Origin of the sequence: Streptomyces purpureus, from assembly GCF_014648195.1 — a bacterium.
GTDB classification, from domain to species: Bacteria; Actinomycetota; Actinomycetes; order Streptomycetales; family Streptomycetaceae; genus Streptomyces; species Streptomyces purpureus.
In genome coordinates, this window is record NZ_BMQQ01000002.1 from 230,235 (window position 1) to 343,062 (window position 112,828).

General features: G+C 71.0%; 102 protein-coding genes and 1 pseudogene (2 of these 103 only partly in view). 25 read left to right on the forward strand and 78 right to left on the reverse strand.

Annotation, left to right across the window (positions count from 1 at the left end):
- The 4 genes from IEZ01_RS04775 to IEZ01_RS34670 form a co-directional block, all read left to right on the forward strand.
- Positions 1–1,569 carry the 3' portion of an amidohydrolase gene (locus tag IEZ01_RS04775; protein WP_229832681.1) on the forward strand. 360 nt of this gene lie to the left of the window's left edge, so the window shows 1,569 of its 1,929 coding nt (coding positions 361–1,929); the start codon falls outside the window, past its left edge; it ends in the stop codon at positions 1,567–1,569.
- 338 nt (positions 1,570–1,907) lie between these two features.
- Entirely contained in the window at positions 1,908–2,264 is a 357-nt protein-coding gene (locus tag IEZ01_RS04780; RefSeq protein ID WP_028798091.1) for a VOC family protein, read from the forward strand.
- Positions 2,265–2,314: 50 nt separating this feature from the next.
- Positions 2,315–3,844 carry a helix-turn-helix domain-containing protein gene (locus IEZ01_RS04785; RefSeq protein WP_019890148.1) on the forward strand — a complete coding sequence of 510 codons (1,530 nt, stop codon included), beginning with the start codon at positions 2,315–2,317 and terminating at the stop codon, positions 3,842–3,844.
- 217 nt (positions 3,845–4,061) lie between these two features.
- Complete coding sequence (locus IEZ01_RS34670) at positions 4,062–5,084, forward strand: excalibur calcium-binding domain-containing protein (protein WP_229832683.1); 1,023 nt, start codon at positions 4,062–4,064, stop codon at positions 5,082–5,084.
- Between the two features lie 74 nt (positions 5,085–5,158).
- Here the strand turns inward: IEZ01_RS34670 and IEZ01_RS04795 are convergent, their stop codons facing one another.
- The 3 genes from IEZ01_RS04795 to IEZ01_RS04805 form a co-directional block, all read right to left on the reverse strand.
- On the reverse strand, positions 5,159–6,703 hold the full coding sequence (locus IEZ01_RS04795) for an MFS transporter (RefSeq protein ID WP_189200034.1): 1,545 nt from the start codon (positions 6,701–6,703) through the stop codon (positions 5,159–5,161).
- 85 nt (positions 6,704–6,788) lie between these two features.
- Positions 6,789–7,514, reverse strand: a complete 726-nt coding sequence (locus IEZ01_RS04800) for a GntR family transcriptional regulator (protein ID WP_189200035.1) — start codon at positions 7,512–7,514, stop codon at positions 6,789–6,791.
- Positions 7,515–7,661: 147 nt separating this feature from the next.
- The gene (locus IEZ01_RS04805; protein WP_189200036.1) at positions 7,662–10,019 is read right to left on the reverse strand and encodes a collagenase; all 2,358 of its coding nucleotides are present in this window, start codon (positions 10,017–10,019) and stop codon (positions 7,662–7,664) included.
- A gap of 228 nt (positions 10,020–10,247) precedes the next feature.
- Between IEZ01_RS04805 and IEZ01_RS04810 the strand changes: the two genes are divergently transcribed.
- Positions 10,248–11,087: a helix-turn-helix transcriptional regulator gene (locus IEZ01_RS04810; protein ID WP_040875209.1), complete on the forward strand. Its 840-nt coding sequence runs from the start codon at positions 10,248–10,250 to the stop codon at positions 11,085–11,087.
- 156 nt (positions 11,088–11,243) lie between these two features.
- Positions 11,244–12,308, forward strand: coding sequence for a methyltransferase (locus IEZ01_RS04815; RefSeq protein ID WP_189200037.1), 1,065 nt, complete (start codon positions 11,244–11,246; stop codon positions 12,306–12,308).
- Between the two features lie 62 nt (positions 12,309–12,370).
- Here the strand turns inward: IEZ01_RS04815 and IEZ01_RS04820 are convergent, their stop codons facing one another.
- Together IEZ01_RS04820 and IEZ01_RS04825 are read right to left on the reverse strand one after the other, a co-directional pair.
- On the reverse strand, positions 12,371–12,769 hold the full coding sequence (locus tag IEZ01_RS04820) for a RidA family protein (protein WP_019890141.1): 399 nt from the start codon (positions 12,767–12,769) through the stop codon (positions 12,371–12,373).
- The gene (locus IEZ01_RS04825) at positions 12,766–13,875 is read right to left on the reverse strand and encodes an acyl-CoA dehydrogenase family protein (RefSeq protein ID WP_189200038.1); all 1,110 of its coding nucleotides are present in this window, start codon (positions 13,873–13,875) and stop codon (positions 12,766–12,768) included. The genes IEZ01_RS04820 and IEZ01_RS04825 overlap by 4 nt, the downstream gene beginning before the upstream one ends.
- A gap of 99 nt (positions 13,876–13,974) precedes the next feature.
- On the opposite strand from IEZ01_RS04825, the gene IEZ01_RS04830 reads away from it, so the two are divergent.
- Complete coding sequence (locus IEZ01_RS04830) at positions 13,975–15,588, forward strand: AMP-binding protein (protein ID WP_189200039.1); 1,614 nt, start codon at positions 13,975–13,977, stop codon at positions 15,586–15,588.
- A 31-nt stretch (positions 15,589–15,619) separates the two neighbouring features.
- Positions 15,620–16,462: a PaaX family transcriptional regulator gene (locus IEZ01_RS04835; RefSeq protein WP_189200040.1), complete on the forward strand. Its 843-nt coding sequence runs from the start codon at positions 15,620–15,622 to the stop codon at positions 16,460–16,462.
- A 74-nt stretch (positions 16,463–16,536) separates the two neighbouring features.
- Here IEZ01_RS04835 and IEZ01_RS04840 read toward each other — a convergent pair whose 3' ends face one another.
- From IEZ01_RS04840 to IEZ01_RS04875, 8 genes are all read right to left on the reverse strand, one after another.
- Positions 16,537–18,840 (reverse strand): bifunctional salicylyl-CoA 5-hydroxylase/oxidoreductase, encoded by a 2,304-nt coding sequence (locus tag IEZ01_RS04840; RefSeq protein WP_189200041.1) that lies wholly within the window; start codon positions 18,838–18,840, stop codon positions 16,537–16,539.
- Positions 18,841–18,842: 2 nt separating this feature from the next.
- The gene (locus IEZ01_RS04845; RefSeq protein ID WP_019890136.1) at positions 18,843–19,670 is read right to left on the reverse strand and encodes an enoyl-CoA hydratase family protein; all 828 of its coding nucleotides are present in this window, start codon (positions 19,668–19,670) and stop codon (positions 18,843–18,845) included.
- 186 nt (positions 19,671–19,856) lie between these two features.
- Positions 19,857–20,873 (reverse strand): ornithine carbamoyltransferase, encoded by a 1,017-nt coding sequence (gene argF, locus IEZ01_RS04850; protein WP_019890135.1) that lies wholly within the window; start codon positions 20,871–20,873, stop codon positions 19,857–19,859.
- Positions 20,874–20,974: 101 nt separating this feature from the next.
- Positions 20,975–22,213, reverse strand: coding sequence for an arginine deiminase (locus IEZ01_RS04855; RefSeq protein WP_019890134.1), 1,239 nt, complete (start codon positions 22,211–22,213; stop codon positions 20,975–20,977).
- Between the two features lie 56 nt (positions 22,214–22,269).
- Positions 22,270–24,813, reverse strand: coding sequence for a polynucleotide kinase-phosphatase (locus IEZ01_RS04860; RefSeq protein WP_189200042.1), 2,544 nt, complete (start codon positions 24,811–24,813; stop codon positions 22,270–22,272).
- Positions 24,810–26,339 (reverse strand): 3' terminal RNA ribose 2'-O-methyltransferase Hen1, encoded by a 1,530-nt coding sequence (locus IEZ01_RS04865; protein WP_189200043.1) that lies wholly within the window; start codon positions 26,337–26,339, stop codon positions 24,810–24,812. Before IEZ01_RS04865 ends, IEZ01_RS04860 begins: the two co-directional genes overlap by 4 nt.
- Before the next feature lie 224 nt (positions 26,340–26,563).
- Positions 26,564–27,475 (reverse strand): homocysteine S-methyltransferase, encoded by a 912-nt coding sequence (gene mmuM / locus IEZ01_RS04870; RefSeq protein WP_189200044.1) that lies wholly within the window; start codon positions 27,473–27,475, stop codon positions 26,564–26,566.
- A 25-nt stretch (positions 27,476–27,500) separates the two neighbouring features.
- Positions 27,501–28,424: an LLM class F420-dependent oxidoreductase gene (locus IEZ01_RS04875; RefSeq protein ID WP_019890130.1), complete on the reverse strand. Its 924-nt coding sequence runs from the start codon at positions 28,422–28,424 to the stop codon at positions 27,501–27,503.
- Positions 28,425–28,705: 281 nt separating this feature from the next.
- Here IEZ01_RS04875 and IEZ01_RS04880 point away from each other — a divergent pair, with 281 nt between their 5' ends.
- The gene (locus tag IEZ01_RS04880; RefSeq protein ID WP_019890129.1) at positions 28,706–29,014 is read left to right on the forward strand and encodes a hypothetical protein; all 309 of its coding nucleotides are present in this window, start codon (positions 28,706–28,708) and stop codon (positions 29,012–29,014) included.
- A 32-nt stretch (positions 29,015–29,046) separates the two neighbouring features.
- On the opposite strand, the gene IEZ01_RS04885 is transcribed toward IEZ01_RS04880, so the two are convergent.
- The 5 genes from IEZ01_RS04885 to polX all read right to left on the reverse strand — a co-directional run bounded on the left by IEZ01_RS04885 (position 29,047) and on the right by polX (position 33,496).
- Positions 29,047–29,553: a DUF6099 family protein gene (locus tag IEZ01_RS04885; protein WP_019890128.1), complete on the reverse strand. Its 507-nt coding sequence runs from the start codon at positions 29,551–29,553 to the stop codon at positions 29,047–29,049.
- Positions 29,554–29,678: 125 nt separating this feature from the next.
- On the reverse strand, positions 29,679–30,038 hold the full coding sequence (locus tag IEZ01_RS04890) for a nucleotide pyrophosphohydrolase (RefSeq protein WP_019890127.1): 360 nt from the start codon (positions 30,036–30,038) through the stop codon (positions 29,679–29,681).
- Between the two features lie 5 nt (positions 30,039–30,043).
- Complete coding sequence (locus tag IEZ01_RS04895) at positions 30,044–31,210, reverse strand: AAA family ATPase (protein WP_019890126.1); 1,167 nt, start codon at positions 31,208–31,210, stop codon at positions 30,044–30,046.
- Between the two features lie 55 nt (positions 31,211–31,265).
- Complete coding sequence (locus IEZ01_RS04900) at positions 31,266–31,664, reverse strand: cell division protein SepF (RefSeq protein WP_019890125.1); 399 nt, start codon at positions 31,662–31,664, stop codon at positions 31,266–31,268.
- Positions 31,665–31,777: 113 nt separating this feature from the next.
- A complete protein-coding gene (gene polX / locus IEZ01_RS04905; RefSeq protein ID WP_019890124.1) occupies positions 31,778–33,496 on the reverse strand; it encodes a DNA polymerase/3'-5' exonuclease PolX in 1,719 nt (572 codons plus the stop codon).
- 108 nt (positions 33,497–33,604) lie between these two features.
- Here polX and IEZ01_RS04910 point away from each other — a divergent pair, with 108 nt between their 5' ends.
- Complete coding sequence (locus IEZ01_RS04910; RefSeq protein WP_189200046.1) at positions 33,605–34,525, forward strand: MurR/RpiR family transcriptional regulator; 921 nt, start codon at positions 33,605–33,607, stop codon at positions 34,523–34,525.
- A 249-nt stretch (positions 34,526–34,774) separates the two neighbouring features.
- The gene (locus IEZ01_RS04915) at positions 34,775–35,230 is read left to right on the forward strand and encodes a hypothetical protein (protein WP_019890122.1); all 456 of its coding nucleotides are present in this window, start codon (positions 34,775–34,777) and stop codon (positions 35,228–35,230) included.
- Here IEZ01_RS04915 and IEZ01_RS04920 read toward each other — a convergent pair.
- The 4 genes from IEZ01_RS04920 to mutA form a co-directional block, all read right to left on the reverse strand.
- Positions 35,187–35,765: a hypothetical protein gene (locus tag IEZ01_RS04920; protein WP_019890121.1), complete on the reverse strand. Its 579-nt coding sequence runs from the start codon at positions 35,763–35,765 to the stop codon at positions 35,187–35,189. The two genes, IEZ01_RS04915 and IEZ01_RS04920, sit on opposite strands and share 44 nt — an antisense overlap.
- A gap of 80 nt (positions 35,766–35,845) precedes the next feature.
- Positions 35,846–36,826, reverse strand: coding sequence for a methylmalonyl Co-A mutase-associated GTPase MeaB (gene meaB, locus IEZ01_RS04925; RefSeq protein ID WP_019890120.1), 981 nt, complete (start codon positions 36,824–36,826; stop codon positions 35,846–35,848).
- Positions 36,827–36,832: 6 nt separating this feature from the next.
- Entirely contained in the window at positions 36,833–39,037 is a 2,205-nt protein-coding gene (gene scpA, locus IEZ01_RS04930) for a methylmalonyl-CoA mutase (protein WP_019890119.1), read from the reverse strand.
- Positions 39,037–40,878 carry a methylmalonyl-CoA mutase small subunit gene (mutA, locus tag IEZ01_RS04935; protein ID WP_189200048.1) on the reverse strand — a complete coding sequence of 614 codons (1,842 nt, stop codon included), beginning with the start codon at positions 40,876–40,878 and terminating at the stop codon, positions 39,037–39,039. Before mutA ends, scpA begins: the two co-directional genes overlap by 1 nt.
- A 304-nt stretch (positions 40,879–41,182) precedes the next feature.
- Here mutA and IEZ01_RS04940 point away from each other — a divergent pair, with 304 nt between their 5' ends.
- Entirely contained in the window at positions 41,183–41,422 is a 240-nt protein-coding gene (locus IEZ01_RS04940) for a helix-turn-helix transcriptional regulator (protein ID WP_028798087.1), read from the forward strand.
- On the opposite strand, the gene IEZ01_RS04945 is transcribed toward IEZ01_RS04940, so the two are convergent.
- From IEZ01_RS04945 to IEZ01_RS04985, 9 genes are all read right to left on the reverse strand, one after another.
- Positions 41,414–41,740, reverse strand: coding sequence for a helix-turn-helix domain-containing protein (locus tag IEZ01_RS04945; protein ID WP_019890116.1), 327 nt, complete (start codon positions 41,738–41,740; stop codon positions 41,414–41,416). The two genes, IEZ01_RS04940 and IEZ01_RS04945, sit on opposite strands and share 9 nt — an antisense overlap.
- Before the next feature lie 87 nt (positions 41,741–41,827).
- Positions 41,828–44,101, reverse strand: a complete 2,274-nt coding sequence (locus IEZ01_RS04950; protein WP_189200050.1) for a methyltransferase domain-containing protein — start codon at positions 44,099–44,101, stop codon at positions 41,828–41,830.
- Positions 44,102–44,106: 5 nt separating this feature from the next.
- Positions 44,107–44,802 carry an antibiotic biosynthesis monooxygenase family protein gene (locus IEZ01_RS04955; RefSeq protein WP_019890114.1) on the reverse strand — a complete coding sequence of 232 codons (696 nt, stop codon included), beginning with the start codon at positions 44,800–44,802 and terminating at the stop codon, positions 44,107–44,109.
- Positions 44,803–44,840: 38 nt separating this feature from the next.
- On the reverse strand, positions 44,841–45,866 hold the full coding sequence (locus IEZ01_RS04960) for a methyltransferase (RefSeq protein WP_189200052.1): 1,026 nt from the start codon (positions 45,864–45,866) through the stop codon (positions 44,841–44,843).
- Between the two features lie 24 nt (positions 45,867–45,890).
- On the reverse strand, positions 45,891–47,009 hold the full coding sequence (locus IEZ01_RS04965) for a DegT/DnrJ/EryC1/StrS family aminotransferase (protein WP_019890112.1): 1,119 nt from the start codon (positions 47,007–47,009) through the stop codon (positions 45,891–45,893).
- Positions 47,006–47,449, reverse strand: a complete 444-nt coding sequence (locus IEZ01_RS04970; RefSeq protein ID WP_189200054.1) for a sugar 3,4-ketoisomerase — start codon at positions 47,447–47,449, stop codon at positions 47,006–47,008. Before IEZ01_RS04970 ends, IEZ01_RS04965 begins: the two co-directional genes overlap by 4 nt.
- On the reverse strand, positions 47,446–48,279 hold the full coding sequence (locus tag IEZ01_RS04975; protein WP_019890110.1) for a class I SAM-dependent DNA methyltransferase: 834 nt from the start codon (positions 48,277–48,279) through the stop codon (positions 47,446–47,448). The genes IEZ01_RS04970 and IEZ01_RS04975 overlap by 4 nt, the downstream gene beginning before the upstream one ends.
- On the reverse strand, positions 48,276–49,415 hold the full coding sequence (locus IEZ01_RS04980; RefSeq protein WP_019890109.1) for a nucleotide disphospho-sugar-binding domain-containing protein: 1,140 nt from the start codon (positions 49,413–49,415) through the stop codon (positions 48,276–48,278). Before IEZ01_RS04980 ends, IEZ01_RS04975 begins: the two co-directional genes overlap by 4 nt.
- A 250-nt stretch (positions 49,416–49,665) precedes the next feature.
- Entirely contained in the window at positions 49,666–50,172 is a 507-nt protein-coding gene (locus IEZ01_RS04985; protein ID WP_189200056.1) for a MarR family winged helix-turn-helix transcriptional regulator, read from the reverse strand.
- 111 nt (positions 50,173–50,283) lie between these two features.
- Between IEZ01_RS04985 and IEZ01_RS04990 the strand changes: the two genes are divergently transcribed.
- The 5 genes from IEZ01_RS04990 (at position 50,284) to IEZ01_RS34675 (ending at position 56,169) form a co-directional block, all read left to right on the forward strand.
- Entirely contained in the window at positions 50,284–51,873 is a 1,590-nt protein-coding gene (locus IEZ01_RS04990; RefSeq protein WP_019890107.1) for a DHA2 family efflux MFS transporter permease subunit, read from the forward strand.
- A 249-nt stretch (positions 51,874–52,122) separates the two neighbouring features.
- The gene (locus IEZ01_RS04995) at positions 52,123–53,190 is read left to right on the forward strand and encodes a glucose-1-phosphate thymidylyltransferase (protein ID WP_028798086.1); all 1,068 of its coding nucleotides are present in this window, start codon (positions 52,123–52,125) and stop codon (positions 53,188–53,190) included.
- The gene (gene rfbB, locus IEZ01_RS05000; protein WP_189200058.1) at positions 53,187–54,173 is read left to right on the forward strand and encodes a dTDP-glucose 4,6-dehydratase; all 987 of its coding nucleotides are present in this window, start codon (positions 53,187–53,189) and stop codon (positions 54,171–54,173) included. Before IEZ01_RS04995 ends, rfbB begins: the two co-directional genes overlap by 4 nt.
- A gap of 250 nt (positions 54,174–54,423) precedes the next feature.
- Positions 54,424–55,029, forward strand: a complete 606-nt coding sequence (locus IEZ01_RS05005; protein WP_028798085.1) for a response regulator transcription factor — start codon at positions 54,424–54,426, stop codon at positions 55,027–55,029.
- Between the two features lie 342 nt (positions 55,030–55,371).
- Positions 55,372–56,169 carry a hypothetical protein gene (locus tag IEZ01_RS34675; protein WP_229832686.1) on the forward strand — a complete coding sequence of 266 codons (798 nt, stop codon included), beginning with the start codon at positions 55,372–55,374 and terminating at the stop codon, positions 56,167–56,169.
- A gap of 63 nt (positions 56,170–56,232) precedes the next feature.
- On the opposite strand, the gene IEZ01_RS05015 is transcribed toward IEZ01_RS34675, so the two are convergent.
- The 15 genes from IEZ01_RS05015 to IEZ01_RS05085 form a co-directional block, all read right to left on the reverse strand.
- On the reverse strand, positions 56,233–57,237 hold the full coding sequence (locus tag IEZ01_RS05015) for an acyltransferase domain-containing protein (RefSeq protein WP_189200060.1): 1,005 nt from the start codon (positions 57,235–57,237) through the stop codon (positions 56,233–56,235).
- Complete coding sequence (gene fabD / locus IEZ01_RS05020) at positions 57,234–58,205, reverse strand: ACP S-malonyltransferase (protein ID WP_028798084.1); 972 nt, start codon at positions 58,203–58,205, stop codon at positions 57,234–57,236. Before fabD ends, IEZ01_RS05015 begins: the two co-directional genes overlap by 4 nt.
- A gap of 35 nt (positions 58,206–58,240) precedes the next feature.
- Positions 58,241–58,429 (reverse strand): ferredoxin, encoded by a 189-nt coding sequence (locus tag IEZ01_RS05025; RefSeq protein WP_019890100.1) that lies wholly within the window; start codon positions 58,427–58,429, stop codon positions 58,241–58,243.
- 26 nt (positions 58,430–58,455) lie between these two features.
- The gene (locus tag IEZ01_RS05030) at positions 58,456–59,643 is read right to left on the reverse strand and encodes a cytochrome P450 (RefSeq protein ID WP_019890099.1); all 1,188 of its coding nucleotides are present in this window, start codon (positions 59,641–59,643) and stop codon (positions 58,456–58,458) included.
- Between the two features lie 14 nt (positions 59,644–59,657).
- Positions 59,658–59,915 (reverse strand): acyl carrier protein, encoded by a 258-nt coding sequence (locus IEZ01_RS05035; RefSeq protein ID WP_019890098.1) that lies wholly within the window; start codon positions 59,913–59,915, stop codon positions 59,658–59,660.
- A gap of 91 nt (positions 59,916–60,006) precedes the next feature.
- Complete coding sequence (locus IEZ01_RS05040; RefSeq protein WP_189200062.1) at positions 60,007–61,215, reverse strand: ketosynthase chain-length factor; 1,209 nt, start codon at positions 61,213–61,215, stop codon at positions 60,007–60,009.
- Positions 61,212–62,483, reverse strand: coding sequence for a beta-ketoacyl-[acyl-carrier-protein] synthase family protein (locus IEZ01_RS05045; protein WP_189200064.1), 1,272 nt, complete (start codon positions 62,481–62,483; stop codon positions 61,212–61,214). Before IEZ01_RS05045 ends, IEZ01_RS05040 begins: the two co-directional genes overlap by 4 nt.
- Before the next feature lie 91 nt (positions 62,484–62,574).
- A complete protein-coding gene (locus tag IEZ01_RS05050) occupies positions 62,575–64,059 on the reverse strand; it encodes an FAD-dependent monooxygenase (RefSeq protein ID WP_189200066.1) in 1,485 nt (494 codons plus the stop codon).
- Between the two features lie 31 nt (positions 64,060–64,090).
- Positions 64,091–65,032, reverse strand: coding sequence for an aromatase/cyclase (locus IEZ01_RS05055; protein ID WP_019890094.1), 942 nt, complete (start codon positions 65,030–65,032; stop codon positions 64,091–64,093).
- Between the two features lie 39 nt (positions 65,033–65,071).
- The gene (locus tag IEZ01_RS05060) at positions 65,072–65,338 is read right to left on the reverse strand and encodes an acyl carrier protein (protein ID WP_019890093.1); all 267 of its coding nucleotides are present in this window, start codon (positions 65,336–65,338) and stop codon (positions 65,072–65,074) included.
- Positions 65,335–65,664 carry a TcmI family type II polyketide cyclase gene (locus tag IEZ01_RS05065; RefSeq protein WP_019890092.1) on the reverse strand — a complete coding sequence of 110 codons (330 nt, stop codon included), beginning with the start codon at positions 65,662–65,664 and terminating at the stop codon, positions 65,335–65,337. The genes IEZ01_RS05060 and IEZ01_RS05065 overlap by 4 nt, the downstream gene beginning before the upstream one ends.
- Before the next feature lie 41 nt (positions 65,665–65,705).
- On the reverse strand, positions 65,706–67,223 hold the full coding sequence (locus tag IEZ01_RS05070) for an FAD-dependent monooxygenase (RefSeq protein WP_019890091.1): 1,518 nt from the start codon (positions 67,221–67,223) through the stop codon (positions 65,706–65,708).
- Entirely contained in the window at positions 67,220–67,789 is a 570-nt protein-coding gene (locus IEZ01_RS05075) for an NADPH-dependent FMN reductase (protein ID WP_019890090.1), read from the reverse strand. The genes IEZ01_RS05070 and IEZ01_RS05075 overlap by 4 nt, the downstream gene beginning before the upstream one ends.
- Before the next feature lie 10 nt (positions 67,790–67,799).
- Positions 67,800–68,123: a darcynin family protein gene (locus tag IEZ01_RS05080; protein ID WP_019890089.1), complete on the reverse strand. Its 324-nt coding sequence runs from the start codon at positions 68,121–68,123 to the stop codon at positions 67,800–67,802.
- A complete protein-coding gene (locus tag IEZ01_RS05085) occupies positions 68,120–68,818 on the reverse strand; it encodes a 4'-phosphopantetheinyl transferase family protein (protein WP_019890088.1) in 699 nt (232 codons plus the stop codon). Before IEZ01_RS05085 ends, IEZ01_RS05080 begins: the two co-directional genes overlap by 4 nt.
- Positions 68,819–68,918: 100 nt before the next feature.
- Here IEZ01_RS05085 and IEZ01_RS05090 point away from each other — a divergent pair, with 100 nt between their 5' ends.
- Entirely contained in the window at positions 68,919–69,428 is a 510-nt protein-coding gene (locus tag IEZ01_RS05090; protein ID WP_019890087.1) for a MarR family winged helix-turn-helix transcriptional regulator, read from the forward strand.
- A gap of 69 nt (positions 69,429–69,497) precedes the next feature.
- On the opposite strand, the gene IEZ01_RS05095 is transcribed toward IEZ01_RS05090, so the two are convergent.
- The 6 genes from IEZ01_RS05095 to IEZ01_RS05120 all read right to left on the reverse strand — a co-directional run bounded on the left by IEZ01_RS05095 (position 69,498) and on the right by IEZ01_RS05120 (position 77,572).
- Positions 69,498–70,283 carry an SDR family NAD(P)-dependent oxidoreductase gene (locus IEZ01_RS05095; protein ID WP_189200068.1) on the reverse strand — a complete coding sequence of 262 codons (786 nt, stop codon included), beginning with the start codon at positions 70,281–70,283 and terminating at the stop codon, positions 69,498–69,500.
- Between the two features lie 273 nt (positions 70,284–70,556).
- A complete protein-coding gene (locus IEZ01_RS05100; RefSeq protein WP_229832688.1) occupies positions 70,557–72,233 on the reverse strand; it encodes a PP2C family protein-serine/threonine phosphatase in 1,677 nt (558 codons plus the stop codon).
- Positions 72,234–72,308: 75 nt separating this feature from the next.
- Positions 72,309–73,784 carry an aminotransferase class I/II-fold pyridoxal phosphate-dependent enzyme gene (locus IEZ01_RS05105; RefSeq protein WP_189200070.1) on the reverse strand — a complete coding sequence of 492 codons (1,476 nt, stop codon included), beginning with the start codon at positions 73,782–73,784 and terminating at the stop codon, positions 72,309–72,311.
- Between the two features lie 134 nt (positions 73,785–73,918).
- Positions 73,919–74,965 (reverse strand): ABC transporter ATP-binding protein, encoded by a 1,047-nt coding sequence (locus tag IEZ01_RS05110; RefSeq protein WP_189200072.1) that lies wholly within the window; start codon positions 74,963–74,965, stop codon positions 73,919–73,921.
- A complete protein-coding gene (locus IEZ01_RS05115; protein WP_373287564.1) occupies positions 74,962–76,440 on the reverse strand; it encodes an ABC transporter permease in 1,479 nt (492 codons plus the stop codon). Before IEZ01_RS05115 ends, IEZ01_RS05110 begins: the two co-directional genes overlap by 4 nt.
- Before the next feature lie 112 nt (positions 76,441–76,552).
- Positions 76,553–77,572, reverse strand: coding sequence for an iron ABC transporter substrate-binding protein (locus IEZ01_RS05120; protein WP_189200076.1), 1,020 nt, complete (start codon positions 77,570–77,572; stop codon positions 76,553–76,555).
- Positions 77,573–77,792: 220 nt separating this feature from the next.
- Here IEZ01_RS05120 and IEZ01_RS05125 point away from each other — a divergent pair, with 220 nt between their 5' ends.
- Positions 77,793–80,393 (forward strand): AMP-binding protein, encoded by a 2,601-nt coding sequence (locus IEZ01_RS05125; protein WP_189200078.1) that lies wholly within the window; start codon positions 77,793–77,795, stop codon positions 80,391–80,393.
- 270 nt (positions 80,394–80,663) lie between these two features.
- On the opposite strand, the pseudogene IEZ01_RS35985 reads toward IEZ01_RS05125, so the two are convergent.
- Positions 80,664–81,971, reverse strand: a pseudogene (locus IEZ01_RS35985) (condensation domain-containing protein); the annotation flags it as partial.
- 190 nt (positions 81,972–82,161) lie between these two features.
- Here IEZ01_RS35985 and IEZ01_RS05135 point away from each other — a divergent pair.
- Positions 82,162–82,953 carry an alpha/beta fold hydrolase gene (locus IEZ01_RS05135; RefSeq protein WP_229832692.1) on the forward strand — a complete coding sequence of 264 codons (792 nt, stop codon included), beginning with the start codon at positions 82,162–82,164 and terminating at the stop codon, positions 82,951–82,953.
- A 71-nt stretch (positions 82,954–83,024) separates the two neighbouring features.
- Here IEZ01_RS05135 and IEZ01_RS05140 read toward each other — a convergent pair whose 3' ends face one another.
- The gene (locus IEZ01_RS05140; RefSeq protein ID WP_189200082.1) at positions 83,025–84,236 is read right to left on the reverse strand and encodes an MFS transporter; all 1,212 of its coding nucleotides are present in this window, start codon (positions 84,234–84,236) and stop codon (positions 83,025–83,027) included.
- A gap of 98 nt (positions 84,237–84,334) precedes the next feature.
- Between IEZ01_RS05140 and IEZ01_RS05145 the strand changes: the two genes are divergently transcribed.
- Positions 84,335–85,252 (forward strand): LysR family transcriptional regulator, encoded by a 918-nt coding sequence (locus IEZ01_RS05145; protein ID WP_189200084.1) that lies wholly within the window; start codon positions 84,335–84,337, stop codon positions 85,250–85,252.
- Between the two features lie 308 nt (positions 85,253–85,560).
- On the opposite strand, the gene IEZ01_RS05150 is transcribed toward IEZ01_RS05145, so the two are convergent.
- The 5 genes from IEZ01_RS05150 to argC all read right to left on the reverse strand — a co-directional run bounded on the left by IEZ01_RS05150 (position 85,561) and on the right by argC (position 90,350).
- Positions 85,561–86,901, reverse strand: a complete 1,341-nt coding sequence (locus IEZ01_RS05150; protein WP_189200086.1) for a sulfate adenylyltransferase subunit 1 — start codon at positions 86,899–86,901, stop codon at positions 85,561–85,563.
- Positions 86,902–86,903: 2 nt separating this feature from the next.
- Positions 86,904–87,791 carry a sulfate adenylyltransferase subunit CysD gene (gene cysD / locus IEZ01_RS05155; protein WP_189200088.1) on the reverse strand — a complete coding sequence of 296 codons (888 nt, stop codon included), beginning with the start codon at positions 87,789–87,791 and terminating at the stop codon, positions 86,904–86,906.
- Between the two features lie 71 nt (positions 87,792–87,862).
- A complete protein-coding gene (cysC, locus tag IEZ01_RS05160; RefSeq protein WP_189200090.1) occupies positions 87,863–88,426 on the reverse strand; it encodes an adenylyl-sulfate kinase in 564 nt (187 codons plus the stop codon).
- Positions 88,423–89,298, reverse strand: coding sequence for a [LysW]-aminoadipate kinase (locus IEZ01_RS05165; RefSeq protein ID WP_189200092.1), 876 nt, complete (start codon positions 89,296–89,298; stop codon positions 88,423–88,425). Before IEZ01_RS05165 ends, cysC begins: the two co-directional genes overlap by 4 nt.
- A gap of 20 nt (positions 89,299–89,318) precedes the next feature.
- Entirely contained in the window at positions 89,319–90,350 is a 1,032-nt protein-coding gene (gene argC, locus IEZ01_RS05170; RefSeq protein ID WP_189200222.1) for an N-acetyl-gamma-glutamyl-phosphate reductase, read from the reverse strand.
- A gap of 426 nt (positions 90,351–90,776) precedes the next feature.
- On the opposite strand from argC, the gene IEZ01_RS05175 reads away from it, so the two are divergent.
- From IEZ01_RS05175 to IEZ01_RS05185, 3 genes are read left to right on the forward strand one after another with little or no spacing between them, the layout of a single operon-like run.
- Positions 90,777–92,072 carry an ATP-grasp domain-containing protein gene (locus IEZ01_RS05175; protein ID WP_229832694.1) on the forward strand — a complete coding sequence of 432 codons (1,296 nt, stop codon included), beginning with the start codon at positions 90,777–90,779 and terminating at the stop codon, positions 92,070–92,072.
- Positions 92,069–93,304: an ornithine--oxo-acid transaminase gene (rocD, locus tag IEZ01_RS05180; RefSeq protein WP_189200094.1), complete on the forward strand. Its 1,236-nt coding sequence runs from the start codon at positions 92,069–92,071 to the stop codon at positions 93,302–93,304. The genes IEZ01_RS05175 and rocD overlap by 4 nt, the downstream gene beginning before the upstream one ends.
- Positions 93,305–93,329: 25 nt before the next feature.
- Positions 93,330–94,088, forward strand: coding sequence for an SDR family NAD(P)-dependent oxidoreductase (locus tag IEZ01_RS05185; RefSeq protein ID WP_189200096.1), 759 nt, complete (start codon positions 93,330–93,332; stop codon positions 94,086–94,088).
- Positions 94,089–94,190: 102 nt separating this feature from the next.
- Here IEZ01_RS05185 and IEZ01_RS05190 read toward each other — a convergent pair whose 3' ends face one another.
- The 6 genes from IEZ01_RS05190 to lipP1 form a co-directional block, all read right to left on the reverse strand.
- Positions 94,191–94,874, reverse strand: coding sequence for a 4'-phosphopantetheinyl transferase family protein (locus tag IEZ01_RS05190; RefSeq protein WP_189200099.1), 684 nt, complete (start codon positions 94,872–94,874; stop codon positions 94,191–94,193).
- 140 nt (positions 94,875–95,014) lie between these two features.
- A complete protein-coding gene (locus IEZ01_RS05195; RefSeq protein WP_189200101.1) occupies positions 95,015–95,245 on the reverse strand; it encodes an acyl carrier protein in 231 nt (76 codons plus the stop codon).
- A 12-nt stretch (positions 95,246–95,257) separates the two neighbouring features.
- Positions 95,258–96,082, reverse strand: coding sequence for an aminoacyl--tRNA ligase-related protein (locus IEZ01_RS05200; RefSeq protein WP_189200103.1), 825 nt, complete (start codon positions 96,080–96,082; stop codon positions 95,258–95,260).
- An 11-nt stretch (positions 96,083–96,093) separates the two neighbouring features.
- Positions 96,094–96,975, reverse strand: coding sequence for a diiron oxygenase (locus tag IEZ01_RS05205; protein ID WP_189200105.1), 882 nt, complete (start codon positions 96,973–96,975; stop codon positions 96,094–96,096).
- Positions 96,976–97,348: 373 nt separating this feature from the next.
- Positions 97,349–98,617 carry an MFS transporter gene (locus IEZ01_RS05210; protein WP_373287565.1) on the reverse strand — a complete coding sequence of 423 codons (1,269 nt, stop codon included), beginning with the start codon at positions 98,615–98,617 and terminating at the stop codon, positions 97,349–97,351.
- Between the two features lie 52 nt (positions 98,618–98,669).
- Positions 98,670–99,608 carry a LipP1 family hormone-sensitive lipase gene (lipP1, locus tag IEZ01_RS05215; protein ID WP_189200109.1) on the reverse strand — a complete coding sequence of 313 codons (939 nt, stop codon included), beginning with the start codon at positions 99,606–99,608 and terminating at the stop codon, positions 98,670–98,672.
- 237 nt (positions 99,609–99,845) lie between these two features.
- Between lipP1 and IEZ01_RS05220 the strand changes: the two genes are divergently transcribed.
- Complete coding sequence (locus tag IEZ01_RS05220; protein ID WP_189200111.1) at positions 99,846–100,661, forward strand: SAM-dependent methyltransferase; 816 nt, start codon at positions 99,846–99,848, stop codon at positions 100,659–100,661.
- A 103-nt stretch (positions 100,662–100,764) separates the two neighbouring features.
- Here the strand turns inward: IEZ01_RS05220 and IEZ01_RS05225 are convergent, their stop codons facing one another.
- The 13 genes from IEZ01_RS05225 to IEZ01_RS05285 form a co-directional block, all read right to left on the reverse strand.
- The gene (locus IEZ01_RS05225) at positions 100,765–102,069 is read right to left on the reverse strand and encodes a hypothetical protein (RefSeq protein WP_189200113.1); all 1,305 of its coding nucleotides are present in this window, start codon (positions 102,067–102,069) and stop codon (positions 100,765–100,767) included.
- Positions 102,070–102,135: 66 nt separating this feature from the next.
- On the reverse strand, positions 102,136–103,089 hold the full coding sequence (locus tag IEZ01_RS05230; protein WP_189200115.1) for an ornithine cyclodeaminase family protein: 954 nt from the start codon (positions 103,087–103,089) through the stop codon (positions 102,136–102,138).
- Positions 103,086–104,342: an aminotransferase class I/II-fold pyridoxal phosphate-dependent enzyme gene (locus tag IEZ01_RS05235; RefSeq protein WP_229832698.1), complete on the reverse strand. Its 1,257-nt coding sequence runs from the start codon at positions 104,340–104,342 to the stop codon at positions 103,086–103,088. Before IEZ01_RS05235 ends, IEZ01_RS05230 begins: the two co-directional genes overlap by 4 nt.
- A 51-nt stretch (positions 104,343–104,393) precedes the next feature.
- Entirely contained in the window at positions 104,394–105,323 is a 930-nt protein-coding gene (locus IEZ01_RS05240) for a hypothetical protein (protein ID WP_189200117.1), read from the reverse strand.
- A 31-nt stretch (positions 105,324–105,354) separates the two neighbouring features.
- The gene (locus IEZ01_RS05245; protein ID WP_189200119.1) at positions 105,355–106,203 is read right to left on the reverse strand and encodes an HpcH/HpaI aldolase/citrate lyase family protein; all 849 of its coding nucleotides are present in this window, start codon (positions 106,201–106,203) and stop codon (positions 105,355–105,357) included.
- The gene (locus tag IEZ01_RS05250) at positions 106,200–106,979 is read right to left on the reverse strand and encodes a 2-oxoglutarate and iron-dependent oxygenase domain-containing protein (protein ID WP_189200121.1); all 780 of its coding nucleotides are present in this window, start codon (positions 106,977–106,979) and stop codon (positions 106,200–106,202) included. The genes IEZ01_RS05245 and IEZ01_RS05250 overlap by 4 nt, the downstream gene beginning before the upstream one ends.
- Positions 106,976–107,527: a MaoC family dehydratase gene (locus tag IEZ01_RS05255; protein WP_189200123.1), complete on the reverse strand. Its 552-nt coding sequence runs from the start codon at positions 107,525–107,527 to the stop codon at positions 106,976–106,978. The genes IEZ01_RS05250 and IEZ01_RS05255 overlap by 4 nt, the downstream gene beginning before the upstream one ends.
- On the reverse strand, positions 107,524–109,245 hold the full coding sequence (locus tag IEZ01_RS05260; protein ID WP_189200125.1) for a 2-isopropylmalate synthase: 1,722 nt from the start codon (positions 109,243–109,245) through the stop codon (positions 107,524–107,526). The genes IEZ01_RS05255 and IEZ01_RS05260 overlap by 4 nt, the downstream gene beginning before the upstream one ends.
- A 430-nt stretch (positions 109,246–109,675) precedes the next feature.
- On the reverse strand, positions 109,676–110,407 hold the full coding sequence (locus IEZ01_RS05265; RefSeq protein ID WP_189200127.1) for a 2OG-Fe dioxygenase family protein: 732 nt from the start codon (positions 110,405–110,407) through the stop codon (positions 109,676–109,678).
- A gap of 103 nt (positions 110,408–110,510) precedes the next feature.
- Complete coding sequence (locus tag IEZ01_RS05270; protein WP_189200129.1) at positions 110,511–110,690, reverse strand: lysine biosynthesis protein LysW; 180 nt, start codon at positions 110,688–110,690, stop codon at positions 110,511–110,513.
- Positions 110,687–111,655, reverse strand: a complete 969-nt coding sequence (locus IEZ01_RS05275; RefSeq protein WP_189200131.1) for a transketolase family protein — start codon at positions 111,653–111,655, stop codon at positions 110,687–110,689. Before IEZ01_RS05275 ends, IEZ01_RS05270 begins: the two co-directional genes overlap by 4 nt.
- The gene (locus IEZ01_RS05280) at positions 111,652–112,494 is read right to left on the reverse strand and encodes a transketolase (RefSeq protein ID WP_189200133.1); all 843 of its coding nucleotides are present in this window, start codon (positions 112,492–112,494) and stop codon (positions 111,652–111,654) included. The genes IEZ01_RS05275 and IEZ01_RS05280 overlap by 4 nt, the downstream gene beginning before the upstream one ends.
- Positions 112,491–112,828: the 3' portion of a DegT/DnrJ/EryC1/StrS family aminotransferase gene (locus tag IEZ01_RS05285; RefSeq protein ID WP_189200136.1), read on the reverse strand. The gene runs 958 nt beyond the window's last position; the window shows 338 of its 1,296 coding nt (coding positions 959–1,296); its start codon lies beyond the right edge, outside the window — the gene reads right to left on this strand; it ends in the stop codon at positions 112,491–112,493. The genes IEZ01_RS05280 and IEZ01_RS05285 overlap by 4 nt, the downstream gene beginning before the upstream one ends.

Genomic DNA, 112,828 nt, shown 5'->3' on the forward strand with positions numbered 1-112,828 from the left:
CCGCTGGGCGCCGGGAAGCGTTCGCTACGGCCGTCGCTGGAGGGGGCCGAGACCACGGAGACGGAGCTGCTGGGGATCCTCACCGGGTTCCTGGAGGACTCCCCCGGCCAGGAGCCGGACGGCTGGCTGGTGGTGGAGGACTGGAATCCGGTGGGTCTGCTGCCGCAGGGCACCGCGCCGCATCACACCCTGCTGGACAGGCTGCCGACGCGTCGGCCGGTCGCGCTGGTCGGCGGGGACGGCCACAACATCTGGGTGAACGGCCGCGCTCTGCGGATCGCCGGAATCGACGCCTCGACGCCGGATCCGGTGGGCGGGAAGATCGTGAAGGGCGCGGACGGTCAGCCGACCGGGGTGCTCAAGGACGACGCCCAGCCGCTCGTGACACGTCACATTCCGGAGCCGGACCCGGCCGAGCTGACCGCCGCGTGCGCGCGGGCGCTGGAGCGGGCGGCCGCCTCGGGCGTGACCACGATGATGGACGCCTGGGTCGGCCGCGGTGAGCTGATGACGTATCAGGCGCTGGCCGCGAGCGGGAAGCTGCCGCAGCGGGTCGTACCGGCCATCCGGATCGAGGCGGACCAGGCGAAGGATCCGGCCGGCGCGTTGGCGTACGCGAAGGGTCTGCGGCGCGAGTTCGAGGGCGTACGGGCGCTGCGCTTCGGCATGGTGAAGGTGTTCCTGGACGGGGTGATCGAGCACCCCGCGCAGACGGCGGCGCTGCTGGAGCCCTATCTGGACGGCGCGGGACGCCCGACCGACAATCGGGGCGAACTATATGTTTCCGCCCTGGATTACGGGCGTCTGACGGCCGCGTTCAACCGGGCGGGGTGGCAGATGCACGCCCATGGGCTGGGCGACCGGGCGGTACGGACGGCGCTGGACGGATACGCGTGGGCGCGGCGCGCGACCGGTCTGCGTGACACGCGCAACGCGGTGGCGCATCTCCAGCTCGTCGACCCGGCGGATTTGGGGCGGTTCGCCCGGCTGGGAGTCGTGGCGTGTATGCAGCTGCAATGGGCGGCGCAGGACACCTGGACGATGGAGGCGCTACTGCCGTACATCGGTCCGGAGCGGCACCGCTGGATGTATCCGGCGCGGAGTCTGGAGCGGCAGGGCGCCCGGCTTTCGGGCGGGTCGGACTGGCCGGTCGACGCGCTGCAGGTGTGGAACCAGATCCGTACCGCGGTGGACCGGCGTGGCGCGCACGGTGAGGGTGAGCTCTACCGCGAGCTGGAGGGACTGGACCGAGGCTCGGCGCTGCGGATGCACACGTACGGAACGGCGTGGCAGCTGCGGATGGACCGGCTCACCGGGACGGTGCGGGAGGGCCGGGCTGCGGACCTGGTCGTGCTGGACCGCGATGTGACGCGCTGTCCGGTCGAGGACATCAGCGACACGCGGGTGGAGCTGACTCTGGTGGACGGGCGGGTGGTGCACGACGCGCGCTCGGAGTCCGGCCGGGCCGCGGCGGCGGGGCTTGCCCGGGCGGCCCAGGGCCCGCGTCCGGCGTCGTACGAGGCGGTGCACGGGGACCGCCACCGGGCGTGCGGCTGCGGCGGGCACTGACACGGCGCCGGGTGCGGCGGGTGCTGACACCGCGCAGGGTGCGGCGGGTGCGGCGGGTGCTGACACCGCACAGGGTGCGGCGGGTGCTGACATGGCACGGTGCGCGCGCGGCGCGTTGACGTGGCACGGGGTGCGGCAGACACTGACACGTCACCGGGCGCGGCAGGCACTGACGCGTCACGGGGTGCGGCGGGCGGTGACATGGCACGGTGCGCGCGCGGCGCGTTGACGTGGCACGGGGTGCGGCGTGACATGCGACACGCCGCACGGTCCGCGGCCCAACCCCCGACGGCGGCGCAGCGATTGCCACCGCCGTGGGGGCGGCCGAGGATCGGCGCATGTTCAGTGGTTCACATGTGATCCTCTACACACCCGACGCGGAGGCCGACCGGGCGTTCCTCAGGGACGTGCTCGGCTTCGGCCATGTGGACGCGGGGCAGGGCTGGCTCATCTTCAAGCTGCCGCCGGCCGAGGTCGCGGTGCACCCCAGCTCCGGTGAGCCGAAGCACGAGTTCTATCTGATGTGCGAGGACATCGCGGCTGTGCTGGCGAAGCTGGCCGAGCGCGGGACGGAGATCTCACGGCCGGTCAGCGACCAGGGCTGGGGGCTGCTGGCGTCGATCCGGCTGCCGAGCGGTGCCGAACTGTCCCTGTATGAACCCCGTCACCCCACTGCGCACGGTCTGCCCCACTGATGGGCCAGCCCAACGCGATCACCATCTCATATCTGAGATAGCCTGCGGCCATGGCAGACGACTACCTCGTACGCATCGGCAAGCTCATCCGTGACGCCCGGCAACACCGGGGCTGGACACAGACGCAGCTCGCCGAGGCACTGGCCACCAGCCAGAGCGCCGTGAACCGCATCGAGCGCGGCAACCAGAACATCAGTCTTGAGATGATCGCCCGCATCGGCGAGGCGCTCGACAGCGAGATCGTGTCACTGGGTTACGCAGGACCCATGCACCTGCGCGTGGTCGGCGGACGCCGACTCTCCGGTTCCATCGACGTCAAGACCAGTAAGAACGCCTGCGTGGCGCTGCTGTGCGCAACGCTGCTCAACAAGGGCCGTACGGTCCTGCGCCGCGTCGCCCGGATCGAGGAGGTCTTCCGGCTCCTGGAGGTCCTCAACTCCATCGGCGTACGCACCCGTTGGATCAACGACGGCGTGGACCTCGAGATCGTGCCGCCGGCCCAGCTCGACATGGAGGCGATCGACGCCGAGGCGGCGCGTCGTACCCGTTCCATCATCATGTTCCTCGGGCCCCTGCTGCACCGGCTCGACCACTTCAAGCTGCCGTACGCCGGCGGCTGCGACCTCGGCACGCGGACGATCGAGCCGCACATGATCGCGCTGCGCCGGTTCGGCCTGGACATCACGGCCACCGAGGGCCTCTACCACGCCCAGGTGGAGGCGTCGGTCACACCGACCCGGCCGATCGTGCTGACCGAGCGCGGCGACACCGTGACCGAGAACGCGCTGCTCGCCGCGGCGCGCCACGACGGCGTCACCGTCATCCGTAACGCCTCCTCCAACTACATGGTCCAGGACCTGTGCTTCTTCCTGGAGGCGCTGGGCGTACGGGTGGACGGCATCGGCACGACGACGCTGACCGTGCACGGCGTACCGCACATCGACGTGGACGTCGACTACTCCCCCTCCGAGGACCCGGTCGAGGCGATGAGCCTGCTGGCGGCCGCGGTGGTCACGGAGTCGAAGCTGACGATCCGCCGGGTCCCGATCGAGTTCCTGGAGATCGAGCTCGCGGTCCTGGAGGAGATGGGCCTGGACCACGACCGCTCGGCCGAGTACTCCGCGGACAACGGCCGGACCCGGCTGGTCGACCTCACGGTCCGCCCCTCCAAGCTGGAGGCGCCGATCGACAAGATCCACCCGATGCCGTTCCCCGGCCTGAACATCGACAACGTCCCCTTCTTCGCCGCGATCGCCGCGGCGGCGCAGGGCCAGACGCTGATCCACGACTGGGTCTACGACAACCGCGCCATCTACCTCACCGACCTCAACCGCCTCGGCGGCCGCCTCCAGCTCCTCGACCCCCACCGCGTCCTGGTCGAGGGCCCGACCCGCTGGCGCGCCGCGGAGATGATGTGCCCTCCGGCCCTGCGCCCGGCGGTGGTGGTCCTCCTCGCGATGATGGCGGCGGAGGGCACGTCGGTGCTGCGCAACGTCTACGTCATCAACCGCGGCTACGAGGACCTGGCGGAGCGCCTGAACTCGGTGGGCGCGCAGATCGAGATCTTCCGGGACATTTAAGCGCAGACCGCCCGAACTCGGGAACGACGAAGCCCCCGCCGCGGAGCGATCCGAGCGAGCGGGGGCTTCGTCGTCTCCCGAGTCAGCCCCCTGCCTGGAGCGTGCGGGGGCCTCCCGCGGGGAGAGCCGGACCGGTCAATTCACGTATTAAGCAGTAGAAGTGTGAACTTTCTCTGTATGTTGAGCGCCGCTCGCTTCACTGCTCAGGGAGCTCCCTATGACGCAACCACCACCCGGCTATCGCCACCCCCAGCCGTCCCCGCCGCAGTACCCGTACGTTCCGGTCCCCGTCCGGCGCTGGTGGCAGCATCCGGCGCTCGTCATCACGGCCCTGGTCGTCCTTCCGCCCGGCGGCATCGCGCTTGCGTGGCTTAGCCACTGGAGTCGGACGAAGAAGATCATCGCTACGGTCCTCGCCGGTCTGTGGTTCTTCACGCCCTTCCTCGGCGACCCGCCGAAGGAGCAGAAGGACGATGCCAAGCCGAAGGCCGCGGTGACGGCCGCCGCCACCACCGCACCCAGCCCGTCCGTGAGTCCGTCACCCGGCGGACCGGCCAGCTTCGTGGGTCAGAACCTCAAGAAGGCCAAGGGGGCCGCGTACGACGCCGGGTACAACGCCATCTCGCACGATGCTTCGGACGGCGACGTCGGGCAGTGGGACGACGACAACTGGAAGGTGTGCTTCCAGACGCCGGCGGCCAAGAAGGTCGGCACGATGCCCACGCTCGACTTCGGTGTCGTCCGCAACGAGTGGCCGTGTCCCGCGAAGGACGGCGAGCCCATCCCGTACCCGAAGATGCCGAAGGTCGTCGGGCAGAGCTTCGAGAAGGCGTCCGAGCAGCTCAAGCCTCTCGCTTTCCAGGCGATCGAGGCGGAGAGCGCCTACACCGACGTCACCGTACCCGCCACCGTGGACGACTGGACGGTCTGCTTCCAGGAGCCGAAGGCGGGCGAAGAGGTCGAGTACCCGAAGACCACCACGGCGCACCTCAAGGTCACCGCACCCGGCACCGCCTGCCCGAGGAGCGAGCACACCGAGCTGCACCCCGATCCGACGCCGCCCAGCACGGGCGGTGACGACTCGGACGACTCCAGCTCCTCGTCGTCCGGCGGCGGCAGCGCCTACTACGAGAACTGCGACGCCGTCAGGGCCGCCGACGCGGCCCCCATCCGCCGCGGCGAGCCCGGCTACCGGCCTGGCCTCGACCGGGACGGAGACGGTATCGCCTGCGACAGGTGACGACGGGCCCCGCCCAGCCCCCGCCTCCGGCGACAACCGGATCAGGCGGGGGCCCTGCTGCGTCATGGAGCAGGTCAGGGGACCGGGCCCGCGCCGCCCTTGAGGCGTTCGATGTCGGAGGGGCGGACCTTGATGGCGGTGAGGGAGACGATCAGGGCGACGACCGCGAAGGCCGCGGCGACGATGAAGCCGGCCGAGACGCCCGAGGCGAGAACCTCGTCGCCCCAGGGTGGCGGCAGTTGGCCGGTCTTCGCGAACAGGGCCTTCTCCAAGGGGGACGCCTGAGCGAGGAAGGAGGGGAGCTGGTCCTCCGCCTCGTTGCGGCTGACCGTGCCGAAGACCGTGACCAGGATCGACAGGCCCAGCGAACCGCCCACCTGCTGGGTCGTGTTGAGCAGGCCGGACGCCGCGCCCGCCTCGTGCGGCGCGACGTTGGAGAGGGCCATCAGGGTCAGCGAGACGAACATCAGGCCCATGCCCGTGCTGAACACCATCATCGGGCCGAGGATGGAGCCCGCGTACGTGGAGTGGACATCGGTCAGTGTCAGCCATGACAGTCCGGCCGCGAGGCACAGCGAGCCCAGCACCATGAAGGGTTTGGGCCCGAACCTGGGCAACAGCTGCGAGGTGACGCCGGCCGCCACCGCGACGACCGCGCTCACCGGCAGGAACGCCAGTCCGGCCTCCAGTGGGCTGAAGCCGAGGACCTGTTGGACGAACAGGGTCAGGAAGAAGAACATGCCGAAGATCGCCGCGGCCAGGCAGAGCATGATCCCGTAGGTGCCCGCCCGGTTCCGGTCGGCGAACATGTGCAGGGGTGTGATGGGCTGCCGCGACCTGCGCTCGATCAGGACGAACGTGACCAGCAGGACCACCGCGACACCGAACGAGGAGAGGGTCAGCGCGTTCCGCCAGCCCTCCTGTGCGGCGCGGATGAAGCCGTACACCAGCGCCACCATGCCCAGCGTGGACGTCAGCGCGCCCAGGAGGTCGAAGTGGCCGGGATGCCGTTCGGACTCCCGTACGTGGCGCGGCGTGAGGAAGGCGATCAGCAGCGCGATCGGCACGTTCACGAAGAAGATCCAGCGCCAGTCGAGCCATTCGACGAGGACGCCGCCGGCCAGCAGGCCGATCGCGCCGCCGCCGGCGGAGACGCCCGCGAACACGCCGAAGGCGCGGTTGCGTTCCGGTCCCTCCTCGAAGTTCGTGGTGACCAGGGAGAGCGCCGTCGGGGAGGCGATCGCTCCGCCGACGCCCTGGAGGGCACGGGCGGCGAGCAGTTGCCAGCTGCTCTGGGCGACTCCGCAGAGCAGGGACGCGAGGCCGAAGAGCAGCACGCCGAAGATGAAGACGCGGCGCCGGCCGAGGATGTCACCGGTGCGTCCGCCCAGCAGCAGGAGTCCGCCGAAGGTCAGCGTGTACGCGTTGACCACCCAGGACAGGTTGGTGGTGGAGAACTCGAGTGACCGCTGGATGTGCGGGAGGGCGATGTTCACGATGGTGATGTCGAGGACCACCATCAGCTGGCATGAGGCGATGACGAAGAGGGCGATGGCTTTGCCGTCACCCCGCTCGGGGGCGGCGGTCGTGGCCGAGTTCGTCTGCTTGCGAGTCCTCATGGCGAAATCGCGCTCTCGCGAGAGCCTGCGGGCGGGGCCGCCCACCATTCGACCGTAAGCCCCGCCCCTGACCCCCACCAGTCGATCAAGACGCCCCGCGCGCGGCCCCCAGCGTGCGGCGTGACCTGCGCTCCACCGGCTCGTCACGGGCCCGTGCCCACAGGGAGCGGACATGGCCGAGATGGCGGGCCATGCAGGCCTCGGCGGCCTTGTCGTCGCCTTCGAGCATCCGGTCGAGAAGCTCATGGTGCTCCTCGGCGGAGGCGACGAGCAGTCCGCGCTCGTCGAGCCCGGTCAGGCCGTAGAGACGGGAGCGTTTGCGCAGGTCGCCGACTGTCTCGACGAGCCGGTCGTTGCCGGCGAGGCCGAGCAGGGTGAGATGGAAGCGCCGGTCGGCGTCGAGATAGCCGATGAGGTTGTGCGCCCGGGCGCTGGTCACGATCTCGTCGGCGATCGGCCGTAGTTCCGTCAGCTGGGCAGCGGTCGCGATCCTGGTCACCCGGCCGACGGTGGGGACCTCGATCATGGCGCGGAGCTCGGTGTACTGGTCGAGATCGCGCTCGCTGACTTCCGTTATCCGAAAGCCCTTGTTCCGTACGGGTTCGACCAGGCCTTCCCGGGCCAGGTCGAGCATCGCCTCACGGACCGGGGTGGCCGAGATCCCGAAGTCGGTGGCGAGGCCCGGCGCCGAGTAGACCTCGCCGGGGCGCAGCTCCCCGGCGATCAGGGCGGCCCGCAGGGCGTGGGCCACCTGGTCGCGCAACCGCTCCTGGACGGTGGCCAGTTGATGCTGTTGCAGATAGCCGCCCATGGCGCCCTCCGTGGTGTGGTGACGAGTGGACGTACGATCTCACGGAAGGGCGACGGTCCGAATTGTCCTGTGGACAACGCGAGACCGGGGCGGACGAATCCACCCCGGTCCGACGTGCGGTCGAGCGGGTCCCGCGGTGCTCCGGCGTCAGCTGCGGAGCGGTCCTTCGCAGGTGTACGGGGAGGTGCCGGCCTTGCGGTCGCTCCAGATCTCGACCTCGCCGAAGGAGCAGTTCATGTCGGCGAGATTGGTGGACGCGGCGCCCGCCCGGTCGAGGATGAAGTGGTCGACGGTCTCGGACATGTCCTTGAAGACCCGGTCCGGGCTGCCGGCGTCGCCGAGGTTGGCGGTGATGCGGCCGGTGCAGATGAAGCGCGGCTTGCCGGTGTCACCGTTCTCGGTGCACTCGGGTGTGTTGTACGTGGCCGTGGCGAAGGAGGAGCGGACGGCCGCCACCGTCGAGTCGCGCAGCTGGTCGTTGGGGACGTACTGGGTGTCGGGCACGAACAGCTCGTCGACCTTGGCGATCTGGGCGTCGAGGAAGGCGTCGTAGCCGCGCTGGATTGCGGTGTCGTTGCCGAGCCGGTCGCGCCAGGAGTCGAACGCGGCCGGGTTGTCGGCGCGCAGATGACCGTACATCTCCCGGAGCAGAGCGGGCCGCTCGGTCCACAGGTACTCGAAGAAGGTGCCGGCGTAGCTGTAGAAGCGGAATCCGTCGCCGTCGTACGTGGCGTGCAGCAGCTGGTCGACGGTCATGCGCGGGCCGCCCTGTGCGGTGTCACCGATGACACTCTTCACCAGGGACTTGCGGACGGCGACGCCGTTGTCGCGGGTGGCCCCGTCGAAGAACTCGGCCGTTCCCTCGTCCATCGCGGTGGTGCGGTCGTTCTGGTACCACGGGCCCTCGCCGAAGTAGCCCGGCACGGCGAAACGGCCGTTGAGGTAGTGCACGTACTCGTGACGGAACAGCTCCTCCAGCGTCAGGGAGGAGTCCTGCGGCACCCGCCGCTCGTAGGTGTAGAAGGTGGCGCCGCGCTCGATGTAGATGCCGCCGTTGTTGGTGTCCATGCCCGTGAGGATCGGGTGGTAGTTCTCGTAGTCGGCGCGTGAGCCGTACAGCACGATGTTCAGGATGGTGTTGGTGTCGCCGGCGAGCGGGGTCTCGCTGCCGAGCACGCGGTGGAACTGCGCCTTGACCTGCTTGCTCGCGTAGTAGAGCTGGTCGACGGTGGCGCGGTCGAGACCGGTGCGGACCTTGATGGCGCCCTTGTCGTAGGTGTACGTGTACGGGAAGATCTGCCGCTCGATGTCGGCCTTGCAGACGCCGTACGGCTTGCAGGCCTCGTAGAAGTTCAGCCAGGACACGAGCTTGGCCCACGGCTGGCTGCCCTGGCCGAAGTCGCGGGCGACGGGGTCGAGCAGGGCGCCGAGGTCGGCCACGACACCGTCGCGGAGCCCCGCCACCTGCCCGAAGCGGCCGTACTCGGAGAGGGCGTCGCGCACCACCCAGGCGTTGTCGGTGCCATTGAGGTGGGTGTATCCGGCGAACTCCTTGAACGCCTCGCGGTAGCGCAGGTCCCGGGCGACGGCCGCGTGGAAGGCGGTGTCGCGGTTGCCCGGGTAGACGCCGAGGTAGTTCACGGAGAGCGCGGCGAGGGCGGCGTTGCCCCAGCGCCGGTCGGCGTGCTGGTTGGAGTGGTACTGGTCCATGGTGGCCAGGACCTTCTTGATGAGCCCGAGCTGGTGGTGGCGCAGGCCCGGCGCCGATCCGGTGTAGAGCGCCTCGCGCAGGGTGTCGGCGTTGGTGGGGGTGACGCGGAAGGTACGGGCCGCGGCGCCGAAGTCGGCGATGGCGCGGCGCAGTACGTCGACGGTGGGCGCGTCGGTGATGTCGATCTCGTCGCGCGAGAAGTCGTGGTACGCGACGGCGTGGAGATAGGTGAACATCTCCAGCAGATGGGTGCCGTTGCGGCCGTCGTGGGAGGCGGCGCGCGCGGATATCCGGCGGCCGACGGCCTGGACGTGGGCGTCGGACATGACCGGGGTGAGCCGGGCGTCCCAGGTCCAGATCACGTCGCGCAGACAGCCGTCGGCGGTGACGGCCGGGTCGGCGAGGAAGTCGGCGAACTGCTCGGGGCCGAGGCGGGTGACGCCGTCGAGCGTGCACGGCACGGCGGCGGCCCGGGGCGAGGCGGTGCGGGCCGCGGGCGGGGACTTGGGGGTCTGCGGGCCCGGGACGCGGGCCGAGGGGTGGCCGCCGGGAGCGGGGGCGGGCTGGAGGGTGCGGCGTGGTGCGCGGGCGAGGCGCTCGACCTCGTCGTGCGGATCGGCCCCATGGGCCCCGGGCGCCCCGGTGGAGGCCGGGTTGGAGACGGCGGCGGACACCGGGGCCGGGACGGCCACCGGGGCGGGTTGTGCCTGGGCGCTCTGGGCGAGCGGACCGAGCAGCGCCGCGGCGACGGCCGCGGCGAGCAGGGGTCTGTGCTTGGTTCTGGACTGGAACACCTACGACTCCTCTGGGGAGGTGGGGGAGCGGTGCATGTCAGCGGTGCGGGCGGAACAGAGGCAACTCGCCTGGCTCACGGTCGAGTTGAGACATGAGGGGCGGTGTGGCCCCAGCAGTAAAATAGTAATGTGAAATTGCACTGACAAGCCCCTGTGCTCTCCCTCTTCTTCACCTCCCCGGAACATTCGTCCAAGACAGGGTCCGCCCAAGTAGGCGACCGTAGAGGCATGCACAGCCACGAAGCGGGGGTCGCGCCCACCCGCACCCCCATGGATCGCGACGCCGAGAACGGCTGGGAGGTCGCCCGGCCCGCCGGAGGACCGTCCCTCGACGGCGTCCGGATGGCCGGGTTCCGGGACCGCGCCGCCGCCGGGCTGGACATGCACGTGCTCCCCCAGCCCGCCGTGGTCGTCGTCATCGGTCTCGGGGACGACCCGGTCACGGTGGAGTGCGCCTCCGGTCACCGGACCATGAGGAGCCTCGTCGCCTCCCTGTCGCCCGGTCCGGCCCGTATCCGCGGCGAGCGTGTCGAATGCGTCGAGGTGAACCTGTCGCCCCGGGCCGCCTACGGGCTGCTGGGCGTGCCCCCGCTCGAACTGGACGGTTCACTCACCGGACTTGAGGATCTGTGGGGAGGGCACGAGCGACGCCTAGGCGAGCAGTTGGCCGACGCCGTGACGTGGCAGGAACGCCTCACGCTGGTGGACGGGTTCCTCGCCCGGCGCGCCGAGCGGGGGCCGTCGATGTCACCGGAGGTCGCGGCGGCCTGGGCCACCATCGTGGCGCGCCGAGGCCGGATACGGGTCGGTGACCTCGCCGCGTCCTGCGGATGGAGCCGGAAGCGGCTGTGGTCGAGGTTCAGCGCCCAGATCGGCCTCACGCCCAAGCGCGCCGCCATGCTGGTCCGCTTCGACCACGCCGCCCGGGCGCTCCGCGCGGGCGAGAGCGCCGGCTCCGTCGCCATGGCGTGCGGTTACGCCGACCAGCCCCACCTCCATCGCGACGTCCTGGCCCTCGCCGGATGCACGCCGGGCGCCCTGGCCGACAGGACGACGACCGCCGACTGATTCTCGATCAGGCCTGCGACCACACATGCGATCCGAGCCGCGCTCAGGCCCCCCACCGGACCCGCGGCCGGACCGGAAGAACCGAAGCCCCCGGCGACGCGCACGAGCGCCCGCGCCGGTCCACGCACGTACCACCACACCCAGGAAGGACCCACCATGGCGAACACCGACGTCCTCGCAGCAGGACCGGCCGACCGCGACCTGATCGCTCGCCTCGCGTTCGGGAGCATGGCCGCTCAAACCCTGCGCGCGGCAGTGAGGTTGAGGGTGGTGGAGCTGATCGGCGGTACTGTACGCCCGGCCGCCGAAGTCGCCGCCGACGCCGGAGCCGGAGCCCAGCCCATGACGCGGCTGCTGCGCGCCCTCGCGGGCCTTGGCCTGCTGAAGGAACACGCCCCCCGTTCCTTCTCGGTGACGCCCGCCGGCGCGCTCCTCGCCCCCGGCCACCCCGACTCCCTCAGGTCGTTCGTGCGGATGTTCACCGAGCCGGCGATCGTACGCGCCTGGGAGCACCTGGACGACAGTGTCCGCACCGGGGAGATCACCTTCGACGCCGTCTTCGGTACGGACTTCTTCAGCCACCTCGCCCAGGACCCGGAGCTGTCGGCGGAGTTCAACGCGGCGATGAGCCAGGCCGTGGCGGAGACCGCGGCCGCGCTGCCGCACGCCTTCGACTTCGGCCGGTTCGCCACGGTCACGGATGTGGGCGGGGGCGACGGAACCCTCCTGGCCGGTGTGCTCCGCGCCCATCCCGGCGTCAGCGGAGTGGTCTTCGACACGCCGGAGGGCCTCGCCGAGGCACCGAGGACGGTGGAGCGGCACGGGCTGGAGGGGCGCTGCTCCCTGGTCGCCGGGGACTTCTTCCGGTCCGTCCCCGCGGGCTCGGAGCTCTATCTGATCAAGAGCGTCCTGCACGACTGGTCGGACGAGCAGGTGGTCACGATCCTGCGCCACTGCCGCGAGGCGCTGAAGCCCGGCGGTCACGTCCTCATCGTGGAGCCCGTGCTTCCCGAGGTCGTCGACACGCACACCGAGGCCGACGTCTCCGACGGCGGGGTCACCTACCTCAGCGACCTCAACATGATGGTGAACATAGGAGGCAGGGAGCGCACCCGCGAGGAGTTCGAGGACCTGTGCCGGCACGCCGGCCTGTCCGTCACCTCGGTCACTCCGCTCGCGGATGCCGCGCCGTACTCGCTCATCGAGGCCGTGGCCGCCTGACGGACAGGCCGCGTACGACATCGCCGGCCCAGGGACCGCCAGTCCAGGACCCCGAAGGACCGCTAGTCCAGGACCGCGAAGCCGTCCAGTTCCACCAGTGCCTGCTCGTCCCAGAGGCGGACCGCGCCGATCACCGCCATCGCTGGGTAGTCGCGGCCCGCCAGCTGGTGCCAGATCCGCCCCAGTTCATGGGCGTGGGCGCGGTACTCGGCGACATCGGTGGCGTACACGGTCACGCGTGCGAGGTCACCGGGCATGCCGCCGGCCGCGTGCAGGGCGGCGAGCAGGTTGGTCAGCGCCGTGCGGAACTGTTCCGGCAGAGTCTCCCCCACCACCTTGCCGTCGGCGTCGAGCGCGGTCTGCCCGGCCAGGAAGACCACCCGGGAGCCGGTCGCGACGACAGCGTGCGAGAAGCCGGTCGGCGGGGAGAGCCCAGCTGGGTTGTGACGGTGCAATGTCATCGGTACAGCTCCTTGGCGATGATGGTGCGCTGGACCTCGGTGGCGCCCTCGTAGATCCGGGGCGCGCGCACCTCCCGGTAGAGATGTTCCAGCAGATGGCCCCGCTGCAGGGCGCGTGCGCCGTGCAACTGGACGGCCGTGTCGACGACGTACTGCGCGGTCTCGGTGGCGAGCAGTTTGGCCATGGCCGCGCGCCGGGGGACGTCCGGGTCGCCGGCGTCGTACGCGGCCGCCGCCGCGTAGACGAGCAGCCGGGCCGCCTCCGTGCGGGTGGCCATCTCGGCGACCTGGTGGGCGACGGCCTGCAGGTCCTTGAGGAAACCGCCGAAGGCGGTCCGGCGGGCGGTGTGCCCCACCGTGGCGTCCAGCGCGGCCTGCGCCATGCCCACGGCGAAGGCCCCGACACTGGGCCGGAAGAGGTTGAGGGTGTTCATGGCGACCCGGAAGCCACGGTCGACCTCTCCGAGCACATCGGCGGGACCGACGGGGACCTGGTCGCAGACGAGGGTGCCGATGGCGTGCGGGCTGAGCATGTCGAGCGGGCTGCCGGTGAGGCCGGGGCGGTCGGCGGGGACGAGGAAGGCGGTGACGCCGCGGGCGCCCGCGTCCGCGGCCGTGCGGGCGAAGACGGTGTAGAAGTCTGCCTCGGGGGCGTTGGAGATCCACTGTTTCTCGCCGCTGAGCAGCCATCCGTCGCCGTGCGGGGCGGCCTCCAGGGCGAGGGCGGCTGCGTCGGAGCCGGCGTCCGGCTCGCTGAGCGCGAAGGCGGCGACCGCCCGGCCCGCGGTCACTTCGGGGAGCCAGCGGCTGCGCTGTTCGGGTGTTCCCGCGGCGGCGACGGGGTGGGCGCCCAGGCCCTGGAGGGCGAGGGCGGTCTCGGCCTCCGTACACGTATGGGCGAGCGACTCCCGCATCAGGCAGAGATCGAGCGCACCGGCCGTGAACAGCCTTTCCAGCAAGCCGTGTTCACCGAGTGCGGCGATGAGCGGGCCGTTGACGCGGCCGGGCTCGCCCTGGGCGGCGAGCGGGGCCAGTTTGTCGGCGGCGAGGGTCCTGAGCTCTGCACACCAGGCGGTTTGTGCCGGATCGAGCGAGAATACGGGCATCCGTGCCCCCTCTTCATACGCATCTATCGCGGAGCGTTGACTGTCGTCACCTTCACGATACGCTCGATGGGCGACGCCACCACGACAAGGGGGCGAACCATGGAGCTGACACCGTCGGCGCACCACGACACCTTCACCCGGGACCATCTGCCGCCCCCTGACCAGTGGCCGGAGCTGGTCTTCGATCTGCCGGGGCTTCGCTACCCCCGGCGGCTGAACTGCGGGACGGAACTGCTGGACCGTACGGTCGAACGGTTCGGCGCGGACCGGCCCGTCTTCCATGACGCCACAGGCGGCGTCTGGACCTACGGCGAGCTGCGCGAACGGGTGGACCGGATCGCCCATGTGCTCACCACCGACCTGGGCGTGGCGCCGGGCAACCGGGTGCTGCTGCGCGGCCCCACCACGCCGTGGCTGGCGGCCTGCTGGCTGGCGGTGATGAAGGCGGGCGCGGTGGCGGTCACCGTACTGGCCCAGCAGCGGGCCCAGGAGCTGGCCGTCATGTGTGACATGGCACGGTGCACACACGCGCTCTGTGACATCCGAACCGTGGACGACCTGGTCAAGGCGGAGGTGCCAGGGCTGCGGATCACGACGTACGGCGGGGACTCCCCGGACGATCTGCTCTGGCTGGCGGCCGGCAAGCCGACGGTGTACGAGGCCGTGGACACGGCGGCCGACGACGTGGCGCTGATCGCCTTCACCTCGGGGACCACCGGACGGCCCAAGGGCTGTATGCACTTCCACCGTGACGTCCTGGCAGTCGCCGACACTTTCTCCGAACATGTGCTGCGCCCCCGCCCGGACGACGTCTTCGCCGGCAGCCCGCCGCTCGGCTTCACCTTCGGGCTCGGCGCCCTGCTGGTCTTCCCGCTGCGGGCGGGGGCCAGCACCCTGCTGCTCGAACAGGCCGGTCCACGCCAGCTGTTGTCCGCCGTCGTCCGGCACCGGGTGTCGGTGCTGCTCACCGCCCCGACCGCCTACCGGGTGATGCTGGACGAGCTCGACGGGCACGACACCGGGTCCCTGCGGCGCTGTGTGTCGGCGGGCGAGAACCTGCCCGCGGCCACCTGGCAGGCCTGGCACGAACGGACCGGGCTGCGGGTCATCAACGGCATCGGCGCGACCGAGCTGCTGCACATCTTCATCTCCGCCGCCGACGAGGAGATCCGGCCCGGGACGACGGGGCGCGTGGTGCCGGGCTGGCAGGCGCGGGTGGTGGACCGCGACGGGCGGCCGGTGGCCGACGGCGAGGAGGGCCTGCTCGCGGTGCGCGGCCCGGTGGGCTGCCGCTATCTCTCCGATCCGCGCCAGCGGGAGTACGTACGCGGCGGCTGGAACATCACCGGAGACACCTACGTACGGGAGCCCGACGGGTACTTCCGCTATGTCGCCCGCGCCGACGACATGATCATTTCCGCCGGGTACAACATCGCCGGCCCCCAGGTCGAGGAGGCGCTGGTCGCCCATCCCGACGTGGTGGAGGCGGCGGTGGTGGGGCGCCCCGACGCGCTGCGCGGGCAGATCGTGGTGGCGTACACGGTGGTACGTGACGGTGTACCCCGCGATCACACCACCCGGGAGGCGCTGCGTGACTTCGTGAAGGCACGGCTGGTGCCGTACAAGTGTCCACGGGAGATCGTCTTCCTGGACGCGCTCCCCCGCACCGCCACCGGCAAGCTCCAGCGCTTCCGGCTGCGCGGTCCGGAGTGATCCCCTCCCCTCCGCGATCTAGAGTGACCACGTGGCCGAGCAGCACACCCCTCGTTCCCTGATCGTCTCCCTGTACGGCGCGTACGGACGGACGCCCGACAACGCCCCGCTGCCGGTGGCCGAGCTGATCCGGCTCCTGGCGGCGCTGGACGTGGACGCGCCGTCGGTCCGCTCGTCGGTCTCCCGGCTCAAGCGCCGCGGCCTGCTGGTGCCCGAGCGCACGGCGGACGGCGCGGCCGGGTACGCGCTCTCCCCGGACGCCCGGCAGCTCCTTGACGATGGCGACCGCCGGATCTACGCGCACACCGAGCCGACGCTCGACGAGGGCTGGGTCCTCGCCGTCTTCTCGGTGCCCGAGGCCGAGCGCCACAAGCGGCACCTGCTCCGCTCGCGCCTGGGCGGCCTGGGCTTCGGCACGGCGGCACCGGGCGTCTGGATCGCCCCGGCACGGCTGTACGAGGAGACCCGGCACACGCTGGAGCGGTTGCAGCTGGGGATGTACGTGGACCTGTTCCGCGGCGAGCATCTGGGGTTCTCGGCGACGGCGGAGGCGGTCGGGCGCTGGTGGGACCTGCCGTCCATCGCCAAGCAGCACGAGGAATTCCTCGCGGCGCACGAGCCGGTGCTGCGCGGCTGGCCGGCCGGGGCGCGGCGGCCGGCCGAGGAGGCCTACCGCGACTACCTCCTCGCCCTTGACTCCTGGCGCCGGCTGCCCTACGCGGACCCCGGCCTGCCGGCCGAGCTGCTGCCGCAGGACTGGCCCGGTGCCCGCTCGGCGGCGGTGTTCGGGGAGCTGCACGCGCGGCTGAGGGACGCGGGGGCGCGCTTCGTCGAGGAGGGCGCGGACGGCCCGGGCGCACACTCCGGCGCGTAACGGCCCCGCGCGCGTCGCGCACCAGGGCTCGTCACCCCCCGCCGTCCCATGTGCCGCCGTGGTGGCCGCGCCGGCTACCGGCCTGAGCCCGGGAGCGGGCCGAGGCTGAGCCTGGGCTTGGGGCCGTCCGTGCGGCCGGTGGGGGGCTTGCGGCTGCCCGCGCGGTACGGGGCCGGCCAGGGCGCGCCCGGGCCTTCGTAGCCCTGGTCGGCCGCGGCGTGGAGCGTCCAGTGCGGGTCGTAGAGGTGGGGCCGGGCCAGCGCGCAGAGGTCGGCGCGGCCGGCCAGCAGGAGGGAGTTGACGTCGTCCCAGGAGGAGATCGCGCCGACGGCGATGACCGGGATTCCCGTGGCGGCGCGGATCCGGTCCGCGAACGGGGTCTGGTACGTACGCCCGTACGCGGGGCGTTCGTCGGGCACCACCTGGCCGGTGGAGACGTCGATGGCGTCGGCGCCGTGGCGGGCGAAGGCGCGGGCGATCTCGACGGCGTCCTCGGGCGTGGTGCCGCCCTCGGCCCAGTCGGTGGCGGAGATACGGACCGTCATGGGGCGGTCGTCGGGCCACTGGGCGCGGACGGCGTCGAAGACTTCGAGGGGGAAGCGGAGCCGGCCCGCGAGGGAGCCGCCGTAGGCGTCGGTGCGCAGGTTGGTCAGGGGGGAGAGGAATCCGGAGAGCAGATAGCCGTGGGCGCAGTGGAGTTCGAGGAGGTCGAAGCCGGCCTCGGCAGCGCGCCGGGTGGCGGCGGCGAACTGGTCGCGGACGAGGGTGAGCCCGGCCCGGTCGAGCTCGTGCGGGACCTGGTTGACGCCCGCGCGGTACGGCAGGGGTGAGGCGGCGACCAGGGGCCAGTTGCCGGTGTCGAGGGGCTCGTCGATGCCTTCCCACATCAGCTTGGTGGAGCCCTTGCGGCCGGAGTGCCCCAGTTGGACGCCGAGCGCGGTGCCGGGCGCCCGGCCGTGCACGAAGTCGGTGACGCGCCGCCAGGCGGCGGTCTGTTCGGCGGTGTAGAGGCCCGCGCAGCCGGGGGTGATGCGGCCCTCGGGGCTGACGCAGACCATCTCGGTCATGACGAGTCCGGCGCCGCCGAGGGCGCGGGCGCCGAGGTGGACGAGGTGGAAGTCGCCGGGGACACCGTCGACGGCGGAGTACATGTCCATCGGAGAGACCACGACGCGGTTGCGCAGGGTCATTCCGCGCAGCCGGAAGGGGGTGAACATCGGGGGTGTGCCGGGCGGGCAGCCGAAGTCGCGGACGACGGTGTCGGCGAAGTGGGCGTCGCGCAGCCGGAGGTTGTCGTGGGTGACGCGGCGGCTGCGGGTGAGGAGGTTGAAGGCGAACTGGCGCGGCGGCTGGTCGAGGTAGGTGTCGAGCTCCTCGAACCAGGTGAGGCTGGCCTCGGCGGCGCGCTGGGTGGAGGCGACGACGGGGCGGCGTTCGGCCTCGTAGGCGGCGAGGGCCTCGGGGAGGCTGGGCTGTTCCTCGATGCAGGCGGCGAGGGCGAGGGCGTCCTCGACGGCGAGTTTGGTGCCGGAGCCGATGGAGAAGTGCGCGGTGTGGGCGGCGTCGCCGATGAGGACCGTACGGCCGTGGGACCAGCGTTCGTTGACGACGGTGCGGAACGCCGTCCAAGAGGAGTTGTTGCCGCGCAGTGGGTGGCCGCCGAGGGTCTCGGTGAAGATCTTGGCGCAGCGGTCGGCGGAGTCCTGTTCGTCGAGGGTGTCCAGACCGGCGGCGCGCCAGACCTCTTCGCGCATCTCGACGATGACGGTGGAGGAGTCGGCGCGGTAGGGGTAGCCGTGCAGCTGCATCACGCCGTGTTCGGTCTCGGCGATCTCGAAGCGGAAGGCGTCGAGGGCGAAGTCGGTGGCGAGCCAGATGTAGCGGCAGCGGTGGGTGGTGATGCGGGGGCGGAAGTGGTCGGCATGGGCCTGGCGGGTGGTGCTGTGGACGCCGTCGGCGGCGATGACGAGGTCGTGGTCGGCGGCGAGGGCCGCGGCGGGCGGGGCCTCGGTGTGGAAGCGGAGGCGGACGCCGAGCTCGGCGCAGCGGCGGTGCAGGATCTGCAGGAGCCGGCGGCGGTCGAGGGCGGCGAAGCCGTGGCCGCCGGAGGTGAGGGTGCGGCCGCGGTGGAGGATGTCGATGTCGTCCCACCGGACGAACTCCTCGCTCAGGGCGCGGTAGACGTCGGCATCGGCGTGCTCGATGCCGCCGAGGGTCTCGTCGGAGAGGACGACGCCGAAGCCGAAGGTGGAGTCGGGGGCGCCGCGCTCCCAGACGGTGATCTCGCGGCCGGGATCGAGGCGTTTGAGGAGGACCGCGGCGTACAGCCCGCCGGGTCCGCCGCCGATGACCGCGACGCGCAGGGGGTGGCCGGTCATGGCTAACGGCCCTGCCACTTGGGGGGCCTCTTCTCGGTGAAGGCCGCGTGGAACTCGGCGTAGTCGTCGCCGTTCATCAGCAGCGCCTGGGTGGCCGCGTCCATCTCGACGGCGGCGGACAGGGGCATGTCGAGCTCGGCGGTGAGCAGGGCTTTGGTCTGGGCGTAGGCGAGGGCCGGGCCTTCGGCGAGGCGGCGGGCGAGCTGGGCGGCGCGGACGTCCGCCTCGCCCTCGTCGGCGAGTTCGCTGATCAGACCGATCCGTTCGGCCTCGGGGGCGCGGACCGGGTCGCCGAGCATGAGCAGCCGGGTGGCGTGGCCCAGTCCGACCACCCGGGGCAGGAGGTAGGCGGCGCCCATGTCGCCGCCGGAGAGGCCGACTCTGGTGAAGAGGAAGGCGAAGCGGGCGGAGGGGTCGGCGACGCGGAAGTCGGCGGCGAGGGCGAGGACGGCTCCGGCTCCGGCGGCGACGCCGTGCACGGCGGCGATCACGGGGAACGGGCATTCGCGCAGCGCCCGTACGACCTGGCCGGTCATCCGGTTGAAGTCGAGGAGCTCGGCGGTGTCCAGGGAGAGCGTGGCGCCGATGATCTCGTCGACGTCGCCGCCGGAGCAGAAGCCGCGGCCTTCACCGGCGAGGACGAGGGCGCGGACGGCCCGCTCGCGCGAGAGCTCGGCGAGGAGGTCGCGCAGATCGGCGTAGGCGCCGAAGGTGAGGGCGTTGAGCTTCTCGGGGCGGGCGAGGGTGACGGTGGCGACCCCGTCGTCGAGGGTGAGGCGGATGTGGCGCCATTCCTCGGTGCGGGGCGCGGAGCTGGTAAAGGGGCTCATGGGATGGGGCCTCCCTCAGCGTGGGTGCGGGCGGCGGCACCTCTTCGCGAGCGTAACACCGATTGGTGACTGTCGTCAGGAGTACGCGATACGCCTGCTCCCGCCGGTCGCTGGTCGCTGGTCGCTGGTCGCGCGATTCGCCCGTCGCCGCGGCATCCGCGACGCCCCGCCCCTCTGCCGCGTGCCCTACGACTGGGCGGCGCCGCCCGCGAGGGTGGCCACGAGGACGGCCTTGATGGTGTGCATCCGGTTCTCGGCCTCGTCGAAGACGACGGAGTGGGCCGATTCGAAGACCTCGTCCGTCACCTCCAGCTCAGTGAGACCGTGGCGGGCGTGGATGTCCCGGCCGACGGCGGTGCCGAGGTCGTGGAAGGCCGGCAGGCAGTGCAGGAACTTCACGTCGGCGTTGCCGGTGGCGCGCAGGACGTCCATCGTGACGGCGTACGGGGCGAGGGCCGCGATCCGCTCGTCCCAGACCGCCTTGGGCTCGCCCATCGAGACCCAGACGTCGGTGGCGACGAAGTCGCAGCCGCGGACGCCGTCGGTGACGTTGTCCGTGAGGGTGATCCGGGCGCCGCTGGTCTCGGCGGCCTGCCGCGCGAGCGCGACGACCGGCTCGGCCGGCCAGTACTCCTTCGGCGCGACGATCCGTACGTCCATGCCGAGCAGGGCGCCGGTGACCAGGTAGGAGTTGCCCATGTTGAAGCGGGCGTCGCCGAGGTAGGCGAAGGTGAGCTTGGTGAGGGGCTTGTCGCTGTGCTCGGTCATGGTGAGCACGTCGGCGAGCATCTGGGTGGGGTGCCAGTCGTCGGTGAGGCCGTTGAGGACCGGCACTCCGGCGTGCGCGGCGAGCTCCTCGACGGTCGCCTGGCCGTCTCCCCGGTACTCGATGGCGTCGAACATCCGCCCGAGCACACGGGCGGTGTCCTTGACCGACTCCTTGTGGCCCATCTGGGAGCCGGCCGGGTCGAGGTAGGTGGTCGAGGCGCCCTGGTCCGCGGCGGCGACCTCGAAGGCGCAGCGGGTGCGGGTGGAGGTCTTCTCGAAGATCAGGGCGATGTTCTTACCGCGCAGCCGCTGGACCTCGGTGCCCGCCTTCTTGGCCGCCTTGAGCTCGGCGGCCAGCGCGATCAGGCCGCGGAACTCCTCGGCGGTGAAGTCCAGCTCCTTGAGGAAGTGGCGGCCGGTGAGGTCAGTGGCCATGGCGGTGCTCCCGGGTTCCGGATACGACGACCGTGGAAGTCTATACGAGCGTCAGAATTCTTATACAGGCCCCCTCCCGGCCGCCCGGCCAGGTCCGGCGCTCAGGGCCTCACCGGATCACGCTCCACCGGGCAGCTCATACAGCGCGGACCACCCCTCCCCCGCCCCAGCTCGCTGCCGGGGATCTCGATCACCTCGATGCCCTGCTTGCGCAGATGCGTGTTGGTGGTGGCGTTGCGCTCGTAGGCGACGACGACCCCGGGCTCCACCGCCAGCACGTTGCAGCCGTCGTCCCACTGCTCCCGCTCGGCGGCGTGCACGTCCTGGGTCGCGGTGAGCACCCGGATCTCGGTGAGGCCGAGGGCCGCCGCGATGGCGCTGTGCATGTGCTCGGGCGGATGGTCGCTGACCTTGAGGCTGCTGCCCGTGTCCCCCGGCTCGATGGTGTACGAGCGGAGCATGCCGAGCCCGGCGTACTGCGTGAACGTGTCGTGGTCGACCATCGTCATCACCGTGTCGAGATGCATGAACGCCCGCCGCTTGGGCATGTCCAGCGCCACGATCGTGCGGGCCGAACCGGCCGCGAACAGCCCCCGGGCCAGCATCTCCACCGCCTGCGGGGTCGTGCGCTCACTCATCCCGATCAGCACCGCCCCGTGGCCGATGACCAGGACGTCCCCGCCCTCGATGGTCGAGGGGTAGTCGGGCTGCCCCTCCGACCAGTGGTGAAACGTCCCTGCCGTGGGGCCGGTGAAGAGCGGATGGTGTTTGTAGATCGCCTCGAAGTGCACGGTCTCCCGCTGCCGGGCGGGCCAGCGCATGGCATTGATGGAGACCCCGTCGTAGATCCAGGCCGAGGTGTCCCGGGTGAAGATGTGGTTGGGCAGCGGGCCGAGCAGGAAGTCGTCCAGGTCCATCACATGGAAGCGGACCGAGGTCGGCTCCGGGTGGGCGGCCAGGAACTCCCGCTTGGTCATCCCGCCGACCAGCGCCTCCGCCAGGGAGGCGGCGTCCATGGTGTCGAACGCGGCCCGCAGATGGTCGGTGGCGAGCGGCCCGTACTCCTTCTCGTCGAAGACCCGGTCCATCACCAGCGCCCGGGCGGCCGGCACCTCCAGGGCCTCGCGCAGCAGATCGCCGAAGAGATGCACCACCACCCCCCGGTCGCGCAGCACGTCGGCGAACCCGTCGTGCTCCTGACGGGCCCTGCGCACCCACAGCACGTCGTCGAAGAGCAGGGCGTCCTTGTTGCTCGGGGTGAGCCGTTTCAGCTCCAGATCCGGGCGGTGCAGGATGACGCGGCGCAGCCGCCCGGTCTCGGAATCGACATGGAATCCCATGCCCTCATCCTCACCGGGCGGCTCGCTGTTCACCCCCCGAAACGGCGACCGGATGGTCACAACCGGGGGTCGACCGGTTCCGACTCCAGGGCCAGCACGGCGAAGACCGCCTCATGGACCCGCCACAGCGGCTCCCCGTCGGCCAGCCGGTCCAGCGCCTCGAGGCCGAGCGCGTACTCCCGAAGCGCCAGCGAGCGCTTGTGGCTCAGGAACCGGCCGCGCAGCCGCTCCAGGTTCTCCGGGCGCGTGTACTCGGGGCCGTAGACGATCCGCAGATACTCCCGGCCGCGGACCTTCACCCCGGGCTGGACCAGCCGGCCCTTGCCGTCCCTGGCCAGCGCCTGAAGCGGCTTGACGACCATGCCTTCGCCGCCCGCGCCGGTCAGCTCCAGCCACCAGTCGGTCCCGGCCCGCACCGACTCCTCGTCGCCGGTGTCGACGACGAGCCGCCGGGTGGCCTGGAGCAGACCGCCGCCGGACGCGGCGTCCTGCTCGACCAGCCGGTCCAGCCAGGACAGTTGCCGGTCGTGCGGCACGGCCGCCAGCGACCGCCCCTGGACGGCCAGGATCTGGAACGGCGCGAACCGCACCCCGTCGAGCCCCTCCGTCGGCCAGCAGTAGCGGCGGTACGCCTCCGTGAACGCGGCCGCGTCCTCAGCCCGCTCCCGCTGCCGGGTGAGCAGGTCTCCGACACCGACACCGCGCGCGGCGGCCTGCTCCAGCGCCTGGACCGCGCCCGGGAACACCGCCCCGGCCGCGGCGCCGACCGCCGCGTACTGCGTGCGCAGCAGCCCGGACGCCTTCAGCGACCAGGGCATCAGCTCGCCGTCGAGCAGCAGCCAGTCCGTGTCGAGGTCGTCCCACAGGCCCGCGGCGGTCACGGCCGCGCGCAGCCGGCCGAGGACCTGTTCGGTGACGGCGGGGTCGGTGAAGAACGGCCGGCCGGTACGGGTGTGCAGGGCGCCCGTCGGGCCGGCCACGCCGAACCGGTCGCGGGCCACGGCGGCGTCCCGGCACACCAGCGCCACGGCCCGGGAGCCCATGTGCTTCTCCTCGCACAGGACGCGGTCCACGCCGTCCGCGCGGTACTGCGCGAAGGCCTCGGCCGGGTGCTCCAGGTAGCCGTCGGTCTTCGAGGTCGGCGTGGGCGCCATGGTCGGCGGGAGGTAGGCGAGCAGGCGCGGGTCGACCGCGAACCGGCTCATCACCTCCAGCGCCGCCGCGGCGTTCTCCTCGCGCACCCCGACGTTGCCCAGCTGCCGGGTCTCGACGACCCGGCGGCCGTGTACGTCCCCGAGGTCCAGCGGGCGGCCCTGGTGGCCGCCCGGCGCCTCGGTCACCAGCGGCTTGACCGGCTCGTACCAGACCTTCTCGGCCGGTACGTCGACCAGTTCCCGCTCGGGCCAGCGCAGGGCGGTCATCCGGCCGCCGAAGACGGCGCCGGTGTCCAGGCAGATGGTGTTGTTGATCCAGGAGGTGTTCGGCACGGGTGTGTGGCCGTAGACCACGGCGGCGCGGCCGCGGTACTCCTCCGCCCACGGGTAGCGCACGGGCAGCCCGAACTCGTCGGTCTCGCCGGTCGTCTCTCCGTACAGCGCGTGCGCGCGGACCCGGCCGGAGGTGCGACCGTGGTACTTCTCCGGCAGTCCGGCGTGGCAGACGACGAGCTTGCCCTCGTCGAGGACGTAGTGGCTGACGAGTCCGTCGATGAACTCCCCCACCTGGGCGCGGAACTCCTCGCTCTCCTTCTCCAGCTGTTCGATCGTCTCGGCCAGGCCGTGCGTGTGCTGGACGTTGCGTCCCTTGAGCCAGCGGCCGAGCTTGTTCTCGTGGTTGCCGGGCACGCACAGGGCCTGACCCGCGGCGACCATGCCCATGACGCGGCGCAGGACACCGGGGCTGTCGGGGCCCCGGTCGACGAGGTCGCCGACGAAGACCGCCGTACGCCCCTCGGGGTGCGCGCCGTCCTTGTAACCGAGCTTGGCCAGCAGGGTCTCCAGCTCGGAACTGCATCCGTGGATGTCGCCGATGATGTCGAACGGCCCGGTCAGGTGCCGCAGGTCGTTGAAGCGCTTCTCCAGGACGACCTCGGCGGCGTCGACCTCCTCGGTCCCGCGCAGGATGTGCACCTTGCGGAAGCCCTCGCGCTCCAGCCCCTTGAGCGAACGGTGCAGTTCGCGGCGGTGACGCCGGATGACATGGGCGGGCATGCCGGCCCGGTCGGGGCGGGCCGCGTTGCGTGCCGCGCACACGTCCTCGGGCACGTCGAGGACGATCGCGATGGGCAGCACGTCGTACTGGCGGGCCAGGCGCACCAGCTGGCGGCGGCTCTCCGGCTGCACGTTGGTCGCGTCGACCACGGTCAGCCGGCCGGCCGCGAGACGCTTGCCGGCGATGTAGTGCAGGACGTCGAAGGCGTCGCGGCTGGCGCTCTGGTCGTTCTCGTCGTCGGCGACCAGGCCCCGGCAGAAGTCGGAGGAGATCACTTCGGTGGGCTTGAAGTGCTTGCGCGCGAAGGTCGACTTGCCGGAGCCGGTCGCGCCGACGAGCACGACGAGGGACAGGTCGGTGACGGCGAGCGTACGGGTCGGGGTGGTCATGCGGCCTGCTCCTCCTTCGGGATCGGACCGGTCTTCGGGTCGGTCTTCGGGGTCGAGTCGGTCTTCACCGCGGTCTTCGGTGTCGGGTCGGTCCGGCGGAACACCGCCATCTGGGTCGGCGGGCCCACCTCGGGGTCGTCGGGGCCGACGGGGGTGTACCGGACCTCGTATCCGTGGCGTGCGGCGACCTCGGCCGCCCAGCCGCGGAACTCCTCGCGGGTCCATTCGAAACGGTGGTCGCCATGGCGGACGTGCCCGGCGGGCAGCGTCTCCCAGCGCACGTTGTACTCGACGTTCGGCGTCGTCACGATCACCGTGGCCGGCCGGGCCGCGGCGAACACGGCGTACTCCAGGGCGGGCAGCCGCTCCAGGTCGAGATGCTCGATCACCTCACTGAGGACGGCCGCGTCATAGCCGGCCAGCCGCTTGTCGGTGTACGTCAGCGAGCCCTGGAGCAGCGTGACACGGCCGGCCTGCCGCTCCCCGAGCCGCTCCAGACGCAGCCGCCGCCCGGCGACGGTCAGCGCCCGTACGGACACGTCGACGCCGACGATGTCGGTGAACCGCACGTCCCTCAGGAGCGCCTGCACCAACTGGCCCTGCCCGCAGCCCAGGTCGAGGACGCGGGCGGCGCCGGTGGCCCGGAGCACGCCGAGGATCGCGTCGCGGCGCTGCTCGGCGAGCGGCACCGGCCTCTCCTCCGTGTCGACGCTCTCGTCGACGGCGTTGTCGACGTCCTCGACCTCAAGGCCGTCGGCCTCGGCGAGCCGGACCAGCTCCAGCCGCTCCGCGGCCTGCCGGGTCAGGCCCCAGCGGCGGGCGAGATAGCGGCTGGTGATCAGCTTCTGCTCGGGGTGGGCGGCGAGCCAGCCCTCCCCGGCGCGCAGCAGTTTGTCGACCTCGTCCGGGGCGACCCAGTAGTGCTTGGCGTCGTCGAGGACCGGGAGCAGAACGTAGAGCTGGCGCAGCGCGTCGGCGAGCAGCAGCTCGCCCTCCAGGACGAGCCGTACGTAGCGGGAGTCGCCCCACTGCGGGAACTGTGCGTCCAGCGGCACCGGTTCGGCCGAGACGGCGGACCAGCCGAGGGGCCCGAAGAGCCGGGCCACCAGCTCCACTCCCCCGCGGGCGGGCAGGGCCGGGATCTCGATCCGCAGCGGCAGCGGCTCGGCGGCCCGCTCGGGCAGGGCGGCGCAGACGCCGCGCAGCGCGGACTTGAAGACCGTGCTCATGGCGACGGAGAACAGCGACGACACGGCGTAGGGGCGGTCGTTCACATACTGCGCGAGCGCCGCGTCGGGCGCGCCACCGCGGCCCTTGCCCTTGCCGCGCCTCACCAGCGCCACGGGGTCGACCTCGAGGAGGAGGGCGGCCGTGCAGCGCTCGGCGTTCGCCTCGGGGTAGAGGACGTGCGCGGTGCCGTGGGCGGTGGTGAACGTCTGCGCCTTGTCGGGATGCTTGTGCAGCAGGAATCCGAGGTCGGTCGCGGGACGCTCCTGGGTGCCGGTGATGCTGATCGTCATGAACACATGACCGAGTATGGTCCCGGCGGACGCCTCCGACGAGGCATTTTCCGCGCGCTGCCCGCCGGACGCCCGGCGACGCGGCCCAGGCCGACGGGCCGGGGCACAGGCCGCTCCCCAGTGACAGGCCGGCGGGTCGCCGCCGCTCCCGAGCGACGGTGCCGGGACGCAGGCCCCTCCCCCGCGAGGGGGCCCGTGCGCGGAGGCCGTCCGGCTCACGGCAGGGCCGTTCACGGCGGGCCGGCCGCCAGGGATCTCGTCAGTTCGGCGATCCGGTCCGGGCCGACCCGGCAGCAGCCGCCGACCAGGCGGGCTCCCTCGGCCGTCCACTCCCTCACCCGGCGGGGGTCGTACCTGGCGGCGCCCCGCCACCGTCCGGTGGTGGCGTCCCACCGCTCGCCGCTGTTGGGGTAGACGACCACCGGCTTCCCGGTGGCCTCGGCGGCGATCTCCACGGCCAGGTCCACCTCGTCGACCGTGCAGCAGTTGACGCCCACGGCGGTCACCTGATCGAGGCCCGCCACGAGCGCGAAGGCGCCCGCCAGATCCTGCCCGGCCCGGGTCCGGCCGCCCTCGACCGTGTACGAGAGCCACACGGGCACCCCGCACCCCTCGACGGCCCGCAGCAGCGCCTCGGCCTCGTCGGTGTCCGGGACGGTCTCCAGGGCGAGGACGTCCGGCCCGGCCGCGGCGAGGGCCTCGATCCGGGGCCGGTGGAACCGTTCCAGCTCCCGCACAGTCAGCCCGTACCGGCCCCGGTACTCGCTGCCGTCCGCGAGCATCGCCCCGTACGGCCCGACCGACGCGGCGACCCACACCTCACGACCTGCCGGGTCGGCCGCGGCGCGGGCCAGCTCCACACTGCCGGCGAGCAGGTCGGCCGCCTCCTTCCGGTGGATGCCGCGGTGGCCGAAGCCTTCGAAGGTGGCCTGGTAGCTGGAGGTGATGAGAACCCGCGCGCCCGCTCGCACATAGGCCGTGTGGGCGGCCTCGATCTGCTCGGGTCCGTCCGCGAGCAGCCGGGCCGACCAGAGGGCGTCGGACAGGTCGCACCCCTGGGCCTCCAACTGGTTGGACAGACCGCCGTCGAGGACGAGGACCTCCTCGGCGAGCGCGGCGGCGAGTGTACGGGCGGGTCTCATGGCTCCTCCTGCGGCGCGCGGGCGCTCAGTTCAGCTGGGACTGGACCTTGGCGGAGATCAGCTCCAGATGGTCCAGGTCGTCGAGGTCGAGGACCTGGAGGTAGATACGGGAGGAGCCGATCGCGCCGTAGCGGCCGATCTTGTCGACGACCTCGTCGGGCGAGCCGGCCAGGCCGTTGGCCTTGAGCTCGTCCACGTCCCGGCCGATGGCGGCGGCGCGCCGGGCGACCTCGGCGTCGTCCTTGCCGACGCAGACGACCATGGCGTTGGAGTAGGTCATGTCGCCGGCGGACCGGCCGGCCTCCTCGGCGGCGGCACGGACCCGGCCGAACTGCCGCTCGCTGTCCTCGACCGAGGCGAAGGGGATGTTGAACTCGTCGGCGTACCGCGCGGCCAGCCGGGGCGTGCGGGTGGCGCCGTGGCCTCCGACGAGGACCGGGACCTTGGTCTGGGCGGGTTTGGGCAGCGCGGGCGAGTCGGTGAGCTGGTAGTACCGGCCCTCGTAGGAGAACGTCTTGCCGGTCTCCGTGTCCCAGAGCCCGGTGACGATGGCCAGCTGCTCCTCCAGCCGGCCGAACTTCTCCTTGGGGAAGGGGATGCCGTACGCCTTGTGCTCCTCCTCGAACCAGCCCGCGCCCAGGCCGAGTTCGATCCTGCCGCCGGACATCTGGTCGACCTGGGCGACCTGGATGGCGAGGACGCCGGGCAGCCGGAACGTGCCGGCGGTCATCAGCGTGCCGAGGCGGATCCGGCTGGTCTCGCGGGCGAGGCCGGCCAGGGTGATCCAGGCGTCCGTCGGTCCGGGCAGTCCGTCGGCGGATCCCATGGAGAGGTAGTGGTCGGAGCGGAAGAAGGCGTCGAAGCCGAGTTCCTCGGTGGCCTTGGCCACGGTCAGCAGGGTGTCGTAGCTCGCGCCCTGCTGGGGTTCGGTGAAGATTCGAAGATCCATACCTCCATCCTGCACCGCTGTTCGCGGCTCAACCTTTCCGCCGGTCTGGCGGGTGGAACGTCAACCTGTCAGGCCGCCGGGGGCGTGCTCCGGCCCGGTCGGGTGAATATCACTCCGCGCGGCCGCCCCGGTCCCATGTGGCCAGTGACCGGCGGCGGGCACCCGTCGTTGGCTCGGGCGGAGCCGGACCGCCCGGCCCGCGCGCCGGCGGCAGTCGTCCGGTGCGTCTTTTTCTCTTGCCGCCTTTCCCCGTGGGGAAGGCCTGGGCCGAGGAGGCCGCCATGTCCCAGGAAGCCGCGCCCGAACAGGCGATGCCCGAGCAGCCGGTGGGGCAGTCCGTGCCCGAGCAGAAGACCCCCGCCGCCCCGAAAGGGCTGCTGCAGCAGATGGAGGAGCTGATGGCGGCGCTCACCGCCGACCTGTCCCAGCTCGACGCCGACCTCCAGTCCTCGGCCGACCGCACGGACCGCGACGCGTCCGCCGCGGACCGCGGACAGGCGGCCGAGCACACCGAGCGCGGCCGGCAGACCGCGTGCGCCGAGGGCGTACAGGAGCACGCCGAGGGCGCGAAGGACAAGACCGGCTTCTGAGCGCGGCCACCGCCGCACCGCCTGCGCCGAGATCATGACGGCCCCGCCGTCGAGTCCGCCGGGTCGGCCCGGCCCCATGCCGCGCCGGGCGACCTGCCTCTCTCCCGGACCGCGAGTCTGCGCAGCATCCCCCTGACCCGGTCGTTCGACTCGTCGGCGGCGTCGATCGCCTCGATGCACTGCCAGTACAGCCCCTCCTCGTCGGTGGCGCAGGCGACACCGACGAGGGCGATCCCGACCTCGCCGAGCAGCGCGCTCAGCGCGGTCAGCGCGATACGGGCGTCGCCGACGCCGGTGAGCTGCGCGGCCCGTAAGCCGCCCGTGCGCAGCGCGGGATGGTCCAGCGGTCCGCGCGCGCCACCGATCTCACTGAGCCCGCGCGCCTCGCCCCGCAACTCCTGCGGTCCGCCGAGCGCGAGATGACTTCCCACGGCCTGGGCCAGGGCCTGTGCCTGCCAGGCCTCGGCCACGATGTCCAGCGCGTCCCGGCTCTGGGCCAGGGCATGCCGTCCGACTGCGATGAGCCGCTCCGCTTCCATGTACGCCGCCCCCGTTCGTACGACTGTCTGCTACTCATTCCACTACCCAGAGTGAGTGCGACTGAGCCCAAAAGCCAGGGGAATTCGGAAATCTGTGGACAGGAAGCTCGATGTGAATAAGTCGATCACTCCGAAGAGTGACGATCGGCGCGTGCGGAGCGTCCTGGAGGCCGTCCGACGGGGAAGCGGAGCTCGTTCCGGTCGATCTTCGCGGAGAGCGCGGCCAGCGGGTCGACCCCCAACGACCCGCAGAACTGGAGCAGGTACGCCAGCACATCGGCGACCTCGTCGGCCACCCGGTGGGCGGTGTCCGGCTCGTCCATGACGCGGGCGGCTTCCTCGGGGGTCAACCACTGGAAGATCTCCAGCAGTTCGGCGGCCTCCACGCTGAGCGCGGCCGCGAGGTTCTTGGGGGTGTGGTACGGCTGCCACTCGCGGGAGGCGGCGAACTCCGCCAGCCGGCGCTGCAGTCCCTGAAGGTCCATGTCTGTCACGGCTCCAGGTCTACCACTGCCGCTCCGGTGGTCTCCCGGGCGTGGACGGCGCCCGCGGCGCCGACCGTGCCGACGAGCCTGAGGTGGCCGTCGGCGCAGATGCCGGTGGCGAGCGAGAGCAGGGATGTGGTCTGGCGGTCGTCCAGGCCGCGGTCGAATCCGTCGGCGAGGACGGTCAGCGTCTGCATGGCGCCCGGCACTTCGGCGACCTGGTCCATCGCGAGCACACCCGGACCGGTCAGCAGCACGAGCGCCAGGGCGAGATAGCGCAGTTCGCCGTCGCCGAGCCGGCCGAACGGGGTGCCGTGCCCGGCGCCCGGGCCGCCGGCCGCCGGACCGCCCCGGTCCAGCAGGGCCCGTACCGTCCCGTCGGCGAGCGCTTCGACGTCCAGGCCCGCCACCGGTCCGGCGCACCCCGCCCGGGCCATCGCGGCGAGCCGGGCGTGGCGGCGGGTGCAGGCGGTACGGGTGCGGTGGAGCACCTCCGCCAGGTTGTCGCAGCCGCGCCGCAGCCGTCCCGCGCCGACGGCGACCGGGGCGCGCATGCGGTGGGGCTGCGGATCGCAGGCGAAGACCGAGCGCAGGGCGACGACGACCTGTTCGGCGGCGGCCAGGACCCGTAACTGCCCGGGTGTCCTGCCGGCCACCCGCAGCGGGAGCAGGGCGGTGGCGAGCCGGTCGTCGGGCAGCGGCGCGCGGGTGACCGGCGCGCCGCTGCCCGCCGTGTGCCACTCGGCCTGCACGGTGGCGCGCCCGGGGTCCCGCAGCGCCGTGGTCAGCAGGGTCGTCCCGTCGGCGGTGAGGCGTTCGCCGACGATCCGCAGGGCGGGTTCGGCCTGGACGGCCACGTCGAGGCGTACGGTCCCGGCCGGCCCGGCGGTGGTGCAGCCGATCCGGAAGCCGCGCCTGCCCTGGGCGTCGGGCCCGGCCCGCTCCGGTACGCACGCCTCGGCGTCCGGGAAGACGCTCGCGAGCCGGGCGCCCGCGCCCAGGCGCGCGAGCGCCTCGTACGCCTCCAGTGCGCTGGACTTGCCGGTGCCGCTCGCCCCCGCGAAGAGTGTCACCGGCCCCAGCGGATAGACGGCCGCGCGATGCGACTTGAAGGCCGAGAGCCGCAGGTGGGTGACTGTCGGGCGGGTCGGGCAGGCGGCGACGGAGTCCATGAGGGGGACGCTATGCAGCGCCCCGACGCTGAACCGTTTTGCCCGGTTGGTCTTCCTACGATTGGGGGACGGCGGCGGCCGCCGCACCCTCCACCTCGGTGCCCACGGGGGCGAGCAGGAAGACGTTCTTGTCGACGCGGTGCATGCCGCTGCCGAGGCCGAAGACGACACCGCTGCTGAAGTCCAGGATGCGCTTGGCGACTTCGGTGTCGGCGCCCGTCAGGTCGAGGAGGACCGGGATCTGGGCGATGAGGTACTCGGCGACCTCGCGCGCGTCCGCGAAGACCTGCACCCGCAGCACGATCATCCGGCGCTGCTCGACGGCCTCGTACGGCTCGGGCAGTGTCCGGTGGTCGACCCTGGAGGGCCATTCGTTGCGCCCCCGCAGCGGCAGGACCTGGGCGAGGCCCTCCCACTGCTCGTCGGTGACGTCGTACCTCTCGTACCTACTCATGCACCCATCCTCCCGTTCCTCACCCGTTCGGCCCAACAGCGACACGACCGGGCTGTCGACCGCAACAAGATCATTGGAAGGGCGCCACTGTCACGTCGGGTACCGCCGGGCGGTCATCCCGGTCGCAGGAAGCGGCGCAGACGCCCCAGTGGCCAGGTGTTGATGACGTCCTCATCGGTCAGCCAGCCGCGCTGGGCCATACCGATGCCGTAGCGCAGATACGGCAGATGAGTGGTGGAGTGGGCGTCGGAGTTCACGGCGAATTTCACGCCGTACGTCTTGGCCCGCAGGATGTCGTCGTCGCACAGGTCGAGGCGCTCGGGGTGGGAGTTGATCTCCAGGGCGGTGCCGGTGCGGGCGCAGGCCTCGAAGACGGCGTCGAAGTCGGCGTCCAGGCCGGGGCGCTTGCCGATCCGGCGGGTGGTGGGGTGGCCGATGACCGAGACGTACGGGTTCTCGGCGGCGCGGACCAGCCGGCGGGTGAGGCGGTCACGGCTCTGGTTGAAGTGGGAGTGGACGGAGGCCACGCAGATGTCGAAGCCGGCGAGGAACTCGCCGGGCCAGTCGACCTCGCCGTCGGGTCCGATGTTGAGCTCGGTCCCGTGCAGCAGCCGCATCCCCCGGTGTACGCGGTCGAGTTCACGGACGCGGGCACGCTGGGCGAGCATCTTCTCCTGGGTCATGCGCTGCATGGCGAGGTCGGGGGCGTGGTCCGTGACGGCGAAGTAGGCGTAGCCGCGGGCCGCGGCCGCCTCCACCATCGCCTCCAGCGAGGAGAGCCCGTCGGTGAGGTCGGTGTGCGTGTGCAGATCGCCGCGCACGGCGTCCTCGGTGATCAGGTCGGGCAGTTCGCCGCGTTCGGCGGCCGCGATCTCGCCGCGGTCCTCGCGCAGGGTGGGCGGGATCCAGGGCAGCCCGAGCCGTTCGTAGATCGCCTCCTCGGTCTCGGAGGTGATCTTGCGGCCGCTCTTGGCGTGGAAGAGGCCGTACTCGGAGAGCTTCAGCTTTCTGCGGACGGCGATCTCGCGGGTGCGGATGTTGTGCGCCTTGGAGCCGGTGAAGTACTGCAGTCCGGCGCCCCAGGAGCCGGGCGGCAGGACCCGCAGGTCGACCTGGAGGCCCTTGGCGGTGCGGATGGAGGTCTTCTTCTCGCCGTGCGCGAGTGTCTCGGCAACCTCCGGGAGCGCGACGAGCGCGGCCATGAAGGGGGCGGAGGCCTCGGCCGCGACCAGGATGTCGACGTCACCGATCGTGTCGCGCATCCGGCGCAGCGATCCCGCGTAGGCGCAGCGTTCGCAGCCGGGAAGGGCGGAGAGCTCACCGACGATCCGCTCGGCGACCTCCATCGCCGCGTCGAGGAGGATCCGCCCGCCGGAGGCGCGCAGCAGCTCGATGCCGTGGAGGATGTTCTGCTCCGTCTTCTCGCCGAATCCCTTGAGGTCGCGCAGGCGTTCGCCGTGGATGGCGGCGACGAGCGCGTCGACGGAGGAGATGCCGAGCTCCTGGTGGAGGAGCATCGCCTTGCGCGGGCCGAGCTGGGGGATGGCGATCAGCTCGCGGACCCCGGCGGGGATGTGCTCGCGCCGCTCCTCGACGGCCGAGACCTGGCCGGAGCTGAGGAACTCCACGATCTTCTCGGCGATGGAGCGGCCGACGCCCGGGATCTCCCGCAGCTCCTTGACGTCCAGGCCGGCGACGTCCGCGGGGTGCCCGCCGACCGCCCGGGCGGCCTTCTCGTACGCGCGGGCCTTGAAGGCGTCGCCGCCGCTGATCCTGACGAGGTCGGCGTACTCCTGCAGGAGTGCCTGGACCTCCGCGTTGGTCCGGGGCATGGTTCCAGGGTGCGCGCGCCGCCCCTCGGTCGCCACCACGCCGCCCGCCCCATGGGGCCACGCTCCGTGAACTATCTTGGGCTCGACGGGACACGAAGGAGGCACCCCGTGCCATCAGGGCAGCAGGCGCGCGCACAGGCCGCCGCCATCACGCCGGGCAGAGGCTCCGCCGAACCGGCGTCGGCACCCGCGGACCGGGTCCGGGCGCTGTTCGGCGGGCACCGGCTGTCCCCGGCCCAGCGGCGGATCGCCCAGTACATGATCGACCACCTCACCGAGGCCGCGTTCCTGTCGATCACGGACCTCGCGGAGCGGGTCGGGGTCAGTCAGCCGTCGGTGACGCGGTTCGCCACCTCGCTCGGCTTCAGCGGCTTCCCGGCGCTGCGGGAGGCACTCCAGCCGATCGCGCTGAGCGCGGTGGCCGGCTCCCCCGACGTGCGGGAGGACCGCCGCAACGAACTCCAGGCCGCGGTGGACGCCGAGATCGACAACCTGGAGTCGCTGCGCCGGGTGCTCGCCGACACCGACCAGGTCCTCGATATGGGCCGGGAGCTCGCCCGGTCCGTCCCGCTGACCATCCTGGGCCTGCGGATCTCGGTCTCCCTGGCCGAGTACTTCGCCTACGCGGCCCGCCGGATCCACCCCGACGTACGGGTGGTGACCCGTGGCGGCAGCGTCTCCTACGACGCGCTGCTCCAGGCCCGGGAGGCGGGCGGCACATGGGTGCTGGCCTTCGCGATGCCCCGGCACGCCAGGGAGACGCTGGCCGCGATCAGGGCCGCGCGGGGCGTGGGGCTGAAGGTCGCGCTCATCACCGACCTGGCGCTCGGATCGCTGGTGGAGGAGGCCGACGTGGCATTCACGGCGGGGACGGGGTCGCGGCTGGTCTTCGACTCGTACGCGGCGCCGCAGCTGCTGTCGGCGTCGCTGCTCCAGGCGATGGCGGACGCGGATCCGGAGCGGACGCAGCTGCGTCTGGAGGGATACGAGCAGGCCGCCGAGCAGCACAATTTCTTCCTGGAGGACTGACACCGGGGCCCGATGGCGCCCGGTCTTTTTTTCATGCCTCGCGCCGCATGAAATTTTTCATACCCTTGCTTACTCGACGGTATATATATTTACTGCTTGTGGCGCCCGGGCCCCTGCCGACCCCCTCCTCCTCATGTCGGCCCCTGGTGTTCCATCCGCGGCGGTCTCGGTCAACCCCTGGGCCGGGACCGCCGCACCCCCTCCCATCAGGGCATTCATCTTCAGGTCACCCTTCTGGAAGCGACAACGATGTCCCCGACCTACTCCCCCGTCAGCGCCGACTGGCCGTGCCAGGTCAGGACTCCGGGCAACCGCGACTGGGAACGCACGGCAGCCCGCTGGCTGCGTGATCTTCTGCCGGCCCGCTACGCCGGTTACTCGCCGCTCACCCGCCACCCGGTGCTGCTGGCGCGCCATGCGCAGCTTCAGATACAGCACGAGATACGCGCGGTTCGGGTGGCTCTGCAGACCTCTCGGGCGGAGCTGCCCACGCTCGGGGTGCCCGAGCCCACGATCGAGAACGCGATCCAGATGTACGCCGTCGAGCTGGAGCAGCTGGGACGGCTGGCGCGCGGCGTCCGCCTCGTGACGGAGGCGCTGCTCGCGGCCGGTTCGGCCCGGGACGGCGGGCCGGTACGGGGCGGTGCCCGTCAGGCGGCACTCACGCCGCGAGCCGCAGCTCCTGGCGTACCACGATCGCGTTGAGCCGGATCGCGTACGGGGCGATGTCGTCGACCTTCAGGACACCGGCCCGGGCCTTGTCCAGGCCGACGGTCACGTCGACGCAGAAGGCGATGGCGTACATGTGCTCCCCCGTCTCCTCGTCCTGGAGGGCGAAGAGCAGGTCACGGTAGTAGCTGGTGCGCTCCCGGTCCTCGGCGTAGTACGAGAGGCCGGGCTCGCCCTCCTGCACGGCGAGGCCGGTGAAGGCGCGTACGAGCTCCTGCTCGATCGTGCCCCAGAAGGAGGCGGCGGCGAACGACTCGGGCAGCGCCTGGCGGACGGCCTCCTTGAGGGACTCCACCATGACCTGGACCGGGGCGGTCTCCTGAAGGCCCCAGCCCCGGACCATCTTCACGATCGTGCTGTCAGGGATGGCGGCGGCCGCCTCCCGGATGTGGCCGAAGTCGAAGTTGACGGTCGCCGGGGCGATCGCCTCCTGGAACGTCCGGTCGAGGCCCCGGGCCTGGTCGAGATGGGCCGGGCCCACCTCGATGACCGTCCTGAAACTGGCAGCCATGACTCCTCCTGAGGGTGTCGCGGTGATCGGGAGGGGTCAGTATGCCCAGCGGCCGGGGCCCGGGGCGATCGTGTCTCAGATCAGCGCGGCCCGAACGCCTCCAGGATCCGCATCGCGGCCAGCGTCGGGGTCAATTCCCCCTCGCGGACCCGGCGTTCCAGCTCCGGGGTGAGGTCCCGTACCTCGGGGTGGGCCCGCAGCCGGCCGAGCAGCTCGTCGTGGACCATGGCCCAGGCCCAGTCAACCTGCTGGTCACGGCGTTTGGCGGCGAGCCGGCCGCCCGCGTCCAGGAGCGTACGGTGCTGCTCCAGGCGGTCCCAGACGGTGTCGAGGCCGGAGGATTCGCGGGCGCTGCAGCTGAGCACCGGCGGGGTCCAGGCCGCGTCGGCCGGGTGCATCAGGCGCAGGGCGCCCGCGAGTTCGCGGGCCGCGCCGCGGGCGTCGCGCTCGTGCGGGCCGTCGGCCTTGTTGACGGCGATGACGTCGGCCAGTTCCAGCACGCCCTTCTTGATGCCCTGGAGCTGGTCGCCGGTGCGGGCGAGGGTGAGCAGCAGGAAGGAGTCGACCATGCCGGCGACGGTGGTCTCCGACTGGCCGACGCCGACGGTCTCGACGAGGACGACGTCGTAGCCCGCCGCCTCCATCACGACCATGGACTCGCGGGTGGCCTTGGCCACCCCGCCCAGGGTGCCCGCGCTCGGCGACGGCCGCACGAACGCGGCCGGGTCGACGGCGAGCCGCTCCATCCTGGTCTTGTCGCCCAGGATGGAGCCGCCGGTGCGGGTGGAGGACGGGTCGACGGCGAGGACCGCGACCCGGTGGCCGAGACCGGTGAGCATCGTCCCGAAGGCGTCGATGAAGGTCGACTTGCCCACCCCGGGCACCCCGCTGATGCCGATCCGCCGGGCGTTTCCGGTGTGTGGCAGCAGCTCGGTCAGCAGCCGCTGGGCGAGGACGCGGTGGTCGGGGCGGGTGGACTCGACGAGGGTGATCGCGCGGGCGATCCACGCGCGTTTCCCGTCGAGCACCCCCTTCACACAGGTGTCCAGATCGATGCGCATGCGCGCCTACAGCTCGTCGTGGCCCAGTGTCGCGGCGAGCCGCGTCACCAGGTCATGGGCCGCGTCCGGGATCACCGTGCCGGGCGGGAAGACCGCCGCCGCGCCCATTTCCAGGAGCGTGGGCACGTCCTGCGGCGGGATGACTCCGCCCACGACGATCATGATGTCGTCGCGGCCCTCCTCCGCGAGCTGCTCGCGCAGCGCGGGGACAAGGGTCAGATGGCCGGCCGCCAGCGACGAGACGCCCACGACGTGCACGTCCGCCTCGACGGCCTGCCGGGCCACCTCGGCCGGGGTCTGGAAGAGCGGGCCGACGTCGACGTCGAAGCCCAGGTCGGCGAAGGCGGTGGCGATGACCTTCTGGCCGCGGTCGTGGCCGTCCTGGCCCATCTTGGCGACGAGGATGCGCGGGCGGCGGCCCTCCGCCTCCTCGAAGCGCTCGACGAGGGAGCGGGTGCGTTCCACGGAGGGGGATGCTCCTGCCTCGGTGCGGTACACACCGGAGATCGTACGGATCTGGCTCGCGTGGCGGCCGTAGACCTTCTCCAGGGCGTCGGAGATCTCGCCGACGGTGGCCTTGGCGCGGGCGGCGTTCACGGCGAGGGCGAGGAGGTTGGACTCCAGGCCGGTGCCGGAGTCCCGGCCTGCGGCCTCGGTGAGCGCGCGCAGCGCGTCCTGGGTGGCGTTCTCGTCGCGCTCCTCGCGCAGCCGGCGCAGCTTGGCGATCTGCTGGGCGCGCACGGAGGAGTTGTCGACCTTGAGGACGTCGATCTGCTCGTCGTTCTCGACGCGGTACTTGTTGACGCCGATGACGGGCTGGCGTCCGGAGTCGATACGGGCCTGGGTGCGGGCGGCCGCCTCCTCGACGCGCATCTTGGGGATGCCGGCGTCGATGGCCTGGGCCATGCCGCCGGCCGCCTCGACCTCCTGGATGTGCTGCCAGGCGCGCCGCGCCAGGTCGTAGGTGAGCTTCTCGACGTAGGCGCTGCCGCCCCAGGGGTCGATGACCCGGCAGGTACCGGACTCCTGCTGGAGCACCAGCTGGGTGTTGCGGGCGATCCGGGCGGAGAAGTCCGTCGGCAGGGCGAGCGCCTCGTCGAGGGCGTTGGTGTGCAGCGACTGGGTGTGGCCCTGGGTGGCGGCCATCGCCTCGACGCAGGTGCGGGTGACGTTGTTGAAGACGTCCTGGGCGGTCAGGGACCAGCCGGAGGTCTGCGAGTGGGTGCGCAGGGAGAGCGACTTGGCGTTCTTCGGGTCGAACTCCTTGACCAGCCGGGCCCACAGCAGCCGGGCCGCCCGCATCTTGGCGATCTCCATGAAGAAGTTCATGCCGATGGCCCAGAAGAAGGAGAGCCGCGGCGCGAACGCGTCCACGTCGAGGCCGGCGTCGCGGCCCGCGCGCAGGTACTCCACCCCGTCGGCCAGCGTGTACGCCAGCTCCAGGTCGGCCGTCGCGCCCGCTTCCTGGATGTGGTAGCCGGAGATGGAGATGGAGTTGTAGCGCGGCATCTTCTGCGAGGTGTACGCGAAGATGTCGGAGATGATCCGCATCGAGGGCCGGGGCGGGTAGATGTAGGTGTTGCGGACCATGAACTCCTTGAGGATGTCGTTCTGGATGGTCCCGGCCAGCTTCTCGGGCGGTACGCCCTGCTCCTCGGCGGCCACGATGTAGAGGGCGAGGACCGGCAGCACGGCGCCGTTCATCGTCATCGACACGGTCATCTTGTCGAGCGGGATGCCGTCGAAGAGCTGGCGCATGTCGTAGATGGAGTCGATGGCGACGCCCGCCATGCCGACGTCGCCGGTGACGCGCGGGTGGTCGCTGTCGTAGCCGCGGTGGGTCGGCAGGTCGAAGGCGACCGACAGACCCTTCTGTCCGGCGGCGAGGTTGCGCCGATAGAAGGCGTTGGACTCCTCGGCGGTGGAGAAACCGGCGTACTGCCGGATCGTCCACGGCTGGTTGACGTACATCGTCGGGTAGGGGCCGCGCAGGTACGGCGCGACGCCCGGGTACGTGCCGAGGAAGTCCAGGCCCTCCGCGTCACGGCCGGTGTACAGCGGCTTGACGGCGATGCCCTCCGGGGTCTCCCAGACCAGGTCGTCGGCGCTGCTGCCGGTCGATTCCTTGACGGCCGTACGCCACTGCTCCTCGGTGGTGCCGGCCGGCGTGCCGGAGTCCAGGGGGACTTCGGAGAAGTCCGGAATGTGCATCACGCCGCCACTCCCATGCGGTCCAGGACGGAGGACAGGACGCCGACGGCGTCGCAGCCCGCGAAGATGTATGCGTCGACGCTCGCGTGCTCGGCGGGCCGGCCCGCGAGGAACACCGACTGCGCGCCGGCCGACTTCAGCGCCTGGGCGACCTCGGCGGCCTGCTCCTCGTAGAGCGCGTCGCTGGAGCAGAGGCAGGCGATGGTGGCGCCGCTGGCGGTGAAGGCCTCGGCGGCGGTGGCCGCGTCCACGGAGACGGGGTCGTGGGCGGGCTCGACGCCGCCGGCCTGGAAGAGGTTGGCGGCGAAGGTGGCCCGGGCGGTGTGCGCCGAGGCCGGGCCGAGCGCGGCGAGGAAGACCTTGGGGCGGGCGCCGGTGGCGGCGAGGTGGGCGTCGGAGCGGCTCCGCAGCTCCTCGTACGCCTCGTCGCGGCGCACCCGCGGGAGTCCGCCGGCCGGCGGGACGGGGGCGGGCTCGCGCTCGACGGGCTTCTCCGCCAGGTGCGGGAACTCGCTGACGCCGGTGATCGGTTCGCGCCGCTTGGCCAGCTTCTTCTTGCGCGCGTCCCAGGTGGCGGCGATCCGCTCGCCGAGCAGCCCGGAGCGAAGGGCCTGCTCCTGGCCGCCGGAGCGCTCCAGCTCCTGGAAGAACTCCCAGGCCGCGTGGGCGAGTTCGGTGGTGAGGCGCTCGACGTAATAGGAACCGCCGGCGGGGTCGGCGACCCGGCCGAGGTGCGACTCCTCAAGCAGGATGGAGGAGGTGTTGCGGGCGATACGGCGGGCGAAGGCGTCCGGCAGGCCCAGCTCGTGGTCGAAGGGCAGCACGGTGACGGCGTCCGCGCCGCCGACCCCGGCACCGAGGCAGGCGATGGTGGTACGGAGCATGTTCACGTACGGGTCGCGGCGGGTCATCATCACCGGCGAGGTGACGGCGTGCTGGCGCTGCGCGCCCGCCCCGGGCGCACCGGACGCCTCGGCGATCCGGGCCCACAGGCGGCGCGCCGCCCGGAACTTGGCGATGGTGAGGAACTGGTCGGCCGTGGCCGCGTAGCGGAACTCCAGCTGCCCCAGGGCCGCTTCGACCGGCAGGCCGGCGTCGGTGAGGTGGCGCATGTGTGCGACGGCGGTCGCCAGCGAGGCACCGAGCTCCTGCGCGGCGGAGGCGCCGGCCTCGTGGTACGGCAGCGCGTCCACCGTCAGGGCCCGAAGCCCCGGGTACTGCTCGTGGCAGCGCCGGGCGAGCGCCGCGGTGTCCTGCCAGTCGACGGCGTTTCCGGTGCGGGCGGCGAGGGCGAGCGGGTCCGCCCCGAGGTTGCCGCGGGCCGCGGCGGGGGCGACGCCCTGGGCCTCGTACAGCCGCAGCAACTCCTCGGCGGCAGCGGTCGTTCCGGCTCCGGCGTCGAGAACGACCGGCGCGAGGTCGAGGTAGACGCCGTCGAGGGCCTGGGCGAGGCCGTCGACCGGCACGCCGAGGTCGCCGACGGTCAGCCACAGCGAGGTGACCCCGTTCTCCAGGTCGGCGAGGACCGCTTCGTTGGTACGGGCCGCCTCGGGCCGGCCATGCCGCTGCCGTACGTCCCAGCCGCCCACGGGGCGGCCGCCGCGTACATACGGGGCGAAGCCCGGATATCCGGTGTCCGCGACGGCGTCGCGCGGGGTGTAGAGGGGGCGGGCGACGAGTCCGTCGTCCAGCGCCGTCGTGAGCGCTTCCTCGGCCGCTTCGCCCGAGACGTCCTTGCCCGACTTGCGCAGCACACCTTCGACAAGGCGCTGCCACTGGTCATGGGTGGCGTCCGGGAACTCGGCGGCGAGCGAAAGCCCGTCATCGGGGAGAACCGTCATGCGGGGGATGCTAGGCCAGCGGCACGGATGAGCAGCAGGGGCTACAGCTGTGACGTTGCCCTCGCCAGACCCCACCCGTACGACCCCCCTGACCTCCGCACACGGGTGGGGAGGAGGCCTTCCCTCCCCCAGGGAATGTAGTAGACGTGCTACCGTTTTGATAGTAGACCTGCTACGAGAAAGACAACTACTTTGATCGTTACGGACGAACTCAAGGGTGGGCTCGGGCGGGCCGCAGGGGTCCGCGCGGCAGCCGCCGCGGCCCGCGGCCCGCGCATGCGATACGGATCACAGGGCGGGCGCGATGACTGACACCGTCCACAACAGGATCGCCATGCTCCGTGCGGAACGGGGCATCTCGCGCCGGCAGCTCTCCGAGGCCCTGGGCATCCACTATCAGACGGTGGGTTATCTGGAGAGGGGCGAGTACAGCCCGAGCCTGTATCTCGCCCTGCGGATCGCCCAGTACTTCTCCGTGCCGGTGGAGGTGGTCTTCTCGACCGAGCCGTTCCCCCGGCTCGGCAGCGGCGAGGGGTCAGGGTGACGTCCCGGGCGGGGTGAAGTCGGCGTACAGGCGCCGGGGCCACAGCGGTGCCTGGAGGGTGACCTCCAGGAGGAAGACGGTCCGCATGTCCACCAGTCCGGTGCCGCCGAGGATCCGCAGGATCGTGGGGTGGGTCGTGCCGGCGCGCTGCGCGAGGGCGCGCGCGCTCAGGCCGCGGGTGCGCATCAGGGCGCGCAGGGCGAGGGCGAGTTCCTGGCCGGCGTGGGCGGTGGGCGGTGCGTCCGGGAGCAGCAGGGCGTCCGGCCATTCACCCGCGAGGACGTAGGAGACCGGAGGGCGGTCGGTGGGGTTGCGCATGTTCCCTCCTCATCGGGAAACGGGTCGTTCATTTACCACCTGGGGCGAAGGGGGCGGCCCCCTCCGTGACGGAGGGGGCCTCGCGGGTCAGCCGCGGCGTTCGGCGACGACGTGCCAGACCGGCATCGTCGCCTTGCCCAGCTCGTCCAGGACCAGCCCGTCGAGCTGAGCGGGGTCGGCCTCGGCGTCCGGGTACTCCGCCTTGATCATGGCGGTGATGTCGTCGACGCCCAGCGAGCTGGAGTACGTAGCGGCCTCGACGGACACCACGTTCCAGACGCTGCCCACGACCTCCCGCAGGCTCTGGGCGCTGTGCCGGTGCGGTCCGGGGAACGGCGCTTCGAGCTCCTCGGCGAAGGAGAACAGGTGCAGCCGGGCCCCCGGGCGGCAGGCGTCGTGCAGCGCGGTGAGGTAGCGCTTCCGCTCGTCCTCGGCCAGCGCGTGGTAGCAGGCGCTGTCGACGACGGTGTCGAAACGGCCGTCGAAGCCGGTCAGCCGGGTGGCGTCGGTGACGACGAACTCGATGTCCACGCCCTTGGCCTCGGCCCGCCGCCGGGCCTCCTTGACCGCCGTCTCGGCCACGTCGACCGCCGTGACCCGGTGTCCCTTGGAGGAGAGGAAGGCGGCGTTGTCACCCAGACCGCAGCCGACGTCCAGGACGTCACCGCTGATCAGCCCGGCCTCGTGGACGGCGACCAGTGCGGGCTGGGGCCGGCCGATGTCCCAGGGCTGCACGGGCGGCGCCTCCGCGTCGCCGGTGTACATGCTCTCGAAGTCGTACCGGTCGGGGATGTGCTCGGTGGAGTACGTCATGGCTTTCTCCGGCGCTTGGCGGGTGGACCGGGCGGGCTGCGCGGGACAGGAGGACGGCAGCCGCACGGACAGGTCGTGGTGGAACACGTCGCGGGGGTCCCAGGCCGCCTTCACCGCCTGCAGGGCGGGGTAGTTGTCCTTGTAGTAGAGCTGGTGCCAGGGCACGCCCGAGGTGTTGCGCTCCGGGTCGGCGAGGTCGACGTCGGGGTAGTTGATGTACGACCCGTCGGCCTGGTCATCGGAGACCGGCGCCCCGCCGGTGGCCGCGTACAGCTCTTCGTACAGGCCGCGTACCCACCCGATGTGCAGTTCGTCCTCGGCCGGATCGCTCCAGGCCGCCGAGTACGCGGCCTTGATCACCGAGTCGCGCTGCGCCGACGCGGTGTCCTCCGGTGCCACGGCGTTGATGGCGCCGCCGTAGCCGTTGAGCATCATCAGCGACTCACGGCCGAAGTAGTCCTCGGAGGTGAACCACCGGTGGAGCCCGGCGATCTGCTCGTCGGTGTGGACACCCCGCAGGTAGGCGGCCTTGGACTTGTTACGGGCGCCCAGCACCGGCCCGGAGTCGCCCTGGCCCATGTAGCGCACCCCGGTCAGCCACGGCAGCTCGTTGCGGAAGACGAACGGCTCGGCCCCCACCCCCTCGTCGACGGCGGCGAGGAACTCGGCGAGCCGGGACTCGGCGTCCGGCGCCGTGGCATCCATCTGCACGTACATGGTCAGGTCGCCGCCGGAGCGGTGGCGGACCCACAACGAGGCGAACAGCCCCGCGTAGGGCGAGCCGACGCCGCTGTGCTCCACGTGCCAGGCCATGAAGTTGCGGATGAGGCGGGTGAAGGCGGGCAGGTCGAGTTGGTCCCAGGACCAGTTGACCATCGCGATCAGCAGCGACGCGGGCGGCCGGGGCAGCAGCTGCGCCGGGTCCGTGCCCGTCGCGCCCGGCGAGCGCATCCAGAAACGGGTCACGATCCCGAAGTTGCCGCCGCCACCGCCGGTGTGGGCCCACCACAGGTCCCGGTGCGGGTCGTCCGGTTCACGGGTGGCGACGACCGTACGCACCTCGCCCGCCGCGTCGACATGGACGACCTCGACGGCGTACAAATGGTCGGCGACCAGGCCGTGGAGCCGGGACAGCGGACCGTAACCCCCGCCGGTGATGTGGCCGCCGGCGCCGACCGCGGTGCACACACCGGCCGGCAGGGTCACGCCCCAGTTCCGGTAGAGCGTCTTGTAGACATGGCCGACGGTGGCACCCGCCTCGATCGCGACGGCGCCCATCTCCGGGTCGAAGGACACGTCCGCCATCAGCGACAGGTCGATGACGACCCGCACGTCCGGGTCGGCGATGAACGCCTCGCCGCAGTGGCCGCCGCTGCGCACGGCGACCCGCTTGCCCGCGCGCACCGCGCGCTCCAGCGCCTGGGCGACCTGCCCGGGGGTGCTGACGAGTTCGACGTGGTCGGGCCGGCCCACGAAGCGGTAGTTGTCGCCCCGTACCAGCTCGGCGTAGCGGTGGTCGTCGGGGCCGACGACCACCGGGCCGGTCACGGCGGTCACCGCTCACCGGCCGACGGGCCGGCGGACGACCGGGCGTAGACGACCTCGTAGGTGTTGGAGGAGCGTGAGGTCAGCAGCGGCCGGGCCGCGGCGCGCATGGCCCGCGAGTCCGCCGGGCGCTGCTCCTCGGGCAGGTTGTGGAAGGCCTCGTAGGTCTCGCGGCTGTCCCACTGGGCGTAGTTGACGACGTAGTCGCCGTCGAGTCCGCGCAGGATGGAGTGGGAGCGGTAGCCCTCCACGCCCTCCATGAACGGGTCGGGCTTGGCGAACAGCTCCACGAGCCGGGCCTGGTTCGCCGGCTCCACGCCCATGATCACGATGACGGTGAAGTCGTCGCGGTCGGGCGAGATCTCGATCCGCTCCAGCGCGGGGTGGAGGTGGGTGGCCACCACTTCGGTCTTGAGGAGATGGACCGAGGTGGTCAGCTCGGTGAAGTAGGGGACGGTGTTGTGCTTGAAGTTCTCGCCCTCGTACCGCTCCTGCAGATCGTCCACGCTGCGCCACTGGATGTAGTTGGCGGCGCAGGGCTGGTCGAGTCCGCCGTGCAGGGTCGAGGACCGCCAGCCGGGGTAGTTGGCGCCTTCGATGATGCCCTGCATCGTGTCCAGGAGGGTCTTCTGGTCCTCCCGGGTGCGCGTGTCGAACAGGTTGAACACCGTGAGCGATCCGTTGTCCGGTGTGATGAATGGCATGGTGTGCGCTTTCCTCCGGTTGGCTCGGGTCGGGGTGGTCAGGCCCGGACGGCTTCGACGACGCTGTGCAGGCCGGCGCGGACGATCCGGGTCAGCCGGAGCCCGGCCCGGGCGAAGAGGTCGGCGAATTCGGTCTCGGTGCGCTGGCGGCCGCCGCACAGCACGAGCATGTTGAGGTCCATGAGGGTCACGGTCGGGGACGGCTCGGACCGCTCCGGCATGACGGCCTCGACGAGCAGGACCCGGCCTCCGTCGGCGAGCGCCTCACGGCAGTTGGTGAGGATCTTCAGGGAGTTCGCGTCGTCCCAGTCGTGGATGACGTTGGACAGCAGGTAGGCGTCGCCGCCCGGCGGGACGGACTCGAAGAAGTCGCCGCCGACGGTGTCGACCCGGTCCTCGAGCCCGCGCTCGCGGAAGGTCTGCTTGGCGCCGACGACGACGTCGGCCTGGTCGTAGAGGACGCCGCGGACGCCGGGGTGGGCGTCGAGCACCGCGGCGAGCAGGGCGCCGTGGCCGCCCGCGACGTCGACGAGGGTGCCGATGCCGCTGAAGTCGTACGCGCCGACGACCGGGGCGATGAGCTGGCGGGACGCCTCGGTCATGGCGTCGTCGAAGATGCCGGAGACATCGGCGCGGTCCCGCATGAAGTCCCAGACGTTCTGGCCGTGGACCTTCTCGAAGGCGGGTTCGCCGGTGCGGACGCTGTCCGCGAGACCGGCCCAGGTGTTGCGGTCGGCGGCGAGGCCGACCCAGCGGGCGAAGTTCCGCATCGAGGTGGGCGCGTCACTGCGCAGGGCCTCGCCGACCTCGGTCAGGGCGAAGACCTCGCCTTCGTGCTCCTCGAAGAGCCCGATGTCGGCGCAGGCCCGCATCAGCCGGTAGAGGGTGGGGGCGTCGGCGCCGACGGCCCGGGCGATCTCGCCGGCCGGGCGGGGGCCGTCGGCCAGCGTGTCGGCGACGCCCAGTTCGGCAGCGGCGCTGACGGCGGCGGCCATCCAGCTCGCCGTCGCCAGTTGCAGCACACGGACGGAGGGCGGCGGCTTCGGAAGGGAGGAGGACTGCATGACGGGCGGACCCTTTCGTGTCGTTCAGCGCGTCGGGTTGAGGGCGGCGGCGCGTACCGCGGCGATGACGTGGGTGACGTCGTCGTCGCTCAAGTGCGGGCCCATCGGCAGGCTGAGCACCTGCGCGGCGATGGACTCGGCGATCGGATACGTGCCGGCGGGCCAGGTCGCGTCGTCGGCGTACGCCTGGGAGAGGTGTACGGGGACGGGGTAGTGGACGAGCGTGCCGACACCGGCCTCGGTCAGGCTCCGCTGCAGGGCGTCGCGGTCGGCGCACCGGATGACGAACAGGTGCCAGGCGTGCTCGGCCCAGGCCGCGACCCGCGGCAGCCGGATCCCCGGCAGACCGGCCAGGTCGGCCAGGTAGCGGGCGGCGATCTCGCCGCGGCGGTGGTTCCAGCGGTCGAGGTGCGGCAGCTTGGCCCGCAGCAGGGCGGCCTGGAGTTCGTCGAGCCGGGAGTTGGTGGCGCGCAGCTCGTGGTGGTACTTGCGCCGGGAGCCGTAGTTGCGCAGCAGCCTGATGCGCTCGGCCAGTTCGCCGTCGGAGGTGGTGACGGCGCCGCCGTCGCCGAGCGCGCCGAGGTTCTTGCCGGGGTAGAAGCTGAAGGCGGTCGCGGTGGTGCCCGTGCCGATCCGCTGCCCGCGGTGGCGGGCTCCGTGTGCCTGGGCGGCGTCGTCCACGAGGGCGAGACCGTGCCGGTCCGCGATCCGCCGCAGGGCCGCGAGGTCCGCGCTCTGGCCGTAGAGGTGGACCGGCATGATCGCCCGGGTGGCCGGGGTGATCGCGGCTTCCACCAGCGCGGGATCGAGCAGCTGGGTGGCGTCGTCCGCCTCGACCGGTACGGGCGTGGCGCCGGTCTCCGAGACGGAGAGCCAGGTGGCGATGTAGGTGGCGCTGGGCACGATCACCTCGTCGCCCGCGCCGATCCCCAAGGCCCTGAGGGTCAGTTCGAGCGCGTCGCATCCGCTGCCGACGCTGACGCAGTGCTCGGCCCCGCAGTAGGCGGCGAACTCGCTCTCGAAGGCGGTGGTCTCCTCGCCGAGCAGGAACCATCCGGAGTCGACCACCCGGTGGTAGGCCTCGTCGAGCTCGGCCCGGATCTCGGCGTGGGGGGCCTTCAGGTCCAGGAAGGGAACCTTCATGCGGACCGCTTCGCGTCGGCGGTGAACTCCTCGTACACGCGGTAGTAGTCCGCCTCGTCGTAGTGCTCGGAGGCCAGTACGAGGGCGATCGCGCCCTCGGAGAAGTTGACCAGCGAGTTCCACACCATGGGCCCGATGTAGAGCCCTTGCCGGGGGCTGTCGAGGTGGTAGACGGCGGTGCTGACGGTGTCGTCGACCGTCACGTCGAAGCTGCCGTGCAGGGCGATGACGAACTGCTCCAGATTGCGGTGCGCGTGGTCGCCGCGGATGGCGGGTACGGGCAGGTCGTACAGGTAGAACAGCCGCTTGACCTCAAAGCCGACGTCCTTCATGCCTTCGACGATGGACAGCTTCCCGCGGGTGTCGGCGACGGTCTGCAGGTCCATCAGCTCGCAGGGGCGTACGGTGCCGACCGAGGCCGCGGTGGCGTGCTGGGTCATGACCGCTCCTGGGCGTGTGCGGCGGACGGGGCGGGCCCGGCGCCGGGAGCGACGCCGACGAACAGACCGCGCCCGGAGGGTCCGCCGGTCAGGTAGGTGACGGTGAACCCGGCCCGCTCGAAGGCCCGCTCGTACTGCTCCTGGGTGAAGAGGGTCAGCACATGGGTGTCGGAGAAGCGCCGCAGGCCGGTGGTGGACTCGCCGACCGTGTACTCGACGTTCATCCGCGTACGGTCGCCCTCGCGGACGGTGTGCGAGACGCGGGCGATGGTCCGCCCGTCGACCTCGACGACGGAGCCGCCGACGTATCCGTCGAGGAACTCGCCGGGGAACCACCAGGGCTCGACCACGACCACCCCGCCGGGGTTGAGGTGGGCCCGGAACACGCTCAGGGTCCGGTCCAGCTCGTCGCTGGACGTCATGTAGCCGATCGAGCTGAAGAGGCAGGTGAGCGCGTCGAAGGTGCGGTCGAGGGAGAAGGAGCGCATGTCGTCCTGGTGCACCGGGACGCCCGGCAGGCGCCGTGCGGCGATGGCGTGCATCCAGGGCGACAGCTCGACGCCTTCGACATGGCCGACGATCTCGCGCAGGGCGGCGAGGTGGGTGCCGGTGCCGCAGGCCACGTCGAGGAGGCTGGTGATGTCGGAGCGGTACCCGCGCAGCAGCCGGAGGATGTCCTCGGCCTCGGCGGCGTAGTCCTTGCCCCGGCCGCGGTATACGGCGTCGTAGATCTCGGCGTGCTCGGCGCCGTAGCCCTGCTGGGTGCTGTAGGCCTCCGCCGTGGTCGCGGCCTCGGGCACGGGGGCCTCCTGCGTGCTGAGGGCGTTCATCCGCGTACCAGTCCTTCCAGGTCGGCGACGACGTCGTTGGGTGTGGGCATCGAGCCCAGTTCACGGGCGAGTTCGCGGGCCTGGCGGGCGTAGCTGTCGTCGGACAGCACCTTGGCGCAGGCCTCGAAGGTGCCGTCGGGGGATCCGTCGCCGCGGTGGAGCACCACGCTCGACCCCTGCTGCTCCAGCAGCCTCAGCGAGGGCTCGAACGCCACGAACTGGTTGAGGACGACCTGCGGGGTGCCGGCCGCCATGGCGTTGAGCGCGGTCAGCCCGCCGCTGTGCACGATCGTGTCGCAGGTGGGCAGGAGGAACTCCAGCGGCACCCAGCCGCTGCGGACCTGTGGGAAGAGGGTGCGCAACTTGCCGGCCGCCTCCTCGTTGGCCGCGACCACGATGTCGGCGTCGAGCTCGGTGAGCCGCGAGACCAGGGCGCAGAGGTGGTCGAAGATCTCGGGCATGGCGGTGCGGAAGCTGCCGTACGTGACGCAGACGCGGGGCCGCTCCCCCGGGGTGTACATCCACGGTTCCAGCGCGCGCTGGCGGTTGCCGGGCACCCAGCGCATCGGCGTGCCGGGGGGTGTGCCGGGCGGGATGAGGCTGGGCGGGCAGATGTCCAGGAACAGGTCCGGGGCGGGCAGCTCGTCCAGGCCCAGCAGGGCCAGTTCCGGGGCGAGTTCCTCGTTGGCGTACCGCTCCACGCCGTCGAAGTGGAGCCAGTCCCAGGCCTGGCGTACGTGCGGCACGCCGAGGTGGGCGGCGAGCAGTCCGGCGGCGTGGGCGTCGGTGCCGCCGACGACGAGGTCGGGGCGCCAGTGCGTGGCCAGGCTCAGCAGGCCTTCGAGGCTGACTGCCGCCTGGCGGCCGAACCACCTGCCGACGTAGGGCAGTTCCTGGTCGGGCGACCAGGGGAACTCGATGGGGCCGCCGGGCCGGTTCAGCTGCTTGATGCTCTCGGTGGTGTGGTCGGTGACCACGGCCACCGGCGGCAGCCCGACGGCCTCGATGGTGGGGGTGAGCTCGTCGAACGAGGCGACCATGATCTCGTGCCCGGCGTTGCGTACCGCCGTCGCGAGCGGAGCGAGGGCGAAGACGCCGGCCGGGCTCGTTCCCGCGGCGATGAAGAGGACTTTCATGCTTCTCCTTCGGAGGTGGCTGTCCCGGAGACATGACGAAGACCGCCGCGGCCGAGGAGGGCCGGGCGGTGGGTGGGTGCGGGGTCGCCAGGGGCCGGGGTCCATGACGCGGCGTACCGTGTGGACGACTACCGGCGGGGGAGACGGAACGGGGCCGCTGGGCACACACGTTCCAAGATGACCACTAGCTTCTTCACCGCAGGTGGCCTTGTCAAGCCCCTTGCGCGGAAGCGGAGTTGCGCCGTCGCGGTCAGCGGGTGCGGTACTCGTGGGCGAGCAGCGAGTCCATGGTCCGGCGCAGATCGTGGATGAAGTCCTCGAACCGCTGTAGCTGTTCGGGCGTGTGGCGCGCCATCTCGGCGACGATGCGCTCGGCGTACGGGCCGAAGAACTCCTCGGCGCGGGGCCTGACGTCGGCGCTGCTGCGCAGGGTCACGACCCTGCGGTCGGTGTGCTCTCGGGTGCGGATGACGTGTCCGGCCCGTTCGAGGCGGTTCAGCACGGCGGTCGTGGCGCCCGAGGAGAGCGAGATCCGTTCGCTCAGCCGGGCCGGGGACAGCAGGACACCCTGGTCCTCGGCGTACAGGATCTCGGCAAGCGCGGCGGCGTCGGTGGAGTGCAGCCCCAGCCAGCGGGCGAACCGCTGGGTGAACTCGGTGTAGTTGGCGCCGAACGCCCGCAGTCCGTCCATGACGCGGTCGCGCTGTGCTTCGAGATCGCGCTGTGCCTCGAGGTGGCCGAGCTCCGGTCGCTCCATCGACGTGCCCCTTCAGGTTGACAACCCCGACTGCCATTAACTATCTTCACTGTGAAGATACACCAGAGTGGAGGAATCTTGAACAGCACAGCAGACGCAGAATCCCCTCCCATGAGCAAGTGGCTCGGCCTCATCGCCGTTTCGCTGGGTGTGGCCCTGATCGTCGTGGACCTCACGATCGTCAATGTGATCCTCGCGCCGATCATCGAGGACCTCGCGATCGACTCCGTCGAGGCCCAGTGGATCCAGGAGTCCTACGCGATCGTCTTCGCGGCGCTGCTCCTGTTCACCGGACGCCTCGCCGACCTGCACGGCGCCCGCAAGATCTTCCTGATCGGCCTGGTCGTCTTCGGAGTGACGAGCCTGGTGGCCGCCGTCGCGCCGAGCGGCGGCATGCTGATCCTGGCGCGGTTCATCCAGGGCGTCGGCGGCGCGATGATCCTTCCGACCTCGCTGGCTCTGGTGAACGCGACCTTCACCGGCAAGGCACGTGGGCAGGCCTTCGCGATCTGGGGATCCACGATCGGTGCCGCGGCGGCCGTCGGTCCGCTGCTCGGCGGCTGGCTGGCCGACTTCTCGTGGCGCTGGGCCTTCGGCATCAACATCCCGCTGGTGATCGTGATCATGGCCGGCGTCCTGATCTACCTCGACGCGTCGCCTCGCACCCAGGGACGGGTCGACATCGCCGGCGCCATCCTGTCCGCGATCGGCCTCGGCTTCCTTTCCTTCGGGCTGATCGAGGGGCGCGGTCACGGCTGGCTCGTCACCACCGAGCCGCTGGAGATCGGCGGATTCACCTGGAGCGGCGGCCTCTCTCCGGCCCTCGTCTCGTTCGTCGTCTCCGCTCTGCTGCTCTTCGCCTTCTGGCGACGGCAGGCGGCCCTCGGCCGTAAGAACGACGAACCGCTGATGGATGTACGGCTGTTCTCGATCCCGTCCTTCCGCAACGGCAACCTGGTGACCGTGATCGTCGGTCTCGGCGAGTTCGGCATCATCGCGGTGCTGCCGCTGTGGCTCCAGTTCACCCTGGGCTACAGCGCCTTCCAGGCCGGCCTCGCGCTCGTCGCGCTCGCCGTGGGCAGCTTCTTCGCGTCCGGCGCCAGCTTCAACATGACCGCCTCGGCGCTGACGCAGGTACGGATCGGTCTGCTCCTGGAGGCCGTCGGCCTGGCGCTCCTCGGACTGATCGCCGCGACCGACAGCGCTTGGTGGCTGATCGCGATCGCGCTGTTCCTCTACGGCATCGGGGTCGGCTTCGCCACCGCGCAGGTCACCAATGTCGTCCTGGTGGACGTGCCGGTCGAGAGCGCCGGGCAGGGTTCCGGCATCCAGAGCGCGGCCCGCGAGCTCGGTTCCGCGCTGGGTATCGCCGTCCTCACCACACTGTTCTTCAGCTCGCTCGCCTCCGACCTGAAGGGCCGTCTCACCGAGGCCGGGCTTCCGGGCAAGGACGCCGAACAGCTGAGCGGAGTGGTGACGGAGAGCGCCGGATCCGTGATCCCGTCGCTGGCGGCCGATCCGAAGACCGCGTCGGCGGCGGACGCCGCCCGGGAGGCGATGTCCCTCGGTGTCGAACTCTCCAGCTACGTCTGCGCGGGCCTGCTGGTGCTGGCCCTCGTGGCGACGGCGACCCTCAGGCCGCGCGCCGCTGCCGCGTCCGACGAGCACAAGCCGTCGCACCAGGAGCCGAGCACCACCTGATCCGCCGCGCACCCCCGTGGTGCGCGGAGATCCGGCGCCGGCCCGGCCGGCGCCCCCTCGAACGACCCGGCCGGTGGGTTCCCCCCCGTAACCCCCGGCCGGGTCACCTCCTTGCCCTGATCCATGAATTCGTGCCGCAGGGCATGAGAAATACAGGTCCAAGTGGTGCAGAAATAACTTGTGCGGCACCGCCTCATTCGACGTTCATTGCATTATCACTCGTCAATTCAGCAGTGAGGACGGCGTCTCGTGAAGGCTCTTGTACTGTCGGGAGGCGCGGGAACGCGACTGCGCCCGCTCACCCACACTTCCGCCAAGCAATTGGTGCCGGTGGCCAACAAACCTGTTCTTTTCTACGGCCTGGAGGCCATCGCCGACGCGGGCATCACGGACGTCGGCATCATTGTCGGCGACACCGAGCAGGAGATCCGGGACGCGGTAGGTGACGGTTCCAAGTTCGGGATCGACGTCACCTACATTCCGCAGCACGCACCGCTCGGTCTCGCCCACGCCGTACTGATCGCCCGGGAATTCCTCGGCGACGACGACTTCGTGATGTATCTCGGCGACAACTTCATCGTCGGCGGTATCACTCATCTCGTCGAGAATTTCCGTCTGGAGCGCCCGGACGCACAGATCCTGCTCACCCGGGTCTCCGACCCCACCGTCTTCGGCGTCGCCGAACTCGACGAACAGGGCAGCGTGGTGGGTCTGGAGGAGAAGCCGAGCGTGCCCAAGAGCGACCTCGCGCTGGTCGGGGTCTATCTCTTCACACCGGCCGTCCACGAGGCCGTGCGCTCGATCCAGCCCTCCCTGCGCGGAGAGCTGGAGATCACCCACGCCATCCAGTGGCTCATCGACGCGGGGCGCACCGTCCGCTCCACCACGATCTCCGGCTACTGGAAGGACACCGGAAACGTCATCGACATGCTGGAGGTCAACCGCTCGGTCCTGGAGACCCTTCCGTTGCGGATCGAGGGCGACGTCGACGAGGAGAGCGAGCTCATCGGCCGGGTCCGGATCGAGGAGGGCGCGCGGGTGCGCCGCTCCCGTATCGTCGGGCCCGCGATCGTCGGCCGTGGGACGGTGATCAGCGACTCGTACATCGGCGCCTACACCTCCGTCTCCGAGGACTGCCGCATCGAGAACAGCGAGATCGAGTTCTCGATCGTGCTGGGCGGTTCGTCCATCCAGGGGGTGCGGCGGGTCGAGGCGTCCCTGATCGGACGGAGCGTCACCGTCACACCCGCCCCAGCCGTCCCGCATGCCCACCGGTTGATCCTCGGCGACCACAGCAAGGTGCAGATCTCCTCATGACCACGACCCATGTGCTGGTGACCGGCGGGGCCGGATTCATCGGCTCCCACTACGTACGCACCGTCCTCGGTCCGGCGGGACCGGGCGGCGTCGCGGTGACCGTGCTGGACAAGCTCACCTACGCGGGCAACCCGGCCAACCTGGACGCCGTCCAGGACCACCCGGGCCTCTCCTTCGTGCAGGGGGACATCTGTGACGCGCGGCTGGTCGGCCGGCTGATGGAAGGCGTCGACCAGGTGGTGCACTTCGCCGCCGAGTCGCATGTGGACCGGTCCATCCAGGGCGCGGCCGAGTTCGTCCGGACCAACGTCATGGGCACGCAGGTCCTGCTCGACGCGGCCCTGCGGGCCGGCACCCGCACCTTCGTGCACATCTCCACCGACGAGGTCTACGGTTCGATCGCCGAGGGCTCCTGGCCGGAGGAGCATCCGCTGTGCCCCAACTCGCCGTACTCGGCGTCCAAGGCGTCGAGCGATCTGCTGGCGCTCAGCTACCACCGCACCCATGGACTGGACGTGCGGGTGACCCGGTGCTCCAACAACTACGGGCACCACCACTTCCCGGAGAAGGTCATCCCGCTGTTCGTGACCAACCTCCTCGACGGGAAGAAGGTGCCGCTCTACGGCGACGGACGCAACGTCCGGGACTGGCTGCACATCGACGATCACGTCCAGGGGATCGAACTGGTCCGCACGCAGGGCCGGCCCGGCGAGGTGTACAACATCGGCGGCGGTACGGAGCTGAGCAACCGCGAGCTGACCGGGCTGCTGCTCGCGGCGTGCGGCGCGGACTGGGACATGGTGGAGTACGTCGCCGACCGCAAGGGCCACGACCTGCGCTACTCCGTCGACTGCTCCAAGATCCGCCGTGAGCTGGGGTACCGGCCGCGGAAGGATTTCGCGGCGGGGCTCGCCGAGACGGTCGCCTGGTACCGCGACAACCGGGGCTGGTGGGAGCCGCTGAAGAAGCGCGCGTCGCTCTGAGGCGGCGAGGGGGCTCACGGCCTCAGAGGTGAACCTTTCGTTCCGTATATCCAAGCTCCGGTGGGGCGGGCCGACTTCATGAGTCGGGCCCGCCCCACCGGAGCTTCGTCGTCCGGGTGAGAGGCCGCCAGGTCAACCCAGGCGCAGCAAAAATTTTGCTCTGCAGAACTACCCCCCAGGAGTTAAGCTCTTGACCGACTAGCGCCATGCCGCGCTGCAGGACACTCATGTTCACCCCCTTGGAGGGAAAGTGATAACAGTTCTGCTCGCCGAAGACGTTTACATGGTACGGGGGGCGTTTCTCGCACTATTCGGGCAGGAATCTGACATCGATGTCGTCGCCGACTTAGGGGACAGCAACGAAATCCTGCCGGCTGCCCGGCTTCACCGACCTGACGTCGCGGTGATCGACATCGATATGCCCGGGCAGGAAGATCTCTCGGTGGTTCAGAAAATACATGACGAACTGCCGGAGACACGGACACTGATACTCACCAACCACTGGCGCCCGACCATCGTGCGGCGGGCACTGAACATGAGGGTCGGCGGGTTCCTGCTCAAGGACTCACCACCCGAGAAGCTCGTCAGCACCGTACGGGACCTCGCGGCCGGACATCGAGTGATCGACGCGGATCTCGCCGTGTCGGCCTGGCAGGCTCCCACCCCACCGCTGACCGAACGTCAGCTTGAGGTGCTGCGCCTCGCCGCCGCCGGGGAGGACGTGCCCGACATCGCCGCGCGGCTCAACCTGTCCCCCGGCACCATCCGTAACTATCTGACCTCCGTGACCACCAAGCTCAACGCGCGCACGCGCATGGACGCCGTGCGCATCGCCGTGGACGCCGGCTGGCTGTAGGCCCGCCCTCTCTCCACGTCCCACCCCTCACTCTCCAGGCATCGACGCCGACGACGACGGCCGACCACCGTCACGGCACGCCAAGACCGTAGGCGACAAAGCTCCCCTTGGCTCCTGTTGGCCCGCCGATGGGGGCTTTGTCGCGTCCAGGATTACCGGAGATTCGCGTCCGCCGGTAGTGCGAGGGTCACGAGCACGGCATGAGATTTTCATGACTTCGGCGGACGATTCCACTATGCATTGATGATGAAGACACTCCCGCATGGAGGCAATCTGGCATACCTTTGAGGACGAGAACAGGCCAGCAACGCGGGCCACAAAAAGGGGGAATTGGACCACCGTATGGGATGCCCTACGCAAAACCACCATGTTCAAGCCAGTTCCAGCGGGTGCCTGTCGACCAAGGAGACCGCACTCTGCGGCGATTGCAGAGACCAGCTCTCCGCCGGCCTGCGCGAACTGCCGGCTCTCTATCTCTCGTGCGAGCTCTCCCTCGGCGGCACGCGCACCCCGCAGGAGCGGGTGTCGCAGTCCGGCGGCCGGCAGGAGATGCCGTTCAACGCCGAGGCCGCCGAGGCCCGGTCCTCCGTCAGATCGACCTTGGCGTCGTGGGCGTCCCTGATCGCCGACGAGCGCGGGATCGAGGCGCCCGAGCGCCAGGTCGTCCAGCTGGCCCGGTTCATCCACGAGAACATCCCGTGGCTGTCGGCCCACCCGGCCGCGGGTGACGCGGTCGAGGAGTTCGGCACGCTGATCCGGCGCGCCCGACAGGCCTGCGAGCCCCGGCACGTACGGATCGTCCCGGTGGGCGACTGCGTACGGGAGGAATGCACCGGAAAACTCCGGGCCGTGGTCAAGGTGGTCGCGGGGGCCCGGCCGAAGCCGTCGGAAATCCGGTGCAGCGCGAACAACGCCCACTGGTGGGCGTCGGACGAATGGGCGGCGCTCGGTCTTGGCATGCAGGCGTCGCATGCGACGACCCGGCGTTCCTGGTACAGCGTGGCGGACATCGCGGCCCTGTGGAACATTCCGAACGGCAGCATCTACCGGCTCGCCAATCAATACCGGTGGCGCCGCCAGAAGGTGTCCGGGAAGGTCTTCTACCACGCGGCGGACGTGAACGCCGCCCAGCGGGGCTGAACAACGACATAAAAGGCGGGGTGCCGGGTGCTTTCCACCGGCACCCCGCCTCGGCATGGGAATTCACCGCTGCTGCGCGTGGGCCGGGCTCGCCGTCGGCTCCAGCCGCGCGAGTCCCTCCGTCCAGACCGTCCAGGCATCCCGGCCCCCGGGGGCCAGCAGGGGCAGCACCGTGCTGCGCCCCGCCCGGACCGACGGATGCCGGCGCGCCAGGGTGGCGAGCCCGCCGGCCGGCGCCGCGTCCACGACCGTGTACGCCCCGCCCCCGAGCACGGCGTCGAGGGCGGGCCAGAACAGCACCGGCGCCGCCATCTGCTCCGCCCAGAACCCCGGACGTACGGCCTCGGCGTCCGTGACCACCCGGCCGGTGCGCGTCGACACGATCGGGATCGTCGGGGGCCGCAGGGGCTCGGCCGCCACCGCGGCACCGAACCTGCGCGCGGCCGGGCCCATCGCCGGCGAGTGCCAGGGTTCGAGCGCCCGGACCCGGCGGGCGACCAGGCCCCCGTCCCGTACCGCCCGTTCGGCCTCGGACAGGTCCGGCTCCGGACCGGCGAGCACCGTCTGCTGCGGGCCGTTGTGCGCCCCCACCACCACGCTCCCGCCGACCGACCGGGCCCGCAGACAGTCCAGGACCGTCTCCGGCGCCCCGGCGACGGCGAGCATGCCGCCCGGCGGGGCCTCCTCGAGAGCGGAACAGCGCGCCGCCAGGATCCGGGCCGCAGCCGGCAGGTCGAGCACGCCGGCGAGCGTGGCCGCGGCCAGCTCGCCGACGCTGTGGCCGACCATCACGGCCGGGCGTATCCCCCGACTGGCCAGCACCTCACCTATCGCGTACCCGATCAGGAACAGCAGCGGCTGCGCCGAGGTGCCCCGGTCGGCCGGCCCGCCGTCGACGCAGGCCAGCCAGTCGTCGCGGACGGTGGCGCCCTCCGGGCCGAGCGCGGTGAGGAACTCGTCGGCGACGGCCGTGAAACGCGGCTCGCGTGTGTAGAGCTCGACGGCCATGCCGGCGTGCTGGAAGCCCTGCCCCGGCAGGAGCAGGGCGACCGGGCGGGCGCCGCTCATCGCGCCCCCGCCCCCTGTGCGGTGACCGCGCCCAGCGCCGCGACGGCCCGGTCCAGCTGCTCGGCGTCGTTGGTGCGGTAGACCGCCGCCTCCGGGCGGATGCGGCCGCACAGCTTGCTCAGCGCCTTGCCCGGCCCGACCTCCACGAAGTCGCCGACGCCGGAGTCCGCCAGCGCGAGGACCGTGTCGACCCAGCGCACCCGGCTGGTGAACTGGCGGCGCAGACAGTCGGCCGCCTCGTGCGCGGTGCGTACGGGCGCGGCGGTGACAGCGGACACCACCGGGACCACCGGATCGCGCAGATCCAGCGCTTCCAGGGCCCGGCCGAACTCCTCCTCGATGCCCGACAGCAGACTGCAGTGCGCGGCGCCGCCCACGGCGAGCGTCAGCACCCGCTCCGCGCCGGCCTCGTCGGCCAGTTCGAGGAGGCGGGCCACTCCCCCGGTCCGCCCCGAGACCACGACCTGCCGGTGGTCGTTGTGGTTGGCGATCTCGACGACCTCTCCGGTGTCGGCGGCCGCTCGCGCGCACAGGCCCTCCAGATCGGCCGGTACCAGACCGATGACGGCTCCCATGCTGCCGGGCGTCTCGCGGTGGACGGAGTCCATCAGTTCGCCGCGGAGCCGGACCAGCCGCAGCCCGTCCGTCCAGTCGAGCACCCCGGCCGCGACCATCGCCGCGAACTCGCCCAGGCTGTGCCCGGCCACGACGTCGGGTTCGACGCCCCGGCCGCGGAGCGTCTCATGGGCGACGACGCTGGTCAGGAAGACGGCCGGCTGGGTGACCGGCATGGCACGCAGTTCCTCGGCCGGGCCCCGCAGACAGAGCTCGGTCAGCGGGATCCCGAGTATCTCGTCGGCGACCCGGTAGTGGGATTCGAGGAACTCCGTGCGCCGTTCCATGAGTTCGCGGCCCATGCCGATGCGCTGCGAACCCTGGCCCGGGAACACGAAGGCAGTCGTACTCATTCTCGGTACCACCCTCCATTCATCGCGGGCGGCGCTCAGGCCGTCCTGAGCGCCGCGATCGGGCACATCTCCACCGCGCTGTGCGCGGCGTCCTGCTGGTCCGCCGGAACGTCTCCGTCGTGGACGGGCGTGGCGAAGCCGTCGTCGACCCGCAGCAGGTCCGGCGCCACGGCTTCGCACAGCCCGTGCCCCTCACAGCGGCTCCGGTCGACGACGAGCTTCATCCCGGCCGTCCTTCTGTCGAGGGGGATCACGTGCGCAGCGTCACCGGCAGGGAGGCGATCCCGCGGATCGTGTTGTGCAGACGCCAGGTGGGCTCGCCGATCTCGATCGAACGGACCCGCGTGGACAGCGCCTTGAGCAGGCTGTGGCCCTCCAGGCGGGAGAGCGCCTGGCCGACGCAGCCGTGGATGCCGTGGCCGAAGCCGACGTGCTGCGCGACACCGGGACGGTGGATGTCGAAGGTGTCCGGGTCGGTCCAGTGGCGCTCGTCGCGGTTGGCGGAGCCGTAGAGCAGCAGGACCCGCGCGTCGGGCTCGAGGGTGAGTCCGCCGAGCTCCCGCTCCCTGGTGACCAGGCGGGTGAAGCCGCGCAGCGGCGACTCGATCCGGATGATCTCGTTGAACGCCTTCGGGATCAGGCTCTCGTCCGCGCGGATCTGGTCCCACTGCCCCGGGTGCGAGCCGAGCAGCCACAGCATGCTGGAGAGCGCGCTGACGGAGGTGTCCATCGAGGGGGCGAGGAAGTCGCCGAGGAGGCCGGGGAGCAGATACTCCTCGATCTTGCCGTCCTTGGCGTCGCTCACCAGCTGCGCGCCCCAGCTGTCGGGCCGCAGGTTGCCGGGGATCGACATCCGCTGGAGGAAGTCGGACATCTCCTTCAGCAGCGGGAAGCCGGCCTTGGTGCGGTCGTTGAGCGGCCCGAAGGCGTTGAAGCCGGCGGTCGCCCACTCCAGCAGCCGCTCCTTGCCCTCCTCCACCGGCCAGCCGAGCAGGTCGGGCACGACGGCCAGCGGGAAGGCCTGCGCGAAGTCCGTGACCGCGTCGAAGGTGCCCTTCTCGATCAGCTCGTCGACCAGGCGCGCGGCCCAGCCTTCGATGTAGTCGTGGAACTGCTCCAGCGCCTTGGGCTTGAGGTGCCGGGCGACCAGGCCGCGCACATAGTCGTGGTAGGGCGGGTCACTGGTGAAACTGCTGCCCTTCTGCGCCTTGTTGAGCGTCTCGGTCAGGCCGACGCCGGAGCCGGAGGAGAAGGTGGTGTGGTCGTGCAGGGCGTCGTAGACCTCGCGGTAGCGGGCCACGGCGAAGACCTGGTGGGTCTCCAGCCAGACCACGGGCCCCAGGTCGCGCAGGCGCCGGTAGTCCTCGTACGGCGAGAGGATCGAGGCGTCGCTGTAGGGGTCGATGTCGCTGCGGGGGATGGTGGTGGTCGTCGTCATCCTGATCTCCTCGGTTAGCCGCGGGCCGCGTGGGACAGCAGATGGGCGTTGACGACCTCGACGAGGTCGCGCGGGGTCTCGACGTCGACGAAGGCCGTGTCCTCGAACTCCAGGCCGTACTCGCGGCCGATGCGGCTGCCGGTCTCCAGCAGCGCGAGCGAGTCGTATCCGAGGTCTTCGAAGCTGGCGTCCTGGAAGTCGCCTTCGAGCTCACCGCCCGCGCCCTCGCGCAGGATGCGCGTGAGGTCCTCGATGCCGAATTTCTTGGTCATGTTCCCGCCCCTTCAAGGAGGTCGTCGAAGGCCGGGCCGTTCGCCCGGGCGTGGTGGATCGGGGGGCCGCCGTGGCCGGGCGCGCCGGCGCTCACCGGGCCGCGCGGACCACGACGGCGGAGTTGAAGCCGCCGTGGCCCCGGGCGAGGACGAGCGCGGTACGGACCTGGGCCTCGCGGGCCGCGCCGGTGACCAGGTCGATGGAGTACTCGGGCGCCCGGGAGACGTGGACCGTCGGCGGGATGACGCCGTCGCGGATGGCGAGCAGCGCGGCCGCGACGTCCAGCGAGGCCGCGCCCGCCGCGAGCCGGCCGGTCATCGTCTTCGGGGCCGTGACGGCCACCTTCCCGGGCCCGAAGACGGCGTCGATGGCGTCGGCCTCGATGCGGTCGAGCTCGGGGACGGCGGCCGCGTCGGCGAAGACCACGTCGACCTCGTCCGGGTTGACGCCCGCGTCGTCGAGCGCGGTCACGATCGCCCGGCGCAGGCCCGGCTCGCGCGAGCTGCCCGGCCTCGGATCCATCGTGGCGCCGTACCCGGCGACCTCGCCGTAGATCCGGGCGCCGCGCCGCCGCGCGGCCTCCAGCTCCTCCATGACGAGCAGCGCGCCGCCCTCGCCGGCCACATGGCCGCCGGCGGCCGGGTCGAAGGGGAGGTAGGCGCGCTCGGGGTCGTCGGAGGTGCTCATCCTCGTGTCGGTCATCTGGGCGACCCAGCCCCAGGGGCACAGGGAGCCGTCGACACCGCCGGAGATGATCAGCTGGGTGCCCTTGCGGATCTGGCGCCGGGTCTGGGCGATGGCGTCGAGGCCGCCGGCCTGGTCGCTGACGACGACCCCGCTGGGGCCGCGCATCCCGTGCCGGATGGAGATCTGCCCGGAGTTGACCGCGTAGAACCAGGCGTACGACTGGTAGGCGCTGACGTACTTGGGGCCCTTGTTCCAGAGGTTCTCCAGCTCGCGCTGGCCGAACTCGAAGCCGCCGGCGGAGCTGGCGGTGATCACTCCGGCGCCGAAGTCGGGCAGCTCGGCCGGGTCGACGCCCGCGTCCTGGAGCGCCCATTCCGCCGCGGCCAGCGAGAGCCGGGTCATGTGGTCGGTCGCCGGGATGAGCCTGCTCGGCAGGTGGGCGGCCGCGTCGAACGGCACCTCGCCGGCGAGCTTCGCGGGATACCCCGACGCGTCGAAGCGGCTGACCGGCACGATGCCGCTGAGTCCCTCGACGGTGGATTTCCAGTAGGCGTCGGTGCCCTTGCCGTTGGGGGCGATGGCTCCGATACCGGTTACCGCTACGGCCGTCACGCGGCGCTCCTTTCGGGACGGGACAGGACCATCGCGCTCTGAAAGCCGCCGAAGCCGCTGCCGACCGTGAGCACCCGGTCGGTGCGCCAGTCGCGGGCGGTCAACGGCACGTAGTCCAGGTCGAGTTCGGGGTCCTGGTGGTGCAGGTTGGCGGTGGGCGGCACCACGTTGTTCTTGATCGCGAGCGCGGACGCGGCGATCTCGATGGAGCCGATCGCGCCGAGCGAGTGGCCGACCATCGACTTGATGGAGCTGACCGGGACGGCGTAGGCGTGGTCGCCGAGGCTGCGCTTGAAGGCGGCCGTCTCGTGTCGGTCGTTCTGCTTGGTGCCGGAGCCGTGGGCGTTGACGTAGTCGAGGTCGGCCGGGTTGAGCCGGCCCTCGTCGAGCGCCGCGGTGATCGCCTCGGCCATCTCGGCGCCGTCCGCCCGCAGTCCGGTCATGTGGTAGGCGTTGCTGCGGGTGGCGTAGCCGACGATCTCGGCGTAGATGGTGGCGCCGCGCCGCTTGGCGCTCTCGTACTCCTCCAGCACGAAGCCCGCCGCGCCCTCGCCGAGGACGAAGCCGTTACGGGTGGAGTCGTAGGGGCGCGAGGCGTGCTCCGGGTCGTCGTTGTGCACGCTCGTGGCCTTGATGGCGTCGAAGCAGGCGACCGTGATCGGGGAGATCGGGGCCTCCGTCGCGCCGGTGATCATCACATCGGCGGCGCCTTCGCGGATCAGCTCGACCGCGTGCCCGACCGCGTCGATGCCGGAGGTGCAGCCGGTGGAGACCACCGTGCTGGGCCCTTCGGCACCGATCGCCCAGGCCACCTCGGTGGCGAAGGAGCTGGGCACCAGATAGTCGTAGAGATGCGGGGTGGCGTAGGTGTGGTCGACCAGATGGGCCGAACCGTCGTCGCTCACCACCCGGTACTCGTCCTCCAGGCTTGTGGTGGCGCCGACGGCGCTGCCGATCGTCACACCGATGCGGTGCGGGTCGACTCCGGACCATTCGAGTCCGCTGTCGGCGGCCGCCTCGCGGCCGGCGACCACGGCGAACTGCGCGGCCCGGTCCATCCGGCGGATCTCCTGCGCGCGCAGGCCGTGCTCCTGCGGATCGAAGTCGACCTCCGCCGCGATCCGCGAGCGGTACGGCGTGGGGTCGAAGTGCGTCAGCGTCCTCGTCGCCGTACGTCCCTCGCTGAGCAGGGACCAGAAGTTCTTGGTGCCGACACCTCCCGGTGCCAGCACCCCTATACCGGTGATGACCACTCGCCGCCTGATCATTTTCCCTCCACGGAAACGACAGAGAAGTAAAAGAGCTGTTCATCGGGGCATGCCGGGGTCCGCCCGCGCGGGGCGGTGCCGGGGCTGCCGGTCACGGCCGGGCGGCGGACGCGTCGGCCTCGCCGAACCAGCGGCGCAGCGCGTCGCGCAGCGGCGTCGCGCCCGTGTCGGTCCACACGACGTGGGCGTCCGGCCTGACCAGGAAGACGGCGCCGTGGTCGAGGTCCCCGGCCGCCTCGGCGTGCACGACCCGTACCCGGCCGCTCCACTCCCGCGCCGCCGCGTTGGCCGTCGCCCGCCCGCCGGTGAGGTCGAGCAGCACACCACGGCCCTCGCCGAGCAGCCGGTGCGCGGTCGTCCGCGTGCCGTCCGCGGTGAGCGGGAGGTCGGGCAGCCGGGCCCCGAGGTACGGGGAGCTGTCGGCGCCGACGTCGTAGCGCACGTCGAGCCCGCCGACGGGGCCGGCGAAGAGGTGGTGGAGCGAGGTCCGGGCCAGCAGCTCGCCGAACAGCTGCCGTACGGGGTCCATCTCGGCCCCGCCGAACAGCAGCATGCCTTGCGCCTGGACGTTGTCCATGACCCGCTTGCCGGCCGGGTGGCGCTCCTGGTGGTAGCTGTCGAGCAGGCCGGGCGGTGCCCAGCCGTGCACCTGCGCGGCGAGCTTCCAGCCGAGGTTGGCCGCATCCTGCAGACCGAGGTTGAGCGCCTGGCCGCCGACGGGCATGTGGACGTGGGCGGCGTCCCCGGCGATCAGCACCGGGCCGCGCTGGTAGGCGGTGGCCTGGGCGCAGGCGTCGTCGAAGGCGTCCCGCCAGATCGCCGTGGCCCCCGAGACGTCCTCGCCGGTGACCGTCCGCCAGACCTCGGCGATCTCGGTGAACTCCGGCGGTCCGGTACGGGCCACCGGAGGCCGGCCGAAGGCGTGGACCATGATGCGGGTGACGCCGTCGGGCCGCCGCGCGGAGGCCGCGAAGCCGTGCGCGGACCGCGCGAAGCGGCGGTCGGGGATCTCGATCCCGGTGACGTCGGCGCGCAGCAGTTCACGTACGGCGGCGGTGCCGGTCAGCTCGAAGCCCGCCAGGGAGCGGACCGCGCTGTCGGCGCCGTCGCACCCCACCAGATGGCCGGCCTGGACGGTGCGCGGCCCGGCGGGGGTGTGGAAGTGCGCGAGGACGCCGCCGTCGGTGACGTCGAGCCCGACGAGCCGGTGTTCCCGGCACAGGTCGGCCCCTTGGGCCCGGGCCCGCTCCGCGAGGACCGCCTCGGTGCGGAACTGCGGGACCTTCCAGTTGCCGGCGTATCTGCTGGGGGTGGTGGTGGCGTCGAAGGCCAGGCCGCCGAAGTGGCCGGCCGGCTCGGGTACGAGTCCTTCGAAGGCGTCCACCAGACCTCGCTGGCCGAGGATCTCCATCGTGCGGGCGTTGAGCTGGGAGGCGCGTGACTCGGTCATGGGCTCGGCCAGGGTGTCGGCCAGCACGACCCGTACGCCGTACTGCGCCAGGTCCCCGGCGAGCAGCAGCCCGACGGGGCCGGCGCCGACGACGAGCACCTGCGTGAGCGTGTGCGGTGCCGTCATCGGGCCGGGCCCCTGGATGTGCCGGTGCCGGTCATCGACCGCCCTCGACATGGGCCTTGGCGTGGGCGAGCGTGCTGAGACTGTTGGTTCCGAGCGCCTTGCGGACCATCGCGCGGGCCTCTTCGAGACCGGCCTGCGCGCCGAGGACGGAGGCGATGTTGGCCTCGTTGATGACGACGGTGTGCTGGGAGGTGGCGAGGACGCCGTCGGCGTTCTCCTCGAAGCGCCACTGCCCGGTGTGCAGCGTCATCAGGGCGGGCAGCTGGATCTGCTTGTAGAGGATCCGGCCGGGAGACAGGCACACCCGTACGGACTTGGTGGTGTGCGTGGACCCGTCGGTGGTGCGGGTGTCCATCTCCAGCAGCTGGAGGCCGGCCTCGTCCTCCAGCTCCACCCGTGCCACGTGCGGCAGGCGCTCGGCCCAGAGATCGGCCTCGTTGATGAAGTCGAAGACTTCCTGGGCGGTTCCGGCGATCTGTGTCGTGTCCTCGAACGACAGCAGCTTCCCGGCGGCCTCGTCGCCGCCCTCCGCGGTGGCCTTGAGGGCGTCCAGCTCGGCGTGGCTGTTACGGTCGACCGCCGCGGCGATCCACTCCAGCGCGGCCGGGTCGTCGTCGACGGCGCGGTAGTCGTGGAGCAGCCGCACCCGGCAGCGCTCCTCACCGTCGGCCTCCACGATCCAGGCGCCGCCCATGGCGGCGACGGGCGGGCTGGAGACCTCTTGACGGAACTCGATCCGGCCCTCGGCCGGGACGAGACGGCGGCGGGAGGTCCAGGTCTTGGCCGCGCCGTTGGCGGTGGCCCAGATCCGTATCCGCTCGTTCTCGCCGCTCTGTTCGAGGCGTTCCACGTGGACGCTCGGCGGGAACATGAGCGGCCAGTTCTCCACCTCCACGAGTAGCTGGTACACGCTCTTCGCGGACGCGGCGACCGTGATCTCGTGCTCGACTTCGTGGACCTTCGGTCCGGACATCGTGCCTCCCGGCTCGTTCAGGGGCGGTTCAGGGGTGTTTCAGGCGGAGTTGACCAGCTCGACGAAGCCGCGGGGGGTGGTGACGGCGGTGACGGCGTCGTCGCTGAGCTCGACGCCGTATTCGCGTGAGATCACCGCGGCGGTCTCCAGGAGTGCGAGCGAGTCGTAGCCGAGGTCGGTGAAGAGCGCGTCGAGGATGTCGCCGTCCATGTCGACGCTCTCGTCGGCGCCGGCGGCGCTGAGCAGGATCCGCTTGAGGTCGTCGAGGGTGAACGCGGCGACGGTGGTCGTTGCTTCGCTTGTCATGAGTCCTGCTCCCAGTGGTAGAACCGCTGCGCGATCGCGTCGGCGGGCGAACGCCAGGTCGCGGGGTCGTAGGCGGTGATGTGCTGCTTGAGGTCCTCGCTGATCCCCACGAAGAGGGGGTGCGAGCGGGCGGCGGCGATCCGCTCGCCGCCGTCGTCGGACTCGAAGTCCTGGAGGTGGAAGTACAGGCCCTGGTAGCTGAAGAGCTGCCGGCGGACGGTGCCCATGCGCTGCGGCATGTCCGTACGGTCGAAGTCGGCGAAGAGCTTGCCGACGTCGCCGACGGAGCTCGGATCCAGCCGGGCGACGATCAGGGTGCTGTGCATCGGATGCTTCCTCGTTTCGGTAGGGGGCGTGGCCGGGCCGCTCAGGCGCCGGCGCGCGGGGCGCCCGGGCCGAACCAGGTGGTGAGCGCCTCGGTCAGGTCACCGCCGTCGGGCGTGGCCCAGGCGACATGTCCGTCGGGGCGCAGCAGCACCGCGCCGGTGCCGGTGAGCCGGTCGTCGGTGCTGGCCGCGGTGGTCACGTCGACCCGGTCGGCCCATGGGGCGGCCGACTCGCGCAGGGCCGGTTCGTCGGCGAGGTCGAGCAGGACGCCGCGGGCCGGGTGCAGCAGTCGCGTGGTGGTTGTGGCGCCCGCGTCGGTGACCAGGTCGCACGGCGGCATCCGCAGGCCGAGCAGCGGATGCGTGCCCGCGCCGAGGTCGTAGCGGATGTCGAGGCCGCTGACCATGCCGGCGAGGTGGGCGCCGACCTCCTCGTGGCGCAGCAGTTCGCCGAGGACGGCGCGCAGCGGCTCGACCTCAACGCCGCCGAGGTAGAGCAGCCCCTGCGCGCGGGTGTTGGTGAGCACCCGCTCGCCGACCGGGTGGCGCTCCTGGTGGTACGTGTCGAGGAGCGCCGCGTCCGCGCGGCCGGTGACGACCGCGGCGAGCTTCCAGCCGAGGTTCACCGCGTCCTGCACGCCGACGCTGAGGCCCTGCCCGCCGGCGGGTAGGTGGATGTGGGCGGCGTCCCCGGCGAGCAGGACCCGGCCGCGGCGGTACTCGGACACCAGCCGGGAGGCATCGGTGAACGAGCTGATCCAGCGGGCTTCGCCGTGGCTGACGTCCTCGCCGGTGAGGCGCTTCCACGCGCCGGCCACCTCGGCGAAGCCGGGCGGTGCGGTGCGTTCGCGGGGCGGGGCGCCGTGTTCGCAGACGATGACCCGGTCCAGGCCGTCGCTCAGCCGCGCGGACATGACCATGCCGCCCGCGACCCGCTCGCCGAGGAAGCGGGGCCGGATCTCGGCCCCGGCGATGTCGGCGAGGAACATCTCCCGGGTGGCGTCATGTCCGGGGAAGTCGAACCCGGCGGCCTGGCGGACGGTGCTGCGGCCGCCGTCGGCGCCGACGAGGTACGCACAGCGCAGGACGCGCGGACCTTCCGGCGTGGAGAGGGAGACCTCGACCCGGTCGTCGAGCTGCTCGACGCCGGTGACCTCGTGGGCGCGCAGGACCGTGACGCCGAGTCCGGCGGCCCAGCGGGACAGGACGCCTTCGGTCTCGGTCTGTTCGACGTTGCGCACCCCGAAGTGGGCGCCGGGCAGCACGTCGTAGTCCATCGGGATGCCGCCGAAGTGGCCCTTGGTGCTGATCTCGGGGCCGGTGAAGTGGTCCAGCAGGCCTCGCTGGTCGAAGACTTCGGTGGCACGGGCGGTGAAGCCAAGGCCCCGGGATTCGGTGACGGGCTCGGCCAGCCGGTCGACGACGATCACTTCGGCGCCGCCGAGCCGCAGTTCGCCGGCGAGCATCAGACCGGTGGGCCCGGCACCGGCGACGACGACCGCCGCGTCGAGGGCCGCTGTGCCGGGGGCGCTTGTGTCCGGGGCCGGGGTGCCGCTCATGCGGACGCCTTGCGTCGTACGGGCTCCAGGGCCTGGCTCCAGGACACGACCTCGTCGAGCAGGAGGTCGACGAGGGCCGGGCTCTCCTCACCGGGCCGGAAGGTGGTCCGGTCGGCGAAGTCGGTGGCGAAGGTCAGCGCCACCTGCGTGCGTACCGTCGCGACCCGCAACTCGGCGAGGATCAGCCGCAGATGCTCCACGGCCCGGGTGGCGCCGACGGGGCCGTACCCGACGAATCCGGCGGCCTTGTTGCCCCACTCGGCGAACAGGAAGTCGATGGCGTTCTTCAGTGCCCCGGGCACGGAGTGGTTGTACTCGGGCGTGACGAAGACGAATCCGTCGAGCCGGTCGATCCGCTCGGCCCAGGCCTGCGTGTGCGGGTGGCTGTACATCCCCGCCATCGGGGGGATCGGCTCGTCGAGGTGCGGCAGCGCCTGCTCGGCGAGGTCGATGAGTTCGTACTCCGCGTCGTCGCGGCGGCTCGCGAGGGAGTGGACCCAGCGGGCTACCGCTTCGCCGTTGCGCCCCGGCCGGGTGCTGCCGAGGATGATGCCTATTCTGGTCATGGGTACGCCTCTATTCCGCGCCGTCGGCCTGATAGGTCTCTTCGATTCCGATGAAGTTGTCGGTGATGGTGACGAACCTCCTGGCCATCAGCGGGGATTCGCGCAGGTCCTCGACGAGGCCGTTGTAGGCCGGTACGTCGTCGAAATGGACGAGGAAGAAGTTGGTGTGCCGGGCTCCGAACGCGGCGGCCCGGAAGGGACGGATATGGAGGAACGGCGAGTGCTTCCCAAGGATGGGAAACACATGCTCCGCCTCGAATCCATCGCGATCGGCCGGGTCCATGAGGAACCATTCGGGTTCGAAGCGGACGCCGAGAAATGCCGTGTACTTCACTGGACGTTCTCCTTGTGCTGCGAGCGGCCGGCGGGCCGTGCCGCGGGAAGACAGATCGCGGTGACGACGAGCGTGTCGCTCGCCGCCCAGCGTCCGGTGAGCCTGCGGAGCCGGCCCGCGCCCGGCACGTCCGGGAAGGACCGTGAAAGCCGGGCGACGAACCGGCCGGTGCCGGGATGGAAGGTGATGTGGGCGTCGCGGAAGCCGAGCCGGGCCCCGGTGAGCGGGAACCACGTCTTGTAGACGGCCTCCTTGGCGCTGAACAGCAGCCGGTCCCAGTGGACCTGGGGCGCGCGGTCGCGCAGGGCGGCGATGTGGGCCGCTTCGTCGCCGGTGGTGATGGCCGCCAGGGCGTCCTTCGAGAGGGGCCCGTTGGGCTCGGCGTCGATACCGAGTCCGAGGCCGTCCCTGGACCGGGCCACCACGGCCGCGCGGTAGCCGGCGCAATGGGTCATGCTGCCCCGTACGCCGGGCGCCCAGCGGGGCTGCCCTTTGGGCCCGGGCAGGATGGGCGCGGGCGCCACGTCGATACGGGCCAGGGCCTGACGGGCCAGCGCGCGGACAGTGGTGAACTCCCTGCGGCGCCTGTCTCCCGCCCTGGTCAACAGGGCCGATTCCGCTGGAAACAGCGGGGTGTCCAGGTCTTCCCAGGACTCCGCGGCCACGGCCCAGTCGGATACGATCCGCGCCATCATGGGTGCCACCCCTCGCAGAGCAAAGATGCTCCATGATGAAGTTGCATCGTCGTGTTATATCCTTGTGGAAAAGTACGAGCGCGAAACGCGGGGTAGGCAGATGGAAGACGAAGAGCTCGCGCAGGTGTCGGCGCAGAGCGCCCGAATCGTGAATGAGCTGCGTTCCTGGGGCGCCAACTACACCGAATTCACCCGGCGTTTCGCCAACTATCTGGGGCTGCATTCCACGGACGCCGCGGCGCTGGTGGAAATCCTTTACGCAGAGGACCAGAACGCGCCGCTCTCGCTGGCCCGCCTCAGCGAGCGCGTGTCGCTGACGTCGGGTGCGACGACCGCCCTGGTGGACCGGCTCGAGAAGGCCGGGCACATCGTGCGGACGCGCGGTGAGCACACCGACCGGCGGGTCGTGACCCTGCGCAGCAGCCCGGCGATCGGAAAGCCGGCCTCCGAATTCTTCCAGCCCTTCTCGGACCGGCTCACGGCGATGATGGCGCAGTATCCGCCGGAACTCATCGAGCAGTTCGAGGAGTTCCTCACGGACATGCGAGCCACGCTCACCTCGCTGCTCGACGACGAGTACCGCGAGACCCGCGGCCGAGAGCGGGCGTGAGGGGCCACGGACACCGGCGGCGGCCTCGGCCGGGGCCCGTCGCCGTCCGCCGTGGCGTCGGGCGGCCGGTCAGAAGTTGCCGAGGCCGCCGCAGACGTTGATGGCCTGGGACGTCACCGACGCCGCCGTGTCGCTGACGAGGTATCCGACCATGCCGGCCACCTCGTCCACGGTCGAGTAGCGACCGAGCGGGATCTTCGCCTCGAACCGCTGGAGGATGTCCTCCTCGGTGGTCTCCCACGCCTGCGCGTAGCCGGTGCGCACGCGCTCGGCCATCGGCGTCTCCACGTACCCGGGGCAGACGGCGTTGACCGTGATCCCGGTCTTGGCCAGCTCGTTGCCGAGGGACTTGGTGAACCCGACGACGCCATGCTTGGACGCCGAGTAGGGCGAGGCCAGAACGACACCCTGCTTCCCCGCGGTGGAAGCGATGTTGACGATCCGGCCCCAGCTCTTGTCCCGCATGCCGCCGAGGGAGAGCACATCCCGGGTGACGCGGAAGACGCTGTTGAGGTTGGTGTCGATGACGTTGAGCCAGGCCTCGTCGGTGAGATCGGCGGTGACCCCGCCCCCGCCGGTCCCGGCGTTGTTGACCAGGACGTCGATGGCGCCGTACCGCGCGACCGCCGCGGTCACCATGGCCCGGATCTGCTCACCGGAACGGACGTCGCAGTCGGTGCCGTCGGCGTCGTAGCCCTTGCCCCGCAGCTCCTCGACCGTCTCCTTGACCTTGTCCGCGCTCCGGGCGCACAGGAAGATCCGGTAGCCGAGCTCACCGAGATGGTGCGCGACCGCCAGACCGATGCCGCTGGTCGCTCCGGTGACGATCGCGGTCTTTCCGGCTCCGTTCGCCATGTTCTGTTCCCTCCGCAGACGAAAAAACGGCCCGGGTTCACCGGGCCGTTCATGAGAGTCATCGGGTTTGGAAAGGGGCCTCGATCAACAACCGAGCGCCAGGGCCGGCGGCGCGAGGCGTCGCCCGATGGGCACAGACTTTCCAATCTGGGGACTATGTTCTTCACCCCAGGTCGCGTTGTCAAGGCCCTTCCGCGGAAGGTCTGTTGACTGACCTGAAACCATCGCCGTTCCGCGCGCGCCGGTCCCGCCCGTACACGCGGCCCCGGGCCGTCAGACGCTGATGTGCAGGACGCAGATGTCGTCGCGGCGCGTGTCCGGGTGGACGAGGGCGTCCAGGATGCCGTCCAGAGGGCGCACGCTGTCGCTGCACTCCGCGGCCGTACGGGCGAGGCGGGCGAGGCCGTCGTCGAGCTCCTCGCTCGGCGCCTCGACCAGCCCGTCCGTGTAGAACAGCAGGTGGTCGCCGGGCAGCAGGCGGATGGTGGCCGAGTCGTACCGCGGGGTGGTCGTGGCGCCCAGGAGGACACCGTGCGGAGGAGCGAGGTAGCGGGCCTCGCCCTGGCGCAGGAGCAGGGGCGGCAGGTGGCCGGCCTGCACCCAGGTGAGCAGGCCCGCGTCGGGCTCGTACCGGGCCATGATCATGGTGGCGGTGCTGAAGCCCCGGTCGGAGCTGTGCCACAGGAGCGTGTTGAGCCGGCTCAGGATCGCGGCGAGCGGGGTGCCCGTGATGGCCATGCCCTTGGCGGTGAAGCGCAGTTGGGCCATGGTGGCGACGGCGTCGAGGCCGTGGCCCGCCACGTCGCCGACGACGAGCAGCGCGCTGCCGTCGGGCAGTTCGATGGCGCTGTACCAGTCGCCTCCGACGTTGAGCCCCTCCTGGAGCGGCTGATAGGCGACGTCGACGGTGAGGCCGGCCAGTCGCAGGGACTGCTGCGGCAGCGGCAGCAGGGCGTCCTGGAGCCGGACGGCGAGACTGCGCTCGGCCGCCAGCATGCCGTGCTGGGCCAGGGCGGCCCGCTCGTGCTGCAGCAGCCGCTCCTCGGCCCGTTTCACGGCGGTGAGGTTCTGGAAGAGGCCGTACACCTCGACCGGGTGGCCGCTTACGTCCGTCTCGGCCTCCGCGACGATCCGGACGTGCCGGACCTCCCCCGCGGGCGTGACGATGCGGAAGGTGTGGTCGATCGGTCTGCCGCGCCCGTGCAGGCTCCGCACGGCCCTGCTCAGGGCCGGGAAGTCCTCGGTGACGGCATGGCGGGGCAGTTCCTCCAGCGTCGTCGGACCGAGCGAGGGATCCCGGCCGAAGATGCTGTAGACCTCCTCCGACCAGGTGGTCGTCTTCCGGGCCAGGTCCCAGTCCGCCCAGCCCATGCTCCCCAGGCGCTGCATCACCGCCAGCCGCCGCTGCTCCCGCTCTCCGTTGTCCAGGCGTATCCAGGAGACGATCAGCCCTCCCTGGCACGGCGTCGCCCGGACGGTGAACCGGGAGAGCCGGGCAATGCCGCCGAGGACCTCCTCGTACTCGAACGGCTCCGCTTCGTAGCGGGTCCCGGTCGCCAGCGCTCCGAGGTAGCCGTCCCACAGCGCGGTGCCCCGCACGGTCGGGTACGTCTCCAGGAGGCTGAGCCCCACCAGCTCCTTGCCCCTGCGGCCCGCGACGTCCAGCGCGTCGGGGGAGGCCGCGGTGATCCGGAAGTCCTGGATCTCGCCGTCCGCCCCGGGCAGCGGCAGGAGGAAGGTCACCGAGCCGGACAGGCCGTCCAGCAGCTCCTGAACGGCCGCGGCCGGCAGGGCGGGGGCGCGCTCCGCCCCGGCCGACCACTGTCGACGGGGTACGTAACGGCTGGAGGCGAGGACGGCGTGACGGGTCGCGGCGGAGGCCGAGGCTGCTCCACCGAGGTTGCTGGTACTCGACTCAGGCACGTCCGCCTCGTCGCGGTTAGCCGTCATAGGACGAGCATGCCACGGATGGGCGCGGCTGCCCCCGGCGCGGGAGCCCCACGGGGAAGGGGCGGGCGATGGGGCTCACGCGGCGGCCCCGGTACGGGCCACGACGCGCAGGGTACGGACGGTGGGGTCGGCCGCGTCCGGGATCAGCACTCCGTGTTCGACGCCGCTGCGCAGGTGGTCCACGGTCTCGTCGGTGATCACTTCACCGGGGGCGATCACGGGTACTCCCGGCGGGTAGGGGCTGATGAGCTCCGCCGAGATCCGCCCGGCGGCTCGTTCCGCCGGGACGTGCTCCACCGGGGCGAAGAACGCCTCACGCGGCAGCATCGCCTGCTCCAGCTCAAGCGCCGGCGGCGCGGGCAGCCGCACCGGAGGCCGGGATTCGACGGAGTCGGCGGCCTCGACGAGGGCGCGCAGGGCGGCCAGGAGGGTCTCCTCGGTGGCGTCGTCGTCGGCGTGGGTGATCGAGGCGCTGATGCGGCAGGTGTCGGAGCTGCCGACGTCGACGTGCCGGTGGGCGCGGAGCCATTCGGCGGCCTGCATGCCGCTGATGCCCAGCTCCCGTACATCGATCACGACCTTCATCGGGTCGATGTCGGCGGCGAGCCCGGCCTGGACGACCTCGCGGTCCATCAGCCGAAGTCCCGGCAGCTCCCCGACCGCCGCGCGGATCCGGCGCGCGCGGCGGATCGCGGTGTCCAGCAGCTCGTGGCCGTGCTGGGCCATCTGCCGGCGCCAGCCGTCCAAGGTGGCGTAGACGAGGCTGGAGGCGCTGGTGGTGGCCAGGAGGTCTTCGCGCTGCTTGAGGACTTCGGGCGAGACCCGGTCGTACTGCAGGTGGAAGACCGAGCTCTGCTCGACCGCGCCGCCCATCTTGTGAACGCTCGTGACGACCAGATCCGCCTCGTGGTCCATGCCCCAGGCCGGCAGGTCCGGGTGGAAGGGCAGGTGGGCGCCCCAGGCCTCGTCGACGACGAGCGGTACGTCGAAGTCGTGGCAGGTCCGCGCCACCGCTCCGATGTCGGCGCAGGTCCCCCAGTCGGTGGGGGTGATCAGGAGCATTCCCTTGGCGTCGGGGTGTTCCTTGAGGCGGCGGCGTACGTCGTCCGCCTCGGGCGGATGGGCGAGGTGGCGCTCGGCGTCGAACTTCGGGTGGACCCAGACCGGCTCGACCCCGTTGATCACGACGGCGGAGATCACGGACTTGTGCGCGTTCCGTGACACCAGCAGCTTCTCGCCGGGTCCGGCGACGGCGAGCATGGCGGTCTTGACGGACAGGGAGCTGCCGCAGGTGGAGAAGAACGCCCGCTCGGCCCCGACTGCGTCGGCCATCAGCTCCTGCGCCTGGCCGAGGACATCTTGGGACTCGCGCCGGTCGTCGAGTCCGTTGAGGAGCAGGACGTCGGACCGGAAGACGTCGAGCCCGACGACGTCGGCCACCCTGGGGTCGGCCCCGCGCCCCTGCTTGTGCCCGGGCGGCCCGTAGACCACGTCCCCCCGCCGCCGGAACTCCTCCAACGCCTCCAGCACCGGAGCGCGCGAATGATCCATCGTCGTTCCTCCCATGACGGCTGCGCGTGCCCGGCCGCCCCCACGATCGGCGCGGTCGGGCTCTTCCCACGCCTTGCCGGTCAGGGGTCGGCGGAAACGTGCGTGTGCGGCGGCGGGGTGCGGCCGTGCCGGCCTCAGGCGGGGGCGGTGTGCAGCGTGGCCTCGCCCGACACACGGACACCGACCCGCTCGCCGAGACCTGCCGGCACGCCGCCGGGGGTGCGGATGCCGATCGGTGCGTCGAGGCCGTCGACGGCCACGGTGACCATGGCGTCGTGGCCGTAGAAGCAGACACCGGTCACCGTCCCCCGGGCGTCCGCCTGGTCCGGGTCGGTGAGGCGGAGTTGTTCGGGGCGCAGCAGCACGAGGCCCTCGCGCAGGTCCCGCTGGGCGGCGGCGAGGGGGACGCGGCCGAGGGCCGTGGTGGCGACGCCCTTGTCGGCCGTGCCGGGGACGAAGACGGCGTCGCCGACGAACGACGCCACCCACGGGTCGGCCGGGCGCTGGTAGAGCTCCTCGGGAACGGCGCACTGGGCGACCCGGCCGTCGCGCAGGACGGCGACGACATCGGCGGTGGAGAGGGCTTCCTGTTGGTCGTGGGTGACGAGGACGGCGGTGGCGCCGCCGGCCCGGAGCACGGCGCGGACGTCCGCGCGTACGGCTCCGCGCAGTGCGCTGTCGAGGGCGCTGAAGGGCTCGTCGAGGAGGACGAGTTGGGGATCGGGGGCGAGGGCGCGGGCCAGGGCGACGCGCTGCTGCTGTCCGCCGGAGAGTTCGTGCGGCATCCGGTGGCCGTAGCCGCCGAGCCCGACGAGGTCCAGCATCTCGTCGACCCGCCGCGCACGGGCGCCGCGCTCCGTCCCGGTGAGGCCGAAGGCGACGTTGCGGGCCACGCTCAGGTGCGGGAAGAGGGCGCCTTCCTGCGGGACGATGCTGATGCGGCGGCGTTCGGGCGGGAGGTGCACTCCGGGGCCCGCGAGCGTGCGGCCGGCGACGGTGACGGAGCCCGCCTCTGCGCGCAGGAAGCCGGCGATCACCCGCAGCAGGGTGGTCTTGCCGCAGCCGGAGGGGCCGAGGACGGCGGCGAGGTGCCCGCCCCGGACGGTGAGGTCGAGGCCGTCGAGGACGGTGGCGCCTGGGCCGTAGGAGGTGACCACCCCGCTGACCTGAAGGTCGTTCATGTGCGGTGCCTTCCGAGGAGGTAGGAGGGGACGGCGGCCACGAGGATCAGGACGGCGGCGTACGGCGCCGCGGCGGCGAAGGATCCGCTGCCGGTCTCCGTCCACAGCCGGGTGGCCAGGGTGTCCATGCCGGTGGGGCGCAGCAGCAGGGTGGCGGGCAGTTCCTTCATGCAGACGACGAAGGTGAGGGCCGCGCCGGCGGCGATGCCGGGTGCGGCGAGCGGCACGGTGACCTCCCGCAGTACGCCCAAGGGTGTACGGCCGAGGGAGCGGGCGACGTCGTCGAGGACGGGGGGTGCCTGGAGGACGGCGGCGCGGGTGGCGGCCACCGCCACGGGCAGGAAGAGCACGGCGTAGGCGCAGATCAGCAGGGGGGTCTCCTGGTAGAGCGGTCGGGCGTAGCGGACCGCGAAGAAGACCAGGGCGAGTGCGACGGTGATGCCGGGTACGGCGTGTCCCGCGTACGCGGCCTGTTCCAGGAGGTGGGCGAGGCGGCCCCGGTGGCGGGCCGCGATGACGCCGACCGGCAGGGCGAGCAGGGTGGTGAGTGCCGCGCCGGCGGCGGCGACGCCGAGGGTGGTGAGAGCGGTGGTGGTGAGGGCGGCGGGGTCCCAGGTCGCGGAGGAGCCGACGGCGAGCCAGTACGCCAGGGTGGCGAGCGGGAAGCCGACGGCGGCCGCGACGACGGTGGAGCACCAGGCGAGGGCGGGCAGCCGCAGTCGGCCGAGGGCGGCGGGGGCGGCCCGCCGGGCGGTTCCGGCTCCGGTGCGGGAGTACCCGGCGCGGCCGCGGGTCCGGGTCTCGGCGGCGACGAGCGCGACGGTCATGAGGACGAGTACGGCGCTCAGCGCGGCGGCCGGGGTGCGGTCGAAGCTGGCGCGGTAGGAGGTGTAGATGCCTCGGGTGAAGGTGTCGTACCGCATGAGGGACACGGCGCCGAAGTCGGAGAGCACGTAGAGCGCGACGAGCAGTCCGCCGCCTGCGGCAGCCGGCCGCAGCTGCGGCAGGGTGACGCTCAGGAAGGTGCGGAGCGGGCCACGCCCGAGGGAGCGGGAGACCTCTTCGTGCCCGGGGTCGGTGCCCCGCAGGGCGGCGGCGACCGGCAGGTAGACGTACGGGAAGCTCGCCAGGGTCAGTGCGAGGGCGGAGCCGGTGAAGCCGGCCAGCGAGGGGGCGGCGGACAGCCAGGCGAAGGCGGTGACGTAACTGGGCACCGCCAGCGGCAGGGTGGCGAGGACGGACCAGGCGCGGGCGCCGGGCAGGGCCGTGCGGACGGTGAGCCAGGCCAGCGAGACGCCGAGCACCAGGCAGGCGGCGACGACGGCCGCGGTCAGGCCGAGGCTGCGGAGCAGGAGTTCGCCGGTGCGGGCGTCGGCGACGACGTCCCACGCGTAGGCCGGGCCGCGTTCGAGGGCGCGGACGGCGAGGTAGCCGAGCGGCAGGACGGCGAGCAGGGCGGCGGCCGTGGCGGGCACGGTCAGGATCCACGCGGGCCGGCCGGTGGCACGCCGCCGCCCGGCGGATGCGGGGGCATCTGCCGGGCGGGAAGCGCGACGGGCCGGGGCGGAAGGCTCCGGTGAGGTCACGTCAGACCAGTCCGACTTCCTGGAGCATGGCCAGGGTCTGCTTGAGGGAGTCGAGCTTGCCGAGGTCGATCTTCGGCGGCTGGAGGGTCTCCAGCGGCGGGACGCCCTCGGCCGTCTTCACGCCGGCGACCAGCGGGTATTCCTTGGTCTCTTCGGCGAAGTACTTCTGGGAGTCGGCGGAGAGCAGGTAGTCGACGGCCTTCTGTGCGTACTCGGCCTGCTTCTTGTCGGCGCCCTTGAGGATGCCGACGCCGGCGACGTTGACCAGACCGCCCGGGTCGCCCTTGGGCAGGTAGTGGATCTTGGCGGTGACCTTGTCCGCGCCCTTCTCGGCGACCTGCTCGTACCAGTAGTAGTGGTTGAGCAGGCCGAGCGACACCTCGCCCTTGTCGACGGCGTCCAGGACCTTGAGGTTGTTCTCGTACGCCTTGGGCTCGTTGGCCTTCAGGCCCTTGAGCCAGGTGCGGGCGGCGTCGTCGCCCTCCAGGACGCGCATGCCGGTGACGAACGCCTGGAAGGAGGCGTTGGTCGGGACGAAGCCGATCTTGCCCTTCCACTCCGGCTTCACCAGCTCATGGACGCTGCTGGGCGGGGTGGGGACCTTGCCCGGGTGGTAGCCGAGGACGCGGACGCGGCCGCTGACGCCGGTCCAGTCGCCGGCCGAGCCGCGGTGGGCGGGCGCGACCTTGTCGAGGGTGGTTTTGGGAAGCGGCGCGAGGCGCTGCTCCTTGGAGAGGGCGCCGAGGGCGCCGGCGTCCTGGGAGAGGAAGAGCCCTGCCTCGGTCTTGTCACCCTCCTCCAGGAGCTGGGCGGAGAGTTCGGCGCTGTCGCCGTAGCGGACCTCGACGTTGGTACCGAGGTGCTTCTCCAGCTTCTCGATGAGCGGCTTGACGAGGTTCTCGTTGCGGCCGGAGTAGATGACGAGACCGGCCGGTTCGTCGCTGCCGCAGCTCGCGAGCGCGGGAACGAGGAGGGCTGCCGCGGCGACCGCGGTGAGCGTGCGAGCCAGAGGGCGGCGCATGAGAGGTGATGCCTTCCTGCCGTGCTCTCCGCCACCGCCGACGGGGGCGACTCGGCGGGCGAGCGACGAAGAACTACCGGGAGAACCCGTGACAGGGGAATTAATAAGGTAAAGCTAACCTAAGGTCAAGTCTGGATTCGATAACGACCCGGCCGCGAATGGACATGCAGAAGCGGCAACCCCCCTTTTCGATTAGGAAAGCCTTACCTACGATGCGCCCGTGACGCTCCTCCCCGCCCCGCCCACCGGCGGCCACGCCCTCCCCCTCGCCCAAGGCCTCGCGCAGTACGGCGACCGCACCGCCCTCGTGACCGCCGAGGGCGAGGTCTCCTACCGTGAGCTGGCCCGGCGCGTCGAGGACACCGCACGGCGGCTGGGCCCCGGGCGCCGGCTGGTTCTGCTGCCCGGCGCCAACACGGTCGGCGCGCTCGTCGTCCACCTGGCCGCGCTCGCCTCGGGCCACCCGGTGCTGCTCGTACCCGGCGACCACCCCGAGGCCGTGGAGTCCCTGGCCGCCGCCTACGACCCCGACGTCGTCGTCCACCCGGCGGCCGACGAGTGGCGGATCGAGGAGCGGCGGCCGGGCTCCGCCCACAGCTTCCACCCCGATCTCGCCCTGCTGCTGAGCACCTCCGGCTCGACCGGCTCCCCCAAGCTGGTCCGGCTCTCGTACGACAACCTCCAGGCGAACGCCGAGTCGATCGCCACGTACCTCGGCATCCGGGACACCGACCGGGCCGCGACGACCCTGCCCATGCACTACTGCTACGGCCTGTCCGTGGTCCACAGCCATCTGCTGCGCGGCGCCGGACTCGTCCTCACCGAACTCTCGGTGGCCGACACCTGTTTCTGGCACCTCTTCCGCACCGCGCGCGGCACCGCCTTCGCCGGCGTCCCGTACACCTTCGACCTGCTCGACCGGGTCGGCTTCGCCGACATGGACCTGCCCCACCTGCGCTACGTGACCCAGGCCGGCGGGCGCCTCGCCCCCGACCGCGTCGTCCACTACGCCGAGTTGGGCCGGCGGCGCGGCTGGGACCTGTTCGTCATGTACGGCCAGACCGAGGCGACCGCCCGCATGGCCTACCTGCCGCCGGAGCTCGCCACCACGCATCCAGGGGCCGTCGGAGTTCCGGTCCCGGGCGGGGCGTTCTCCCTCGACCCCGTCGAGGAGGCCGGCGGAGAGGGCGTCGGCGAACTCGTCTACACCGGGCCGAACGTCATGCTCGGCTACGCCCACACCCCCGACGACCTCGCGCTCGGCCGCACCGTCGACGCCCTGCGCACCGGCGATCTGGCGCGGCGCACCGACGCGGGCCTGTACGAGATCGTCGGCCGCCGCAGCCGGTTCGTGAAGATCCTCGGCCTGCGGATCGACCCGCAGCGGATCGAGGCGATCCTCGAAGAACGCCACGGCGTGAGCGCGCTGTGCGCGGGGGACGACGAGGGGCTCGCCGTCGTGGCCGTACCGAAGCCGGGGTGGGACGAGCGGCGGATCCGTAGACGGGTGGTGGACGAGTGCGGACTGCCGGCCCGCGCGATACGCGTCCACCTGCTCCCCGAACTCCCCCGCCTGCCCACCGGCAAGCCCGACTACCGGACGGTCCGCGCCCTGGCCCGCCCGGACGACGCCGGAGCCCCGGCCGGCGGCGCGGGCACCGACGACCTGTGCGCCCTGTACGCCCGGATCCTGGACCGTACGGACGTGACCCCGGACAGCACCTTCGTGGGGCTGGGCGGCGACTCCCTGTCGTACGTCGAGATGTCACTCCACCTCGAAGAGCGCCTCGGTCACCTGCCCGCGAGCTGGCACACGACACCGATCGGCGAACTGCGGTCCCCCGCGCGCAAGGCCGCCGCGCCGCGGCGGAGCTGGGGCCGGGCTGGGGGCCGGTCGCTGGAGACGAGCGTCGCGCTGCGGGCGGTGGCGATCGTGTGCATCGTCGGCTCGCACGTCCGGCTCTTCGAGATCCGGGGCGGTGCGCATCTGCTGCTCGCCGTGGCCGGCTTCAACTTCGCCCGCTTCCTGCTCACCTCGGCCGAGCGTCGCGAACGCGTCCGCCGCACGGGACGGAGCATCGCGCGGATCGCCCTGCCCTGCGTGACCTGGACCGCGTTCGCGATCCTGATAGGCGCCGACTACGACCTGAGCAACCTCTTCCTGCTGCACAACGCGCTCTTCCCGCAGGACATGGGCCCGGGCCTGCACCTGTGGTTCGTCGAAGCCCTGATCTACATCCTGCTGGCCACCCTCGCCCTGCTGGCCCTGCCCGCGCTCGACCGCGCGGAACGCCGCCTCCCGTACGGTCTGCCGCTCGCCCTCGTCGCACTCGGCCTGCTCACCCGCTACGAACTGGTGGGCCTCCCCGAGCGCTCCCACATCACCGACGCGGTCACCGTCTTCTGGCTGTTCGCCCTGGGCTGGGCGGCGGCGAAGTCCCGCACGCTCCCCCACCGCCTGCTCGTCACCGTCACCGCCCTCGCGACGATCCCCGGCTTCTTCCCCGGCGAACCCCGCCGCGAGGCCTTCGTCGCCCTCGGCTTCCTCCTCCTGGTCTGGTTCCCCACCCTGCCGAGCCACCACCGCGTCAACCAACTGGCGGGCCTCCTCGCCGCGAGCTCCCTCTCCATCTACCTGACGCACTGGCAGATCTACCCGGTCCTGGACGATGTCTCGGAGCCCCTGTCGCTGCTCACGGCCCTGCTGTTCGGCATCGCCTACGCGAAGACGTCGGACCGCCTGACCCGGAAACTGCCGCCCCGGTCCGCGCTCGCCGCCTTGCGCCCGGAGCTCCGCGGCTTGCGCCGGAAGCCGTCGTGACGGCCGGCGGCCATGACGCGCGCCATGGGCGCCGAGGGCGCGGGCCACCTGGTTGGCGCGGGCGTCGAGCTCGGCGTAGCTGAGCGGCCCGGCTCCCGCGGTGGCGGCGACGGCGGTCCGGCCGGGGGTGCGGGCGGCCTGTTCGGCGATGAGCCCGTGGACGGTTCGCCCGTCGGCGTACGGGGCGTCCTCGCCCTGCCACGCCTGGGTGAGGTTCTTGTACTCGGCCTGGTCGAGGAGGGGCAGCGTGACGGCGGCCCGCTCGGGCCGCTCGGCGCCGGCCCGGACGAGGGAGAGGATGTGCCCGGCCACCGAGGAGAGGGGGAAGTCCTCGTCGAAGACGTCGAGGGAGCCGTCGAGGTCGACGCGGATGTCGGCGTCGTCCTCGAAGGCGTGGACCATCACGGACAGGGCGTCCTGGGCATGCACGGGCGCCTTGACGGTGGTTTCCCGCACAAGGCCGGGCAGCGCGGCGGGGCGGGGGAAGCGCAGGTAGGAGACGGTGACATCGAACAGCCGGCGGTTTCCGGCCGGGCCGGCGGGCAGCTCGCGCAGCAGGTCGCCGAGGGCGAGGCGCTCGTGCGGGCGCAGGGCGTCGGTGGTGGTGCGGACCTGGGCGGCGAGCTGGTGCAGGGTGGCGTCGGCGGCCACCGGGACCCGGACCGGCAGGCTGTTGGCGACCTGGCCGACCGCCGCCAGCTCCCGCGCTCCGCGCCGGTTGAGGAAGGGCACGCCGACCACGGCCTCGTCGCTGCGGTGGATCCGGGCGAGGTAGGCGGCGAAGGCGGCGGTGAGGAAGGCGAAGGGGGAGCTGCCGCCCTGGCGGATCCGTCGCACCAGATCGGCCTCGACGGTGAAGCTGTGCCGAGCGCGGCGGCGGACGCCGTCGGCGGGGGCCGGGGCGGCGGTGAACAGGGCGGGCTCGACCCCGGCCAGGGCCTCACGGTGGTGGGCGCGGTCCCGCTCCTGGGCGGGCGAGCCTTCGTAGGCGGCCGCGGCCTCCAGGAGCGTGGTGACCGAGCCGGCTGCGGTGTCGGTCTCGACGGCGTCGGTCCCGGCGCCGGTCCGGCGGGCGTACTCGGCCCAGACGCGGCGGCTGACCTCGTTCAGCGCGTAGGCGTCGGCGAGCAAGTGGTGGGCGTTGAGGTGCAGATGCACGACCGTGGCGCTCTCGCGGAGCACCGCCGCCGTGAACAGACGCGAACGGCGCAGGGTGAACGGCGTGTTGAAGGAGCGTTCCTGCCACTGGGCGCAGGCCGCGGCGGGGGCGTCCGCGCCGGAGTGGTCCACGTACGTGGCCCAGGGGCCGGACTCCTCGGCGGCGAACCACTGGTGGGGCACTCCGTCGTGGTCGTCGAAGCGCAGCGCGAAGGCTTCGGTGTGCCGCAGGACATGGTCCAGGGACGCGGTGAGCGCCGCCGTGTCCACCTGCCCGGTGAGACGTTCCTGCAGGACGACGTTGAACTGCGGGTCGGTGGAGGAGACGGCGGATTCGGCAGCCCAGATGTCACGCTGATAGGCAGACAGCGGGAACTGACGTGATGCAAGCATCGGTCTTCCTTCGGTCTTTAGGGCCATGGAATTTTTGCTGCCCGATGCTCGTGATCCTACGTTTCCCAGGATCTGCGCCACCACTACTCGATTGAGTAGCCACACACCACCCGTTCAAGTAGTCCGGGTGTGGAATAAGCGGAAAGCCGCAGGATATTCCGGGGAAATCCAGGGCGCCCCTGGCTAGTATCTGGCCATGACCTCACCAATCCCTTCCATGAATGCCCCTCTGCTCCGGGGAACCGGCCCCGAGCTGCTGCTCGCGCACGGTGCGGGCAGTGACGTGCAGGACAGTTACGGCCCGCTGATCGACGATCTGACGGAATACCGGACGGTCATCGGCCCGGATTATCCGGGGTCCGGAAGCACCCCTCTTCCCGGTCGGCCGCTCACTCTTGACGAGCTGGCCGACCACATTGTGGAAAGCGCCGTGCGGCATGGCGCCGACACTTTCGCCATTTCCGGGTTCTCGATGGGCTGCTCGGTCGCCGTACGGGCCGCGGTCCGCCATCCCGAGCGGGTTACCGCGCTCATTCTCTCGGCCGGATTCGCCCACCCGAATCCGCGTCTCCGGCTCGCCGTGGAAACCTGGCGCGCCCTCGGCAGGCACCTCCCGGAGAGCCGCGAACTGGCCGCCTATCTCTCCCTGATGGTGGGCGGACCGGAGTGGCTCGACGAGCGCTCCACGGACGAGATCGAGGAGCAGCTCACCCTCTTCGCGGGCGGACTGCCGCCCGGCGCCGACGCCCAGCTCGCCCTGTTCGAGCACATCGACGTACGGCCGGACCTGGCCCGGATCGCGGTGCCGACCCTGGTGGTCTCCCCGCTGCGGGACCTGCTCATCACTCCCCTTCACTCCCGGGAACTGGCGGACGGCATCCCCGGCGCCCGGCTGGCGGCCCTGGACTGCGGGCACGCCATCGCCGCCGAAGAGCCGGCCGCCTGGGCGGCGTTGATCCGGGACTTCCTGACGTCGGTGGAGGAGACCCCGGGCCGCGTACGGGGGTGACGCGGCCCGGGGAGTCGAAGCCGGGCGGCCCGGCCCAGGCCTGGCAGGCCCGGGTTGGCCGGCCCGGCGGTCTAGCCGAGCCGGCCGCTCTCCGGGGCCCGGCCCAGGGCGGCCACCAGCAGGGCGGCGAGCGCCAGGCCGCCGCCCAGCCACATCACGGCCTCGATCCCGGCGCCGTCAGCGGTGAGACCGCCGACCAGGGCGCCCAGCGCGATCGCCCCGTTGAAGACGCCGACGAAGAGCGAGGACGCCGCCTCGCGGGCCTGCGGCGCGGCGGCCAGAAGCCAGGTCTGGGTGCTCACCGACACGCCGCCGTACGAGATGCCCCACACCGCGAGCAGCACACCGGCCGTCAGCACCGAGCCGCCGAGCAGCGGCAGCAGCCCCACCGTGGCCGCCAGGACGGGGGCGAGCACCAGAAGCGTGCCGCGCGGGGAGCGGCCTGCCCCGGCGCCGGCCGCGAAGTTCCCAAGGACGCCGGCGACGCCGTAGACGAGGAGCAGGGTGCCGATCATCGTGGGGCCGGCCCCGGAGATCTCCTCCAGCGCGGGCCGTACGTACGTGTAGGCGGCGAAGTGCCCGGTGACCAGGAACGCCACCACGGCGAGCCCGGTCGCCACCCGCGGGTTGCCGAACAGCTTCAGCACGCCGCCGAGCCGGATGTCCTGCTCGGCCGGGAGCGGCGGCAGCAGGGCCGCGAGCGCGATCAGGACCACCACGGCGAGGGCGGCGATGACGACGAAGGCCGTTCGCCAGTCGGCCAGTTCGCCGATGTACGTACCGGCCGGGACGCCCAGCACCGAGGCCACCGCGATCCCGCTGAAGATGAGTGAGGTGGCCGGGCCGACGGCGGTACCGGACACGAGCCGTACGGCGAGACCGGCGGCGACCGCCCAGACCACGCCCATGCCGATGCCGACGAGAACGCGGGCGACCACCATCACCCCGAAGTTGGGCGCCCACGCCGCGAGCAGGTTGCCCAGCGCGAGCACCGCCATCAGGGAGCACAGCAGCACCCGGCGGTCCAGCCGGCCGAGCAGCGGCGTCAGCAGCGGCGCGGAGACCGCACCGACCAGACCCGTGATGGTGAGGGTGAGCCCGGCGGTCCCCTCGCTCACATGGAGCGCGTCGCCGACGGGGGTGAGCAGCCCCACCGGGAGCATCTCGGAGGTGACCACCGTGAACGTCGCCCCGGCGACGGCGACGACCGCGGGCCAGCCCCCTCGTCGTACGGACTGCCCCTCTCCGGGCGCCTTGCCTGCGATTTCCTCTGTCTGTGCCATACAACTAGCCAACCCGCAGGGCCGTTCGGGAACAACGGCCAATCCCTCATACTGCCATGAGTGGGATTACTTGATCGGGTGAAGGAGGCCGGGGTTCCGTGGGCGGTATCGAGATCCGCGAGTTGGAGGCGTTCCTCGTCCTCGCCGAGGAGCTGCACTTCGGCCGGGCGGGCGAGCGGCTGTACGTCTCCCAGAGCAGGGTGAGCCAGCTGCTGCGCGCCCTGGAGGGGCGGATCGGCGCCCCGCTGGTCGAGCGCACCAGCCGCCGGGTGCGGCTGACCCCGCTCGGGGAGTCGTTCGTCGGCAGCCTGCGGCCCGCGTACGACGGGCTGCGCGCCACCCTGGACGAAGCGCGGGCCGCCGCCCGGGCGGAGGTGGGCGGGGTGCTGCGGATCGGCTTCCAGGGCACCGTCGACGACTACCTCGCCCAGGCGATGGCCCTGTTCGAGGAGGAGTGCCCGGGGTGCGCCCTGGAGCTGACGGAGATCCCGCTGTCGGACCCGTTCGGGCCGGTGCGCCGCCAGGAGGTGGACTGCGCGGTGGTGCTCCTGCCGGTACGGGAGGAGGACCTGGTGCTCGGGCCGGTCTTCTCCCGGCAGCCGCAGACCCTCGCCGTCTCCGTCCGGCACCCGTTCGCGGCCCGGGAGTCGGTGTCGGCGGAGGAGCTGGCCGACTGCCGGCTCATCGGCGTGGGCGCGGGCGGGGCGCCCGGTCCCGCGCCCGCGTACTGGCGCCTGGCGCAGGCCCCGGACCACACCCCGGAGCTGCGGCCGATCCCGGTGGGCCCGCTGGTCAACACCCTTCAGGAGGGGCTGAGTCTGACGGCGGCGGACCGGGGCGCGATGCTGCTGTGCCGGTCCACGGCCGACTACCACGGGCGGCGCAGCTCCATCGCCTTCGTCCCGGTCGACGGACTGCCCCCCTCGGAGCTGGGGCTGATCTGGCACCGCTCCCATGTCTCCCCCACCGCCCTCGCCTTCGCGCGTGCGGTGAAGGGCGTCACGCCGGTGCGGTGACCGTGACCCTCCCGGTGGCGGCCTCACGAAAGGGCGAGCTCGGCCCGGACCACCTTTCGTGGCACGAGCCCCAGTCGTACCCCCACTTCCCTGAACCGTCTCGACCAGCAGCAGCCCGTTGCCGACGGCGACGGGGACCGCATTCCTCATCGAAGGGAAAGGGCCAGGCCGTACGGAGGTCCACCGAGCCGCGGCCGGCGAGATGACGCGGGAAGACCTTCGCGGCCTGGGGGGCCGAGGTCGTACGGTCCTCGGAGGGACGCCCGTTCGGGGCGCGCGCCCGGCCGCCGACGGCGACGTGAGGCACGTCAGTGGGCAGCCCCCGCTCCGGGACCGCCGTCGGACGTCCGGGTGTCGACCATCCCCGCCGAGAGCGTCGCTCCGTCCTGCGGGTCGATGAGCAGGAACGAGCCGGTTCGTCTGTTCTCCAGGTAGTCGTCGATCGGGAGCGGCTCGGCGGTGCGGATCTGTACGCCGCCGATGTCGTTGGCGGAGAGGCCGTCCGGGCAGGGCAGCCGACGGGCGTCGGTGACGTCCATGCCGTAGTCGATCCGGTCCACCAGCGCCGGGACCGTCCTGGTGGCGTGCTTGAGCAGCACCCGCTGTCGCGCCCGAAGCGGGCGATCGTGCAGATGGCACACATGGGCGGTGATGTGCCGCAGCATCCGGGGAGCACGACCCGCGGTCAGCATGTCGCCCCGGGAGACGTCGATCTCGTCGGCGAGCCGGACGGCCACCGACTGGGGCGCCCACACGCTGTCGGTCTCCTTGCCGAGCACGCTGAGGCCGACGACCGTACTGGACGCGCCGGACGGCCGCACGACGACGCCGTCGCCGACCTTGAGGCGGCCGGAGGCCAGTTGTCCGGCCGACCAGCGCTCCACCGCCTGCCGCCGCTCCGAGGGGTGCCGGATCACGTACTGCACCGGCAGGCGCAGCGGCGTGTCGATCGGGTCCGCTCCGACCGGCACGTTCTCCAGGTGGGACAGCAGCGTGCCACCGCCGTACCAGTCCATCCTGGTCGACGGTTCGACCACGTTGTCGCCGGTCAGCGCCGACATCGGGATGGCGGTGACGTCCGCGACGCCCAACTCGCGCGTCCGCTGGGTGAATTCGTCCGCGATCGCGGTGAAGGCGGACTCCCGGTATCCGACGGTGTCCATCTTGTTGACCGCGAGCACGACGTGCGGCACCCGCAGGAGGGCCGCGATCGCGCCGTGCCTCATGGTCTGCGCGACCACGCCCTTGCCCGCGTCGACCAGGACAACCGCCAGATCCGCGGTGGAGGCGCCTGTCACCATGTTCCGTGTGTACTGGACGTGACCAGGCGTGTCCGCAAGGATGAATCGCCGCCTGGGCGTGGCGAAATAGCGATAGGCCACGTCGATGGTGATGCCTTGTTCCCGTTCCGCCCGAAGGCCGTCGGTGAGCAGGGCCAGGTCGGGGCCGTCCTGCCCGCGCCTGCGGGACACCTCCTCGATGGCCGTCGCCTGGTCGGCGAGGACGGACTTGGTGTCGTAGAGCAGCCGTCCGACCAAGGTGGACTTGCCGTCGTCGACCGACCCGCAGGTGGCCAGCCGCAACAGGCCACCCGAGCGGGGGTCGCTGGTGCACATCTGATCTGCCGCTTCCGCGACGCCCGTCGACATGTCTAGAAGTACCCTTCTCGCTTGCGGTCCTCCATGGCTGCCTCGGACAGTCTGTCGTCGGCTCTGCTCGCCCCGCGCTCGGTCACGCGGCTCGCCGCGATCTCCGCGATCACCTCGCCCACCGTCGCGGCGGTCGAGTCGACGGCGCCGGTGCAGGACATGTCGCCGACCGTGCGGTAGCGGACGTGCCGCTCGCACATGGACTCGTCGTCCCGGGGGCCGCCCCAGTCGCCGGGCGCCAGCCACATGCCGTCGCGCCGGAACACCTTCCGCCAGTGCGCGAAGTAGATCTCCGGCAGTTCGATGCCTTCGTGCTCGATGTACTGCCAGACGTCGAGTTCGGTCCAGTTGGACAGCGGGAACACGCGGAAGTGCTCACCGAACTGATGGTGCGCGTTGTACAGCTGCCACAGCTCAGGCCGCTGTCTGCGCGGCTCCCAGGCGCCGAACTCGTCCCGCAGGCTGAACACCCGCTCCTTGGCGCGCGCCTTCTCCTCGTCGCGCCGCCCGCCGCCGAACACCGCGCCGAAGCGGCCGTCGCGGACCGCGTCCAACAACGGAAGGGTCTGGAGCGGGTTACGGGTGCCGTCAGAGCGCTCGCGGAGCCTTCCGTCGTCGATGTACGACTGCACGGACGCCACGTCGAGCCGGAGACCGTGCGTCTCGACGATCCGGTCGCGGTAGGCGATCACCTCGGGGAAGTTGTGACCGGTGTCGACGTGCAGCAGAGAGAACGGCAGCGGCGCCGGGGCGAACGCCTTGAGCGCCACGTGCAGCATGACGATCGAGTCCTTGCCGCCGGAGAACAGCAGCGCCGACCGGTCGAACTCCCCTGCCACCTCGCGGAAGACGTGTGCCGCCTCGGCCTCCAGCATGTCGAGGTGCGTCATCGGGGGCACGTGACCCACCCGCGTGCCGAGCCGTTCAGGACGGCCGGCGGCCACGGCCGGCGCGGGGGCGGTCACGACAGACCCCGCGCCGTGAGCAGGGCACACACCTGCCGGACCGACTCGCCGACAGTCTGGTGCTGTGTGTGGACCCGCAGATCGGGGTCGACCGGCTCCTCATAGGGATCGTCCGCGCCGGTGAGGCCGCTGATCTCGCCCGCCGCCTGCCTGGCGTAGAGGCTCTTGACGTCCCTTTCGGCGCAGATCTCCACCGGCGTCGCCACGTGCACCTCCAGGTAGGGGACGCCGCGCGCCGCGTGCATGTCCCGGACCGCCGCGCGGGACGGCGCGTAGGGGGCGATGACCGGCACCAGCGCCGTGATGCCGTGCTCGGCGAGCAGCCCGGCCACGTAGCCGATCCGCCGCACGTTGGTGTCCCTGTCCTCCTTCGAGAATCCCAGTTCCGCGGAGAGGGCGGCGCGTGCCTCGTCGCCGTCGAGGACCTGAACCCGGTGTCCGCCGGAGCGCAGCAGCTCGGCGAGATGCGTCGCGATGGTGGTCTTGCCCGCGCTCGGCAGCCCGGTCAGCCAGACCGTGCCGCCCTGCCACACGGCTGGTGTGCCCTTCGGTCGGCTCATGTGCGGATCTCCCTTTCGCGAGAGCTGTGGGCAGGCGCTTCCGCGTCGCCGGAAATGCGCACCGTGGTGCCGGCTCCCGCACGTGCTCGGCTGACGGGTTCGGGGATGCGTCCGTCCGCGATGCGCACGGTGCCGACTCCGCCGGCGAGCGCTTCGCGTGCGGCGATGAGTTTGAGCGCCATGCCGCCGGTGGCGGACGGGTCGGGCGGGCCGGTGAGGGCCACCTGGTGGGTGCTCCGCACGCTGTCGGGGTCGCCGGGGTCGGCGAGCACGCCGGGTGCGCCGGTGAGCAGGAGCAGCTGGTCGGCGCCGAGCGCGGCGGCCAGAGCCGCCGCGGCGCGGTCGGCGTCGACGTTGACGGGTTGGTCGTTCTCGTCGATGGCGGGCGGTGAGACCACCGGTACGTATCCGGCGCGCAGCAGGGTCTCGGGAAGCTCGGTGCGGACTTCGGCGAGCTGGCCGCTGTGGTTGTCGCGGATCAGGACGGTGTGGCCGTCGACGACGGCACGCACGGCAGACTTCCGGCGGGCGCGGAGCATTCCACCGTCCATGCCGGTGAGACCGACCGCGGGAACCCTGTGGCGCGAGAGCTCCGCCACGAGCCGGGGCTTGACCGAGCCGGCCAGGGCGAGGACGACCACGTCGAGGGTGTCCGGATCGGTGTAGCGCGTGGTCACGTTGTCCGGGGCGACGAGGGTGCGTTGTGCGACGCCGAGTCGGCCGGCGAGGCGCGCGATCTCGCCGGATCCTCCGTGGACGAGAAGGATGGAGTGTCCTTCGTGGACGAGACGGGCGATGTCGGCGCAGACGCCCGCGGCGTCCACGGCTGGGTTGCCGCCGCATTTGACGACGGTCAGCGGCTTGGTGGTCACGGTCTCTCCAGGTGCGGGGGTCACAGGGGGTGGAGGCCGGGGAAGGTCAGGCCGAGGGTCTCGGGCCGGCCCATGCGGATGTTCAGGCACTGCAGAGCGTTGCCGGCGCCGCCTTTGACGAGGTTGTCCAGGGCGGCGATCGTGGTGAGACGGCCGGTGCCCTCGTCGAGGGCGTAGCCGACGTCGCAGTAGTTGGATCCCAGGAGGATCTTCGGGTCGGGGTAGCGGAAGATGCCGCGCTGGTGCGCGACGACGCGGACGAAGGGTTCCTCGGCGTACTGCTCGCGGAACGCCCGGCGCACGGCCTGCTTGTCCACGCCGGGACGCAGGGTGGCATGGCAGATGGTCTGGACCCCGCGGACCGCTTCGACGCCGGTGGCGGTCATCGCGGCCGGCAGGCCCAGATGCCGGGCGATCTCGGCTTCGTGCCGGTGCCCGGTGGGCGCGAACACGCGCATGGCTCCGCTGCGTTCGGCGTGCAGGTTGGCCGGGCCCGCGGTGGAGCCGGAGCCGCTGGAACCGGTCCGGGCATCGAACTGAGCCCCTTGCTCACGGTCGATCAGATCGCGGGCGGCCAGGGGGTGCAGGGCGAGCACGCCAGCCGCGGCCATGCAGCCGGGAATACTGATCAGGTTCGCACCGCGCAGGCTCTCGCGGTGCAGCTCGGGCAGGCCGGGCACGAATGCGTCCAGCAGCTGCGGGACCTGGTGCTCCTCGTTGTAGTAGCGCCGGAAGACGTCGATGTCGTCGAGCCGGAAGTCCCCGGTCAGGTCGATCACGACCTCGGACCGCTGGATCCACTGGTCGATCTGCGTCATCGCGGCCCGGTGCGGCAGGGCCAGGAACACCGCGTCGCACGCACCGACCTCGTCGGCGGAGCAGAACAGCAGATCGGTGGCGGACCGCAGATTCGGATGCACCCCGTCGACCCGCTTGCCGGGGAATCGCGAGGAGACCGCGCCCACCACCTCGATCTCGGGATGACCGATCAGCAGCCGCAGCAGTTCCCCGCCGATATAGCCGGCCGCACCGACCACCGCCACCCGGATCACGGCCACACGCCTTCCACCGACACTATCCGACCGACCACCACGGCTTCCTCCCGTTCGCACCGACTGCCGTACGAAGGGGAAATTACAAACTCCCCGCGTTGTCCGCGTCCGCGACAAGCGCACTCCGAAGGACGCACCGGAGTGGCTTTTCCCACCGCGCGACTGCGCACTCCGCTTACCGTCTCAGTCCCTCACGGGAACTGCCGCCATCTGGCGTCGAGTCCGCCGTAAGCGAGATGTTCAGTCGTCGGAGAAAAGGGTGTACGCCATGTGTCCGCGCGATTGATCCTGTCGCGGACGCCCGGGGTGCCCGCGTGCTCGTACGGTTCCTTCTCGGTGCGGTGGAGCGATGGCGTCATCCGGTCGACCGGTGATCCTCCACGGCGAACCGAACACGACAACAGCCCCGTTCTGAGGTGACTGACGATGTCAACCAGTTCCCCCACACACCCGAAACGAGTGGCGTTGGTCGACGCCTACTCGATGGGAAATCAGCTCGTCCCCGCGCTGAACCGGCACGGTGTGGAGTGTGTCCACGTCCGATCCCCCCACCCCGACGTTCACACGGTCAAGCTGAAGTTCCCCGACGGTTTCATCGGTGATGTCCGGCATGACGGTGACGTCGCGGCCACCGCGTCCGCGCTGCGCGAGTGGGGGGTGAGCTGTGTGCTCGCCGGCGGAGAGTCAGGCGTCGAACTGACCGACCAGCTCTCCGCCGCACTCGGCACTCCCGGCAACGGAATGACCCGGCCGACGTCCCGCCGCAACAAATACGAGATGGTCCTGGCCTTGCGCGATGCCGGGATGGTCCACGCGGCCACCATCGTCTCGTCCGATGCCGACGAGATCATCGAGTGGGCCGAGGCGACTACGGGCTATCCGATCATCCTGAAGCCGGTCGCCAGTTCCGGCAGGGACAACGTCGTGGCATGTGCGTCCCCTGAAGAGGTCCGCACCAACCACAAGCGGATCACGAGCACCACCGACCGCGTGGGGAAGCCCAACACGGTTGTGCTCGCCCAGGAGTTCCTGGACGGCGACGAGTATTTCGTCAACACGGTCAGTCGTGACGGCATGCACCACACCGTCGAGATCTGGCGGTACTTCAAGCGTCGGATCGCCGGCGGCCACACCATCCACGACTACACCGAGCCGTTGGCACCCGACGATCCGAACGCCCGGAAGCTGGAGGCCTACGCTCACCAGGTGCTCGACGCGCTGGAGATCCGCAACGGCGCCAGCCATGCCGAGATCATGCTGACCGCCAAGGGCCCGGTGCTGGTCGAGTGCGCCGGCCGCGCCGGCGGCGGTGTGGTGCCGGAGATCCTCTCCCGCAGTCTGGGCGCCAATCAGATCGACCTGCTCGCCCTTTCGGTGGCCGAACCGGACGAGTTCAACCGCCTGCCCACCAGCGTGTACCGGCTGCTGCGGCACATTCGCTTCGTGAACCTCGTCAACTTGGGGGATCACGGCGTGGCCCCGTCCCAGGAGGCGATGGCAGGCATCCGAGCGCTGCCGTCCTGCGCTCATATCGTGCTGATGCACCAGGAAGGGAGCCCGCTGACCCGGACGGTCGATTTCGCCACGCAGCCGGGATACGTGTTTCTCATCTCCGACGACCTGGCAGAGCTCCGCGCCGATTACGAGAAGCTGCGGGAGATCGAACAGGACCTCTACGCCGGCGGTCCCGACCGGGAGCCCGCAGAAGGAGTACGGGCATGACCGCGGACGTCCTCTCCGTCCAGGACCACATGGCCCTCGCCGAGCGCTGGGGCGCGCACGACTCCGTACCGTTCCCCGTGGTGCTCGCGCGGGGGGAAGGCGCCTGGGTCGAAGATCTGGACGGCCGGCGCCATCTCGACTTCCACGGCGGGTACTCGGCGATCAACTTCGGCCACCGGCACCCCGACCTCGTCGCCGCGGCGAAGGCACAGCTCGACCGGGGGATGACGCTGAGCACCCGGGCGTTCCACCACGATCAGTACGGACCGTTCTGCCGTGAGCTGGCCGAGCTGACGGGCACCGAGACGGTGCTGCCCTCCAACTCCGGCGGCGAGGCCGTCGACACGGCTCTGAAGATCGCCAGGAAGTGGGCCTATCAGGTCAAAGGCGTGCCGGACGGAGCCGCCGAGATCGTCGTCGCGGGCTCGAACTTCCACGGCCGCACCATGACCATCGTCTCGTTCTCCACTCAGCCGAACCACCAGGCCGGTTTCGGCCCGTTCACGCCCGGCTTCAAGGTGGTGCCGTTCGGCGACATCGACGCGCTGCGCTCGGCGGTCACCGAGAACACGGCGGCGGTGCTGCTGGAACCGATCCAGGGCGAAGCCGGCGTGATCGTCCCGCCGAAGGGATACCTCGCCGAGGTCCGTGACCTGTGCGACGACAGCGACACGCTGTTCATCGCCGACGAGGTCCAGTGCGGACTGGCCCGGGCCGGCACGACACTGGCGCTGGACCACGAGGGAGTCCGTGCGGACCTGTACACCCTGGGCAAGAGCCTCAGCGGCGGACTCCTGCCGGTGTCCGCGGTGATCGGTCGCGCCGACGTCCTCGGTGTGATCACGCCCGGCGACCACGGCTCGACCTTCGGCGGCAACCCGATGGCGTGTGCGGTCGGCCGCGCGGCGGTGCGGCTTCTGGCCACCGGGGAGTTCCAGGAACGCTCCCGCGAACTCGGCGCGTACCTGCATTCCCGCCTCGGCGAACTGGACGGCGTGTCCGAGGTGCGTGGGCGCGGCCTGTGGGCCGGTGTGCAGATCGCCGAGGAGCGGCTGGCCGGGCGTCGGCTGACCGAGGAGCTGGCCGCGCGCGGGCTGCTGTGCAAAGAGGCCAAGGGACACCTGCGGATCGCTCCCCCGCTGGTCGTCACTCGCGAGGAGATCGACCTCGGCGTCGGCATCATCGCCGACGTGCTGGCCGGAACCGGGCCCCGGGACCGGAGCATGTCCTGACCGTCGAGTGGACTGGAGAGAATGCATGAGTGACTTCGCAGGTCTGGTCGCGATCGTCACCGGCGGTGCGTCGGGAATCGGTCTGGCCACGGCGAAGCTGCTGAGCAGCAGAGGAGCGCAGGTCGCCGCCCTCGACCGGAAGCCGGAGGGACTCCCGGACGGCATCATGAGTGTCCAGGCCGACGTCACCGACGACGTCCAGGTCGAAGCCGCCGTCGACGCCGTCGTCGAGCGGTTCGGCAGGCTGGACGTCGTGGTGAACAACGCGGGGATCGGCGCCGTCGGGGACGTCACCGCGAACGGCGACGACGAATGGAAGCGTGTGCTGGACGTCAACGTGGTCGGGATGGTCCGCGTCGCCCGGCACGCGATACCGCACCTGCGGCGCTCACCCGCCGCGGCGATCGTCAACACCTCCTCGATCGTGGCGTGGGCCGGGGTGGAGCAGCGGGTGCTGTACTCGGCCAGCAAGGGCGCGGTGTACGCGCTGACGCTGGCGATGGCGGCGGACCATGTCCGCGAGGCCATCCGGGTCAACTGCGTCGCCCCCGGTTCCGCGGACACCCCGTGGATCGGCAGGTCGCTCGAACAGGCGGCGGATCCGGTTGCCGCCCGGGCCGCGCTCGACGCGTTCCAGCCCACGGGTCGTCTGGTGACGGCCGACGAGGTGGCGGGCGCGATCGCCTACCTGGCCAGTCCGTTGTCGAGCGCCTCGGTGGGCACAGTGCTCGCCGTGGACAACGGCATGCACGCCCTGCGACTGCGGCCCCCGGGCAAGGCGTAGCTCAGCGGGCCGGACGGAGTACGCCACCGCGGGCCGCAGGGGATTCCCCTGCGGCCCGCGGTGCTTGCGTGGAACACCCGGCAGCAGCCTGCCGCCGGGACGTCAGGCCGACCAGACCCGCGCGGCGTCGCTGACACGTTTCGCGCCGCTGCGGACGGACGGCGACGGTTCGGACCCGCGTACCGCGAGCGACCCCACGTACGGGGCGGGCAGCGGGAGGTCACAGAGAGCGTAGTCCTCCGGGCGGCCGAGTTCCTCGGGAAGCGCGCGCAGCGTCGCGCCGAGCACCTCGATGCGCCCCGGGTGGATCGCGAGTCCCTTGCCGACGGCCTTGAGCACGGCTTCCTTGCGTGTCCACAGCCGTGCGAAGTCGGCGTAGCTCAGGCAGGTCTCGCGTTCCCGCTCCGTCAGTGCCGGAGCCAGCGGCTGCGCGCCGGCCGTGGTGTCCTCGACGTCGACGCCGACGGCCCGGTCCGAGACGGCGACCACGGCGAGCCCGCCGGCGTGCGAGAGCGAGAAGTCGAGAGCTGGGCCAGCCGTCTCCACGACCGGTTTCCCATGTGTCCGGTCACCGCAGTGGGTGCAGGTCCGGTCGAAACTCAGGGCCGCCGGATCTCGGCCAAGCCTCTCTCCGAGGACGAGCCGCGCCAGCACCCACGCGGCCAGAAAGAGATGCCGGTCCGTCTCGTGCACGATCTGTCGGCGGCGGGCGCGGTCACGCCCGTTCAGGAGTACGGCGAGCGACTCGGGCACCTGGTCGACACCGACGTACCAGACATCAGCCACCGATGCTCCGCTCCTCCCTGCGGTCCCGATCGTCAGCCACGGTCCCTCCCTGGCCGTTCGCCGTCCGCGGACGGCGCCGGCGTGCCGAAGGACGCCGGGTCGTCGCCGCCCCGGCGCCGGCACGGCTCCCTGTCGGGTGGTCAGGCCACCTTCGTCAGGAACTTCTCGTTGATCTGGTCGAGGGTGCGGAAATCGCCGACGCTCAACGAGCCGACGTCGATCCGCTCCCCGGAAAGCTCCTCCAGGAGAGCGATGAACTCCAGGAACGAGACCGACGCGATGAGCCGGGACTCGATGAGATCGGTGTCCCATGCGATCTCGCCCTCGAGATCCGGGTGCTTGCCCCGGATCCATGCGATGACTTCCTCCATACCCATTCCCTCCTAAGCCACAAGTTCGTGAATCGCGCCCAGCGCACGCTGGGGATCGCCGTGCGCCTGCAACAGCGCATGGACCCAGCGCTCCACGCCGAACGCGAGGCAGCCGCTGTAGGCGGACTCGTCCCCGAAGCGGATGCCCAGACGCTCGCCGAAGAAATTGCGGTGCCGGTTGACCGAGGCGATGGCGGTCCCGTCGTCGGAGACGAACTCGAACTTCACCGGATCCAGTTCGTTGAAGAGCGACCGCGCGCCGTCGCCGGCGTAGAACGGATCCGTCGCGGGCTCCTGACGCACCTTGATTCCGAGCCGGCCGGCCAGGCCCAGCACGAGCTCGGTCGACCGGGCCAGGTGGTCCACCACGCCGTCCCGGCTGCCGACGTAGAGCACTTCCCGCATATGGAAGGCGCGGAGCCGGCGCAGGCCGTCGTAGTGCTCCTCGTTCCTGAAGCAGCGGCCGATCGACGTGATGACCTCCGGTGTGTCGAGGCCGCGGTCCCGCAGCGTCAGGAGCAGGCCGTAGCACGTAGCCGTGGGCAGGCAGCAACCGGTCGAGACGAGCGTGTGCTCGGGGGCCGGGAGCGCGGCCTCTCCACGTGCCAGCTCCCCACGGGCCTCGTCCGAGAGCGTGGCCACGGGCAGTCCGAGGTGGGGGAAGTTGCGGAAGAAGTCGAGGCGTGCCAGGTCCTCCACGGGGAGCAGCGCCGGACCGGCCACCGCTCGGCCTCCCAGAGCGATGGCGATCTCCTGGAAGCGGGCCTCAAGGGCATCGAACAGGGCGGCCTCCTCGGATTCAAGAACCGCGATTCCAGGGGCGACAAATGTCGGCATGAGATCTCCCGTCAGTGGAACAGGCCGATGCGTCGATAGAAGTTGTTGGTTCGTTCGGTGATGCGAGCGGTGATCGGCGCCCTTGCCGGATCAGCCATGACGGAGGCACGGAACCGCGCGGGATCGGCGATTCCGGCGTCCTGGTAGGCATCGCGGCTGTACAGCATCTGGATGATCAGATCGATGTAGCCGCGCAGATAGCGACCGACCTCTTCGATCTCCTCGGTCGAGTGCGTCCTGCGGACCTCTTCGAACAGCGCCTTCACGAGCTTCCCACCGAAGGCGATGTGCCGGGACTCGTCGCGATGGTGAATGCGGTTGACTTCGCGCACGGTGTCCGGAAGCTGCTCGTCGGCCGCCATCTTGGCGTTGAAGTAGTCGCCGATCTGCTCGAAGATGAGGATCTGGCTGAAGACGATGAAGTTGTTCATCTCCGGCGAGCGCTCATCCGTCGGGAACACCATCCGACGGTCCGGGTAGATACGGCCGCAATAGCGCAGGCAGAACTCGGCGAAGAACCACATGTGCTCGTTCTCCTCACCGATGAAGTGGTGGAAGTACGGTGTGGGAATCTCGTAGCCGGGCGTGTGGATGCGGCGCATCACCTCGATGAGCAGCTCCCTGATGCCGTGGGCGATCAGGCTGTAGAGGTTGACGCTCTCCCATCGTGAGAGTTCGACGAGCTGTTCCGGGCTCAGTTCGCCCTCCGCGGCAGTTCCGTAGACGGAGAGCAGCTCGCGGCTCATCCACAGCCCTTCTCCTTCCGGCTCGATGGATTCGGGCCACTGGAAGGTGCGGTACGGGTTGTAGTAGTCGTCGACGGAGACGTCTATGAGTCTGCGTACGGCCCGGGCGAATTCATCCGTCCACTCGATCGTCGGCACTGCTGACACGGGACCTCCGTAATAGGACCATTGGTTGACCGGCCGACTCGACCGGTCTGCCGGACCGAGAAAGAAAATACGTCCGCGCCGGCTCCGCCCGCGTCCGCGACAAGTTCATTCGCGGAGGCATGTTGCGTTGACCCCATTTCTCCTACGGCTAGGCATGACGCTTACCCCCGCGCGGGCGGGGAGCCGAGCGGCGCGGGCGGAAGGCGATGGGCGGACGGATACGCGGCCACGCGCGACGAAGCTCCGTTGCGGAGGAGACTTCCCGTCCTCTTCGCGCAACGGAGCTTCGATGTGCCGTCAGAATGCCCTCCGTCCGGCTGTCGACCTCAGCGAGCCGGTACGGAGGAGTGTCTCGTTCCCGTTCTCGGCCGACTCAGCGCGACTCCAACGCCGAGTGGGTGATGTTCCTGAGGAAAGGCACCACGGTGGCCGTCGTGGCCACGGCGAACACCCCGAAGGCGAGACGTGAGTCGGCGAGTTCGGCCAGGAGACCCACCAGACCGGCGCCCAGTGGCAGGGCGCCGAAGGCGAAGAAGCGGAACGTGGCGTTGAACCGGCCGAGCATTTCGTCTGGGACCAGCCGCTGGGCGATGGTACGGGAGTTGACCGTCCAGAGCGTGCCGCCCATGCCGCCGAGGAAGGCTCCGACGGCTATCGACCAGACGCTGGTGGTCAGAGCAGGCAGAGCGACCATCGTGATGGTCGCGATGAGGTCGGCGAACATGGCTCCGCGTGCGCCAAGCAGCCGGTTGACCCGGGTCACCACCAACGCGCCGGTCAATCCGCCGATGCCGAGGGCGCTGAGCGCGATGCCGTACTCCTGCGGGCCCAGCCCCAGGGTCTCCTTGGCGTACAGCGGAAGCAGTGCCAGCCAGGCGCCCCACGTGGCGTTCAGCACGGACACGACGAGCATCAGGGTGCGCAGCACCCGGTTCTGCCAGATGAAGCGCAGGCCTTCGGCGATCCGGCTGCCGACCGAGGCGGGAGCCGCGCCCGGGACGGGCCGGGCTGCCTGGAACCGGCCCACCAGCAGAACGAGAACGAGCGCCGCCACGGCGTACGAGGCACTGGTCGCCCCCAGCGCGAGCCCGGCCCCCGCGGCCAGCAGCAGTCCGCCGATGAACGGCCCGGCGAACTCGAACCCTACGGTCTCGGCCCCGAGCATCCAGGCGTTGGCCCGTTCCCGGGCCGTCGCCGGCACCGCCGCGGGCACCAGGGCGGCGGCGGACGTCGAGGCGAGTACGTCGGCGACGCCGAGTATCGCGCCGGCGGCGAAGAGGTGGGTCAGGGTGACGCCGCCGCCCAGTGCGGAGGCGGTGAGCCAACCCATCGCCGCCAGCCGCATGCCGTTCGCCCCCCACAACAGCAGCCGACGGTCGAAGCGGTCGACGAGCACGCCGATGTGCAGCGCGATCAGCAGCCAGGGCAGCGTGAGCGTCAGCGAGACCGCGGTGACCTGGGAGGGGGAGTCGGTGAGCTGGGCGGCGAGGAACGGCAGGGTCGTCTTCATGACGCCGTCGGCGAGACTGGTCACGGCAGTGAAACCGACCAGGACCGCGGTGTTGCGGCGACCGGTGGCTGCCTGGGGGGCCTTGCGGAGCGCGTCCGCCTCCGTCTGCTGCAGCGCTTTCGAGGTGCTCACCTTGGGCCTCGCTTCACGGTCAGGTCCCTGGAGAGTCCGGAAGTCGACGCTCTCACCCCAGCCGCCGGCGCAGGAAGTCACCGATCACGTCCAGTGCGTCCCGGGCGGTGTCAAGCACGGACGCCATGGCCAGAAAGCCGTGCGGCAGGCCCGAATACGGGCGATACTCCACCGGCACGCCCGCGCGCGCGAGCGCATCCGCATAGGCTTCGCCCTCGTCCTGCAGTGGACAGAACTCAGCTGTCATCATGAGCGCCGCCGGAAGTCCGCTGTGGTCGGTCGCGTTGAGCGGTGAGGCGTAAGGGGATTCGCCATCGGCGGGATCGGCGAGGTAGAGGTTCCAGAACCATGCGGTCGAGTGAGCGTTGAAGAACATCGGATCGGTGTTGTCGCGCATGGACTTCGTCGCCGAACCGTGGCGCATGGCCGGATAGATGAGCACCTGGGCGGAGATCGACGGTCCGTCGTCGTCTCGGGCCATCAGGGAGACCGCCGCGGCCAGAGTGCCGCCGTTGCTGTCTCCTGCGACGGCGATGCGTGCACTGTCGGCACCGAGCTGAGACGCGTGGTCCGCCAACCATTTCACGGCGGCATAGCAGTCGTCGACGGCTGCCGGGAACGGGTTCTCGGGCGCCAGCCGGTAGCCCACGGCGACGACCACACAGGGGACCATGCTGGACAGCGCACGGCACATCGCCTCCGACGTGTCCAGGGAGCCGACGACGAATCCGCCGCCGAAGAAGTACACCAGCACGGGCAGCGGACTGTCGCTGTGGCTCACCGGGCGGTACACCCTGAGCGACAGCGGGCCGGCCGGACCGGCGACATCCAGATCGAATACCTCTTCAGGCTGTTTGATCCAATCCCAGATCGCGGCTTCGGTTTCCCGGTCCGCTCGCCGGGCCTCGTCCACCGACATGGTGTAGAGAGGTGTGAACCCGGTGGCCAGACGGTAGTTCCTGACTCCCTCAGCGATGGGATGAAGTGGCATCGATACTCTCCCAGCTCTTCGGCGCTCTTCGGCACCAACGGTGCAATGACCGTACGACCCGTTGGCACCTCGCGCGTCCACGAGAAACTCATTTGCGTGGGCACATGGCGTTGACCCTTCTTCCGCGGCTAAGCATCCTGGTTACTCCGGCGCGCCCCGCGCCCGTGCCACTCTTTCTCTGCCAGTAGTCCATCAAGGCACGTGGCCACACGGACTCGAGGGGAAGAACGCCGCGTCATGACCATCAACAACGTGACTCCACCGCCTGGCAGGGTCAGCGAACTCCAGAAACGCCCGGACGCGCATGCCGCGCGCGTCTACGACTACTTCATAGGCGGCGAGAACGGTCTTGAAGCCGACCGGGCGGCCGGTGCCTGGATCCATATGCAGGCCCCAGACCTGCTTGCGGCGATGCAGGCGAACCGCGCCTTCCTTTCCCGGGCGGTGCGTTGGCTGGCCCGACAGGGCGTCGACCAGTTCATCGACATCGGCTCCGGCTTCCCCGTCTCGCCGAACACGCACGAGATCGCCTTGTCCGCCGCCCCGTCGGGTTCCGTCGTCTACTGCGACCTCGATCCCGCGGTGGGGCAGCGCACGCGTGCACTCATCGCCGACAAGGAGGGCGCGGCCTTCGTGCTGGGCGACATCCGAAGCCCCGAAGAGCTGCTGGCCCAGCCGGCCGTCCGAGCCCTGATCAATTCCGGCCGCCCGGTGGCCTGCGTGCTGGCCGCGGTCCTGCACTTCGTGCCGGAGAGCGCGGACCCCGCCGGGATCACCGCGGTTCTGCGGGAAGCTCTTCCCCGGGGCAGCTATCTTGTCGTCTCTCACATCGCGGGCGATATTCCGTGGAGTGATCGCAACGACGAGGAGACACTGAGTCGCGCCTTCGAGGACATGTATCCGCGTACCCGGGAACAGGTCGCCGATTTCTTCGGTGATTTCGAATTCGTCGCGCCTGGCGTAGTGCCGGCAACTCAGTGGCATCCTGCCGAGGAGATCACCGAGGCAGAGGCCGGTCTCGCCATCTACGGCGGAGTCGCTCGCAAGCTCTGAGTCTCGGACCGACGACACACATCGAAGCTCCGGTTCGGCAGGGTGACATGAAAGGTCACCCTGCCGAACCGGAGCTTCGTCGCGTACAAGACGGGCCGATCAGTCACGTACGGGGACTCGGCCCGACGTGGAATCCCGACCCGATCAGCGCTCCGCGGTCGAGGTTTAGCACGTCGAGACCTCCGTCCACGGGGGCGACCCGGTTGAACAGCCCGCCGTATCCCGATGCCATTGTGACCACTCCCCAGTTCACGATCCACGGCTGTGACCCGCCGTCCGGCTCGGGGAACGGCTCGGGTACCGGGTGAATGCGCCGCTGCACCACGTACGGACCGTCCAGCGCGTCGACCAGCAGTTCGCGCCAGGCCTCCGGGGTGAGGTCCGGGGACCAGCCCGGCACCACGCCCCGCCCGCCGTGCAGCAGAGTGGGCTTGAGGATGAGCTCGTGCTGATCGGCCATGGCGTGTTCCAGCAACGACGTCTCGGTGCCGTCCTCCAGCACGACACGTCCCGATGTCACCGAGGAGGTCCAGGGAAGCAGGCGGTCGATGACATCGAGCTCTTCCTCCGAGAACAGATGCCGGTGTGCGCGCTGGGAGAGCATGCCCAAGGACGCCTTGCTGCCGCAGAGTTCCGACTCCAATGAGGTGAACATGCGGACCTCACCGCTCTCCAGCGCCCCGAGCAAGGGCTCCAGCTGCGCCTCGGTGTCGTCGTCCACCAGGTCCTCGATCAGGAACTGGCGGTAGACGATGTCGACGGGGCGATCCCCCAGCCACAGCCTGCCGGCCCGCCTCTCGAGCTGGCCGACATGGCACGGATACGCGTCCAGTCCGTGAGCTCGCCATCGCTTGCAGAGCGTGCTCATGTACGGCATGTTCTTCTCGATGTACGCGGGCCATTCGACATGCGCGATGACGGGGCGGTCGTCGGGCGCCAGCCCCATCTCGTGCCGGAACGTGCGGACCTGCTCCGTCAGCGTGTCGACGTGCTGGAGCCCCTCCTCCTCGGCGAACCGGCTGAAATCGGGGTTCTCCAGGATGCCGCGACAGATGTCCCCGCTGTCGAATCCGATCGTGCTCCCCATGTTGTACTCCATGAGGCGGAAGCCCGACCGGTCGGAGTAGAGATCCGCCCGCCCCATGCTGGTCGGCGGGTTCGGCACACCGGCGGAGGCGCGCTCGATGACGCGCGCCTGCGTCTCCCCCATCCCGTTCGCGCGGGCGAACGCGGCGAGATCCCCGCCGAACAGAAGGCGCGGCAGGCGGAAGAGCGCACCACGCAGCACCTCCAGGTCCCGGCACAGCTGCTGGACCTCTCCTGCGGAGAGGAACACCGGACGAGGTGCGTACCCTCCGTAATAGCCGTCGAGCTCCTTCGCAGAGGCTGGACCCAGAATGCGTCCCATCCTCTCCATGTACCTCTCGGTCACCGTGTGGTCGCGTGCCATCTTCCGTAACTCCCCTCGTCTCTTTCATGGACGTCCGGTGGAACCGTCGATGCCCGGCGGTCCGGTGTGGCTGATCAGATGGGCGCAGGTGATCAGGTCGAGGTAGGCGCACCCGGTGGAGGCGAAGACCGTCCGCCGTTCCGCGAAGCAGGACGACCCGGGGCGGACCAGGGCGTCGAGCTCCACGGCCGTGGAGTGACTCTCACCGGCCTCGGCTATCGCCGTTGCCAGGTCCTCGACGATCACGAGGCTGGTCCGCAGGAGTTCGTCGGACAGTTCGCGGGAGTCGGCGGTGTGCGCGCCCATGCAGTTGATGTGGGCGTGGGCGGGCAGGTCCGCCGAGATCGGCAGCGGAGTCGCCGACGTGGTCGCGGTCGACAGGATGTCGGCTCCCCCGCCGACCTGCTCGGCGGAGTCGCACACGACGACCTCCACCGGAGAGCCGGCGGCGCTGGCCATGGCGTCGATGTCACGGGCGAACGCCGCGGACCTGCCTCTGTCACGGGAGAAGACCCGCACCTCGGCGAGGTCGCGCACCGCCGACACCCCGAGGAACTGCTGCCGGGCCTGGACTCCGGACCCAATGATCCCCAGGACCCGGCTGTCCGGCGCGGCGCACCGGTCGGTGACCAGCGCCGTCACGGCCGCGCACTTCAGGTTGGTGACGGTGGCTCCGTCCAGCGTCCCGAGGTAGCGGCCGGTGGAGACGGAGAACATCGGCACCCGCGCGGTGACGGTCGCGCCGCGGCCCGCCACAGGGGTCGCCACAATCGTGGCGACCTTGTTGATGTAGAGGTCGTGGTCGGGGGACACGGCGGGCATGGAGAGGAACTTCCGCCCCGACGCGCCCTCGACGGTCTCGCGCTGCGGGACCAGCATCCGGGCCACGGACCCGCTGCGCAGGGCGTCAGCCATCGCCTCGGCCAGCGAGCGGACGAGCCGCGCGGCCGACGTGCGCGCGGTGTCCGTGGCCGTCATAGGAACCCGTCCAGCACGTCCTGCAGGGCGTCGACGAACTTGTCGGTCATCGCGGTGGTCATGTCGCCGCGCAACATCAGCCGGATGCCGGCCTGTCCGCGCGGGACGACCGGGAAGAACATCGCCGAGCAGTAGTAGCCGCGGCGGTACAGCTCGGTGGCCAGTTCCACGGCCCACTCGTTTTCGCCGACGGTGACGAACTTGATGTGCGATCCGACGCCGCGGATGGGGCGGTCCTTCATCCGCCGGTCGAACAGGGCTATGTTCTCGGCCAGTTGGCGCTGGCGCGCGCCGAGTTCCGGGGAACGGTGGACGGCGATGCTGCCCAGAGTGGTCCCGATGGCGGCGGTGCGCAGACCCTGGGACCAGCCCATCGGGCCGGAGCGGTACAGGAAGTCGAAAACGCTGTCCGAGCCGAGCATCGCGATCGCGCCGGTGCTGCCGAACGCCTTGGCTGTCGAGGCGACAATCATGGTGCGGTCGTCGAGTTCCCGGAACACCGACCGGGCGTAGCCCTCACCGTTCACGCCTTGGGTGGACAGGGCGTGGGAGTCGTCCAGGTAGACGTACATGCCGTACTTCTCCTGGAGGGACTTGATGCCCTTCAGGTCTGCGAGGCCGCCGGTGGAGTAGGCGCCCTCGCAGACGTAAGCGACGCGCGGGTACTTGCGGCACACGTCTTCGAGGAAGTCCATGTCGTTGTGCGGCGAGGTGAGCACGAGCGTCTCGTCAGCCACCACCGGTTTGACGAAGTTCATCGAGAAATGCGCGAACCGATCGAAAACGACAACCAGGGGGTCGGTGCCGGTGATGTGCCCGGACGCCAACAGCGGCAGTACGGCCGAGCTGATCACCCCGCAGGAGATCGAGGGCAGCACGGGCGTGCCGAACAGCGCCGAGAGCTCCTCCTCCAGCCGGTGCGCGGCTTCCAGCCGTATCCGGAACTCGGCCATGGCCAGCCCCGTGACGTTCTCGGTCCGCAGCGCCTGGACGCCGGCCTCGACGACCGTGGGGTGGCTGTTGAGCCCAAGGTAGGAGCAGGAGGCGAGGTTCAGGAACTCGTGACCGGTCCGTACGTCGCGCAGCCGGTTCTGGCCGTTCAGGGCGTCGACACGGATGTCGAGCATGCCGTGCTCCCCGGCGAGCTTCCAGGCCGCCTCGCCCGCCGGGACCATGCGCTGGTTGTTGCGGAACCGGTGTGGTCCCATCGTGGTGTCGTACCCGGGGTCGATCACGGTGTCGCTGGTGTGCATGCGTCTCCTCGTGTCCCGCATGAGAAGGACGGGCAGTCCATCGACTACCCCTCAGTTGCTTCGGACGGACGGGCCCTGGGCGGCGAGCGCGCTGTCCACGCCCCGGTGGTAGCGGTCGTGGTCGGAGGTGTTCGCCTCCGGCACCGTGACGTTGACCTCCGGCATGTCGAGGCGGTAGTGGCGGTACCAGTTGTTCAGGTTCTGCCCGTCCGCGAACTGAAGCTCGATGTGGCGCAGTGGGCGCATGCCGGGCTTGGTCGGATCCGCCAGGGTCGGCATGGAGCCCGCGTGCGCGAGTCCGCCGTCGACCTCGTTGTTGAGCACGACCATGACCATGTCGTTGAGAAGGTCGACGTCCACGGCGACCGCGTGGTCGGCGAGGACGGCCTCGGCGTGCTCCTGCCGGACCGCGACGTTGTAGCTGTGCGGCATCAGCTCGACGAGGTCGGCCGGCTCGATGCCCGTCGTGCGGCAGTACTCGCGGGTGTTGCACACGATCGGCAGGCCGCCTTGGATGTTGGTGTTCGGGCCGTAGACGTTGCCGATGAAGGTCGTGGCGGCGTCGAAGTGGACGCACTTGGTGGTGAGGAACTCACGCGACTCGGTATGGTCCGAGTTGGGCGTGAAGCTGGTGTTCTTGTTGAATCCGTCCACGTCCATGCTCGCCACCTGGTCGTAGTCCATGACGACCGGGGTGTGCTTCGCGAGGTCGGTCTTCGCCGCGAAGGCGCGGAAGATCGCCTCAAGGTAGTCGCGCGCCGCCGCGGCGTCGTCCTCGTCGTGGATGTCCTGTCCGTGTTTGGCCAGCAGCGTGCTGAGGCCGTGGCAGACGGCCAGACCGGCGCCGTCCGCGACCAGTTCCTCCAGCCGGGCCGTCAGGTCGGCGGGCACGGCGCCGAACCGGCCGTCGACGAGTTCGACCTCGTAGTCGGAGACGTCGACCATCGCCAACTGCGCGATGTCCGTCATCGGGGTGCTCATCACGTTCTCCTCGGTTGTCGGTTCTTCCGTGTCAGCGGACGGGGCGGGCGATGCCGTCGAGCAGCGCGATCATGCGCCGGGCCTTCAGGACGAAGGGCGGTGCGAGCACCCGGTCCTTGCTCACGGCGAAGCCCGCCTCGTCGGCCTCGTAGTCCTTGATGGTCTGGTGATGGGCGTCCAGCTCCCCGGGCGCGGTGCCGAACGTCTCGACGATGACGTCGACCTGCTTGGGGTGGATGGCCGCCTTTCCGGTGTAGCCGCACCTCTTCGCGGCCTCGCTCTGGCTCCGGACGGCGTCCATGTCCCACAGCTCGAAGGAGTTCGTGTCGATGACCGGCAGGCCGTAGCGGGACGCCGCCACGCACATCCGGGCCCGCGCGTGGGCCAGGTAGGACTCGTCCGGCGCCCACATCTCCGCGACCAGGTCGGCCTGTCCGAAGCAGAGGCCGTCGCTGACCGCCGCGATCTCGAAGGCGTTCTCGACGGCGTCCACCGTCTCGATGAAGCTGCAGATCTCCGGCGGGTTCGGCAGGCCGGACAGCAGCGAGCGGTAGATGGCGACGTCGCGGGCGTCGCAGACCTTCGGCACCAGCACCGTCTCCAGGGGCAGGCCGCCGATCTCCCCGCCGAGAGCGAGGACGGTCTGGATGTCGAGCATGCCGTCCGGGGTCTCGATGCTGTTGATGCGCAGCCAGACGCCGCTGTGGCCCGTGCCCGTCAGGTCGACCTCGCCGAGCCGCTGGCGAGCGGTGGGCTTCGCCTGCTTGGGAACGGAGTCCTCCAGGTCGAGGACCAGCGCGACCGAGTCACGCGGCACGTTCTTCAGCAGCCTGTCGACGCGCGATGCGGGAACGTAGAACAGACAGGGGTGCACCTTCACAACCGGACCTCCTCCCGCCCGAAAAGGGCGTCCATCTTCTGCGATGAGAACTGCTCGTCACGGATTGGCACGTACGTGGCCGGCCGCTCCCGGGTGGGCTCCGGGAACGATTCGACGACGGCGTCGTCGTTGGCCAGCTTGAAGAAGGCGATCGACTGCCGCGGGCGGTCGCCGAGCCCGACCCGCCGCGGTGTCGAGACGTATGCGTCGTTCGACCAGCGAGCGCTGAGGCCCCCGACGCCGACGATGAACCAGTCACGTCCGGGGACGTCCACATCGATCCAGTTGCCCGACAGATCGCGCAGCTGCAGCCCAGGACCGTCCTCGGTGAGCAGAGTGATCAGCGTGTCGTCGCCCGTGCCCCGGTCGCCGAGCGGCTCCTCCCGCTCCCCCAGGTGGTACGGGCAGCGCAGCGAGTCGTCGGACCGGTCGGTACGAGCGGCGGCGACGGCATCGGGCGGGTCCGGCGCCATGGTCAGCAGCTCGGTCACCCGGTCGGCGACGCTCCGGCATGCGGCGACGTAGGTCTTCAGCGCGTCGCGCAGCGCGATCCCGCGCTTGTCGGCGGGGAAGGGCAGCTGCTCGGTCTCGTCGAGGACGAGCCGTCCGACGCCGAACGACAGTTCGTAGGTGGTGTCGAAGACCTCCCGGTCGATGCCGTGGTCGCGTACGACGAAGAAGCCGGTCTCGGTGCAGGCCCGGGAGATCTCGTCGGCGACCTTCGCCTCGTCTCCCTGCTCGGCCCGGGCGAGGCTGATCACGGGAAGTCCGGTCATGGGCTCTTCCTGTCTCGTGACGGGGAATCTGAGGCGGGACCGTCCGGGTCGCGCATGGCCGCCAGAACGGTGCGGTCGAACTCGATGACCTTCACCCCGTCCTGGTTGCGGCCGATCGTGTGGACGGTGACGATGCCTTCGCCCGGCCGGGAGCCGGCGGGGCGCTTGGAGACGATCGCGGTCTCGGCGTAGAGGGTGTCTCCGACGAATACGGGTGCGACGAGCCGGACGCTGTCCCAGCCGAGGTTGGCGACGGCCTTCTGGCTGATGGTCTTGACCGTCATCCCGTTCACGATCCCGAACGTCACCAGGCTCGACACCAGCAGCTTCTTGAACGGTGTGCCCGACGCGTAGACCTCGTCGATGTGGAGCGGGTGCTGATTGAGGCTCAGCAACGAACTCCAGATGTTGTCCGTCGTGGTGATCGTGCGGCCGGGGCGGTGCTCGAAGACCTGGCCGACGACGTAGTCCTCGTAGTGCAGCCCCTCGTCCTCGCGGAACCGCCCGGGCTCCAGCTCGACATAGGACGCCGGTATGGAACGGGTCATCGGACTCCCTCCCGCGCCCCGGCCAGTTGCGGCACGGACCCGCCGTCGGCCGCCCGGGCCCCGCTGCGGTGCAGGGCGGAGAGCACCGCCTGCACAGCCGCCGCGTGGGACGTCGCGCCCAGGCCCGCGCCCCACACCGGCTCGTGCGCCACGAGCAGCTGTGCGTAGCAGACGTGCGCGGCACCGGACCCCGGCCCGCCCTCGTCACGGACCAGCTGTTCCACTTCGGCGTCCACCCCGCATCCGCGGACCTCGGCCAGCAGCGCCTCCACCGGGTCGCCGCCGGACGCGAACGCCGCGAAGCCGGCCCAGTCGCCGGTGTCGCCGTACTCGGCGCGGAAGACGTCCCAGATCTGGCCCGGCTCCACCTCCTTGCCGGACAGGTCGGTGACCCGCTGGATCACCTGGCCGAATTCGGCCCGCAGCCCGGCGGGCAGCTCGATCCCCCACCGTGTGCGCAGCACATGGGCGATACCGCCCTTGCCCGACTGACTGTTGACCCGGATGACCGCCTCGTAGCTCCGGCCGAGGTCCTGCGGGTCGACCGGCAGGTACGGCACGTCCCAGGGCAGCTCCCCGAGGGGCACCCCGGCGGCGCCGGCCCGGTCCTCCAGGTGGACCATGCCCTTGGCGATCGCGTCCTGGTGAGTGCCGGAGAAGGCGGTGAACACGAGGTCGCCGGCGTACGGGTGGCGGTCCGGCACCGGCATCTGGTTGCACTCCTCCACGGCGCGGCGGACGGCCGGGATGTCGGAGAGGTCGAGCTGGGGGTCGACGCCCCGGCTGAACAGGTTCAGCGCCAGGGTGACGAGGCAGACGTTGCCGGTGCGCTCGCCGTTGCCGAAGAGCGTGCCTTCGACCCGGTCGGCCCCCGCCGCCAGCGCGAACTCCGCCGCGGCGACCGCGGTACCGCGGTCGTTGTGGGGGTGGACCGAGAGGATGATCCCGTTCCGCCGGTCGAGGTTGCGGCTCATCCACTCGATCTGGTCCGCGAAGACGTTGGGTGCGTGCATCTCGACCGTGCTCGGCAGATTGAGCGTCAGGGGCCGTTCCGGCGTCGCGTCGACGATCTCGGCCACCGTGTTCGCGATCTCCAGCGCGAACTCCGGCTCGGTGACGTTGAACGTTTCCGGCGAGTACTCGAAGCGGATGTCGCCACCGGCGTGGTCAGCCAACCGCACCATGTGCTGTGCGCTCTCCTGGGCCAGCGCCAGCACCTCGGACGGCGTCTTGCGGAACACGACTTCGCGCCACAGACACGCCGTGGCATGGCAGAGGTGGACGACTGCGCGGTCCGTGCCGCGGATCGCCTCGAAGGTGCGGTCGATCAGCTCCGGGCGGGCCGGAGTGAAGACCGAGACGGTGACGTCGTCGGGGATGCGGCCGCCGGTGACGAGCTGGCGCACGAACTCGAACTCGGTCTCGCTGGCCGAGGGGTAGCCGATCTCGATGTCCTTGAACCCCAGCCGGACCAGCAGGTCGAACATCTTCCGCTTGCGCCTCAGGTCCATCGGGTGGGCCAGCGCCTGATTGCCGTCACGCAGGTCCACCGAGCTCCACAGCGGCGCACGGTCGGGCGATCGGCCGAGCCAGGTACGTGTGCCGGGCTCGAGCAGTGCCTGCGGCTCGGCCCGCCGGTATCGGTGAACCGGCATCCCGGACGGCTGCTGGGGGTTCCACCAGGGCTGCCGATGGTATGCGGTTGTCTTCGTCGTCATGGACTCCCCTTGGCTCATTGCTTCTCCGGCAGTTCTCCAGTGGGCGGTTCACTCCCGGTTCAGGGCGGGACTCCCGGGCGGGTCACGCTGCCCGGCCTGAAACCGTTACCGACGCGTGTCAACGTGTTCGAAGGGGACACCGCGCCGGTCGTAGGCGTCGTCGGCTCGAAGGCGTCGAAGGACGGTAACGACCGGTCAACCGCGTCGAAAGCACGCTACGAGCGCGCGGCACCAGGTGCGTCCGCCGCAAGCTCATGCATGAGGACGCGTCGCGTCGACTTTTCCGTCGCCGCGGCTGCGTATTTCACTTACCCTGTCCCGGTGACGCCTGTGACACTCTTGACCGGACGTGGACCCGGTCCGCACGGGCCGGCCGTGAAGCCTGCCGGGAGGACCGGGGCCCCTCGGGTCGCCGTATACGCGGTGGAGATCAGCGCGCGGCGAAGGCCATGATCAGGACGTCGCGATGGCCCGGTTCCTCGATGTTCTCGGGACGCACCGTCGTGACCGCGTGGAGGGTGCGCCGGTCGTCACCGAGCAGGATGTCGCCGGGCTCGGAGAGCGTCGTGGTGACGAGGCACTCGCCGTCGTCCGCGTGGACCGTGCTCTCCCCGCCGATGACGTTGGTGCGACGGATCATCAGCGACGTGATGAAGGTGACGCCGTCCCGGTGCCGGCCTTCCGGAGTCGGCTCACCGGCCTGGTCCTTCGTGGCGGTGGTACGGATGGGGGTCACCTTGACGTTCCACCTCCTGGTGCCGTCGACCCCGGTGAAGACCTCGGCCAGTCCCATGAGCACGTTCCGCAGCGCGGGGTCGTTCACGAACGACTCGGTCAGCGGTTCGTACACCCTGTCGACGCCGCCGTGCAGCTTGTTGACGTCCGCCTCCTGGCGGTACGGACCGTGCGGAAGCTGAGTGAGGTCACCGGTTTTCACATCGATGTCGAATTGGCCGTACCGGCGGTGGCGATAGGTGCCGCCGTCGGTCATGTAGGGGTCGCGCCGGAGGAATTCCCAGTTCTCGGCGAAGCGAGCCCAGTCGTCGGAAGAGACGCCTGTCAGGGACGAGAAATCGGTGTGCTTGACGAGGTGGGCGCCGGAATGGGACAAGTCCTTGATTGCGGCGAGGGCGACGTCGTGCGTCTGTTTTTCAGTGATCATCCTGGTACTCCATGGTGAGACTTGAGCGCCGGAGTTCTTCGTCCTCTTCCGTGCGGCCCCGAGCGCGGGTCCGCGCGGCTGGACAGGGATCCGTCCTTGGCCGTTACTCCCCCCAGTCCTCTTCGACCTCGGGCGCGCAGGCGAGCACCAGGGGGTTCAGCGCCACTATCTCCAGTTCGCTCCGGCAGCCCGCACACTCCAGGATCTCGTTGAGCCGTACCGAGTCGCCGATCTGCACCGGCTCCTCGCACTCCGGGCAGGCCTGCGCGGTGGTCGTGGTCATGAGATGTGTTCCTTCCGATCGGTCCTCCCGGAGCGGGCCGCCGTGTCGAGAGCGGTACGGACCGCCCTCACGACCCGCTCCGCGGTGAGGTCGTAGTGGGCGACGAGGTGCTCCTGGCTACCCACCTCGTCGACGAACTGATCCGGCACGCCCAGCCTCAACACCCGTGTGGGCGCCGTCTCCGCCAGGGTCTCGGCCACCGCGCCGCCGAGTCCGCCGCTGCGCCAGTGCTCTTCGAGGGTCACCACGAGCGTGGCCGGCCGCGCGGCGGCCACCAGCGTCTCGGTGTCGAACGGCCGGAGGGTGTGCATGTTCAGCACGGTCGCCTCGATGCCGTGTTCGGCCAGCGCGTCCGCCGCGGCGAGGCAGGCGAGCACCGGGTACGGACCACAGCTCGCGAGCACCACGTCGCCACCGCGCCGCAGTGTCTGCGCCTGCCCGATGACCGGCGGCGGGGCCGGTGGCAGCGCCGGGGTCGGTTTGCGGCCGAGCCGGACGTACAGCGGCCCGGGCAGGTTCAGGCTCTGCTCGACGAACGCCTCCGTGGCCGTGGCATCGGCAGGCACCACCACGGTCATTGCGGGCAGGACCCGCAGCACGGCAAGGTCTTCCAGCGCCTGGTGCGTCGGACCGAGATGGCCCGCGGCGAGACCGCCGTGGGTGGCCATGATGCGGACCGGCAGCCGGTTGTAGGCGATGTCGATCTTGATTACCTCCAAGGCCCGGGAGGTGGCGAAGGCGGCCATGGTGTTGACGAAGGGCATCCGCCCGGACGCGGCCATCCCGGCGGCCACGCCCATCAGGTTGTGCTCGGCGATGCCGAGGTTGAGGTACTGGTCGTCGGCCGCGGCGGCGTGTTCGGCGCTGAACAGACCGGTGTCGGAGTCCAGGCACATCAGCTCGGGGTGCCGCTTCAGCAGCGGAAGCAGACTGTCCCGGTACGCCTCCCGGGTCGCGCGGCTCATCCGGCGACCTCCATGTCGCGTAGCGCGCGGACCGCCCGCGCGTGGTTGCGCGGCGACAGCGTCACGTAATGGCTGGCGCTGCGGCCGGCGAGGAACGGGAGGCCCTGGCCCTTGACCGTTCGGGCGATCAGCACGCTCGGCTTGCCCGGCTCCCACGGCGCGGCGTCGAGATGGTCCGCCAGTCGGTCCGGGTCGTGGCCGTCCACGTCGCGGACCGCCCAGCCGAAGCTGCGCCAGCGGTCGGCCAGCGGCTCCATCGGCGAGATGGACTCGGTGGAGCCGGTCAGCTGCAGTCCGTTGCGGTCCACCACCGCCACCAGCCGGTCCAGGCGCAGCGACGCGGCGGCGATGGCCGCCTCCCACACCGAGCCTTCCTGGAGCTCGCCGTCACCGAGCAGGACGAAGCTGCGCGACGTACGGCCGGCGTACCGGGCGGCCAGCGCGAACCCGCAGCCCAGAGCGAGCCCGTGGCCGAGCGATCCGGTCGGCATCTCGACGCCGGGCACGGCGCGAACCGGATGGCCCATCAGTCTGCTGCCCGGGCGGCCGTATCCGGCGAGTTCAGCCACGGGGAAGAAGCCTCGTTCGGCCAGCGTCGCGTACAGACCGACGGCGGCGTGGCCCTTGCTGAGCAGAAAGCGGTCGCGATCCGGATCCTCCGGCCGCCGCGGATCCACGTTCAGCACTGAGAAGTACAGCGCGGCGAGCACGTCGGCGCAGGAGAACGCGCCGCCGAGGTGGCCGCCTTCGGGCCCCGCGCACATGTCGACGACGTGGGAGCGGATGCGTGCGGCGACCGTGTCCAGGGTGTCCCGCTCCAGGACCCGGGTGACGGTCATGAGGCCGCCTTCGCGAGCGTGGCCACCATCTCGCGGTTCGCCCACACCTTCTCGAAGGCGTCCGCGTACAGGTCGAGCAGTTCGCCCGCACCCGGGTGGAGGTGGCGCTTCTGGATGGTCAGGGAGTCGGCGATGACCGCGCGGGCCACAGGGTAGCCCTCCCCCGCGACCGTGCCGGGCGCACCGGTCACGGACCACGGGTAGCCCGAGCCGAAGCCGACGCGGTCCACGAACACCTTCTGGTCGGGCAGCGGCATGAGCTGGTACTGCGACATCGGCACGCCCTCCGCGCGCAGCAGCCGCCGGAGAGCGGAGCGCAGCGCCTGTGGCCGCA

Excerpts from the sequence above, each read along its gene's own strand:
- IEZ01_RS04780 (WP_028798091.1), top strand. The coding sequence starts at position 1,908 with ATGTTCAGTGGTTCACATGTGATCCTCTACACACCCGACGCGGAGGCC.
- IEZ01_RS04785 (WP_019890148.1), top strand. The coding sequence starts at position 2,315 with ATGGCAGACGACTACCTCGTACGCATCGGCAAGCTCATCCGTGACGCC.
- IEZ01_RS34670 (WP_229832683.1), top strand. The coding sequence starts at position 4,062 with ATGACGCAACCACCACCCGGCTATCGCCACCCCCAGCCGTCCCCGCCG.
- IEZ01_RS04795 (WP_189200034.1), bottom strand. The coding sequence starts at position 6,703 with ATGAGGACTCGCAAGCAGACGAACTCGGCCACGACCGCCGCCCCCGAG.
- IEZ01_RS04800 (WP_189200035.1), bottom strand. The coding sequence starts at position 7,514 with ATGGGCGGCTATCTGCAACAGCATCAACTGGCCACCGTCCAGGAGCGG.
- IEZ01_RS04810 (WP_040875209.1), top strand. The coding sequence starts at position 10,248 with ATGCACAGCCACGAAGCGGGGGTCGCGCCCACCCGCACCCCCATGGAT.
- IEZ01_RS04815 (WP_189200037.1), top strand. The coding sequence starts at position 11,244 with ATGGCGAACACCGACGTCCTCGCAGCAGGACCGGCCGACCGCGACCTG.
- IEZ01_RS04820 (WP_019890141.1), bottom strand. The coding sequence starts at position 12,769 with ATGACATTGCACCGTCACAACCCAGCTGGGCTCTCCCCGCCGACCGGC.
- IEZ01_RS04825 (WP_189200038.1), bottom strand. The coding sequence starts at position 13,875 with ATGCCCGTATTCTCGCTCGATCCGGCACAAACCGCCTGGTGTGCAGAG.
- IEZ01_RS04830 (WP_189200039.1), top strand. The coding sequence starts at position 13,975 with ATGGAGCTGACACCGTCGGCGCACCACGACACCTTCACCCGGGACCAT.
- IEZ01_RS04840 (WP_189200041.1), bottom strand. The coding sequence starts at position 18,840 with ATGACCGGCCACCCCCTGCGCGTCGCGGTCATCGGCGGCGGACCCGGC.
- IEZ01_RS04845 (WP_019890136.1), bottom strand. The coding sequence starts at position 19,670 with ATGAGCCCCTTTACCAGCTCCGCGCCCCGCACCGAGGAATGGCGCCAC.
- argF (WP_019890135.1), bottom strand. The coding sequence starts at position 20,873 with ATGGCCACTGACCTCACCGGCCGCCACTTCCTCAAGGAGCTGGACTTC.
- IEZ01_RS04855 (WP_019890134.1), bottom strand. The coding sequence starts at position 22,213 with ATGGGATTCCATGTCGATTCCGAGACCGGGCGGCTGCGCCGCGTCATC.
- IEZ01_RS04860 (WP_189200042.1), bottom strand. The coding sequence starts at position 24,813 with ATGACCACCCCGACCCGTACGCTCGCCGTCACCGACCTGTCCCTCGTC.
- mmuM (WP_189200044.1), bottom strand. The coding sequence starts at position 27,475 with ATGAGACCCGCCCGTACACTCGCCGCCGCGCTCGCCGAGGAGGTCCTC.
- IEZ01_RS04875 (WP_019890130.1), bottom strand. The coding sequence starts at position 28,424 with ATGGATCTTCGAATCTTCACCGAACCCCAGCAGGGCGCGAGCTACGAC.
- IEZ01_RS04880 (WP_019890129.1), top strand. The coding sequence starts at position 28,706 with ATGTCCCAGGAAGCCGCGCCCGAACAGGCGATGCCCGAGCAGCCGGTG.
- IEZ01_RS04885 (WP_019890128.1), bottom strand. The coding sequence starts at position 29,553 with ATGGAAGCGGAGCGGCTCATCGCAGTCGGACGGCATGCCCTGGCCCAG.
- IEZ01_RS04890 (WP_019890127.1), bottom strand. The coding sequence starts at position 30,038 with ATGGACCTTCAGGGACTGCAGCGCCGGCTGGCGGAGTTCGCCGCCTCC.
- IEZ01_RS04895 (WP_019890126.1), bottom strand. The coding sequence starts at position 31,210 with ATGGACTCCGTCGCCGCCTGCCCGACCCGCCCGACAGTCACCCACCTG.
- IEZ01_RS04900 (WP_019890125.1), bottom strand. The coding sequence starts at position 31,664 with ATGAGTAGGTACGAGAGGTACGACGTCACCGACGAGCAGTGGGAGGGC.
- polX (WP_019890124.1), bottom strand. The coding sequence starts at position 33,496 with ATGCCCCGGACCAACGCGGAGGTCCAGGCACTCCTGCAGGAGTACGCC.
- IEZ01_RS04915 (WP_019890122.1), top strand. The coding sequence starts at position 34,775 with ATGTCCCCGACCTACTCCCCCGTCAGCGCCGACTGGCCGTGCCAGGTC.
- IEZ01_RS04920 (WP_019890121.1), bottom strand. The coding sequence starts at position 35,765 with ATGGCTGCCAGTTTCAGGACGGTCATCGAGGTGGGCCCGGCCCATCTC.
- meaB (WP_019890120.1), bottom strand. The coding sequence starts at position 36,826 with ATGCGCATCGATCTGGACACCTGTGTGAAGGGGGTGCTCGACGGGAAA.
- scpA (WP_019890119.1), bottom strand. The coding sequence starts at position 39,037 with ATGCACATTCCGGACTTCTCCGAAGTCCCCCTGGACTCCGGCACGCCG.
- mutA (WP_189200048.1), bottom strand. The coding sequence starts at position 40,878 with ATGACGGTTCTCCCCGATGACGGGCTTTCGCTCGCCGCCGAGTTCCCG.
- IEZ01_RS04940 (WP_028798087.1), top strand. The coding sequence starts at position 41,183 with ATGACTGACACCGTCCACAACAGGATCGCCATGCTCCGTGCGGAACGG.
- IEZ01_RS04945 (WP_019890116.1), bottom strand. The coding sequence starts at position 41,740 with ATGCGCAACCCCACCGACCGCCCTCCGGTCTCCTACGTCCTCGCGGGT.
- IEZ01_RS04955 (WP_019890114.1), bottom strand. The coding sequence starts at position 44,802 with ATGCCATTCATCACACCGGACAACGGATCGCTCACGGTGTTCAACCTG.
- IEZ01_RS04960 (WP_189200052.1), bottom strand. The coding sequence starts at position 45,866 with ATGCAGTCCTCCTCCCTTCCGAAGCCGCCGCCCTCCGTCCGTGTGCTG.
- IEZ01_RS04965 (WP_019890112.1), bottom strand. The coding sequence starts at position 47,009 with ATGAAGGTTCCCTTCCTGGACCTGAAGGCCCCCCACGCCGAGATCCGG.
- IEZ01_RS04970 (WP_189200054.1), bottom strand. The coding sequence starts at position 47,449 with ATGACCCAGCACGCCACCGCGGCCTCGGTCGGCACCGTACGCCCCTGC.
- IEZ01_RS04975 (WP_019890110.1), bottom strand. The coding sequence starts at position 48,279 with ATGAACGCCCTCAGCACGCAGGAGGCCCCCGTGCCCGAGGCCGCGACC.
- IEZ01_RS04980 (WP_019890109.1), bottom strand. The coding sequence starts at position 49,415 with ATGAAAGTCCTCTTCATCGCCGCGGGAACGAGCCCGGCCGGCGTCTTC.
- IEZ01_RS04985 (WP_189200056.1), bottom strand. The coding sequence starts at position 50,172 with ATGGAGCGACCGGAGCTCGGCCACCTCGAGGCACAGCGCGATCTCGAA.
- IEZ01_RS04990 (WP_019890107.1), top strand. The coding sequence starts at position 50,284 with ATGAGCAAGTGGCTCGGCCTCATCGCCGTTTCGCTGGGTGTGGCCCTG.
- rfbB (WP_189200058.1), top strand. The coding sequence starts at position 53,187 with ATGACCACGACCCATGTGCTGGTGACCGGCGGGGCCGGATTCATCGGC.
- IEZ01_RS34675 (WP_229832686.1), top strand. The coding sequence starts at position 55,372 with ATGGGATGCCCTACGCAAAACCACCATGTTCAAGCCAGTTCCAGCGGG.
- IEZ01_RS05015 (WP_189200060.1), bottom strand. The coding sequence starts at position 57,237 with ATGAGCGGCGCCCGCCCGGTCGCCCTGCTCCTGCCGGGGCAGGGCTTC.
- fabD (WP_028798084.1), bottom strand. The coding sequence starts at position 58,205 with ATGAGTACGACTGCCTTCGTGTTCCCGGGCCAGGGTTCGCAGCGCATC.
- IEZ01_RS05025 (WP_019890100.1), bottom strand. The coding sequence starts at position 58,429 with ATGAAGCTCGTCGTCGACCGGAGCCGCTGTGAGGGGCACGGGCTGTGC.
- IEZ01_RS05030 (WP_019890099.1), bottom strand. The coding sequence starts at position 59,643 with ATGACGACGACCACCACCATCCCCCGCAGCGACATCGACCCCTACAGC.
- IEZ01_RS05035 (WP_019890098.1), bottom strand. The coding sequence starts at position 59,915 with ATGACCAAGAAATTCGGCATCGAGGACCTCACGCGCATCCTGCGCGAG.
- IEZ01_RS05045 (WP_189200064.1), bottom strand. The coding sequence starts at position 62,483 with ATGATCAGGCGGCGAGTGGTCATCACCGGTATAGGGGTGCTGGCACCG.
- IEZ01_RS05050 (WP_189200066.1), bottom strand. The coding sequence starts at position 64,059 with ATGACGGCACCGCACACGCTCACGCAGGTGCTCGTCGTCGGCGCCGGC.
- IEZ01_RS05055 (WP_019890094.1), bottom strand. The coding sequence starts at position 65,032 with ATGTCCGGACCGAAGGTCCACGAAGTCGAGCACGAGATCACGGTCGCC.
- IEZ01_RS05060 (WP_019890093.1), bottom strand. The coding sequence starts at position 65,338 with ATGACAAGCGAAGCAACGACCACCGTCGCCGCGTTCACCCTCGACGAC.
- IEZ01_RS05065 (WP_019890092.1), bottom strand. The coding sequence starts at position 65,664 with ATGCACAGCACCCTGATCGTCGCCCGGCTGGATCCGAGCTCCGTCGGC.
- IEZ01_RS05070 (WP_019890091.1), bottom strand. The coding sequence starts at position 67,223 with ATGAGCGGCACCCCGGCCCCGGACACAAGCGCCCCCGGCACAGCGGCC.
- IEZ01_RS05075 (WP_019890090.1), bottom strand. The coding sequence starts at position 67,789 with ATGACCAGAATAGGCATCATCCTCGGCAGCACCCGGCCGGGGCGCAAC.
- IEZ01_RS05085 (WP_019890088.1), bottom strand. The coding sequence starts at position 68,818 with ATGATGGCGCGGATCGTATCCGACTGGGCCGTGGCCGCGGAGTCCTGG.
- IEZ01_RS05090 (WP_019890087.1), top strand. The coding sequence starts at position 68,919 with ATGGAAGACGAAGAGCTCGCGCAGGTGTCGGCGCAGAGCGCCCGAATC.
- IEZ01_RS05095 (WP_189200068.1), bottom strand. The coding sequence starts at position 70,283 with ATGGCGAACGGAGCCGGAAAGACCGCGATCGTCACCGGAGCGACCAGC.
- IEZ01_RS05100 (WP_229832688.1), bottom strand. The coding sequence starts at position 72,233 with ATGACGGCTAACCGCGACGAGGCGGACGTGCCTGAGTCGAGTACCAGC.
- IEZ01_RS05105 (WP_189200070.1), bottom strand. The coding sequence starts at position 73,784 with ATGGATCATTCGCGCGCTCCGGTGCTGGAGGCGTTGGAGGAGTTCCGG.
- IEZ01_RS05110 (WP_189200072.1), bottom strand. The coding sequence starts at position 74,965 with ATGAACGACCTTCAGGTCAGCGGGGTGGTCACCTCCTACGGCCCAGGC.
- IEZ01_RS05120 (WP_189200076.1), bottom strand. The coding sequence starts at position 77,572 with ATGCGCCGCCCTCTGGCTCGCACGCTCACCGCGGTCGCCGCGGCAGCC.
- IEZ01_RS05135 (WP_229832692.1), top strand. The coding sequence starts at position 82,162 with ATGAATGCCCCTCTGCTCCGGGGAACCGGCCCCGAGCTGCTGCTCGCG.
- IEZ01_RS05140 (WP_189200082.1), bottom strand. The coding sequence starts at position 84,236 with ATGGCACAGACAGAGGAAATCGCAGGCAAGGCGCCCGGAGAGGGGCAG.
- IEZ01_RS05150 (WP_189200086.1), bottom strand. The coding sequence starts at position 86,901 with ATGTCGACGGGCGTCGCGGAAGCGGCAGATCAGATGTGCACCAGCGAC.
- cysD (WP_189200088.1), bottom strand. The coding sequence starts at position 87,791 with ATGACGCACCTCGACATGCTGGAGGCCGAGGCGGCACACGTCTTCCGC.
- cysC (WP_189200090.1), bottom strand. The coding sequence starts at position 88,426 with ATGAGCCGACCGAAGGGCACACCAGCCGTGTGGCAGGGCGGCACGGTC.
- IEZ01_RS05175 (WP_229832694.1), top strand. The coding sequence starts at position 90,777 with ATGTCAACCAGTTCCCCCACACACCCGAAACGAGTGGCGTTGGTCGAC.
- rocD (WP_189200094.1), top strand. The coding sequence starts at position 92,069 with ATGACCGCGGACGTCCTCTCCGTCCAGGACCACATGGCCCTCGCCGAG.
- IEZ01_RS05185 (WP_189200096.1), top strand. The coding sequence starts at position 93,330 with ATGAGTGACTTCGCAGGTCTGGTCGCGATCGTCACCGGCGGTGCGTCG.
- IEZ01_RS05195 (WP_189200101.1), bottom strand. The coding sequence starts at position 95,245 with ATGGAGGAAGTCATCGCATGGATCCGGGGCAAGCACCCGGATCTCGAG.
- IEZ01_RS05200 (WP_189200103.1), bottom strand. The coding sequence starts at position 96,082 with ATGCCGACATTTGTCGCCCCTGGAATCGCGGTTCTTGAATCCGAGGAG.
- lipP1 (WP_189200109.1), bottom strand. The coding sequence starts at position 99,608 with ATGCCACTTCATCCCATCGCTGAGGGAGTCAGGAACTACCGTCTGGCC.
- IEZ01_RS05220 (WP_189200111.1), top strand. The coding sequence starts at position 99,846 with ATGACCATCAACAACGTGACTCCACCGCCTGGCAGGGTCAGCGAACTC.
- IEZ01_RS05225 (WP_189200113.1), bottom strand. The coding sequence starts at position 102,069 with ATGGGACGCATTCTGGGTCCAGCCTCTGCGAAGGAGCTCGACGGCTAT.
- IEZ01_RS05230 (WP_189200115.1), bottom strand. The coding sequence starts at position 103,089 with ATGACGGCCACGGACACCGCGCGCACGTCGGCCGCGCGGCTCGTCCGC.
- IEZ01_RS05235 (WP_229832698.1), bottom strand. The coding sequence starts at position 104,342 with ATGCACACCAGCGACACCGTGATCGACCCCGGGTACGACACCACGATG.
- IEZ01_RS05240 (WP_189200117.1), bottom strand. The coding sequence starts at position 105,323 with ATGAGCACCCCGATGACGGACATCGCGCAGTTGGCGATGGTCGACGTC.
- IEZ01_RS05250 (WP_189200121.1), bottom strand. The coding sequence starts at position 106,979 with ATGACCGGACTTCCCGTGATCAGCCTCGCCCGGGCCGAGCAGGGAGAC.
- IEZ01_RS05255 (WP_189200123.1), bottom strand. The coding sequence starts at position 107,527 with ATGACCCGTTCCATACCGGCGTCCTATGTCGAGCTGGAGCCCGGGCGG.
- IEZ01_RS05260 (WP_189200125.1), bottom strand. The coding sequence starts at position 109,245 with ATGACGACGAAGACAACCGCATACCATCGGCAGCCCTGGTGGAACCCC.
- IEZ01_RS05265 (WP_189200127.1), bottom strand. The coding sequence starts at position 110,407 with ATGATCACTGAAAAACAGACGCACGACGTCGCCCTCGCCGCAATCAAG.
- IEZ01_RS05270 (WP_189200129.1), bottom strand. The coding sequence starts at position 110,690 with ATGACCACGACCACCGCGCAGGCCTGCCCGGAGTGCGAGGAGCCGGTG.
- IEZ01_RS05275 (WP_189200131.1), bottom strand. The coding sequence starts at position 111,655 with ATGAGCCGCGCGACCCGGGAGGCGTACCGGGACAGTCTGCTTCCGCTG.
- IEZ01_RS05280 (WP_189200133.1), bottom strand. The coding sequence starts at position 112,494 with ATGACCGTCACCCGGGTCCTGGAGCGGGACACCCTGGACACGGTCGCC.